The following is a 115,343-nucleotide window of genomic DNA, read 5'->3' as shown; positions in this document are numbered from 1 at the left end:
TCTGGATGCTTCCGGTTCACAGGATAGCAAATTGAAATTTACTTTAGTTGCAGACCAAAGTATCAATCCATCTGCAAGGGATAAAGTCAAACTTAATGGCAATCGATTAAGGGTGGAGAATGCCCACCGTGACGATTTTAATGATTGGAAAGAAAAATATGACCGACAGACTATGATGGTCAAAAACTTCATGAGTGCAATTTATCTCAAAAGAAATATTGATCAAAATCCAATCGATGACCCAAATAAAATTGTTGATGACATTAAGAGATGGGTGATTAAAAAGATATTGAATGAGAGCAGTTCCAATATTAATCCTTACAAATTTTTGGAATATTACGATGTGCATGACGCGTACAATTTTTTTGGTAGAAAAAGCCAAATTGAAAGCCTAAGTCAAAAGCTACTTGATTTATTTAAAACAAATGGGGAACCAAATGTAATTCGCCTTACTGGTAGCAGCGGTTCTGGGAAATCTTCTTTTCTTCGCGCTGGGCTATTAGCTCATTTTGATAAACCTAATTTTAGACAAGAATTTCGTACTGTTGTTTTTCGCCCAACTGACTTCCCTAGTTCTCCAGGTAGCTCAATTCCGAAAAATCTCCACCAACAAATTCTTCTTTTTATAGAAAAACAATCTAAAATCCAGTTGTCCAATAGTGAAATAAATGATATATGTGCCATCACTGGCCCATCTTGGGTAAAAAGAGCAATCGAGGTTATTGAAAAAGCACTTCTCAAAGAACAAGGCCAAACCAACCTTAAGCTCATTTTTGGAATAGACCAATTTGAGGAGGTTATTGATTTTCTTTCCAATGAAAATTATGCTGAATATTGGTTGCCTTTAATTGATTTCATAGATGCGGCAAGTCAAAGGGATTCTTTTGCCTTTATTTATACTTTAGAAGATTCGCGAAAAGAAATGTTAAGCCAACTTGTAGCAAAAGAGCTTTTATCTTCCAATTTCGAAAGGCATTTTAACAGAGAGATTGAAGGGTACACCGAAGAATTTTTAGCTGAAATTATTGAGCAACCATTTTCCAGAGCCGGCTATTTCTTAAGTAATGAAGTGATAAATGGCATTAAGGAAAATGTAAAAGAATTAGTTATAAATGAAAGTCGAACTACAGCACAATCCATTTTACCCTTAATTGCTTTAATGTTGTCCAAATTATTTGATCACATTAAGGAGAATTACCAACCCAAAGAGGTGTCAACTACTGAGACTAAAGAAATTCCTTTTAGTTTTAGTTCAGGAACAAATTCCTTCCCAGGAAATGACAAAATCCCGCTGGATAATACCATTAAAGATTTGATTAAATTAGATAAAATCATTGAAACAGAAGCAAAAAAAGCCTGGTCTGAAGTTAAAAAAACGATTGAAGCTGAGTTCAGTGACTTAGATTATTTTCTTCAACCATTGATCGGGCTAAGTGGTATTGATCTTGATCAAATTCAGCTCCATACCTACTCTGATAGGCCTTATATTGCTGAACAGCAGTTAAGCACCAGTTTCGAAAAACATCGCCTTTTAGTTCCTTCTGGTAAAGGATTTAGACTGGTACATGAAGCGGTTATCCGCTTTTGGCCAGAAGCTTTAGGTTGGTTTGAAAAAAGAAAAGGCTATCTTCAAGAAGAACAGCTATTTCGAAAAGAAGCTAGAGAATGGAACCGTCTGGGCAGGCCAACTGAGATTGATACAACAGACCAAATTGATTTTGCAACGGAAGTGCTGAATGCCTATTTTAGAGATTGGCCGGCCTCTAATAAATTATCTCCGGATGATGAGGTATTAAAAGCTTATTGTATGCTGGTTTTTAGCAAAAGTAAAACGCCACTTAAACCCACCTTACATTCAGGCGAACCTAGGGCGCCCCATGTTTGTCTTGCGGCTGCCTACGGAATGGATGAGTTGCTCCAAAAATTTGAGGAGATTGATCCTGCCTCCTTAAATGCAAAAAGTGAAAAAGGAAAAACTCCATTGTTGCAAGCATCCTGGTTTCATGCAAAAACCATTAAATTTTTACTAGACAGAGGAGTGCCTGCCGATCAGTTACCTGATGGGTGGCCCGTAATCGTCACCCCCATTCAAACAGGAAACAAAGAAATTTTTGATCTATTATTGCCATTCACTCCCGATGAAGCCCTAACCGGAAAAAATGGTTATAGTATGCTCCATTATTGCGCTTCGAAAAATCGAATTGAGATGGCTAAGGATCTAATATACGGTAGAAAACTAAACCCAAACAAATCTGATAAGTATGGAATGATACCGATTCATTATGCTGCAATGTATGGAAGTTACGAAATTTTTCAATTCCTTAGGAAAATATCAGATTTCAAAAATAAGGATAATCAAGAATCTACAATCCTTCATTTGGCTGCGGAGAATGGGCACGTCTTCTTGGTTAAAGAAATCATCGGTTATCCTTCCTTTAAGAGTTTGATTAATGCAGTCAATAAAAAGGGTAAAACAGCCCTTCATTTAGCCGCAGAAAATCTACATGCCGATGTAATTCAGGTGCTTGTAAATGAATGTGAATTAAATCAAACGACCCTAAGTGATGATGGTAAAACGCCCCTTCATCTCTTATTGGATCGTGCAATCGATAGCAATGCAGAAAATTGGGATCTGCTTAATAAAACCTTGGATTTCATTCTTTCCAATAAAGACCTTGATCCAAATATTCGTGATTCTTCAAATTATACCCCGCTTGGTTTAGCCGTTAAAAGTGGAAACCTAAGTGTTCAAAGAAAATTATTGCACTGTAAAAACCTGGATGCTTCTTTGCCGATTAAAAGCAAAGGAGAAACTGCAATTTTTGTGAGTTTCAATATCGAAGATTGGGAATCTTTTCGATCTTTTGACCAAAAAGCAAGCCTTTTTGAAGATTCAGCTAAAGATGAAAAAGGCAATAATGTATTTCATTTAACTGCAATCAAAAAAATTCCAAACGATATCATAGATTGGATTCTTTCAGAAGACGAAGGAGATATTAATTTAGAGAATAATGATGGAAAAACCCCTTTAATGATAGCCATTGAAAATAAGAAATGGGACATCGGTAAACAGTTATTGGAAAAAGGAGCTGATCCCATGAAACATGGGAAAAACCGGAAGCCACCTATTTTCCTGGCTTTGGAATTTGACGCTGAAGAAGCATTCCTTACTGAACTAATTAAGGCGAATCCTTCCCAATTTACTTGTACTGATTATTTTGGCTGGACGCTGTTGCATCGTGCGGTAGTTTTTCAAGAAACAGGGTGGATAAGCTGGCTTAAATCTAACCATGTTCTTGAACAGCTATCAACGATGGAAGATAAATTAGGCTGGTTAGCCTTTGATTTAGCCTCTCCGTCCTTTATTGAAGAAATGAAAATGGAGCAAGGAAATCAAGCGGTACAAGAAGTAGTTTCTTGGGACAGTAAACTGAAATGGGTAAATATCAATGTGAGAGAACGGAAAAAATTGATTGAAAAAATTGACCCAATTGATAGTCATTTGAAAATCGATGAAAATACTGAATTTCAAAAGTCTTATTTGCACTTTTATGACCCTAAAGAGATTGAAATAATTCGAATAAAATCAGAAACCTGGACTAAAAAAGGACTCATAATCTATTATCTTTCCAATAAAAAAAATATTTATCGCCTCAAAGGGGATTCACCACCTATTCATGAAGTAAATGCAAAGTTTAATATCAATATACATTCCGGGAATGCATTGGACTATTTGCGTTTTTTTTGCTTCTTTGTGAGAACAGGGGAAGGCCCGTTTTTCATTGCTGAAGGGCCTGATCTTGACGAGATTCCAAAATCGCTAACAATGGAAGAAAAAGAAAATCTAAAAAAACATTTAAGGCCAGCCGTATTAACTGGCCTTAATGAAGCAAATGGTTATTTATACGCTATGGCATCTGTATTTTATTCGAACGCAGTGTTTTATGCGGATTTTAAAATCCACAAATCGGGTTGGATCGAAATGATTGACGATAATCCAATCATCATTGATTTGAGCTCTTCTATTTATGAACCCATTTCTTTGTAATTCCCGGTTAGTTTTTTGAGTTTTTTCAAGTCTTAGAGGTGTGGAGCATGTTCATTACTATTGTGTAAAAATGTTGCGGGAGAAAATGTTTAATCCTCCAAACTCTCCAAAATCACCCCACAAGCCCACTTAATCTCCTCCTCAGAAATAATCAACGGCGGTGCAATCCGGACCGATTCGGTATTGAACAAAAACCAGTCGCTGATCAGTCCATGCTCAATGCAATGGCGAATGGTATGCATCACCGCATCAAAGGAACCTAAATCTACCGCCATCAGCAGTCCAGCGCTGCGTACTTCAAGGATTTTGGGGTGCTGTAGCAATTCGTGAAAGAGGGCTTCCTTGGCTTTTACTTCCGCTATATAAGGTGTATCCAATAATGTCTGCAAATTTGCCAGTGCTGCCGCACAACACACCGGGTGTCCCCCAAAGGTGGTGATGTGACCCAAAATTGGATCATGCGACAAAACCTGCATCAGTTCCCGAGAAGCCACAAAAGCCCCAATCGGCATCCCGCCACCCATACCTTTGGCAAGCAAAAGAATGTCCGGCACAATGCCGTATTGTTCAAAAGCAAAAAGGCTGCCCGTACGGCCAAAACCCACCTGTATTTCATCCAAAATCAACAAGGCTCCAACTTCCGTGCACCGAGCCCGGAGCTTTTGCAGATAGTTGCGGGTCGGCTTGCGCACCCCCCATTCGGCCTGCACCGTTTCAACGATTACTGCGGCAGTTTTTTCCGTGATTTTTTCCAAACAACGCTCACAGCTGAATTCAATGTGGCGAATGCCGGGCAGCAGTGGGTGGTAAGCCTGGGTAAAATCTTTGGGCCACATCAAACTGGCAGCCCCTTGGGTGCTGCCGTGGTAAGCGCGTTTGCAGGCCACAATCTCGGCACGACCCGTGTAGCGTTTGGCCAGTTTCATCGCGCCCTCGGTGGCTTCGGTGCCGGAGTTGACAAAATAGACCGATTCAAGGGGGTAGGGGAGTTGATCGGCCAGGAGTTTGGCGAGTTGCACTTGTGGGTCGAGCACGTATTCCCCGTACACCAGCGTATGCAGGTAGCGATCCAGTTGTTGCTGAATGGCCGCAATTACCCGGGGGTGGCGGTGCCCCAGGTTGCTGACGCTGATGCCAGCAATCAAGTCAAGATAAGCTTTGCCCTGAGGGTCGTAGAGATACATGCCTTCGGCGCGGTCAATCTCCAGCATGAGCGGGCTCGGGCTGGTGGGGGCAAGGTGTTGGAGGAAAAGTTGTCTGGTGTGCATGATGACGTTGGTTGGGGGTTAAGTCTTGAACATGACAAAATTGGTAAAAAACTTACTTGGCGCAATCCCTACTAGCAATTATTTTGTCGAAGCAAAAAAACAGGATTTGGAAGGAATTTTAATCGAAAAAATCCGGTTCTGAGTTTTCTGCATTTGTTACCAAAAAATTAAAGCTCGAAAATGCTTTGCGAAAACAAATTTTTTTTAGTATCATTGAACGCGAACTCAAAAAGGAAAGATTTGTGTATGCGTTTGATAAGATGTTAGTCCCATGAAACAGTTGTTAATGCTAATCAGCATTCTAATCTCAACCGCTCTTTTCTATTTTAACGGACCCGCCTCTTGGTCCGACGAATATGCCGTTCGGGGCATTGACGTATCTCATTACCAGGAAAACATAGATTGGAATAAGGTAGCAAAACAACAAGTGGATTTTGTTTTTGTCAAAGCAACTGAAGGCAACACCCTCAACGATAAATTATTTTGTGACAATTGGGAAGCCATCAAGGCCGAAGGCATGCACCGTGGCGCTTACCATTTTTACCGCGCCAACGTTTCGCCTGAGCAGCAAGCCCTTAATTTCATCCGCAACGTCAAAATGGAAGCAGGCGACTTACCTCCCGTATTGGATGTAGAAACGCTGGATGGTTCTGGAAAAATCCAATTGTTGGCGGGTGTGATCACCTGGTTGTACATGGTGGAGATTGCATACGGAGTAAAACCAGTCATTTATACCAATCAAAAATTCTACAATACTTATCTGGCTGGGCAATTTGACGATTACCCACTCTGGATAGCCCGTTACAACGGAATCCGACAACCAAGCCTTGCGGATGGCCGCAAATGGGAATTCTGGCAACGTCGCGATACTGGCAAGTTGGACGGCATCGCAGGAGCAGTGGACATGAACGTGTTTCAAGGCAGCAAAAAAGACCTTGAAGCGCTGTGTATGCCGGAGATTTCCAGCAGACCTTAATCAATCATCTCATTCCAGTTCTAAATCCTCCAATTCGCCAATTTCTTGCAGATAAGAAAAGGTTCGTTTGGCTTCTTCTTCATCCACCACACTGATGGCTACGCCAACGTGAACCAATACGTAGTCCCCCATTTTTGCATGAGGCGTCATGGACAAATCCACATCTTTAGAAATGCCTCCAAAAGAGACCTTGGCCTGTCGGACGTTTTTATCCAACACGGAAGGCGTAATGGCAGTGATTTTTCCGGGAATTGCTAAGCACATTGTAACAGCATTTTAATGAACAAGTGAATAAGTCCCAACTTGGGTAGGGTTTAGTTTTACTCTGGGCCGAGCCAACAACCATTGATACCAGGACTGCATCCCAGTTCCCGCCGTTGCCGATACCTCGATAAATTCCAAATGGGGGTTGACACGCCGGGCGAAATCCTTTGCGCGTTCCAGGTCAAATTTTACATAGGGCAATAAATCAATCTTGTTGATGAGGCAAAGTTGGGCGGAGTGGAACATATCCGGGTACTTGATTGGTTTGTCATCGCCTTCGGTTACACTGATGATCACAACTCGTGCGGTTTCGCCCAGATCGAACATCGCCGGGCAAACCAGATTTCCTACATTTTCAATCATCACCACGGCATCTTCAGCGGGGCGCAACTCGTGCAAAGCCCGATACACCATGTCGGCATCCAGGTGACAGCCTTGTCCGGTGTTGATTTGTACCACCGGTGCACCCGTGGCTGCGATGCGATCGGCATCCTGAGTCGTTTGTTGGTCGCCTTCAATGACCGCAAAATTCATTTTCTCCCGCAGGTCGTGTAGGGTACGCTCCAACAAAGCCGTTTTTCCCGAACCAGGCGAACTGACGAGGTTGAGTGCCAGGATGTTTTTGGCTTCAAAGTACCCCCGGTTGCGTTGAGCCGATTGGTTGTTCTTGGCCAAAATATCCTGCTCCAAATGAATGGTCTTCTTTTCTCCGGTGCTCACTGCGGCGGTGGCAGGAACACTATGTTGATGTGGGCCATACCATAAAAAATGCCAAAAATGTCCCCAGCTACTCAATTGTTGGTGCTGGTGTTCGGCCCCTATCCGGGTGATACTAACCCCATCTTCGTGTGAACTACAACCACAGGTGGTACACATAATTTTAGGTATCTAAGAAGCTGTTTGAATGTATATCGCGAGTTATACATTCAAACAGCTTCCAAAGTGATGGATTTTATTTTTAACTCCCGCCCCTGCGTCACTTGTACAAAGTAACTGTTGCAAATGGGGCAAGGATCATACAAGGTCGTTACCGGAAAACTCAGTCCACAATCACTGCATTCCGCTTTGCCCGGAATGAGGGTGAATTTTTTTTCCGCCTGGGCCAAAATCGAGCGTTTGATGCCTTCACTCCAGGCAAATTCCAGGGCATCCAATTCAACCCCCGACAAAGCGCCGATTTCCAACTCAATGGCATCGATGCGTTCGGCCTGGTTTTCTTGCGCAACTTGCGCGGCCGCATCCACTACACTCAGGACGATGGATAACTCGTGCACAGCTTTGTAAATCTGGTTTTTATAAAAGATTTTACAATGAGCAATATTAGCTGTGCACCGAAAAAAGCAGGATGACAAAAATCATTGACGGCAATGATCTGTATCAATCGAATCTCCGCTTCCTTTTACAAATCTTGTCGCATCCCATAAAGTATATTACTTCTCTCTCTTTCTCCCTAAAGCCTACCCGGCCACCATAATTTTCTAAAGCATCCTTTCTGCCGAGGTTCGTTCAGAGCCAACGGAAGATCGCAAAAACGCAAGAAAAATGGCCGTACAAACCGACCAAAAGCGCCCTACCTACTTCGAAGAAGTGATGCGCAAGGGCTATGAGCGCAGGGATTTTTTAAAATTCTGTGCCACGATGGCTGCCTACATGGGCCTGGAAACCTCGGGCCTAGCCCAGATCACCGACGCTTTGATGAACAAACCTCGCCTCCCGGTGATTTGGTTGCACTTCCAGGAATGTACCTGTTGTAGTGAGTCTTTCATACGCTCCTCCCACCCGATGGTGGCCGACATCTTATTGGATCAAATTTCACTGGATTATACCGAAACGCTAATGGCTGCCTCCGGCTTCCAGGCTGAAGCTGCAATGCAGGACACCATGAAGAAATACAAGGGTGAATACATCCTTTGTGTGGAAGGTTCCATTCCTACGGCGGCAGATGGTGTCTATTGCTGCATTGGAGGCAAATCAGCCTTACAGATTCTGGAAGAAACAGCCGCCAACGCCAAGGCCATCATTGCCTGGGGTAGTTGCGCTACTCACGGCTGTGTGCAGGCTGCCAAACCCAATCCCACCAAGGCTACACCAGTGCGCAAGCTCATTAGCGGAAAACCAATCATCAATGTACCCGGTTGCCCACCCATTGGGGAAGTTATGGCTGGGGTAATTGTACACGTGGTCACCTTTGGCACCATCCCTGAATTGGACAATTTGGGTCGGCCCAAAGCCTTCTACTCCAAACGGGTACACGATTCCTGCCAACGCCGTCCATACTACGATGCCGGGATGTTTGTGGAAACCTTTGATGATGAAGCAGCCAAAAAAGGCTATTGTTTGTACAAAGTGGGTTGTAAAGGACCTTCTACCTACAATGCCTGCGGGGTCATGAAATGGAACAACGGGGTCAGCAACCCGATCATTTCCGGCCATGGTTGTATCGGCTGTAGTGAAGAAAATTACTGGGACAATGGCCGCTTGTACGAACGGGCTTCGGTTTTCCCCGGTTTTGGCATCGAAAGCAATGCCGATACAGTCGGAAAAGTTGCACTTGGCGTTACCGCAGCCGGTATCGCAGCACACGCCATCATGACCAATGTGCGCAAGAAGGAACTCATTTCTGACTTGATTGGTGAAGGAAAGGAAACGGAGAAGGGAATAGAATAAAAAAAAAGGTATGAGCCAAAGAATCGTCATAGATCCAATTACCCGTATTGAGGGCCACCTGCGTATTGAAGCAGACATCCAAAACGGGAAAGTATCCGATGTATACAGCGCGGGCACCATGGTCCGCTTGCTGGAAGAAATATTGCGGGGTCGCGATCCACGCGACGCCTGGGCCTACGTTGGTCGGGTATGTGGGGTATGTACCTCAACGCACTCACTGGCTTCGGTACGTACGGTTGAAGACGCACTGGGCATAGTTGTCCCCCCTAATGCCGAGATCGTGCGCAACCTGATGTTTGCCACCCTGTACATGCACGACCACGTAGTCCATTTTTACCACTTACACGCCCTGGATTGGGTGGATGTGGTCAATGCGCTCAAAGCAGACCCTAAAAAGACTTCCGAACTGGCCCAGAGCATTTCCAATTGGCCCAAAAGTTCGGTAGGTTATTTTTCGGACCTGCAAAAACGCATTGGCAAGTTTGTAGAAAGTGGCCAATTGGGCATTTTTACCAATGGTTACTGGGGGCATTCTGCGTACAAATTGCCGCCTGAAGTCAACCTGATTGGCCTGGCGCATTACCTGGAAGCATTGGAATGGCAAAAAGAGATTGTCAAAATCCAAACCATCTTTGGTGGCAAAAACCCACACCCCAACTACCTCGTAGGCGGGATGGCCTGCGCCATTGGCCTGGATGATGTGAGTGCCATCAATGCCGAACGCCTGGCGTACATCAAACAGTTGCTGGACGATGGCAAACGCTTCATTGAGCAGGTATATATTCCTGACCTGCTTGCGGTAGCTTCTTTCTATAAGGATTGGGGCGCAATTGGTGGCGGCCTGGGCAACTACCTGGTATATGGTGATTTGCCTACCAATGGTTTCCGCGATCCCAGTTCCTTCAAGTTTCCGGCGGGCGCTATTTTGAACAAAGATTTGTCCAAAGTACACGAAGTGAACATGCGGGAAGACAGTGAAATTCAGGAATTTATCAACAAATCCTGGTACTCGTATGAAGGTGGGGACAATGTAGGTTTGCACCCCTGGAAAGGTGAAACCAAGCTCAACTACACTGGCCCAAAACCACCGTACGAAAACCTGAATACCGAAGAAAAATACAGCTTCCTCAAAACCCCACGCTGGAAAGGGCACGCCATGGAAGTAGGCCCATTGGCCCGGGTACTGGTGGGTTATGCCAAGGGTATTCCCGAATTCAAAGAAGTAGTCGATTCAGCACTTAAGTACCTGGATGTGCCTGCAACCGCCCTCTTTTCCACCTTGGGCCGTACCGCGGCGCGGGGCCTGGAAGCACAACTGGTGGCCAATTGGGCACAGGAGTTTTATGACCAATTGATCCAAAACATCAAATTGGGCGATACCCGCATGGCAAATACCGAAAAGTTTCAACCCGAAACCTGGCCGGCCCAGGCGAAGGGTGTTGGTCACGCCGAAGCGCCACGGGGAGCCTTAGGGCACTGGATTGTGATTGAAGATCAAAAAATTGCGAACTATCAACTCGTGGTTCCGACCACCTGGAATGCTTCGCCCCGAGATCCCCAAGGGCAAATGTCGGCTTACGAAGCAGCCTTGATGGATACGCCGATCGCCGATCCGGAAAGACCAGTGGAAATTCTGCGCACGGTACACTCCTTCGACCCCTGTATGGCCTGTGCGGTCCACTTGTATGATGAAGAAGGTAAGCACCTCAGTCGGGTGAAAGTTCTTTAGGGGCGATAAAAAAATAAATTGTTCATTTTGCCAAAGGATTAGATAAGTAAACGTTTCATTTTAAGTGTCTTATATAATCCTTTGGCTCAGGAAAAATGAACATTTATTTTTGCCCCACTACTTAATACAAAAAGCTAAGGTTATGAGCAAGCAGCAGATTGTTCACCACAAACTCCTCCGGGTTTTTGTATGGGAATTGCCCGTCAGGGTTTACCATTGGCTGAACGCAGCCAGTATAACCGCTTTGGTGGTGACCGGTTTTTTCATTTCTAACCCTCCTGCCTTGCAGGTGAGCGACGAAGCGGTTTTCCGCTTCTGGTTTGGGAAAGTTCGCTTCATTCATTTTGTGGCAGCGTACCTATTTTTGTTCAACTTCATCATCCGGATCTATTGGGGCTTTGTGGGCAATAAATATGCTTCCTGGAAGAATTTTATCCCCACCAACCGACGCTTTTTCCGGGAGATGTGGCAGGTCATCAAAATGGATATCCTGCAATTAAAAGGTAAGGAACACATGGCCGTGGGGCACAATCAACTAGCCGGATTCATTTACTTCCTGACTTTTATTGCTTTTGTAGTGCAGGTGATTACGGGCTTTGGTTTGTACGCAGCCACCAGCAACTGGTGGTTCCCGCAATTGTTTGCCTGGGTTCCTGGCATGTTTGGAGGAGACGCACCCCTGCGCCATTTCCACCATGCGGCAATGTGGTTTTTTATCCTGTTTGCGGTTGTCCACGTCTACCTCGTTTTTTACCATGATTATGTAGAAGGCCGGGGCGAGATTTCTTCGATGGGTGGTGGTTGGAAATTCATTGAGGAAGAGGCCGTAGAGGAGTTGAAAACACACAAATAAACTAAGAGCTTGTTTAAGTTTTCGCTTCCGTCCCAAAAACTTAAACAAGCTCTAATTAACAGTAATACTCTCTTCATTGCATCATTGTCGACCGGGTGAGTGCGATTCGCCCGGTCGCTTTTAAATTATTGATCGAATGGCAGTTCTAATCATGGGCATTGGCAATTATTTGATGGGAGATGAAGGGGTAGGGGTACACGTAGCCCAGCGCCTCGCCAAAGAGACACTGCCTGAAGGTGTAGATGTACTGGATGGAGGTACGGGAGGCTTCTTCCTGATGGAGTATTTCGAAAACTATCCCGTGGTCATCCTCATCGATGCAACCCTCGATGATCGGCCTACGGGTACCATTCGGGTGATTGAACCACGTTTTGCAAGCGACTTCCCCCGGGCGATGAGTACACATGACATTGGCCTGCGCGATTTGGTAGAAGGTTTGGCCATTCTAGGCAAACTGCCGAAGATATACTTGTTTGCGGTGTCGATTGAAATGATCCAGTCGCAACAGATCGAATTGTCGCCAGAGCTGGAGCGGGTAATGCCAGGGCTGTTGGAACAGGTGAAAAATATGGCCCTGAAGCAACGCTTAGAGCTGGTTTAAAGTCCGGACCAGGGTTGCCCCAACCTATCTTAGCTGGTACAAGTCTCCAGACTTGTACCAACATTTTCGCGTCTCCAGACGCATGAGCAACGCGAAAATGCGGGAAAGCACACGTCAGAGACGTGTTGATATTGGTACAAGTCTGGAGACTTGTACCAGCGCCAGCGCCTAATGGGGTAACCGCGAGGGTTACTCCTACGTCTGTTATCAGCCACCACTGACAGGGGGAATGAGCACCACTTCGTCTTTTTCCGTTATGGTTTGATCCTCGCTGGCATACTCTGTATTCAGCGCGATTGCCAGGTTGTTTAGCTTTCGCAAAGCTGGATATTCGGCGTATAAGGCAGCCCGCAAATCGGCTACATTGGCTTCGGCTGGAATTTGCATTTCAACCGTACTGCCACCTAAAATATCCCTCGTAATCCCAAATGCCAAAATTTTTATCTTCATTACATTTATTTTAGTATACATATATTTCCTGCCAAAAGTGTTGTTATGAGCCGAAAAAACCTGTGGAAAACCCTAGGCTACGTCACGGAAAAGTCATAAAAACGTTAAATTTGTAAAAAAATATACCACTTTTCAGGTACGCTCGTTTGCTCGAATCCATTGCATTTATTTGGATTTTTGCAAAGAACGCCCCAAAATCACCCCCAAACTGGCAAAAATTACCAAATAATTTTCCAAAATAATTAATCGTTTACAAAGGGCATGCAAATCGTGATTGATTTACAATGCATTGTGTAAACCGATAAACGGGCTTAACTTTGCCTCAAGGCGGTAACGAAATGGAGTCTTCGACACACATCTAGTTGCTGGGGTATATTGCCCAACTGAACTGACTAGGTCAAACTAATGGAATTATTGAAAAAAAGTTAGTTCAGTATCACCAAATTTTGTTTTGATGAATTTCCCATGGACAGTTGCTACGGCACTGGTGATCGGCTTGACCGTTTCTCCGGGTGTCGCTGGCGCTAAAGCACACAAAACCGAGGTAAGTATTATTTCCAGCAAAACTACACTTACCGAAACACTCGTGAAGGAACGGCTTGCTAAATTAAGCCTGCCTATCGAAGTGAAAACCAATGAAGCAGTAATGACTCGGATTCGCCAGTACATGGGTACGGGCAAAAAAGAGACGGAACTGGTTATTGGTCGCTCCAATCTGTACTTTTCCGTATTTGAGCACTATCTCAATCAATACGGACTACCTGAAGAACTCAAGTATTTGTCGGTCATCGAATCGGGCTTGCAACCGCAAGTGCGTTCTGCTGTAGGTGCCTCGGGCATCTGGCAACTGATGCCTGTTGCTGCACGCCACTATGGCTTGCAAATGGGTGGCGGAGTCGACGAAAGACTTGACCTACACCGTTCAACCGAAGCAGCAGTACAAATGCTGAAATACCTGTACGATGAACTCGGCGATTGGACGCTGGTATTGGCCGCATACAATTCTGGTATTGGCACCATCAAATCGGCAGTACGCAAGGCTGGTACCAAAAAGTACAGCGTTGTTAGCAACTATTTGCCGCACGAAACACGCCGCTACGTTCCCGCTTATCTGGCTACCGCTTACGTGATGAGCTACTATCACAAACACGGACTACAGCCCGTTATTCCATTCTACTACTCTCCTGATGCTCGGGTAATCAGGGTTTATCGCAGTTTGTCTTTTGGCGAGATTGCCCGTATTTCTGGAGTGAAAACTTCAGTCATTGCGGCGTTAAACCCCAGTTTCACTGGCGGTATTATTCCGCGCAGCGCCAAAGGCCACCTGTTGATGTTGCCCAACAGCGAAAGTTCACTTTTGCTGCGCAGTTACCTGGATAGCAATTCGAAGTTGCCAGAAGGTACCATCAAAACGGCTTACGTGACCACTAAAGGTGATGATTTGAGCAGAATTGCAACTTTGTTTAGTACTACTGTGGACAATCTGGTGAAATGGAATGACATTCGTGAAGGTAAACTTGTCATCAATCAAGAACTTGTACTTTATCTTCCTAAAACGTTTTTCATCAAGAGAGCCTAGGTGCTCAATTGCTTGAAAAATGTAAAATGCCCCTTCGACTGGACAACAGAACCGAAGGGGCATTTTTTTTACTTACTACTACTTCTGCCTTTAAACAATCTCCATAAAATAATTCGGCTCCACCACAATCGATTCATCCAGGGATTTTCGGTATCCGATATGCACCCGGTCCACCCATACTCCCGTTTTCATGTAAATGCTTACCGCCTCCTTGTTGTGGGCTCTTACCGTGGTGAGGTAAATGTTCTCGTAACGTTTTTGGATGTAGTCGGAATTCATAAACTCTACGATAAAGGCAAAAATCCCTTTGGTTTTGTATGCGGGGTGTACTCCAAAACCAGTGCCCTTGGCTTGCCGGCGTCTGGATAGTTTGAGTTTGAGCAAAAACAGTGGGGCTTTCCACCAATTGAGTTTGCCCTTGGTAAACTTGAGGTAGGGATTGATGTCAGGAAAAAAAGCACAGAACCCAGCCGGTTTGTCTTCAAAATAAGCAATGCCCAAAAATTTGGGATCGATGATGTTTTTTACCTCCTTCATCAATTTTTTGAAGCCTTCGGGGTCGGCAGGCCGGAAATGTTCGTAGTGGCCAAAGGCCGCATTGTACACTTCGGTGAAATCATCGGCGTATTGTTCCAGCTTAGCCGGATTGTAGGTTTCTACGTGGATGTTGTTGTTGCCCGACCGAACCCGTTCAATGACCGCCCGCAAGCGCGACAGGTCAATGTCTTTGGGCCTGCCCTTCATGGTAAGGATTTGCTCCCAGGCGATGTAGCCATTGGCCACAAACATGTCCGTATAATAAGGTGGATTGTAGGTCTCTTGAAACAGGGGCGGATCAAAACCTTTTTCCAACAGGCCCCAGAATTTGTCCCGTCCACCAAAGTTGATGGGCCCATCAATGGCTTTCATGCCTTTTTCGCGTAGGTAATTTTCAGCCGTTTCAAATAATGCCTTGGCATAAGCCGGGTTCTCGATGCACTCAAAATAGCCGATGCCCCCTAGTGGGTAGGGTTGTAATTTATTGTTGCGGTGGTCGATAAAGGCTGCGATGCGCCCAGCAGCTTGGTTTTGTTCGTCCAGGAGTACAAAAACCTTGGCTTCTCCATGATCAAAAGCATGGTTTTTGCCTGGCGTGAAGGTGCCTTGCACATCGCCTTCCATGGGGGTGATCCAGTTCGGATCATTGGCATAGATGCGGTGGGGGAGCTGGTGGAAGAGTTTCCAGTGTTCTGGGCTTTGTACTTCGATGATGGTCATGGTAGTAGTGGTTGTGGGGGGCGAAGATAGGTAGCCTCTTTTTACTTTTTGCGGTTGCGCTTTAAATTACCACGTGGAAGCCTGCCTTTTTCTTGTTCAAAAGCATCCATATGTTCATCTTCAATTTCTTTGGCCTTTAGACGACCAAAGATGTTGGTTATAAGAATTCGGGCAATGTAACGCAACCAACCCACCGCAAGATTCATATCTCTTAGTTGTTCCCTAATCCTTTTAGAAAGCCCGTCTTCTTCAATTGGTTCTGACCTTATACCATATTTAAAAACCTCCTCCTCTTGATTGTCCCAAACTTCATACAAGTGGTGTGGGTCTTGATTCTGATTAGAGTTTCGATGCATAAACGGAGATTTAGGCCCAGCCTTCTTCGTTGCTGTAGGTTTCGTAATTGTATTTGGGACTATGGATAAACGGCTTTTGCGTTTTGGCTTCATATGCCTCTGAGGCCAGGAGCAAAAGTGCTTCAAAAACAATTTCACGAGGCATTTTTTCAGGATGCTGCAACACATCCGCGAAATATTGTTGCCCTTCGGCCACTACAGCACATCGCACATAAAGAAAATCGTCTACTGAAAGCCGACCTTTGGGATGTTCAGCAATAAATACTTGAGCATGGTGCTTTGTGTCAAGCAACCAGAGTTTTTCCGAAAGAATATCTTGAAACTGATGGATGTTGGCAATGGGCATTGCAGCCAGCTTATCAACAGCTGGTTTAAGGACAGCTTGATCATTATCGGGTTGAGACCAATCGAATGAATCAATAATTTCCCAAAAATTGGCCTCAGTTAGCCAATTTTCTGGCCTTTTGTGGATGTGAATTTCTAAATCAACTGAGCCAAACTGCTTTTTAAGATCGTCCAAAAAAGAGGAGTCCAAAGCATCGATATTGACGTTGAGTGTCGTATCAGTCGTGTCTATCATTCCCTTAAAGTATTAATTAGTCGTTTTGGAGCAAAAACTTGAAACGCAGGTGTTTTCTTTTTTTCAAATTTACACCAATTATTTGAAAATGTCAAAGGCCAAAAAGACATCACCGCTTCAATTTTTTTAGTTGCTCCATGAACCATTCCTTCATGTGCGAAGGCAAAATCCTGGAATTGGTGATTTGGTTGTTCAGAATTTCAATCTTCTTGCGGTCGTTGAACTGGATTTTGATCAAACGTTTGGAAGCACTGATCAATTCCTTAAACGACATCTTGTGGTAAGCCAGCATTTTTTTGCGGTTAATGTAGGCCCGCATGCTGTCCAGTAATGATTCCAGCGCCATAAATTCATCCTTTTCGTAGTACAAGCGGATCAGCATGGTTTTGGCGGTGAGGTTGATCAAAATATCGTCGATGTCAAACTGAATCAAAAGGTCCTGAGCCCGGTCGTAGTCGCCCTGTTCAAAGTAGAGGCGAGCCAGGGCAAATTTCACGAAATTTTCGCGGTACTCAGGGGCCAGGTAATTCTGGTACTCTTTGATAAAAGAGCTTACCCATTCAAACTCTTTAAGAGTCGTGCTAATCGCGACGATGTTTCTAAAGGCCAAATGATTCAGAACGTTATTCTCGATGAGGATCCTGCTTTCGATGGCTTTGCGATAGAATTCAAAGGCTTCCCTGGCAAAAGCCTTGTAACCGATATTCATCCGAGAAATGCAATAATTGATAATCATTAAATAAATGTCCTTGCGTTCCAAGGCGTCGAAAAACAACTCAGAAGTCGAAAATATCCGCTTGATTTCAAAAAAGTGAAATTCTTCGTCTGGAAACTTAAACAGATTATAAAGGTGATAATACAGTTTTATGGTCGGATTTTGAGTCAACTCAGGTTTATGCTGTAAAAAACCAAGCACATCTTCGAGGAGCCCAAAGTCGTAATTGGTTTTATAAATCTTTTGATGCGAAAGCATCGCACAGGTCAATTTCAGTTTTCGAGAAATGAAGGTTATCTCCATGCTGTCGGACATGGCTTGATAATTGGTTGAAACCGCCCTTGACCGCTCAATGAACATGGTCGATTTTTCTTTCTCAATCAAATAGGACTGTTCAAAAATTTCTTCATTGCGATAGGTGATTTTTTGAAAATCCTCTTCAATTTTTCGCATCGTTTTTTCGTGGAGCTTTAGTAATTTTTTCTCACGATAGACTTTGGCCAAATTAATGTGTTGCGTAAGACTATCTTCCTGATTCTTTGAAAAAATAAAATATTCCTCAATGGATTCCTGTAAAAAATGAATCACCTGCCGCATTTTGGCATCATCATACGCCTCTTTCGGGTACAATTTTCTGAAAATCCGCTCCTTTTCCAGGCTTTTGTCATCCTCAAGGCGGTTCCCACTCGTAAGATACTCATATAATTGTACCACGTCCGAGCGTTGATTATGGATGGGAGAGACCAGCCATTTGCGCAATTCCCGGCTTTCTTTTTTGGAAAGTGCAAATAAAATGTGGGTGAGTTGACTATTTTGCATGGGTTTAAAAAAATGTTTTTTCAACAGGATTTTCAACTTATGCAAAGTTATAAAACATTGTCAATCAAAAAATAAAAAAGTTATAAGACCATGATATCGCAAAGGAAAAAGGTGTTTTTTTTCAACAATTGCCGATTTTTGTCTTTGTTTTCAGCAAAAAGGCGCTGCATCTTTGTATTGCATTCAGCAGTAAAGCAATTAGAATTAGCACTCATGAAACTCCGACCTGCAAATAAAATGATCACATTGCACTCTTTTGTAGTTGCGATCATTTTATTAGTAACGACTGCAGGCGGATTGAAAGCACAGGGATGGCAGTTCAACTTTGGCGGTTCTAAAGAGGACGAAGGTTGGGCGGTTCTGCAAGCTGAAGACGAAGGATTCATCGTAGTTGGGTTTGGTGAATCCTTCGGCACAGACAATGACCAGAACATCTTCGTTGTACGTACTGATATTGACGGTACCGTTTTATGGACCAAGTATTACGACGAAGGTTTTCAGGAACAAGCCAGAGCAATCATCCCCACGGCTGATGGTAATTACCTCATCGTTGGCAACATTGTTGGCAAACCAGGCGAGAGGGAAAACATATACCTTTTAAAAATAGATCGCAAAGGCGGTCTACTGTGGAGTAAGCAATTTGGTGGAGCAGGCAGCGAGCGCGCAAGCGACGTTGTACTCAATTCAGACGGAGGATTCTCCGTGATTGGAACCAGCCAAGCAACCACAGACGCAGATGAGAACATCTTATTGGTTCGGTTTAACGCCGAAGGCACAGCAACCTGGTCAAAAAGCTATGGTACGCCGCGCAAAGATGAAGGCAAAAGCCTGAGTCGCATCGGAGATGGTTACGCACTTTTGGGCAATAGCCGCAGCGAAACCGGATTCGACAATAACATCGTTCTTTATCGAGTTGACAATACGGGTAACATCATCTGGGAACGCCGGATCGCCAATAGTTTCCGCGAAGAAGGCCGCGCCATCATCACTACACAGGATAATGGATTGGCGGTTGCAGGAGTAATCAACGACAATGCCGATGCCCTCATCGTAAAATACGATGCAAACGGCAATCAGCGTTGGATGCGCTCCATCGGAGACGATAAGGTAGAAGAAGAAGCCAACGCCATTACTGAATTAAAGGATGGCAGTTTGGTTATCACTGGCCTGAAATTGGTAAGTGCTGCAAACGTAGACCTTTTGGTCGCAAAAGTTGATGCCAAAGGCAACATACTATGGGAAAAAGCCATCGGCGATGCAGAATTTACTGAAGAAGGCCGCGATATTCAAGCCACTAAAGCAGGTGGATACATCATTACCGGTTACAACGGCCAACTACTAAATACCTTTAACGACCTCATTCTGGTCAAAACGGATGCCAAGGGCAATACAATTACCAACCGCCTCAATGGCCGGGTTTTTGTAGACCGCGACAACCAATGCGATTATGACAACGGAGAGGCCCCCCTCTCAGGTTGGATCATCAAAGCAACCAAAGGTATTGAAGTAGTATATGGTACCAGCGACGAAAAAGGCAACTACAGCATTCTGGTTGATACCGGAGTGTACAACTTAAAAGTACTGCCACCTAATCGCTACTGGTCGGCTTGTAATACAGAAGGAGTAAACGTACGCCTTCGTGAGTTCTACGATTCTTTGCGGGTTGATTTTGGTGCCAAGGCAGCAGTAGAATGCCCTTACATGGAAGTGGACATTACAACTCCATTCCTTGCTGAGTGCAGCGACGTAAATTATGTCGTCAATTACTGCAACACCGGAACGGCAAATGCCACGAACGCCTATGTTGATCTGGCTTTGGATAGTAAGCTGACTTTCAAGTCATCTACAATCTCGGCAGAACAACTCAGCAATGGTAAATTGCGCTTCCGCCTCGGTACAGTTCCAGTCAACGGCTGCGGTTCATTTTCGATCAGTACTACACTTGCTTGTAGTGGTATCGCAAACGGCCAAACTGGACTGGTTTCCGCCAGAGTTTTCCCAGATACTTTTTGCTTGGATTTAGATCCTCGTTGGGACCGTTCAAGCATCATAGTACGCGGCGCATGTAAAATCGACACGGTGATTTTTGAAATCCAGAATATCGGCAAAGGCGATATGAAGGAACGGAAAAAAGGAATCGTGGTTCAGGATGACGTGATCATGCGTAATGTTACCCCAAGCTATCAATTGCAAAGTGGACAAACCATTGAGGTCCGCATTCCTAATCCTGCGGGATCAACCTTACGCTTGTTCGCAGAACAATCGGAAGGTCACCCAGGGAGAAGCTTGCCAACAGTGGCAGTGGAAGGATGCGCCGAAACGGGGACACCAATAAAAACGGGACAAGTTACCCAGTTTCCTGAAGACGATCAGGATGCTTTTGTCTCGGTTGACGTACAAGAAATTTTAAGCGCTGTGCAGCCGGTGGCATTAAGAGGCCATCCCAAAGGCTATGGTAAACAAAGTACCATTGATGCAAAAACCGATTTGACTTTTACAGTATTCTTCCAAAACTCCGGCAGTGATACCGTTCAGCGTGTAGTAATCAGAGATACCCTGAGCCAGGCAATCGACCCCACCACAGTCATACCTGGTGCCAGTAGCCATCCTTACTTTTTAGAAGTATATGAAGGTGGTATCCTGAAGATTACATTCGACAGTATTAATCTGCTGCCCGCCAACGGCGGCACAACGCAAAAAACATACGGATACGTTGAATTCCGGGCATCCCAAAAACCGAACAACCCTAAGGGGACGGTGATCGACAATCGCGCTACAGTGTATTTCGATTACCGTCTACCCTCCGGAACCAACACCGTGCGCTGGATGGTCGACCACTTCCCTGATTTTGTGAGTATTCTGACTTCGAGTCAGGAAGTGTTCGTCCCTGGTGTAAAAGTAGACATCTATCCCAATCCTTTTAGTGAGATGGTGACTTTGGAAGTCAAAGGCCGTCAATATAATAGACTACAGCTGAGCGTCTATGATCTAAGTGGAAAATTGATTCAGCAAAAGTTCTTTAACAGCAATATTTGTCATGTTTATCGTGATCAACTAGCCGCCGGTATTTATTCGTATCGGTTAACATCTGAAGGGCAACTAATCAACACAGGCAAGTTGGTCGTGCGGTAATCATAGTCCCATAAACTTTAAAAGGTTCCTCGCAAAAAAACGCGGGGAACCTTCCATAATCAAGCTGTTAAAGGCAACAAAACTTGACATTAGTTCGTTCTAATAAAGATTTTTAGGTCGTCTTATTTTTTCATGAGATTATGATTTGTTATTAGCGTGAGGCCGTGCATCAGAGTACGGCTTTTTTTTTGCCCATAACTCAACGAAAAGCGTTGAATTGTCATAACAAAGTCATAATGGTACAAGTATAGGGACAATATTTCAAACTTGGTGAAAAATTATATGGATTTTTAAAAAATACTACAAATAGGGTATGTCAAAAGGTGACCTTTCGGCCACCCTTTCCAATTGCTCTTTTTTCTAAAATTCTGCATTTCCTGGCGTCCGAGGAAAAGGAATTACGTCCCGAATATTGGACATTCCGGTGATGAACTGCACCATCCGTTCAAATCCCAGGCCAAATCCTGCGTGTGGCGCACCACCAAATTGGCGCAATTGCAGGTACCACCACAATTCTTCTTCTGGAATACCTACCGCTTTCACCCGCTCAAGCAACAGATCGTGGCGATCTTCCCGTTGTGAACCACCAATCACCTCTCCGATACCTGGGAACAGAACGTCCATTGCGGCTACGGTTTTGTCATCGTCGTTCAAACGCATGTAAAAAGCCTTGATTTCTTTGGGGTAATTGCGTACAATGACCGGTTTTTTGAACTCTTTTTCAACGAGGTAGCGCTCATGCTCAGATTGCAAATCGATCCCCCATTCGACCGGGAATTCAAATTTTTTCTCTTTGTACGGTTTGGATTTCATCAAAATCTCAACCGCCTCGGTATAAGTAATACGTTCAAAAGCATTATCTACCACAAAACGCAATTGCTCAATCAAGCCCATCGCCCGGCGCTTATCCTTTGGTAGTGCATTCTGCTCTTCCGCCAAACGTTTATCCAGCAATTCCAGGTCAGCCAGGTGGTTTTCGAGGCAATAATTGATCAGGTACTTGGTGAATTCCTCCGCCAAATCCATGTTGTCGTAAATGTCATTAAAGGCAACTTCTGGTTCAATCATCCAAAATTCAGCCAGGTGTCGTGGCGTATTGGAGTTTTCAGCCCGGAAAGTAGGCCCGAAAGTGTAAATTTTTCCCAAAGCCAGAGCTGCAATTTCTCCCTGTAATTGGCCAGAAACGGTAAGGTTGGTCGCTTTTCCGAAAAAATCCTGGCCAAAATCAACAGCACCATCTTCGTTACGGGGAGGATTGTTGACATCCAGAGTGGTGACGTGGAACATCTCGCCAGCACCTTCTGCATCACTACCCGTAATGATGGGGGTGTGCATATAATAAAAACCACGGTCGTTGTAAAATTTGTGCACTGCAAAGGCTACGGCATGGCGCAAACGAAATACCGAACTGAAGGTATTGGTACGCATGCGGAAGTGTGCATTGGTACGCAAAAATTCCATGGTTTGAGCCTTAGGCTGCATCATGTAGCCATCTTCAGGGTTACATTCGCCCAATATCTCTACATTTTCTGCCAATACTTCTACCGCCTGGCCAGCTCCCTGGGAAGCGACCAATTGGCCAGTTATACTCAAACAGGCGTGGAATTTGATCTTTTTCAGGATGGATTCATCCATTTTTTCAGCATCCAACACAATTTGCAAAGTATGCGGGGTGCTGCCATCATTGAGGGCAATGAAGCGGTTGCCACGAAAAGCCCGCACCCAACCCATCACAGTAACTGATTCATTGAGTACAGGTTGAGCCAATACTTTAGCAATTTCGGTCCTTCTCATTTGTCTATTTTTAAACGGGGGCGAAAATAGGGAAAAAGTTGAAGAGTTTATGGTTGAATAATCGAAAATTGGCGCTTCGACTTCGCTCAGCGACCAATTTTCGATTATAAAAAGCGTTGCCGTAATTCCGGAGTTGGAATCATACAGCTTTCCCGTTGGCCAAACCAGCGGTAGCGGTTACGGGCTACCCAATTGTAAAGGCGGTTGCGCAAAAAACGTGGAACCAGTTTAAATACCAGGAATAAGCTCCAAACGCCGCCTAACTGTCGGCAGATTTCCAGTGGTACATCTGAGTGGGTGAAAATTTTCCCATTGTCGTAAAGAATCACCGTACTGATTTCATTGACAGGCAATTGAGCCTTGGTCATTACCTCTTGCCCAAACTCAGACTGCAGTGCAGCGAACTGAAATTTACCTGCTGGGTCAATCTTGATGAGGGTTTGTACAAACCCGTTGCAAAGATTACATACCCCGTCGAAGAGAACTACTGGTTTCATAAAAAGCTATTGATCATTCATAAACTAAACAAACAAAGCTTGATACAGTTCCTCGACCTTGCTGATTGGGCGCAATTTTATCCCAAAACGTTTTTGATCCAGGCCCTTCAAATTGTATTTGGAGAAATAAATTTCTTTAAAGCCCAATCGCTCCGCTTCTTGAATGCGTTGCTCGATGCGGTTGACGGCACGGATTTCTCCAGATAACCCAACTTCGGCGGCAAAACAGATGTTGCTGGGCACTGCCACATCCTCCAGTGAAGATATCAGCGCGCTTACAATGGCCAGGTCGATGGCTGGGTCATCTACCCGAATCCCACCGGCTATGTTGAGGAATACGTCATTCATCCCGAAGGGCATACCTCCTCTTTTTTCCAATACGGCCAGGAGCATACTCAAACGGCGCAAGTCAAAACCCGTAGCAGAACGTTGGGGCGTGCCATACACGGCTTTGCTGACAAGTGCCTGTGTTTCAATCAACATGGGGCGCATGCCTTCCATCGTTGCAGCGACTGCGCTACCACTTAGGTCTTCTTCCTTTTGGGAAAGCAGCAATTCCGAGGGGTTCGATACCTCACGCAGGCCATTGGCTTGCATTTCATAAATGCCCATCTCGTCGGTAGAACCAAAGCGGTTTTTGACGGTGCGCAAAATGCGGTAGGTGTAGTGCTGGTCGCCTTCAAATTGTAAGACTGCATCCACAATATGTTCCAGGAGTTTGGGCCCGGCAATGGATCCATCTTTGGTGATGTGGCCAATGATGAATACCGGGACATGGCTGGTTTTGGCAAAACGTTGCAAATCTCCGGCACATTCGCGCACCTGCGAAATGCTCCCTGGAGTAGATTCTATGTAGGGCGATTGTAAGGTTTGAATCGAATCGATGATGACCAAGTCGGGCTCCAATTCACTGGCAAAGGCAATAATTTTGCTCACATTTGTTTCAGTCAATATGTAGCAATGATCCTGTGAGTGAGGGAGTCGATCGGCCCGCATCTTAATTTGCTCTTCACTTTCCTCTCCGGAAACGTACAAAACCTTGTTTTTCAACTGCAAAGTTACTTGCAATAGGAGGGTAGATTTGCCAATGCCGGGTTGGCCACCGATCAGGATCAAAGAACCGGGTACAATTCCGCCACCCAAAACCCGGTTCAACTCATTGTCGGGCGTAACCAGGCGCATTACATTGCTGGCACTGATGTCGGGGAGGGCGATGGGTTTGGGGCCGTCCATTGGGCCAGTTTTTGGTTTCCAGGCGTTTTTTGCAGTTTCCTGCGGAGTTTCTTTAAAGATAATTTCTTCCTGGTAGGTATTCCATTCGCCACAAGCCGGACATTTTCCGACCCACTTAGGGGCTGTGGCCCCACATTCTGAACAGGCGAATATTTTTTTTACTTTAGCCACGTTGTTGGTTTGTGATCAAAGTTAAAACATAAAATTGAGAAAAGGGCTAAAAAAGTGACTCAAAAAAAAATGCTTCGGACTCCATATATTTTTCTTCAAGTTTTAACGTTTTTGTAAAACACAAGTAGTAAACATTTTTTACTAAATTTTTTTTAAGTTAAAGTGCTGTTAAAAGCTGAAAAATAAGCGAATAGCTGCGTTTTTTTGCAATATTGGGTTTCGATTTCAATTCTCTTGAAAAAGAGCATTCATATGTAGATTGTTTTCATTTGGTTTTTTGGGGTTATTCAGGGCGTCCATGAAGACGCCCTGCTTTATTTTTGCCCCATACTTAGTTCAAATCTTACGGACTGGAAATGAAAAAACGTCGACTTCTTTGGCTTTTGCTCCCAATGGGTTTATTGGTCGGACTCATTTATTATTCGGGATTGCCCAGCCAACAACCGCTATTGTACCAAAAATCAGTGCAGCTCTCCAGCTTGGATCAACAGATCAATCAAAGCTATCGGATTGAAACGATTACCCTCCCTGATGATTACGAAGGAAAGGTCCTTGCTACACTTTTGTCGAAACCCGCTTCGCATCCCAGCGATAGTGCAGTCATTTACCTCCATGGCTGGGCTGATTATTTTTTTCACGATCATGTAGCGAAATGGTTCAATGAACAGGGCTTTGACTTTTATGCCCTGGAGCTGCGCAAATACGGCCGCTCTTTGCTTCCTCATCAAAAGCCCAATTATTGCCGGGATTTGCAAGAATATTTCCCCGAATTGGACAGCGCTATTCAACGCATTACCCAACGGGATGGTCATCAGCATTTGCTCCTATTTGGGCATTCTACGGGCGGACTTACTGGCGCGTTGTACGCATCCCAGGGAAATCAGCGCAAAGCCATTGATCAAATCGTGCTGAACAGCCCTTTTTTAGGCTTCAAGGCCGATGCCTTGAGTATGAATCTGTTGCGTTTTTATGGCTTTCTGGGGCGTTTTAATTACAATGCCGTTTTACCCCGTGAAGGCAGTCCCTTGTATACCCAAACCATCCATAGCAGTGAAAAGGGCGAGTGGGATTTCAACTTTGCGTGGCGGCCACGTACCGGTTTCCCCTTTTATCAATCCTGGACCAACGCCATTATCAATGGCCACAGTAAAGTTGATCAAGGCTTGAATATCGAATGCCCTGTACTTATGCTTACTTCCGAACAAAGTTATTCGGGTGGCGAGCTTGGGCCCAAAGCGATGCGCTCGGATGTTGTACTTGATGCCCCCACTATCCGAACCAAGGCTACGAAATTGGGCAAAAACGTGAGCAGCAAAGCAATCCCAGGAGGGCTTCACGATATCTTTCTATCCCCTTTACCGGTTCGGGAAAAGGCTTTCTCGGCCATTGAGCAATGGATGAAAAAGCAAGAGGACTGACGAATTTTTCGGGTGACGAATGACTAAACTTCCAGGCAGCGCCCTTAAGTCGTCATTCGTCATTCGAAAAATTCGTCACGCTTATTTCTTGTCTTGCTTTGCAAATACCTTCTTCAACAGATCGCTGCTCCGGGAATCCACATTTTCCCGAATCTCCAATTCTTTTTTCGCTACCAATTGGAACATGCCCAGTAGTGCCTTTTCGGTGACGTATTTGTCCAATTCAGGATTCATTTTTTTCACCAATGGAATTTTGTTATAGGCGGTAACAGCACTTGCCCAATATTCCCGGGCTTTAAATTTATCTAGTGAAGTTTGGATCACTGGTAAAAAGGCCTCAGTGAGTGGGGTAGTGGTGGTGGTTTGCAGGTACTGGGTAGCTGCATTTTTTTCACCCATGAGGATGTTCATGGCATCCTTAAAGGTCATTTGTTTGATGGCGTTGACAAAGATAGGCTTGGCCTGAGTTGCCGCATCTTCTGCCGCCCGGTTCATTTTTTCCAATAAATCCTCCTCAAACTTGGCAAATCCAGGGATGACTTTCAATTTGGCGGCCATGGTTTTGGCTTCCTCGGGCATCAGGATTTTATAGGGGCTGGCATAATAACCATCTTTAGCAGAAAGGAAACTCACCGCCTGATCGATGCCCACATTTAAGGCTTCTTTAAGGCCGGATCCAGCCTCGTCAGCACTAAGGTCACCACCTTTGCCGAGTACGGCATTTTTGGCTTTGTTGACCAAACCGCCCAATTGGGCCTCCACTGAATTGTGCAAAATACCCCAGGTTAGGAGGGGCAACAGTACTAGGTAACGTCCGCGCATGGTAAATTTTTTTTGTTACAAGAACGCTATTTTGACGTAAGCGGTACACGAAAGTAGCAAGCTATAAAGGGGTTTAACGTTTCTTTAATCGCTGTTTTGTCGAAAACTTGTCCAAAAGCTCGCTTTTTTAACGATTGTTCAATAAATTGAGCCAGTAAATTCAACTCATGCCTACCATCAAAACCAGTAAGGAGGAAATACTGCAAAAATCATTGCTCCTGATTTGGGAGAAAGGCTACCACTATACCAGTATTGGAGACCTGGCAGCTACTTTGGGCATGGCCAAATCGCACTTTTATTACTATTTCAAAGACAAGGAGGACCTGATGAAGGAAATCCTGAGCTACATGCTGGAGCAATTCACCCAAATGCTTAAGCGGATTGTTGAAAACCCTGAACTGGATACGGCTGGTAAACTGCAAAAACTGGCCAGCAAAATGGCCCGCTTTTATGACTTTAATGGCTACACCAATGGATGCTTGATGGCCAACACTGCCCTGGAATCCGTAGGTAAAGATTATGCTTTTTTACCTATCGTGCGCAAATTCTTCAGCACTTTTATCGACTACCTGACCCAGATATATTGCGAAAAATATCCAGCCGATGAAGCTGCCAGAATGGCTGTGCAGGCCTTGCAAGAATTTGAAGGTGCCTTGCTACTTACCCGTTTATTTGCCGATGAAAACTATTTGAAGCAAGCTTTGGCGCGAATCGGCAGTCGCTAATTTTTTTTGCACAATAATTTTAACGAACGGTCAATAAAATAAAACATCCATAACCATGTCCGCAAACATCCCGACCCGAAGCCCTTTGGCCCAAACTGAAAAACTTAGCATTATCTGTCCCGATGGAGTTCCCCTTTCAGCCGTGCTTTGTGCACCCGCTCAAGTACAAGCAGCCATCATGCTCAGTGGAGGAACTGGATTCAAAAAAGAATTTTACTTGCCCCTGGCCAATTACCTGGCAGAGCAGGGCCTGGCCACCATCGTCTATGATTACCGGGGAACTGGCGAATCAAAACCAGCAGATATGCGGCAGTGCAGCTTTTCTTTTTTGGATTACGGGCAAAAAGACATGCCTGCTGTATTGGATTTTCTGGATGCCCGCTATCCAAATTTGCCCAAATTGATTTTGGGGCACAGTGCTGGAGGACAACAAGTGGGATTTATGCCCAATGTACACAAGGTAAAAGGTTTGGTGGCGGTAGCTACCTCGGTAGGCTATTTGCCCTACATGCCATTGGACTATCGGCTCAAGAGTTATTATTTCTTTTATTTGTTTACGCCCCTTAGTATTTTGTTGAAAGGTTATGTCGCAGCCAAGAGGTTTAAAATTATGGAGGATTTACCGCGTAAAGTGGTGACGCAGTGGCGGGCCTGGTGCAGTAAGCCTAACTATTTTTTTGACCCCCAATTTTATGGAAAAAGTGTCCCTATCGGCGCATTTGATCAAATGCCTTTTCCTATCCACGTTTTTTGGGCCACGGACGACCCCATCAGCAACGCGCGCTCGGTACCTGCTTTTTGGAGCCATGTCAAAAGTGTGGCTGGTTTGAGCTTTCAGGTATTGCGGCCCGAAGATTGGAATACCCGAAAAATTGACCACTACGGGGTGTTTCGGACTCAGTTTAAGGACTCCTTGTGGAAGGAAGTATTAGGTGCTTTGCAGCGGATGCTGTAGGTAAGATATGCTGAAAACCTGCCGTGAGTAGCAGGGTTTGTGGCTGGCGCATTCATTCGCGCCAGCCTTTTTTGTCTAAAATTTAGAGGTCTCTAAATTTTAATTTACTAATGTTTTTTCCTACCCGGATGCCCTGCAATAGCCCTTGTTCATTACCTGCGCGGTAATGAATCCCTCCGTACAAACGGCTTACTGCGGCCTCGTTGGCAAATTCAAAAAAAGTATTGAAACTGCGCGGGCTACCGTCGATGTCGGTGCGGTCTTTATGCGCTCGATCGGTAAAGGCATAGTTGTAACCGAATAAATCTGACAATATCTGTGCTGTTGCCCCCGACTGGGTGGAATGCCCCGAGGTGTACTCTGGGAAAGGAGGCGTGGTCAGATGTGCATTCCACGATGCATCAATTTGAGCTTTGACATAAGTGATTGGCCGCATCAAATTATAGGTGTACTTAGCATTCCAGCACGACACGAAAGCATCATGCACGCCCATACCTACGCGGGCAAAGGCTTCAGCGGCTATCGACAAACTAGCTTCTTCTTTGGCCAATACTTGCCGGGTAATGGCAATGGAATGCCCGGGAGGCGTAAAGGTTTTTCCGGGATCATCACTCCAGTATTCAGCAATGGTTTTTTGTTCCACCGTCAGATTTTTAACGGTCGTATACACTTCCAGGGCTTGCTGATAAAAGGGAGAAGTTTTGTCGGTGGAGTAAGTAGGTGGTGGAGGCACCATTGATACATCGGCATTGTTGGGGTAAAAAGTCCTCACTTTACCCCAAAAAGGTTGGAGTGGTATTTTTTGGAAAGCCGGAGCCGTAGGCACCCACAAGCTTACCCCGGTAGGTACGGTGTAACTAGCTGGAAAGTTGGTTTGGTAACAAAATTGTTGCCCATCACTATTGGCATAATTGGCAATGGCATTGGCTACGGCTATGCCGTATTCAGTAGAACGTTTGACAATATCATCGTGGATTTTATTCCGGTAACGTTCATTGTACTTTTGTTCCAAACTGGCGATCAAAAACTTATTCTGCTCCGTGGCAGGGGCATAACAGGCCTTTACAATTTGAGCCAAAGCTGCATTGCCCACCAAAGGCCAGTGGTACTCCAGATTGGGATCAATTTGAGGTAAATTAGAAGCTTCCAAGCCCGAAACCTGCCCGGCCATACTCAATCCCTTCGGAATTCCAGGACGAACAGATTCAAATAGGGTCAAACCAACGTATCCAAACATTCGAGCGGCTACTGGTGGAGTATAGCCTGCAGTTTCTTTGGAGAGTTGCAGGGTAAGCCCCATCCAGTCCTGGACGAGCTCGGAATCGTACTCATCCGCAGTAGGAAGAAAGGTAACTTCTTTGTCGTCAGGGTCGCAGGCGGTGATTAAACCGATCATCAACAGCGCCATACCCATGCGTAATAGTTGCTTCATGGGAGTAAATACTTTAATAAATGAGGAAATGACAGATAAGAATGGTAGGTAGCGCGCTCTTAGAATGGCTCAATTGGAAAATTATGACAAATGTATTAAAATCATTCTAATTACAGTGTAAAAAAAGATAGTAATACTCTTAAAAATAAAAAACGCCCATTGTAAAAAGTTGTTCACGAAATTTTTGAGCATTTATGTAAGATATATCTGATTTAAAGGAGCTTAAGGGCAAAAATTTGATTAGGCATAAAACGAAAAAAAAACAGCTTCCGTCAAGGAGTCGGGCTTTTTCGTTTTATGCCTAGTTGAAAAATCAACGTTTTTGCTCCCACTCCCAAGCCGTACGCATAATGTCGCTAATGTTGCGTTTAGCCTGCCAGCCGAGGCGTTCGGTAGCCCGGTTGTTATTGGCATAAATCGCCACCACATCACCTGCGCGACGAGGGCCGATGATGTAATTGAGTTTTTGGCCAGCAACCTCCTCAAAGGCTTTGATGGCCTCCAGTACCGTTACACCTTCACCAATGCCCAGGTTAAAGGTTTCGCAGTTGCGCTCCTGCCGATTGGCCAGGAGGTATTGAATGGCTTTGGTGTGGGCATTGGCCAGGTCCATCACGTGGATGTAGTCGCGTACACAACTGCCATCGCGGGTAGGGTAGTCTGCTCCAAATACAGTCATGCTAGCGCGTTTGCCCGCCGCGGTTTCGGTGATTACCGGAACCAGGTTGGTAGCCGCTGTAGCCGCTTCTCCAATCAAGGTGCTTTCGTGGGCACCTGCCGGGTTGAAGTAGCGCAGGATGACGGCGTTGGTATTTTTTTCCTGAAAACAGAAGTCTTGCAAGATGTGCTCGCCCATTTGTTTGGTGCGGGCGTAGGGTGATTCGGCGTTTTGGAAGGGCGTGCTTTCGGTTACGGGCAGTTCAGTGGCATTGCCATAAACGGAACAGGAGGAAGAAAAAATGATGTTTTTTACCCCAAATTCCAACATGCACTCCAGGATATTGAGCAAACTATCGAGGTTGTTGCGGAAATAGCGCAGCGGTTGTTCCACACTTTCGCCAACATATTTAAGGGCGGCGAAGTGAATGATACCTGCAATGTCGGTATGGGCCTGAAATACAGCTTTGGTTGCCGCTTTGTCACAGAGGTCAACGGGGTAATTTTGCACCGTTTTTCCGGTAATCGCCTTCACTCCTTCGAGGATACTCTCCGATGCATTGATCAGGTTATCAATAGAAATGACCTCAAAACCATTGTCGATTAAATCAACCAGGGTATGACTGCCGATGTAGCCGCAGCCACCTGTAACGAGAATCTTGCTCATTTGTATTAGTTTTGCGGCTCGAAAATACCCATTCAATGCTGAACAAACAACTCATTGCTGAAATAACCCAAATTGCCCGTCGTGCCGGGGCCGCTATTCTGGACATTTACGCCAATGAAGCCGACTTTCAGGTCGAACATAAAGCCGACACTTCTCCCCTGACCATTGCCGACCGCACCGCCAATGCCATCATCTGTAGTGCCCTGGAAGCGCTACCGGTACAATACCCGATCATTTCGGAAGAAAATAAATTGCAGCCCTATACCGAGCGCCAACATTTCACGAAAGCCTGGTTGGTTGATCCTCTGGATGGCACCAAGGAGTTTGTCAAACGCAATGGAGACTTTACCGTCAACATCGCCTTGATCAACAAGGGCGTCATAGAATTGGGCGTAGTGTACGTTCCGGTTTATGATGAAATGTACTACGCAGTGAAAGGCGAAGGTGCGTTTTTTGAAAAAGATGGCCAAGTCGAACAATTGCAGGCATTGTCTTTTGGCCTAAAAGATGCGGGCTTAAAAGTAGTTTGTTCGCGTTCACACATGAACCCGGAGACCGAAGCATTCATCAATGCATTGGATCAGCCAGAGTTGGTTTCACGAGGCAGTTCGCTCAAGTTTTTGATGATTGCCCAAGGGCAGGCGCACGTTTACCCACGCATGGGGCCAACCATGGAATGGGATACAGGTGCAGCACAAATCGTTCTGGAAGAGGCAGGGGGAATGGTCATTGATCAGAGTACCGATGCACCTTTAAAGTACAACAAAGAAGATTTACGCAATCCGTTTTTTGTAGCTTATGGCCATTTCGCGGGATGACAATTGACTATCTTTGATTAAAGTAAGTTGTTATGGAGAACCTGGCGATTTTTTCTGCTTATTTAAAACAAGTCCCATTTCTAACTGAGGCGGATTGTCAATTTTTCACCCGCTCTTTGGACGAACAGGCTTACCAGAAAGCAAAGTTGTTTTTAGAGCCCGGTAGAATCTGCCATCACATTGGTTTCGTTTGCAAAGGTGTATTCAGGGTTTATTACCTGGCGGACGGCAAAGAAGTCAATACTCGTTTCATCTTGGAAAACGATTTTGTGGTAGACTATGATAGTTTTTCCAATCAAAAACCCAGCAAGTATTACATTGAAGCATTGGAGCCCGCGGAGCTCATTGTGTTTACATTGCCTACCTTGATAAGTGCCTATGACCATTCCCACAACTGGGAAAGATTTGGCAGGTTGATTGCGGAAAGAGCTTACCGAGAGACGATTACCCGGGTTGAATCTTTTTTATTCATGGAGGCAGAAGAACGGTATTTACAGCTGATCACCGAATACCCCAGCTATTTGGAAAGAATCCCACTCTATCATTTGGCTTCCTATTTGGGCATTGAGCGGGAAAGTTTGAGCCGCATTCGAAAAAAAATCGCTCACTCTGAACGATTGTAACATAGGTCAATTGGATTGTTTTTGCCAGGGCTGAAATTTGTGCTATTCATTCATCAACACAATCCAAACAATGAAAAAGCTTAAATTTCACCTGGCTGTTGTTTCTTTAGTCTTTTTTTGCGCTTGTTCAAGCCCAGAAAAGGCCATTGTTCCCCTCAGCACTGATCCACAGTTTGAAGACACCTACACCATCATTTGGAATGGCATCAGCAATGCTTATCGCTATACCGATGGCAACTGGAAACGTGACGAGACGTATGATTATGTTTTTAACGTCACGCAAAAGCGCTACCAGCAACAGTGGAAATCCATCAAAAGTTTGCATCGGCTACACCCTGAGTATGACGGCAAAGCTGGAGCGCGTTCCCAAACGATGTATTTTGAAATCAACTATGCACTTGCGGGATCAAAACTAGCGGTCAATCTTTTTTCATCCTTGGGAAAAGGTAAAGGATTTAGTGATCGAGAGTTTAGAAAACAGACCCTGGATTTTGAAGTGGAGGGGATGAGTTCATTCGCGCCCTATGATCACATCAGGATTGATCAAACCTACAAATACGAGGAAGGTTTGCTGGAGGAAACGGTGTTTTTGTACAAGCTAAAAGACGGGAAGGAAATACCTTTTATGAAAAACGAAGAGAAGGCATATTTCTACGTTAAGGGCAAATTGGAACATGCACCCACCATTCTTTAACCAATAATCTAATTCACTTGCATCCGTCTCCCTTGGAGCTTGGTGCAGGTGAATTAGATGGTTTTGAGCAATTGTAATGCTTCATCCTCCTTCTGGGTCATTTTTGCTTTATCCGAAGGATCTTTATCGCCATACCCACAAAGGTGCAGCACCCCATGGATGATCACCCGGTGCAGTTCCTGTTCAAAGGTGACCCCAAATTGATGGGCATTTTCGTGAATGCGATCGATGCTGATGAACACGTCCCCCTCAATAACGGGTGGATCGTGGTACGGAAAAGTAATGATATCGGTGAGGGTATCATGCTGAAGGTACTCCTGGTTGAGCTTCAGCAGATAAGTATCATCGCAAAAGATGTAATTAACAAAATTGAGCTCGGCCTTTTCCTGCGTTATAACCTTTTCAATCCATCGGCGCAACAAAGCGGGATTGGCAGGTTCGAAATCAATTTCTTCAGCAAAAAAAGAAATTGGATCACTTGGGCCATCTTCTTCTAAATCATCGTAGAGCTCAAAATCATCCATAAAAATTTGGTGAAAAATTAGCGATTGTTGCCACAATTGAGGCGAAACTGCATTTCTACAGTGCGGCCATTGTCGCAATAACGGATACCATCCGAAAATTGCTGCATCATAAATACTCCACGGCCACCACATTTACAGCGGTTTTCCGGTTGAGTAGGATCGGGTAAACTACGGTAATCAAAACCGCGACCTTCGTCTGATACCCTTACTGCAATACAATCTGCCGACTTGTGCATTTGGATTTGCACATGTTTGGAGGCATCTTGCTTGTTACCGTGAATAATGGCGTTATTCACCGCTTCGGTAAGGCTGATCAGAATGTTTCCGTAAAGGTCTGGGTTGATTTTGTACTTGTTTACCATCTTGTCCAGGAAGGACTCAATTTTAGCGACGCTGCGCGGATCGGAAGGTAATTTCAGCATAACTTTGATTAAGGTTAGTGTTTTGAAAAAGTACCCTCGGGGGATAAACTAATTTGAAACACATTCCTGAGTGATCAAAAAGCGAACGAAAATTAGGGGAATATTTCGTAAGATGCAACTGACTTTTACTAGGGCAAAAACGTAAAATACTCATTGACAAGGAATAAAACTTTTTGTGTATTCCCTTTTACTCGAAACCACTTGCAATCAGCTCTTTATACGCATGGATTTGTTAAAAGTCACACAGCTGACAATTAAAAAACAAAAAAATAATTGTCCAAAACACAAATTTTTTTTCTAAAGCTTTGGAGGTACTGAAAAAAATATCAGGTTTGCTTACATACTTTCGAAACCCCGCTCCAGGTCTTTGATCAAATAATCAGCATCTTCCAGGCCAACGTATAAACGTAAAACCCGATGTGCGGGGTTGTCGGGGTTGAATTCCTCATCCAACAAACTGGCACAACCCGGCAGGATCAAACTTTCGTGTCCGCCCCAACTGACCGCCATCATGATGTGGTGTAAACCTTCGCAAAACCGCACAATCTCCTGCCGTGTATCGGCATAGAGGTAAAAACTCAAAAGGCCACAGGCGCCACTCATTTGTTCCCTTGCCAATTCGTATTGCGGGAAGGTCACATCAAAGGGGAACAACACTTTTTCAACTTGGGGATGGTGCTTAAGGAAATCTACAATTTTAGGCGTAGTAGCCGAAACCCGCTCCAGCCGGGCCGAAAGTGTCCGCAAACCCCGAATCAGCAACCAGGCATTAAAAGGCTGGATGCCGCTCCCAATGTTGAGGTATTCACTGTCGAAGATTTTTTTGATCATGGCGCTGCTTCCGCTGAGTACACCAGCTACGGTGTCGCTATGCCCGCCGATGTACTTGGTTGCACTTTGCAGCGCCAGATCAATGCCCATTTCGATCGGTCGCTGGTACAAGGGCGTACAGTAGCTGTTGTCACAAATGGTGATGATGCCATGATCGCGGGCCAACTCGGCTACAGCCCGCAAATCTTGCAGTGCATAACTCCAGCTGTTGGGGCTTTCCAGGTAAATGATCCGCGTATTGGGGCGGATGGCTTCAGCAAAGTTTTCCAAAAGGGTACCATCGACATAAGTAGTGTCGACATTGAAACGGGGCAAAATATTGTCAAACATGCGCTGCGCCCAGGTGTAGGGCTTATTGACACTCACGATGTGCTCATCAGCCTGAATATTGGCCAACACTGCGGCAAAAATGGCCGCTGCGCCGCTGTTGAATACCAGTGCATCTTCGGCCCGGTCCAGCGCTGCCAGTTTTTCCCGCAAAATATCCACCGTGGGGTTGATGCCCCGACTGTACAAATAACCACTCGATTCGTCGGCAAACAAATCGCGCAATTCATCCACCTTCCGCACCTGAAAATTACTGGTTTGGATGATGGGCGGCGCAATGGCATTGAAGTAGTCTGCGCGGTTTTCGCCTAGTTCGTTGAGTATAAATGAAAGTTCCATGAGAATGGGTGTGGGTGTTGGGGCAATCCCTTGCGGTTGCCCACTTCACCTATATTTTAATGATGCATTTGATAAAAACTTCGCCAACCCACGGATTTATCCGTGGGAGGCCACCAAGAATGGGTGTGAGTGTGATCGTGTGAGTGTGGGTGTGTTGGCCTTCCATTCCTCCAAGCACTCCGCCAACCCACGGATTTATCCGTGGGAGGCCACCCCAAAAACAAGCCCATGACTTTAGTCGTGGGGCTTTAAACGTGGGTACGCCTCCGCAACACCCCAAAATACAAAACCCCCAGCCCAACCAACAGCCCCATTCCGATCCCCGCCGCTCCCGGCTTCTGGATTACCACCGCCACGGCCACCATCGCGTAACTCAGCACAAAAAACGCCGCCAGATAAGGCGTGTATTTTGCCAAAGCCCCAGTCACTCGCCCATCACCTTCGCCCCGCCGCCGCAAAATAAACAAAGTCGCAGCAGAAGTACACATGCCGATGCTATCCAAAAACATGGTAAAGCTCAATATTTGGTCGATTTGTTTGCCAATAAGGGTAATGATGATGGTCAGGATGGCGTAAGCTGTAAGCCCAGGCACCAATGCGCCCGTACGAGGATGCCTGCGAGAGAAAATTTTGGGCAAGACCCCATCCTCACTCATGGCGCACATCACTCGGGGATTGCTCATCAGGATGATGTTGACATAAGTAAGCACGGAAAGGAACATGGCCAGGTCAAACACTTTGCCGCCAACTTTGCCAAACCAGGCCTCAAACAACAAGGAACCGATCGCAGTAGCGTTCTTCATTTTTTCAAAACCAATCACTTGTACGTAAGCGTAATTTATGGCCAGGTAGAGGAAAATGGCAAGTAAGGTGCCTGCAATGATGCCCTTGTGCAACGCTGGGCCGGGTTTCGCTTCTGCCCCAAAGTTCAGGGTTTGTTGGTAGCCTCCATAAGTAAAGGATACTGCGATGAGGCTCAAGAGTAGAAGCAGTACCGTATTATTACCCGTAAAAGTCTGCACGGGTTGGTTTTCATAACCGTGTGGTTCGACAACTACTCCAGCGAACAGGGTTGAAATCAGAATGAGGATCAAACCAATTTTCAACACGGTCATAAAATTCTGGGTTTGGGCGCTGGTTTTTAAGCCCAACAAATTCACGCCATAAAACAGTCCCACGGCAATGGTTGCCATCGCCGTATTGAACAACACGCCTGAGGGGTGTCCAAATACCAGATCGCTCAAATAATCCGCGCCGATCAGGGCCACGACGCCCAGATTGGCCGCATTCACAATCAAGACCAGGATGTTGACGGTAAAGCCTACCACGGGGTGATAGCCATAGTTGAAAATCTGATAAAATCCACCCATGACCGGGTACCTCGCCCCAATTTCGGCGTAGGTCAAAGCCCCACAAAGGGCAGTGATGCCTCCGATGATCCAGGCGGCAAAAAAGATGGTTTGGGTACCCGCATTGGCAGCAATGATGGCGGGCGTTTTAAAGATTCCCAGCCCTATGATGAGGCTAACGGTGATGAGGGTAATGGTGGAAAAGCCCAGTTGGTGGCTTTTGGCGGCGTGGTTTTCAGACATACGGCGATTTTGCGCCCTAGACTACGAATTTTCTGGTAATATTTGATGCTTTTTACGGATAAATCTAATTGGGTTGAGAAGTTGAGGGGTTGAGAAGTTGAGGCTGCCGCAGCGACTTGAGCAGGATTGCGTCTAAGTCACTGCGGCAGCCTCAACTTCTCAACCCCTCAACTTCTCAACCTTTTATCGGTAGCTCCACCCGTTCCTTCTTCAACAAATGCAAATTGTCCTCCAAATCCAGACGGTTTTTTTCATTGTCAAACTCATCACTAAAGGCTTCCTTGAGTCGCTTGCGTTTGATGGATTCCAGGCAGCGACGGATGTCTTCGTCGTTTTCCAAAGCCAAGGGTGGCACCATACACAGCTTTCCTTCAACATCTTTGGCCACCATGGTGAAATACGAAGTATTGGTGTGCTTTTTTTCACCCGTGATCACATTCTCCGATTCCACCCGAATGCCTACCACCAGAGAAGTGCGCCCTACATAGTTGACCGAGGCGTGTAGTGACACCAGTTCCCCAACCGAAACGGGCTCCCGGAAATTCACCCCATCCACGGATACCGTGACGACGTAAGCGCCAGCGTGTTTGGCCGCGCAGGCGTAAGCTACCTTGTCCATAAGGGAAAGCAGAATGCCGCCGTGGATTTTGCCGCCGAAATTGGCGTAAGCGGGAATCATCAGTTCGGTGATGGTGGTGCGGGAGAGGGAAACGGGTTTGGCCTGCATAGGTGGTAATTTATGCCCTAAAGGTAAGTGCTTTTGTCGCTGATTGGTAACATATGATTAATCTACTCTTTTTGAAAGCCCCAAACCTTTATCTATCTTCGCCCCCGAAATCCAAGCAAGCATGTACAAAGGCAAAAAAGTCATCGTCGTTCTGCCGGCTTACAACGCCGCCCGCACCCTGCAAAAAACCTATCAGGAAATCCCATTTGACCTGGTAGACGAGGTCATTCTTTGCGACGATGCCAGTAAAGACAATACCGCCGACCTGGCCCGCAGCATTGGCATCCATCACGTGATCAAACACGAAAAAAACAAGGGTTACGGAGGCAATCAAAAAAGCCTGTACAACAAGGCCCTGGAATTGGGTGGCGATATTGTGATCATGCTGCACCCGGATTATCAATACACGCCCCTGTTGATCCCTTCGATGGTCAACATCATTGGAGAAGAGTTGTACCCGGTGGTGTTGGGCTCACGCATCCTGGGCATGGGCGCCCTCAAGGGGGGGATGCCGATGTACAAATACATTGCCAACCGCTTTTTGACTTTTTTCCAAAACCTGCTCATCAACTACAAACTCTCCGAATACCACACGGGTTATCGCGCCTTCAGTCGCCAGGTTCTGGAAGGCATTAATTTTAATCAAAACTCGGACGACTTCGTTTTTGACAATGAAATGCTTTCTCAAATTGTCTACGCAGGTTTTGACATTGCCGAAGTGACCTGCCCTACCAAGTACTTCGAAGAAGCGTCTTCGATCAATTTCCGACGGAGTATGAAGTACGGTTTAGGGGTGTTGCGGGTGTCGATTGGGCATTTTTTGAGCCGTGTGGGTATCCTTAAACTCAAGATGTACCGGAAATAATTCAGTGCTGGTATTTATTCCTTTTGTTTGCTTTCAGCGGAGCTGAAGTAAAAAATCATCGCTTTTCCAGCAAAAGCCCCAATTCCTTTGCTCGCAATCCAATATCTTTTATAATTTAGGGCTTGTTTAAAAGGAAAGCGACCATGAAATACGATCCGATCAACCCGGACTTTTTTGTCAACAACCGCAAGCGTTTCATGCGCAAAATGCAGCCTGAATCCTTGGCAATCTTTTATTCCAACGACTTGATGCCACGCAGCGGAGATACCTTTTTCCCCTTTCGACAGAATTCGGGCTTGTTTTACCTCAGTGGATTGGATCAGGAAGAAACCGTGGTGGTCTTGTTTCCGGATTGTATTAAGGAGGGGTTTCAGGAAGTGGCATTTGTGAAACGCACCAGCGATTACATTGCCATTTGGGAAGGTGAGAAATACAGCAAAGAAAAAGCCCGCGAAGTTTCCGGCATTCAAAAAGTGTATTGGTTGGATGAAATGGCCCCCATTTTGCACGAGTTGATCCTGCTATCCAAGCGCATTTACATCAACACCGAGGAGCACGACCGTTTTATCCCCGAATTGCCTACGCGCAACATGCGCATGGCCCGCGACGTCATGGAGCGTTACCCTGCGCACAAGTACCACCGTGCCCAGCCCATCCTCAAAAAATTGATGATGAACAAACAGGAGGCTGAGGTGGAATTGATTCAACAGGCCATCGGGATTACGGGTAAAGCTTTCAAACGGGTGCTTGAGTTTGTGCGGCCTGGGGTAATGGAATACGAAATCGAAGCCGAAATCACCCACGAGTTCATCCGCAATCGCGCATCCGGGCACGCCTATGATCCCATTATCGCTTCGGGAGCCAATAGTTGTGTGTTGCACTATACCCACAACAACCAGCAGTGTAAGGCTGGTGATGTCCTCCTGATGGATTTTGGAGCCGAATATGGGCATTACGCCTCCGACCTCACTCGGACCATCCCGGTGAGCGGCCAATTCAGCAAACGCCAGCGCAGTGTATACGATGCGGTATTGCAGATTATGCGGGAGGCACAGCAACTACTCGTGCCTGGCACTACTCTGGAGGAATACAGCAAGGAGGTGGTCAAAATGATGGAAAGCGCCCTAATCGATCTCAAATTATTGAGTCGCAAAGAAATTGACCAGCAGAACCCAGAGTTGCCACTGTACAAGCAGTTCTTTATGCATGGTACTTCTCACCACTTGGGGATGGATGTGCACGATCTGGCCGACCGTTATGTGCCGATTCAGGAAGGAATGGTCTTCACCTGTGAGCCGGGCATTTACATCCGCGATGAAAAATTGGGAGTTCGGATTGAAAATGATATTCTAGTTACGGAGAATGGGCCGTTGGATTTGATGGCCGGTATTCCGGTGGAGGCAGAGGAGATTGAGGAGTTGATGTCGGTGATGATCTCGGAGTAATTCTTAGGATTCTTAAGTGCCTTCGGTTTCTTAGGTGGTGGAAAGAAAAAACCCTGCGGAGCAGGATATATTTTCACCACCTAAGAAACCGAAGGCACTTAAGGATTCACCTAAGTAGTAATACAAAGAAGAGGGATACAAAGCAAATTTGTATCCCTCTTCCCATTTTTATAAGGCTTCAAAAAGCCTATCCAAACTCAGCCTGGTGCTCAGCGATTTTGTCTCCAGTCAGGATGTAGTCATCCACGAGGATACGACCGCAGTGCTCACAAGCAATGATCTTTTTACGCATCGAAATCTCCAACTGGACTTGTGGTGGAATCTTGTTGAAGCAACCTCCACAAGAGTCACGCTGGATGGTAACCACAGCCAAACCGTTGCGATAAGATGTACGGATTTTATCATAAGCCTTGATCAAACGCTCCTCGATGTGCTCGCGAGCAGCATCCGATTCAGCGCGCAGGGCACGTTCTTCGTTCTCCGTTTTGGAAATGATTTCATTCAATTCTATCTGCTTGGCTTCCAGATCTTTTTTCTTTTTAGCCAAACGTTCTTCCGTATTGGCCTGGCTTTCTTCTTGCTTGGCCACATCTATTCTGGCCTGCTTGATGCGCTTTTCAGCCAATTGGATATCGAGGTCCTGCATTTCCAATTCCTTGGTCAATGCTTCGTATTCGCGGTTGTTCTTAACGTTGTCGAGTTGCGTTTTGTATTTGACCTTCAAGGCTTCTGCCTCTTTGATGTTGGTCGCGAAGCGAGCTACAATGGCTTGTAATTCCTTGACGCTGCTTACCGTTTTTTCCAGACGGGTCTCCAAACCGACAATATCATCCTCCAGGTCACTAACTTCCATGGGCAATTCGCCCTTCAATACCTCAATTTCACCAATTTGAGCATCGATGAGTTGGAGCTGATACAGCGTTTTGAGCTTTTCCGCTACAGTAATTTCGTTAGCCATGTTTGGTTGTTGTTAATAATAATGAACGGGATTGGTCTTCACGCTCGTGCAATAGCGCGCAAAGTTACTATATTTTTTTGAAATAATCTCGTGTAATAATTCGATGGTAAATTGCTCACTTTCATAGTGTCCGATATCGGCAATGACAATTTGGCCATCGGCGTCAAAAAACTCGTGGTATTTGTAATCGGCGGTCACAAAAACGTCGGCACCAGCGGCAACGGCTTTGGGCAACAGAAAGCCTCCTGAACCGCCACAAACGGCTATGGTACGTACCTCGCGGTTGCGCAAGGGGGTGTATTTGATGCAACCGACCTGCATGCTGCTTTTGAGGTGCTGCAGAAAATCGATTTCACTCATGCTTTGGGGTAAAGTACCAATCATGCCCGAGCCCACTTCGGGGTCCGGAGCAGGTAAGCCATTCTTCAGCAAAGGTTTTGCGGACAGGATGCGGGTGTTTTGCAAGCCCAGTTTTTCGGCAATTTTACCATTCACCCCATTGCGGTATACGTTGTCGAGGTTGGTGTGGATGGCGTACAGGGCTACACCTTCACGGATGGCTTTGATCACTACACGTTCCACGTAATTGCGACCAGTCAGGCGTTTCAGGCCCCGAAAAATAATCGGGTGGTGGGCCACCAGTAGGTTACAGCCCTTGGCCACGGCTTCATCGATTACGGCTTCGGTAGCGTCCAGGGCGATCATTACCCCGCTGATTTCTGCATTGGGGTCACCCACGAGAAGGCCAGAATTGTCGTAGTCTTCCTGGTAGTGGGAAGGTGCGATGCTTTCGAGGTAGGTGGTAAGTTCGGAAATGGTTGTGGGCATATCTTAAAAACTAGCATTTAGAAGTTTCAACCGCTATTCTACAACAACGGTTGAAACTCCCCATTGGTTTCAAATCTCCATCACCAGATCAAAATTCACCAATTCCACAAAACGTTGAACCCGTTCGTTGATTTTGGCGGAGTCCAGGGATTTGAGGGCGTCTACGCTGAATTGCTCCACGCAGAAGGAAGCCATGGCGGAACCATAAATGATCGCCCGCTTCATGTTTTCGAAGGAAGTATCCTCGGTTTTGGCAATGTAGCCCATGAATCCACCGGCAAAAGTATCTCCGGCACCCGTTGGGTCGGTCACTTCCTGAAGTGGCAAAGCGGGAGCAAAGAAGAGTTTATCTCCTTCAAACAAGAGTGCACCATGCTCTCCTTTTTTGATCACCAGGAAGCGTGGCCCCAGAGCATGAATTTTGTGGGCAGCCTTCACCAATGAATGTTCGCCCGACAATTGGCGGGCTTCTTCATCGTTGATGATCAGCATATCAATTTTACCCAGCACTTCCATCAGGCTGTCCCAGGCGATATCCATCCAAAAATTCATGGTATCTAAGGCGATCAGCTTGGGGCGTTTGTTCATTTGTTCAATGACGCGCAGCTGAACCGCGGGGGTCAGGTTACCGAGCATCAGGTACTCCGTATCTTTGTAGGCATCGGGCAAGACGGGGTCAAAATCGGCCAGTACATTCAACTGGGTATCCAGCGTATCGCGGGAATTCATGTTGTTGTGGTAGCGGCCAGCCCAAAAGAAGGACTTTTCACCAGCCTTTACCTGCAAACCTTCGAGGTCAATTCCTCTTTGGCGCATAAAATTCAACATGTCTTGCGGGAAATCGTCCCCAATGACCGACACCAGGCGTAGGTCATTCAAAAAATGAGAAGCAGCCAGCGTAATGTAGGTTGCAGCCCCGCCAATGGCCATTTCTGCACGGCCCATGGGGGTCTCAATGTCGTCGAAAGCAACGGTTCCAACCGCAAGTAAACTCATGATGAAAAGTTTTTTGAAAAAATTACGCCACAAATATTGCACATTATTTTGAGTTGGCATACATTTGCACACGCAATTCGATAATTGCACCGGCAAGTGCCTCAGTAGCTCAGCCGGTTAGAGCGGCGGACTGTTAATCCGTAGGTCGTAGGTTCGAGCCCTACCTGAGGCGCAAAAAGATAAAGGCTTCTTGATCAATTGATTGAGGAGCCTTTTTTCGTTTGGGTTCTAAGCGCTTGTCTAAATCTTGTTTTATCTCAACGGTGCTTTTTTCCTAATTGAAATATCCTTGTAGGATGCCAATGCTTTTCCCCCACCGTGTATTTGCAAACCAATTACGCCCTGCTGAACTATCGCTGGGTCAGCTTCCGTGTAATCAACGGTTTGTTTTCCATTCAAATAGATCTGAATCCTTTTACCTTTTGCCCGTATCTTATAGTCATTCCAATCTTTCAATTTTACAATCTGGCTGGTTGCGACAGAATCAAGGCCCTGTAGGACAATATTCCTCCTTGATTCATCATATAGCACACCATAGTAATTGTTTCCCAGGTCCGCCTGATAGCCAATCATTTCATAAGCGGGATTCGACAAGCGCTTACTTCTAAATTGAACGCCTGCGTTGATAAACCCCTCACTACCTTCAAGTTTGAATTTCAATTTGAGGACGAAATTTTCATAAGTGTTGGTTGTGCATAGAAAGTCATTGTGTGGAACAATTTCAGAAAGAGAGCCTCCCCTTATTTCACCCTGAATAATATTCCATGTTTTTATCGTATCTCCCTCCCAGCCCTTAAAAGTCTCCCCATCAAATAATGGGTTGAAGGTTAGTTTGCAGGAGAGCGTGCAAAAACAACAGAGCGCAATGAGGATGGATGATACTTTGTAAGACTGAAAATTCATGGTACGTGGTTTGATGTGTTAAAATCAGTGAGATAGCGAGGCCTTTTTGGGTAAAAGGTTTTCGGAACTATAAAATAAGTTTTTTTTGAAATTTTGACGACCACAATTTTTGGGAGAGATACAGACGTTGTTTTGTAAAAAAACTCAACTCAATATGACTACTCCATTGGCTAAACTCGGGTTAGTATTCTCTTTGTTCCTGCAAAGTCTTTTAGTTTTCGCCCAACACGACTCCATCCTGGGTCGTTGGCATCACTCCGCAGCACCCGAATTTTTTATTCAGGTCGACTCACTCGGATATTTTACGTTTAATCCTGAGATGGAATGGTTTGCTGGAAAGACCTATAAGTATACCATTTTCAAAGACGGGGGCTATTATGATGGCATTGAAGTAGACAGCCTTTTTCGCGGAAGGATTCAGCTTGAACGCAATTTTATGGTGTATTTCAGCTTTCAGGATAGGGAAGGAATGGAGGATCGTATCGATGAAGTCAATTTGTTTTACAAAGTCGGAGCAAAGCCTGAAGACCTAGATTTTTCCAAAGAGCCCAAAACGATCATTACCCTTCCCGCAGGATTCAGGGGTAAGTTTTGCATCGCGTACAATCAGCCAGACGGAAAGCCTTTCGAAATAGACGCCCAGGGAAATACTCATTTGCAGCTGGATGAAAGTGGCTATTTGGGCACAACATTACCCGTAGATCCCTTCCGCATGGCCAAAGGAAATGAAGTGTTACGGTATCAAAATACCACGCAAAATTTATTGCCTTTGGATAGTGGCTATGCGGAGAAAGTAGATTTGTCCATTCCGCCCCAAACCATTTGTGTGTATGTACAAGGGTTTAACAAACAAGGCCGACAAATGCTGAATCGTAAAATAGGCAAAACCATTGAAGGGAATATGGTCTATTATGTGGTGGATACGTATGAAAATTTGTTGAAGCAGTGAGGTAGCTGTATATTTCCAAGCGATAGGATTTTCATCCCTCATCCACATAAAACCAGTACATGCGCTTTTTAATCATCGCACTTCTGATCTGTTCCACTATGGCTTCTGCACAAAAAAATACGCCCATCCCGCTGGAAGAAGGGGTTAGTTGGGAATTGGCGCAATGGCGAGCCCAAAACCTAAGTGCCATTGCTTATGACTTGAATCTACAAATCCCACTAGCCAAAACCGATCCCATCACCGGGATGGTCAACATCAGTTTTGAACTCAAAAACAAAGCCCAAGACCTTCTCCTCGATTTTAAACCCGGCAAAACCTGGCAAGGCCAATGCAGCATCAATGGGAAAAAGATCAAGGGCCAACACAATCAAGGGCATTTTATTCTTTCTGCCAAAAAGCTAAAAATTGGTGTGAACCAGGTACAAATCAGTTTTGAAGCCAATAACCAATCCCTCAACCGCAGCGCAGATTATTTGTACACCCTGGTGGTACCCGATCGTGCCTCTACGGTATTTCCCTGTTTTGACCAACCCAATCTGAAAGCTCGGTATACCCTACATCTAGATATACCTGGTGACTGGGAGGCTATGGGCAATGGACCTCTGGACAAGAGCAATGAAAATGGAGAGCGCAAACAACTGCATTTCAAAACCACCGAAGCCTTCAGCACCTATGTGTTTGCCTTTTGTGCGGGCAAATTCCAAAAAGCAACCGAGACCCGCAATGGCCGCAGCATGACCATGCTCTACCGCGAAACCGACCAGGCCAAGGTACAGCGCAACCTCGCCAGCATTTTTGACTTGCACATCCACGCCATTGAGTGGATGGAGAACTATACCGGAATCAAACTGCCTTTTGCCAAACTCGATTTTGCCCTCATGCCCGGCTTTCAATATGGTGGCATGGAGCACATCGGTGCGATTTTTTACCGTGAAGCCAGTTTGATGTTGGATGAAAACGCGACGGAGAACCAAAAACTGGGCCGCGCCAGCCTGATCGCCCATGAAACTGCCCATATGTGGTTTGGCGATCTGGTGACCATGAACTGGTTCAACGATGTATGGCTCAAAGAAGTATTTGCCAATTTTATGGCCGCCAAAATTGTCAACCCCTTTTTTCCAAAGATCAATCACGAGCTGCGCTTTTTGCTGGGGCATCAGCCAACCGCTTATTCGGAAGATCGCTCGGAGGGTAGTCACCCCATTCAGCAGGAGCTCGAAAACCTCAAAAACGCTGGCAGCTTATACGGGGGGATCATTTACCAAAAAGCCCCCGTGGTCATGCGCCAACTGGAAGCCATGATGGGCGAGGAGCAAATGCGCAAAGGGCTGCAGGAATACTTGCGAACCTATGGTTACGGCAATGCCACCTGGGATCAGTTGGTTGGAATTTTGGATCAGCACTGCCCCAAAGATCTGGCCACCTGGAGCCAGGTATGGGTGAAAGAAGCAGGCATGCCTCACTTCGTACTGGAACAAGTGGGCAATGGCCAGGGCCTGGATAAACTGTTAGTGCGACAGCTTAAAACTTCGGCTTCTGGAAAATATTGGCCGGAACAAACCCAGCTGGCTCTGTTTTATCCCGACAGTGTAGCTTCTTTTCCGGTCGAAATTGTGGGCGAAAAAACCGAAATCAATGGTGTCAAGGGCTATCCTTTGCCTCAAGCCAGCCTTTTATTGGCTTCCCCAATGAGTTATGGGTTTTGCCGCCTGGATATGCGTTCCACGACTTATTTTTTGCAGCAAACGCCCAAAATCAAAGACCCCTTGCTGCGTGGTGCAGCGCGGATGGCCCTTTGGGAAGAGTTTTTGCACGAAGCAATGCCCCCTGCCACCTTGCTCGAAAGCCTCATGGCGGCAATCCCCGAAGAACAAGAACCCCTGAACCGCCAGCAATTGCTCGATCAGTTGCAAACCCTGTATTGGCGCTTTGCTGATCCTGAATTGCAGTTGAGCAGTAAAGCAGGAATAGAGGAAATGCTCTGGGGTTTGTTGCAACAAGCCAAAGACCCCTCAGCGCGCCTGGCCTATTTTGGCGCTTATCAATCGCTGGTTGAAACCTGGCCGGGAGTGCAAAAATTGTATCGCATTTGGAAAAAAGACCTCGCCATTCCCGGCCTGACGCTCTCGGAAAGTCAACGCATTGATTTGGCTTGTGCCATTGCGCTGCGCTGGCCTCATCAGGCTCAGACCATTTTGGAGCAACAACTGGCCGAAACGAGCAACCCAGATCGCAAACAACGCCTCCAGTTTCTCCGCCCGGTTTTTGCTGCCGAGCAAGCGCAACGAGATGTTTTTTTTGAAAGCCTCAAAAAAGACGAAAACCGCGACTACGAACCTTGGGTGGAAGATGCCCTGGGTTATTTGAACCATCCTCGCCGCCCGGCCAGTGCCAAGCTGCATTACGTTCGCCCGGCATTGGAACTTCTGGAAGAAATTCAGCGCACAGGCGACATCTTTTTTCCGCGCCGTTGGATCAGTGCGGTTTTGGGCGGGCACAATTCGGCGGAAGCAGCATCAACGGTGCGGCAGTTTTTGGCCCAAAACCCCAATTTCTCCTATCGTTTGCGGAATAAGGTCTTGATGTCGGCTGATCTACTGTTTCGGGCAGCCAAAATGCGGCGAGAGCCGAGCAATAAAGGTGGAGCACCGCAAAATCTCGCTGCTTTGAATCAGGCCATCAAAGCAGAGCTGGCGCGCTGCCCTGAAGCTACTTTCCACATCGCCTTTCGCGATCTGAAAAATCCAAACAACGCTGTTTTTATCAATGAAAAAATCAGCCTTCACCCAGCCAGTACCATGAAAACTCCGGTACTGGTGGAACTGTACAAGCAGGCGAATCAAGGCAAATTTAAACTGAGTGATTCTTTGGTGTTAAAAAATGAATTCAAAAGTATTGTGGATGGCAGCCCTTATTCCTTGAGCGAAAGTGACGATTCGGATTCGATTTGGTACCGGCGTTTAGGGCAAAAAGTGAGCATTGTGGACCTCGCACGGGCGATGATTGTGCGCAGCTCCAATTTGGCTACCAATATCCTGATTGAGCTGGTTGGAGCGGAAAAAACCACCCAGAGCATGCGCGAATTAGGGCTAGCCGACATCATGGTGCGCCGGGGAGTGGAAGACAGCAAAGCCTACGCAGCTGGCTTAAACAACAGCACCACTGCCTACGACCTAATGCTGCTGATGGAACGCATTGGCAGGGGAGAGGCGGGACGCCCAGAGGATTGTAAAGCTATGCTCGATATTCTTTCCGATCAGGAGTTCAACAATGTCATTCCCACCCGACTGCCTGCTGATGTGCGGGTTGCACACAAAACGGGTTGGATTACGGCTCACCATCACGATTCGGCATTATTAATTTCGCCAACGGGGCGTTACTTTTCTTTTACCATCCTGTCTAAAGGCTGGACAAATGAAAAGCTGGCCAACGAAGTGATGGGAAAAGTGGTGGAGATGGCTTATTCGTTTTTTGAGCAGCATCCTTGAAGGGAAGTATTGGTAATTTAAACCTCGGATGTTTGCTCAAGTCGCGAATTTTTCTAACATTTGTCAAACTCGCTTCTATTCTCATTTTAACAACCTTAATAAAAACCAATTGAAATGTCACTGAAAGACAAGTACCAATCCGCCCTTGATTTTGCCAAAGAAGTTGGCGCTGAAATGGAAAATTTCCACGAAGAAGATGGTCACATCGTTTTCAACGGAACAGTTGCTACACCATACCTGCGCAACGCCATTTGGGACAAGTTGAAAACCATCAACGGTTTGAAGAAGGACGATGCTGCTCCAGCAGAAGTAAAAGCCAACATCAAAGTCAGTGACGACAGCGTTTACCACAAACACACCGTGGTTGCAGGTGAAACCCTGGGCAAAATTGCCAAGCACTACTTCGATGATGCCAGCAAGTATGTGGCGATATTTGAAGCCAACAAGGATATTCTGAAAAACCCAGACTTGATTGTTGTTGGTCAGGTATTGAGCATTCCGAATCCATAATTGGTGCGGATTACGCGATAAAAGAAGCCCCAATTGCTCTGACTGGCAATTGGGGCTTTTCTTTTGAACAAACTGTAATCGCGCTTACTTCATCTTAAAAGCATATTCCGCCATGGGTTTTGGTCCATTGCGCATCCAGAAGGCAGCGTGCATGAGTTTGACCAGCAGGTTATCCGGTTCGGCTTTTTGTAAGTCGCGGTAAACCTGCGCCGCATCCCCAAACCAATCTCCTTGCTCCAGGGCAACGGCTCGCATCAAGCCTTGGATGGTAGTGTTGTTTTTAGCGTATGATTCGGCTGTTTCAGCTTTTTGTACCGTGTTGCTGAAGGATTGGCTGGTTCCAATTTCCAAAGCTAGGAGATTGGATTTGAGCTCACCCGAACTAACTTGCCAGACGTACTGTTGGCCTTCCTTGAATAAAGTGGGATCGAGATTGGCCGTCAAAAAAGTATCCTGAGTAGTTGTTTTCAAGATCACTTCCCCTTTGCTGTTTTTGATTTCCAATTGGTAGTTTTGAGCACCTTCGGGTTTTGACCATTGGAACAGTTTAGCACCTGGGCGGATTTTGCCAAAAGGTGCAATGCCATTGATGCGTTTACCTTTTCCACCCCAGCCGTCGCCAGTTCCCTTTTTACCCACAATGGTGCCCCAACCGTCACCTGTTCCTTTTTTACCTACAATTGTACCCCAACCGTCACCTGTTCCTTTCTTGCCAACGATGGTCCCCCAACCATCACCAGTACCCTTTTTGCCAACGATGGTGCCCCAGGCATCTTTAGGATTTTCCGGGTTTGCGGCCAGGTCCATTGCTCCAATTAAATAATCCCCAAAACCCCGTTCAAAATTAATTTTAACCCCAGACTGGTCAGCAAAAACATCTTTTAGTGCAGCCGTTTTGGGGCCTTGAATAGTCTGAAACTGCCCACTGGCAAACAAGGTAATGCTGCTGCTGGCTTTTAGCTTCAAGGTTCCGGTACTGTTAAATAAGGCGGCCGCACTTATTTTTTTGCTGGAATAACCGGGGGCTTGGTAACTTATTTTACCCTGAGCCGCCATCACTACGATGGGGCTTTCATTTTGTGCGTGGCCCGATATCATCCAGCCAAGCATCCATAGAGTGAAGATGATTGATTTAGGCATAAAGACTAGTTTTGGTTATTGGACTAGATCCATATTTTATTTGTAATTGGCCCAACGTTCCAGTTTACCCTCTTTTCCAAGGATAAAAAGGATGTTTTTGTATACCATTATTTGTCCAAGTGGGGTTTCCAGGCTTCGGTTAGGCTCTCCGTAAGCAGTTACGATGTTGGCACGAGTGTCCCCAATACCAATTTTTCTGGCAGTTTTGCCCGTATAGGTAGCCGTTGCCAGGTGGAAAATTGTTTTTTCGTCATTCCGAATCAGGCTTACAAATGCTTTAGAGCCACTACCCAGGTTGGGTGTTTGTAAAAACTCCAATTGGCTTTTGATACTTACGGTCTTTTTTGGGTCGATACGTAAGTTATTGGACAGCTCTTCCAGGCTGAGGTTTTCGATTTTTTCGGTTTCAGGCCAAAGTGTACCTGCAGGGATTTCTTTCAAGGGGGGCTGTTTGAGCAGAACCCTTAGGTTGATTTTACCCAGGGCATTGCCCGCTTTGTCGGCTTTGGTGAACAAAGCTTGAGCCCCTTTTACATTGTTGCTACGCGCTTCGATGATGCCCATGAGAACATCAATATCCTGGTCCACCTTGGGGTAATTCCCGGTTTTACTGGCTTGTCGTGCTTCTATGTTGGCGTAAAAGCGGGCTCGGGTCAAGTCTCCTAATAAAGCGAAGGCATTGGCTTTATTCAAAAAAGCCGGGGCATAATTGGGATCCAGACTAATGGCCGCATCAAAATGCAGAATCGCCTGCCGCAACAATTTCTCCCGTATGTTCAAGGTCGGATCTCCTTTAGCCGCTGAGCTTTCCAGGTCAAGTTCAATGGGGTAACGGTATTTCAATTCTGTTTCTTTAAAGTACTTCAGTGCTTCCAGTACAGCTGTAACCCCCAGGTTGTTGTAGATTTCGCGGCTTTGATAGGTCAACAAAAGGTAGCGGTAGTACTCGTAGGCTTCGGTGTATTTCCCAGTAGCTACCAGTAAATTGGCCATGTCATAGACATCCACCAGGGAGGCCATTTTTTCAGCCGTACGCCGACTTAGTGCCTGGCGATCACTCAGGCTAGGGTAGCCAGAGATGTCATTTTTGAGGCCATAGGCTTTGTACAAACTTTGAATGATTTCTGAGCCTTTTTGAAACAAACCAAAACCAGCCGAATAGGCCAAAAAACCACCCAAGTAGTCTGCTTCGGTTTCATTGGCGGCGGCATCGGTTACTTTGTCAAGGTCAAGCCCAATTTTCAGGTCTTTGTTGTCTTCGGCAAAACTTCGGCGCCAGGCATGTTTTTCGTAATAATGGGTTAGTTCGTGTGCCAGGAGGAATGCAATCGCGGCTTCGGATTCTGCACCAAAGGTATTACAAACGCCCAGCGCTTTTTCCTCCAGTACAATGTTCAACTGATCATAATCAATACCTGCTACCCTCCGCTCTTCACTAATCAGGTTAAAACTAGGCACTGGAAAACGAAAATCGCCCCTGGCCTGCACCAGTCTATTGTAAATGTTCAAGACTTTGCGGTACTGTACACTGTCTATTTTTTGGGAGGCAAGGTTGGCTACAATTCCCGGTTTGGTGATCATTGGAAGTGTGCCGAAGCTGCGTTCCTGGGCTTGTATTTGATGGCCAAATAGGTAACAACACGTGATGATAATAGCGATCCGCATATTGGTTTATTTCAGTTTAAGCAAGGCATCTCTTACTTTGACGAGCAATTGCTCAACCAAAGCTTTAATATTGGTATTTGGGCCTTCTACGGCAAAAGTTTCCAGTTCATTGTCTTGATCACTTTTGTACAAATAGGCTGTGAGCTTCACCGTAGTGCCAACGACCTCGTATTCTCCATTGATGAAATAGTGGACACCTGCTGCTTTGTCGCTGGGATAATAGGCAAAGGGCAGCTCCGGATTGGCCAGCATGGCCTCCAGTTGTGTATTGACTTCAACTTTTAGCTTTAGTGGATCGAGGCGTTTTTTGTTGGAAAAATCTGAACGAATGATAATTTTTTTAGCGGTTGGTAATTTAACAGGTGTACCTGCTTTGAGAATACCAATGCTAAAATCCTCCATGCCAATGAGTTTGGGTTCCTGGGTTTTACTCAAGGCAGAGGCCAATTTGGGTACATCCTCCCGCACCTCCTGAAACAGTTTGCCTACATCAATGAAGCTGTTTTTGTCCTGTGCAGCCACTTTGGGCATGTTGTTCAAAAGGCTGTAGGTCAGCAAACCATGACCAAAACGAGGGTCTTCATAACTCAATTTATCTGCTGAGCTACTAGCCAGTACAAACAGCCCAGCCCGGTCTTTCATGCGCTCCAATGCTCGACGCTGATCAGTGCTCAGGGTGCTTCCTTTGCCGCCTTCATCCAGTTGTTTGACCACTTCGCCGGAGTTGCAGGCATCGAGAATGAGGATGCGCTTGCGGGCTTTTACGCCCCGAATCCAGGCCTGGATGGAATCCTGAGCGATGGCAAATTGACGATTGCTTGCATTGCTCAAATCAAAACTTTCATTGTCGGTACTGAGGTAATAAAACTGGCTCGTCGGACTGTTTTCAGGCCAGGTGGTGCCATGCCCGGAGAAGTAAACGAGTAGCACATCCTTGGGTTCGGCTTTGGTGGCAAATTCCAACAAGGCTGCCCGAATCGCTGTTTTGGTAGGTCGGACACCTCCTTTTGCTGTGGTCAATAATTTGATCTGCATCCGCGTCCCGAAGAGGTCTTTTCCCGCCAATTGCAACATATCGCGGTAAGCGGTCGCATCCTTATCCGGGAATTTCAAGTCCAACGTAGTCCCTTTGTAGTCAGATGTACCAACTACCAAGGCATATAAGGTATTGACCAAAGCCTGATCGGTTTGGTCGTTTAAAGCCGTTGTGGCAACAGGTTTGTCTTTGCCCTTGCCACCTGGTACGTAAGCAATGGGATATTCAGGGCTGGACAACCATCCTTCGGCATTGTAGCAAACCAAGGAGAGAGGATTGGATTCGCCATTGACAAAATAGTCGGCAAAATTGCTGAGTTTAATGGTGAAACTACTTTGGCGGCCTGGATTGACATCGGGGGCGATTTCCATGTTTTCCAGGCGCAAACTGACCCGACCAATGCCGCCGCTGCGTTTGCTGAGTTTAACCGTGATGACATCGTCCAATAACTTGGCTTCGACTTCAGGGTATAAGGCCAAATCCTGGGTATTCAAATCAATTACCTTACGCAGTGGCCCTTCCTCAAAACCCAATACTTTTGCCAATAAACCAGGCTCGTAATACCGCTCTTTCAATTGATCCATTGCGACAATTTCCAGCCCGACCACGAAGTAGAGACTGTCCATGGCGCCAGGGGAGGCGTCAAAAAGACCATCAGGTGTGGCGACCATCCAGTCTTCGGTGCCAATGGCCATCAAGGTCGCCAGTTCTGCCCCGGTTTGGGTGTTCCAGATTTTTGCCGAATTGTCGCTACTGCCAGAAAGCAGAAATTTTCCATTGGGCGAAATTGCAAGGGTACGTATGGTGCTCCGGTGGCCCTTGTATTCCCGAAGTAGTTGGCCAATCAGGTTGAATTCTTGGATGACATTGGAAGAATACCCCACAAACAAGCGCTGACTATTGCTAGAAAAAGCCAAACAAGTCACCAAAGGAAAAATGTCATCGCCAGATTTCGGCATCAATAAGACCTGTCTACCTGTTTTGGCATCATAAATGGCAAATGAATAAGCTTCATTGGTCGCTACATATTTGCCATCGGGAGAAAATACGGCCTGGTCAGCGCTGCTGCCGAATTTGCGGACGAGTTGAAAATCCTCTACACGACGCAACTCTGCTGGAAAGCCTTTTCCACTTTTCGGCTGTTTGCGTTCTTCAGCAACACCCTTATTGCGGTGAGGAACCCAGTCGCGATCAGTAGCAAGCAAAAAATGTTGGCCATCAGGTGAAAAATTCAAGCTCGTTACACTATTGGAGTCCAATTGATTTTCCCAGAGTATGTTCCAATTCGGCTCCTCTTCTGCCCATAGCTGAATTCCTCCAGTGCAATTGCTGAGTAAAAAATGATCACCATCAGGATTATAAGCCAGAGCGGAGTGGCCGATGTATTTGCTCTTGTCCACCATGGTGTATTCATCGGCATACAGGTTGTATTGATAAAGGGAGTCTCCAGTTTTAGCAATCAAAAGGCTGGGATATTGGGGATTAAAAACCGCTGGAGTACTAAAATCATTTTGATTTTCCAAAGCCCGTGCTTCGCCATTTACGGCATTCCAAAGGCGGATGTGGGCGCCTTCTCCTCCTGTCAAAATGAACAAAGAATCGGGCGAAAATGGGGAAAATCCAACACTGGTGACTGAGGAAGCATCGTTGGTATAACTGCGTACTATTTCCCCCTGGAGATCATACAAAAGGGCCGCTTTATCTCGAGGAGCTACCAACAATCCCTCACTATCTGGCGTAAACACCAATTCGTTGATGCCATCAGTTTGGAATTTTTTTATGCTTTTGCCCTGATTGTCCCAGAGGTAAACATAGCCCTCGTCGGGGCCAGCACTGGCCAGGTATTTCCCATCCGGCGAGAAGGCTACGCTACGCACCTGGCTTTGCTGCGGGCCTAATTTTTTAAGGATTTTTTCATTTTGCCAATCCCAAAGTAGCACCATTTTGTCATGTGCCCCTGAAAGGAGTTGCTGACCATTGGGTGAAAAAGCCAGGCCTTCGATACTTTGTTGTTGATGCCCATCCAGGGTTTTTAGCAATTTTCCAGCTTTATCAAAAACCCGAATAATCCCCGCTTCATCACTACTTGCTATGTATTCTTCGGAACAAACTACCTGATTAATGCTTTGGTCACCTACTTCAATTGACTTATGGTAAGTGCCACTCAAGTCATGGATGCGGATTTCACCACTTGAGGTCCCAGCATATATGAACTGATTGTCTGCGGAAAAGCAGGCGTCAGTAATGCCAAAGCCTTCGATTTTTTTTAGTTCCCTCCCTTGATTGTCCCAAAGGTGTAGCGTCCAGCTTCCTGTTTCGAGGGTTAACATGTGTTTGCCATCACCGGATATCTCGGCGTCAAAGAGGTCATTTTCATGGCCTTCGAGTATTTTTAACAATTTGCCGGAGGCCGACCATAAAAGAACGGTATTGTCGAGATACCCAGCTGCACTAAGTACATAAGCCCCATCAGGAGAAACTGCGATTGCCCGCACATAAGTTGCATGGCTCATCGGGGGCATTAGTTGGGGCTTTTGAGCTTCCAGCAACAAGGTTGATGCAAAAAAGAGCGATAAAAACAGCCATTTTCTCATACGAATCACTAAGTCTTAGGTGAGTATTAAAAACAAGTGTATTGGGAAAAGGAGCTTTTCGTTCCTTAATTTAAAGCATTTATGTCAGTAGTAGTAATTTTTTTGTCTACAAAAAAAAAGCAATGAGCCTACGACCTACTTTTCCTTCATTGTTTCCACACCAATCCAATCCTCAGCAACCCCATTGCTGGCAAAATCCCTGGCTTTTGTCAAAAACAACTTTGACTGGGTATCGAAGGGGTTTAGGGCTACAATTGCTTCAAAGGACTTGATGGCCTCCTCAAATGATTTTTGGAAATAATGGTTCATCCCTTGTTCAAAGCTCAACAAGTTTTCTTTTTTTGACAAAAACAAGGTTGGTTCGTCGGCATCAAAGCACTCAAATATACCGATTGAAGCTTGTTTGCCTTTAACTTGTACCCGCCCCAGGTGTCGTACATTGAATTCCTCTGGCTGCCGGATTAAATTCAGGCAGGCCTCACTCAGCAAGATACGGCTGCCATAAAATTTGGTCAAGCCTTCCATCCGGGAAGCTGTATTTACAGTATCTGAAACCGTGGCCGCATCCATCCGTTTTTGATCGCCAATGATACCCATGATCAGCGACCCAGTATGCAAACCAATGCCAACCTCAATTGCTTTGCGGCCCTTGGCCTGGCGTTGCACATTGTATTGGCTCATTTCGCGCTGTAAATCGATGGAAGCACGCAAGGCATTTTCAGGTTTTCCCGGAAAAATAGCCATGATGCCGTCACCCAGGTATTGATTGATAAAGCCCTGGTGTTTTTGAATGATTGGCCCAATCCGTTGGTTGTAGCCAGAAACAAATTTGAAATTTTCCTCTGGGGTCATAGTCTCAGCCAGGCCAGTGTAATCACGGATATCGGCAAACAATACAGTCACCACTTGCTCCACGTGGTCCCCCAACCGTACATTCATGATGCTTTCATGCCCCAGCGCACGGATGAACTCATTGGGAACAAAACGATTGGTAGCTGCATTGATGCGGTGTAGGTTGAGGTGGGTATTGAGTCGGGCGAGGAATTCGTCTTTGGAAAAGGGTTTGGCGATGTAGTCGTTGGCACCGGTATTCAAGCCCAGAATCAGGTCATGCACCTGGTTTTTGGCGGTAATCATGATCACTGGTAATTCGTTGGGCAGGTATTTTTCCCGAATTTTTTGACATACCTCATAGCCTGACATTCGTGGCATCATCACATCAAGCAACACCAGATCCGGGATGTCATCCAGCTCCAAAAAGGACAAGGCTTCTTCCCCACTCATTACCTGAGTCAGGCGGTAAACGTCCTTGTTTAAATAATTTTTCAGCACCTGTTGATTGACCGCTTCATCATCCACCACCAGGATGTGTACTTTTTCTAAATCCTCCCTGTTGAGACCATTAGATGACTCAGTAGTTAAAACTGTCTGTGAGCTCCAACTCAATTGGGCCAGGGTACGCAATTTTTGATCAGCTGTGTATTGGATGTTTTTAGATGCATGCTCGGTGGTAAGTGGCAATGAAAAAAAGAAGTTTGAACCTTGCCCAACTTCAGATTCCAACCACATTTGCCCTCCATGGAGCTCAACCAGTTTTTTTGAAACAGAAAGGCCAAGTCCCGTTCCGGCGAAACTGCGTACCATGGAGCCATCCCCCTGCTCAAAAGCTTGAAAAATGGCATCTTGTTTATCAGGAGGAACGCCAATCCCTGTATCTTCTACGGAGATGGTTAATTCATCTGGTTTGTTAGGGGGGACTTTTGCAAAAATTTTGATGTGGCCTTTTTCGGTAAATTTAATGGCATTGCCTACCAGGTTGTACAAGATTTGTTGTACCCGATTTTCGTCCGCCAGAGCAGCAGGTAAATCTTTGGGGATGGCGTTAATCAGTTGCAGGTTTTTACCTTGTACCAATGGTGCGAGGGTACGCAAGACTACGTCGGTCAAGGCGTATAAATTGAGGGGTATGGGCGCCAGTTCAATTTCCTGGTTTTTTATCTTGGAAAAATCAAGAATGTCGTTGACCAGGCTATTGAGGCGTCGACTGGAAGAAATGACCATATTCAGGTCTTCTTTCTGGTCTTCATCTTTCACTCTTTCCAGCAAGGATTCCGAAAGCCCAATGATGCCCTGCAAAGGAGTACGCAATTCGTGGGAGGTATTGGCTAAAAACTGATCTTTTAGCACATCCACCCGCCTCAATTGCTCGTTGATTTTTTGTTCCTGCTCGGTTTTTTGCCGTTCCAGTTGCAATTGCTGTAGCTGTCGTAGTTTTTCCTGGCGACGGAACCACCACAAAATGCCTAAAACAAGCAGAGCATAAAAAGTATACATCCAACTGGTCCGCCACCAGGGTGGACGAATGACAAAGGGATAGGCCAGTTCATCGCTCCAGAGGCCCATACTGTTCATCGCTCTGGCGCGCAAAGTGTAAGTTCCAGGGGCGAGATTGGCATAAGAAACTTCATTTTTGGTGCTTAAACTCGTCCAGGTTGTTTCCATCCCTTCCAGCTTGTACTGGTATTTTACTTTGTCGGGTTGTTGTAGCGTGCTGGCGACCAAGCGGAAGTTTAAGTTGTTGTTGGAGTAACTTAAGCTGAGGTCTTGAGGCACCAGGTTCCAGGCGCTAAGCCCATTGAAGCGAAAATCCTTCACCTTGACTCCATTGCCAAGGTAAAAAGTGCTATCCTGGTGTTCCTCCAAAGCAGCCCAGGGAATGCGTTCATTGTAGATGGAAATGTCCAGCAGGCTGAGTTGGATTTTGATGGGATTTTCTTTCTCTCCACCAGGGTGATAAACGGTTAGACGGTCGTTGGCTCCGATGTAAATGTCACCGTTGTGGGCTTCGAAAAGACTATTGCGCCAGCAGCCAATGCCCAAAAATCCGTCCTCGTAGCTGTAGTTTTTAAATAAAGTACCTGATGAAGGAAGTGTGTTTGGGGCCGTTTGGTTTAAGGCATTCAGCGACTTGTGGTTCATTTTGGAAAGACCAAAACGAGTGCCTACCCACAAATTACCTTTGCGGTCTTGTAACAATGCCAATACTGCATTGTTACTCAAGCCTTCTGTTTCAGTAAAATGGGTAAAATATTGGCCGTCGAAGCGATTAAGGCCGCCTCCTAAGGTGCCAAACCATAACTTGCCTTTTTTGTCCCGCAAGATCGAGGTAACATCATTATGACTCAGACCATTTTCAGTACGATAATGGAAAAAATTGCGGCCATCAAATTTGGACACCCCAGCGCCAAGAGTACCAAACCAAATATTGCCTTGTGGATCTTCCAACATCGAAAAAACGGTATTGCTGCCGAGCCCTTGGGCTTCCTGGTATTGAACCAATGATTGCCCATCAAACTTGCAGACACCTCCATCACGGGTACCAAACCAAATATTGCCTTTTTTATCTTCCAAAATGCTCAAAACAATATTGCTTGAAAGTCCATACTTGTCGTCTATCCTAATAAATGACTGCCCATCAAATTTGATCACCCCTTGGCCATTGGTGCCAAACCACAGGTTTCCTTTGCGGTCTTCCAGAATCGCATAAACAAAATCAGGGTTCAACTCACTGGGTTCGGTATATTGATAAAATTGATTCCCTGAAAACCTGACCAAACCACCCCCTGAAGCCCCAAACCACATTTGACCTTTTCGGTCTTCAATGGTACTAAAGATTTCATTGTTGCTCAAACCCTCCTCGGCAGTTAAGTGTGAAAAGACGTTGCCTTGTGATTTGCTCAAGCCGCCTCCATCCGTCCCAAACCAAAGATTGCTGCTGGAATCTTCAAAAATGCACCGAACCCGGTTGTTATTTAAACCTTCTGAAATGGTATAGAATTGAAAAGAAGCTCCATTGTATTTGATAGCACCGTTCCTCAGTGTTCCGAACCAAACGTTGCCATTGGTTTCGATGATAATGTCTTCAATTGGTACATTGGCGCTGTTGGAAAAATCTAAAAAAACACCATCCTCGTACCTCAAGGCACCAGACTGCGTTCCAACCCAGATATGACCATTTTTATCCTCAGCAAGGGCAGTGATATCAGCGTAACTTAGTCCTGCTTGTTTGTTGAAACGAATGAACTGCCCCTGACTAAATACTGAAATGCCTGCATCCAACAAGCCGAACCAGATTTGACCTTTATGGTCTACTATCATAGATAACACCTCGTCAGAGCCCAAGCCTTGTTTAACTCCGTAATGAGTGAATCTTTTACCATCGAATTGGTACACCCCGTTTGTAGTTGTAGCAATCCAAAGTTTATCTTGATTATCCAGCTTAATATCTGAAATATAGTTTCCGTCAAAACCTTCCTCCTGATCGTATTGTATAAAAGTATGGCCATCAAATTTGATAATCCCTGCACCATCTGTCCCCAACCAGATATTCCTTTTTTTATCCTCCAAAATGCAAGTGATGCTATTGCTACTTAGCCCTTCGTTCTCGGTATAATGGGTGAAGTATTTGCCATCATACCTGCAAAGTCCGCCGCCCATGCTACCGAACCACAAATTCTCTTTGGAGTCCTGGATGATACAGCTAATTACATTGTGTTTTAGGCCCTGAAGTTTACCAAATGCACTGAAACTAAAAGGATTTTGGTCCTTATTAGAAGGGTCTTTGGCTTGAACAACTTCGGGAATACCTACAGTTGTGTGCTGTGCCAGGGCAGGGCTATGGTCTGGTTTGGAAAAAACCCCTTTACCTGGTTCATTTTTGACTAAAGCAGCCGTATTAATTGCTATACGCTTTGGATTTTGAGCGGTAAGTACATTAAACTTGCTGAGAACGCTGCGAGGAATTGCTACTTTTCCCTTGGGAATTGATTGAACCTTTATTTGAATGCGGGTAGGTGGAAGAACCGAATCGGCAGGAACCCGATATGCTTGAGCTCTTACCCTTGTTAAACGTGGCTCTGAGGCGACTTCCGAACTGCTTTCCATAGTGCAGCCCCAGATCCCCCAAAGGATGATCATACTGCTAAAAAGTGGAAGGAAGTTAGGATTAAAACGCATACAATAATGGAGTAGATTCCTCATTGATTGAAGCAAATCTACTCAATATTATTTGATTTTTTACGCTTGAATGGACAGGTATCGAATCCTTTGAATTTTGTCCGATTCCGGCCTCAAGTGCTCGTTATTGGACAATTGTTGGAGGAGTGGCTTTGTGTAAAATATTGCAAATCAAATGTTTGTTTGTTTTGGCATAAGGTTTGTTTTGGAAATAAAACACCTTCAAGTCTCGCAAATGTTGTACAATTACCTGAAAATCGCCCTGCGCAACCTCCTGCGCAACAAATTATCAACGACACTGAATCTAACGGGCCTTACCTTTGGCCTTGCCTGCTTTTTTATCTTGGGCCTTTATGTACTTGACGAGCTCACTTTTGATCGGCATCATCCCCGTGCAGAACAGATCTATCGGGTCATCAAACATCGGAAAACTGCTACCGAGTCTTTGAACATCGCCGGAGCAAGCTACAAACTGGCTGAAGAGTCGAAAAAAAGCATCGGGGAAGTTGAAAACACCGCCCGGATTGTCCAAGGAGGTCGGGACAACTTGGAAAACCTCGCCAATCAAAAGAAGATCAACGAAGAGATCACCGTAGCCAACAACGGCTTGATGGAGATTTTTGCGTTTGAAGCCCTGGATGGCAACCCTAAAACAGCCCTGACTGAGCCTTATTCCATCGTTATTGTGGAAGATTTGGCCCTGCAACTTTTTGGCAGTACGCAGGTGGCCGGGAAAACGCTGAAATGGCATCAAGTGGATCAGCCTTTTAAAATCACGGCTGTCCTCAAAAATCATCCCCGCAATTCAAGTTTCAGTTTTAGCTCCGTTTATTCGGAAAGTACTTATTTATCTGATGCAGAATATGTAGCGGAACTGAACGAAGATTGGGGCTCCAGTGAGTTTTTGGTGTATGCCCTTTTAAAAGAAAACGCAGACCCTAAAACCGTTGCGGGCAAAATGAAAGACTTGGTGTACGCCAATTATAAACCTGAGCCCGGACTATCCCTGAGTTACGACTTGCAAGCCTTGCGGGACGTACACCTCTATTCCAACAACATTCTTGAAACGACCAGTATCGCCAATCCTCCAGCGCAAGGCAGCAGCGCATTGTTGTACCTTAAAGTATTTGCACTGGTTGCACTTTTTATTCTGCTGATCGCTTGTATCAACTACATGAATCTCAGCACGGCCAGGGCTGCTACGCGTTGTAAAGAAATAGGTGTCAAAAAAGCAGTAGGTGCATTTCGTGGCCAGTTGATTGCCCAATTGTTGGTGGAATCCAGTGTACTCAGCTCCATTTCCTTCGTTTTGGCAGTTTTACTCGTCAATTTGATCCTCCCATTTTTTAATACATTTACCAATAAAGAACTTGCATTGGGATGGTCGACCGATTACCACATTTGGCTCTCTGCGTTTGGGGTACTGGTATTAACGGGTTTAATGGCGGGCTCTTACCCTGCTTTGATGCTTTCCCGGTTCAGCCCCAGCCTCTTGCTGAAAAGCCTGAAAGCCCAAAAAAGTTCTGATTTTTCCTTGCGCAAGGGTTTGGTCGTGTTTCAGTTCGCGGTCTCAGTGTTCATGATAGTTGCCACCATTGTAGTGTTTTTGCAAGTCCGGTATGTGCAGAACAAAGACCTGGGCTTTAACCAGGAACTTTTGGTTGTTATGGACATCAATAGCGGTGCCATCAGAAGAGCTGCACCAACCATTGTGTCAGAAATTGGGAATTTGCCCAGAGTGAAAAACGTAGCAACTACCTCGCGGGTACCTGGAGAATGGAAAAACCTTCCTTCGGTTAAAATCCGGCAAAATGGAGAGCCCGATGCGCAAAAAGAAGCTTTCTTTCTTGGGGTAGATGAGCATTTTGCCAAAACTTTTGAGGTGGAACTTTTGCAGGGCAAGAACTTCAGCGGTACTGGCGACTCGACATCGGTAATCCTGAACGAAACCGCCGCAAAAATGCTGAACATCCAGGAGGCTTCAGATCAATTGATCGAAATTCCTGCAGCATCCTATGGCATTAGTTTTAATCCGCTGCGCAATGACCAGGTGTTTAAGGCGCGGGTGATCGGGATTGTCAAAGACTTTCATTTTCAGACCTTAAGGGAAAAGATCGCTCCTTTGGTAATGGCCTATCAACAAAACCCCATTCACAACATCGATTATTTTACTGCGAGAATTGAAGCCGGTGATGCCAACCAAACCATTAAAGCAATGGAAAGCATTTTGGCCAAAATTGATCCTGCCGAATTGTTTGAATACCATTTTCTCGATCAGCAACTGGCCCTTTTTTATGCTGAAGATGCCCGCCGTGAAACCATGCTGATTTGGCTGGCTCTGGCTACGGTTTTGATTGCTTGTTTGGGCCTTTTTGGGCTGGTCACTTATGCCGCAGAGCAAAGAATCCGGGAGATTGGGGTGCGCAAAGTTTTGGGTGCAAGTGTACTTAGCCTGAGCAAACTGCTTTCTATCGACTTTTTGAAATTGGTCGCCATTGCCATTGCCATCGCTTTCCCCATTGCCTACTGGGCCATGAACAAATGGCTACTGGAATTTGCCTACCACATTGAGATCAAATGGTGGGTATATCTTTTGGCTGGCCTGATTGCCATTACGATTGCACTATTGACGGTGAGCTACCAGGCAATAAAGGCTGCTTTGATGAACCCGATCAAGAGTTTGAAGACGGAGTAGAGACGTGGCATGCAGCGTCTCTACTCCACGCAACCTGCCTATTTCTTAAAAATAAAACGGGTCATAAAAATCCCCTGTGAATTGTTGTCGCCAAAGTTACCTGGCACAACTTCTACCAATTCGTAACCTTCGGCGCTGTTTTTGGCTAAAAGATCAGTAACGCTGCGGTTGTTGGTTTGCAAATTGGCAAAGTTGATGCCCGTCAAGCTGAAGATGTTTTGGATTTCGGTTTCGGAGCTTGCCCCATTGCTATCCATGGTCAACACTTTGGAACGCCCTAATTTGCCGGGCACTACGGATTCTACTACAGTTACTACGCGCCATTCAGTAGCGGCGGGTTTTTCAGCCTTGGGGCTCAGCGCCATGAACATTGGGATTGCTACGATCAATGCAAAGCCAAGAATCAATGATGTTTTTTTCATAGTAGTGTGTTTTTAAGTGAAACAGTAGAGACGTTGCATGCAACGTCTTCATATTTTATACCCAGACGTTGCATGCAACGTCTCTACGTCAAGATGATGGCTCCGGGGGGCACATGGCCAGTCCGGCCCATGCCGAGGAGAAAGCCGCCGCCGCCTGCTCCGCACAATTTCAAGGCAAAATGCCCACTTTTGAGCCCTTCGGCCCACAAAGCCTGGAAGGATTCCGGGATCATAGGCGCAAAATGGACTTGTTGCAGCGCGCTGATATTTGCCCATCCTTCAAACAAAGTAGTCCAATCACCAGCACAGAATGCGGCAATGGCCTGTGCCGTTAGTGGGATCATTTCCTGCTGGATGTTCTGGAGGTAAACTGCTTCATTACAGCGCTCTAAAAACAGATTTACCCATGGCGCGGTGCTGCGTTGAATGCCTGTATCCAGTAAAAAAAACTGGAAGCCAGAGGTTTCATTTGGCCAGTCGGGTACTTCAAGGGTTTGGATGCTGCCATCGGCCTGCAGCAAGACAGGTTGGTTCAAATAAACGATCAATGGATCGGTACCTGAACTGGAACCATGGAAAAAACTCTCCATTTGGCCCAAAACTCGTTTGAGCTCGGGGTAGCGGGCTGCATCCTTATGCTCAATTGGGTGGAGGGCGTAGCGTGCATACAGGGCCGCACACAAGGCCCCTGAACTACCTGCTCCGTAACCATTGGGAATGTTGCTGTCAAAATACAAGCTTGCTTCCAAGTCCTCCCTGAAACGCGCCAGATCCAGTTCCGTTTCCAGCGCCCCTTTGGACTGCTGCTCGGCCAAGTATTGACACCAATCGGCTAGGTTGCGTTGCAAAGCTGGGGCATTTTCTGGGGTGGTGTAGGCCCATTTGCCACTGAAAAGGGGTAAGGGAAGCGCTAGGGCTGCTGAGCCGCGCAGGATGGTGTGTTCGCCGAAGAGGAGGAGTTTGCTGGAGAAGGTCATGGAAAATGAAGTTGAGAAGTTGAGGAGATTGAGGAGATTGAGGCTACTGCAGCGGATTTGACGCAGACGATCCCCGAACTCCATTAAATTTCTCAACTATCCAAAAATAGTACTTGACTTAAATATTTGCCAGAAATTAACCTTTTGAAAACAAAAAAGCCCCACCGTGGATCACCACGATGAGGCCTTTTTTTATCTCCATCAGGATTTTATTCCTGATCTTCTTTAGTAGTCTGTTGGTTCTGCTGTTCGAATTGCTCCTTCAGTGCAGCCAATCCTTCCAGATCGCCAAGAGTAGTACGTTCGATGCTGTCCTGCTGCTTTTTAACGGCAGTGCGGGTTACTTTGCGTTCGTCATCCTTCACTTTTTTCACTTGCTCATCAGCCTCACGACGGATGTCTTCGAGGTAACGCAGGTGAGATACGAGGATGCGCTTGTCATCGCGGTTGAATTCAATCACCTTCACAGTCAGTACTTCGTCTACTTCAGCGAGGTTGTTGTCTTCTTTGCGGATGTGCTTGATCGGTGCAAAAGCTTCCAGACCATAAGGCAACTGAACGATGGCACCGCGGTCGTCACGACGCAACACGGTAGCTTCGTGGTAAGAACCTACAGGGAATACATTTTCGAAAGTATCCCATGGGTTTTCTTCCAGTTGTTTGTGGCCCAGTGACAGTTTGCGGTTGTCCTTGTCGATATCGAGGATTGCAACGTCAATTTTTTCACCAACCTTCGTAAACTCGGATGGGTGACCATAACGTTTGGTCCAGCTCAAGTCGGAGATGTGTACCATACCGCCGATTCCTTCTTGCAGCTCGATGAATACGCCATAAGGAGTGAGGTTTTTCACCTCGCCAGTGTGGCGGCTGTTGAGTGGGAATTGGTTTTCGATTTCGCTCCAAGGGTCGGTCGCCATCTGCTTGAGAGAGAGTGACATCTTGCGCTCATCGCGGTCAACGGTAACCACTTTTGCGGAGTATTCCTGACCCAACTTGAAGAATTCGCGTGCGTTGATCGGTTGATTGCTCCAGCTTACTTCTGAAACGTGGATCAAACCTTCTACACCCGGTTGGATTTCGAGGAATGCACCGTAATCTTCGATGTTGACAATCTTACCTTTAACGATAGAGTTCTCGGAGATGGTGTTGTCGAGTACTTCCCATGGGTGTGGTTGCAATTGCTTCAAGCCCAAAGAAATACGCTTCTTGTTCTCGTCGAAGTCCAGTACAACTACGCTGATCTTTTGGTTCAGGCTGAGTACTTCGCTTGGGTGGCTGATGCGACCCCAAGAGATATCGGTGATGTAGAGCAGACCGTCTACGCCGCCCAAGTCGAGGAACGCACCGAAGTCGGTGATGTTCTTGACGATACCTTCCAATACCTGACCTTTTTCGAGGCTGGCAATGATGGCTTCGCGTTGCTCGGCGAGGTCGCTTTCGATGAGTGCCTTGTGAGATACCACGGCGTTTTTGATGGTTTCGTTGATCTTAACCACCTTGAACTCCATGTTTTTGCCAACGTATGAATCGTAATCGATGATTGGCTTGATGTCGATTTGTGAACCAGGCAAGAAGGTCTCCAAACCGCTGCAGTCTACAATCAGACCACCTTTGGTTTTGCTGATGACCGTACCTTTGATCACGGTACCATTTTCGTAAGAATCAACGATGCTTTCCCAGGCGCGCAGCAGTTTTGCTTTGCGGCGAGAAAGAACCAGCTGGCCGCGCAAGTCTTCCTGTTGTTCTACGTATACTTCAACGAAATCTCCAATTTTGAGATCCTGAGTATCGCGGAATTCAGAAAGTGGCACCAAACCATCTGACTTGTAGTTGATGTCCAGTACTACGTCACCACCATTCATGGAGGTAACTCGTCCTTTTACAATTTCACTTTCTACCACTGCGTTCATGGTAGACTCGTACTGGGTCAAGTATTCTTTGGTTGTTTCCGCAGAATAAACGGCGCCACCTTTGTTGGTGATGCTCCAGTCAAACTCATCGTGTGCAGAGTTGGGATCGTAACCAGTTGCGAAGAGCAATTCTTCGTCCAGTTCATCTTCATCCTCTTCTTCGCCAGTAGTGGCTTCTGGCTCATCTTTGATACTCTTGATGATGACCACTGGTTCAGGAGTAGGTTCAATAGCTACTTCTTCCACTGTTTCTTCAGCTGCTGCTTCAATCTCTTCAGCTACAGTTTCTTCAACCACGGCCTCAGCTACCTCAGCAGTTTCTTCAACTACTTCTTCAGCTACGGCAGCTACTTCTTCCACTTGATCTACGATTTCGGGCGTGCTTTCTACAGCAGTTTCCTCCACCTGATCTTGAGCACCCAGCTCTTCTTGCTCGATGCCGTCTTTTTCGTCAATCATAAAATGCATTTCTTCCCACGAAAGGTGGGATTTGGTGATGAATTAAATTTTGAGCCGCAAAGGTAGGACTTTGAATTGATAATCAAAAGGATTTGCTCAAATTATTCACCTGGATTTCTTTACATACTATCAAAGCATTGCAACTAAATGATGGCTTATTTCACCTCATTCTTTTATTTTGAATACCAACTGTTCTTGCTGTTTTTCGATCACTAAATCAATGAAACTTTTGAGGGTTTGGTATTCTGCTGCAGAATAGCGCAATTGGTTGATTTGCAATTGAGTGGTTACTAAAATCCGTTTGTCGAATAATTGGACCTGGTAGGAAAAACGCCCACCATTGTTAGGCAAACTTAAATTGACTGTTTTGGGTAATTCCTCTAGTTTGAATTTTTCCGGGAGCGTGAGATTGAGGATTTGCCTTTGGGACAAAGGATAAGGGATATCAACAGGGTAAGCCCGATTGGTCACTTTGAAGGGGTTTTCCGCAAAGAAAGGGACCAATATTGGGCTGAAATAAGCCAGCTCCCCATTGATTGTCAGTGCTTCAGGGAGTTTGATGCGGGCAGTGGTGATTAAGGTTTTGCTGAACTCATCAAGGTCGCGCACTTGAATGGAATCGTATTGTGCAATTTCAGCAAGGGGGAGCGTGGCCTTTTTATCCTTGGTATTTTGGGCTTTTTCGGCTTTCAATTTTTCACGGCTTTTGGCCGCTTCATAGCCATCTTGAGCACGCGACATTTTGCCATCCAGTTGACCAGTTTCATCCAATTGTAAGTTGAAAGAGTAGGTCGAACTGGATTTACCCGGAAGGATATCGCTCCAATGAGGGTTTTTAGGATCAACTACCCATCCCGAACCATTTAAAACTTCTTCGCGAACCCAGCCAGGCGCCAGATAAGGATGGGTTGCATCCAATAGTACAGTCTTTTCGCCTATTTGGGCTTGAACGATTACAGAATTAAATTGATCAATGAGGGGATAATCCTGGAATACCTGACCATGCTCACGGGTGCTCAACAGCATGGGATGAGCAGTGATGTTGTAGGCATTCAGCAAGCCGCACAACAAGAGGTTTAACTCAGCTGAACTCCCTAGCTTGCGCACAAAAACCTTATCAAGAGGCTCTTCAGCCAAAAAACGATGGTAACCATTCCAAGCCATATGATAAGTGACAAACTGATGAATTTTTTGGAGCTGTTCTTCGGGTTTCGCAATACCCAAAAGTTGCGGCGAAAGCTCGGTAAGGGCTTCGTCGAAACTGGCTTTGCGCAGGTATTTTTTTCCAAAAAACTCGTGATTTATCAATTCTTTGGCAGTTTTTTCCCAGGAAGAGAAGATTTCTTCACGATAACCATTAAGTCTAGAGGCTTGTAATTGGAAGCGAATGCGGGAATAATAATCCGCCATGGTGGTGATGTAACCATCTGGACGCAGTGCAGGCATGTTTTTTTGGTAATAAGATACCGTGGAAACTGTTGCATAGGGGATATTGAGGACTTGCTCTTGTACCGAGGTTGGAGCTCGTTCCTGTGGAGGCGTCCCATTGATTAGGGTAATGTATTCCAACAAACTGGGAATGGTTACACTCAACTCACTCCACAGTACGGGAATCTCCTGTTGAAAGTACCATTCAGGAAGTTCAAAAAAGTTTTTTTTGCTGATCAAATACCGATATTCGATAACACTCCCAACCTGCACTTCGGGGAACGCAAATTTGAGCTGCATTACTTGCCCGCTGGATTTTTCCAAAAAAGCATCTTTTTTCTCGATCGTTCGGGCGAGACCGGTGGAATTGTAAATGTGCGCTTCGAATTCCATCAAAGTTTCTGCATCATCTTCGACATAGATTGGAATGGCTACATCAGCATATTGAAAACCAGCAGGTTTTAAAATTTTAATGCGCTTTTTACGCTCAAACAAACACTCACTTTTGCTGGAGCGAATACTGACCGAAATTCGTCCGATATCGGCTAACACGAGTGCGGCCGCATTGGTGTCGGCAGGGTAATTTTTCATTTTTATACCCGCTACCGGAATTTTTTCCCAGGTGTAGGTGTCTTGAGCCTTGATTGATAGGGCTATACATAAAAGAAGAGCTGTAATAATTATGTTATAACTCATAGTAGCCGTACTTTATACAACTCCTAACGATTTTAACGGATAAACATTACATTGATTCGTGCCTATAATTTGCATTTTTTACCCATCTTTGCAGGCGCAAGTTTTCATTCACTCAAAACTGCCTAAACAATGTCTGAAATAGAAAACGTTGGACGAAAGGGATACTGTGTGATGTATTTCTTTATCTTTTTTGTTCTTTTTATTGCGTTGTTGGTGTATTTGTACAACCGCAACTTCGCTTTGCTGCCACCACAGTAAAGCGAAAAGTGAAAAGTGAAAAGCGAAGAGTTAAATCGTGGTTGATTCAATCACTTTCACTTTTCACTTTTCACTACTCACTACTCTGCGTAAATGTCTTCAATCTCCGTTTTGTACTTCTCTAAAATTACCCTGCGCTTGAGCTTCATTGTTGGCGTCAATTCGGCCTCGGTGCCGTCGGACTTGACGGGTTCCCATACTTTGTCCAGCAGGCGGAATTTTTTGATTTGATCGATGTGGCTGAAGCTTGGATTGATCTCATCCACAATGCTTTGGAATTTAGCGAGCACTTTAGGGTGGTGCAGCATTTCCGGAAAAGTTGTCCATTCCACCTGATTGCCATCACACCAATCTTTCAAAGCAGGTTCGGCAGGTACGATGAGCGCGGAAACGAACTTGCGCTGTTCCCCAATGACCATCATTTGTTCGATGAGGAAGTTTTCGCGGAATTTGCTCTCAATAGGGGTGGGGGCTACGTATTTTCCACCCGAAGTTTTGAGCAATTCTTTTTTGCGGTCCGTGATTTGCAAATACTTTCGCCCACCTGGCCCATCTACCATTTTTCCTACATCACCGGTACAAAACCAGGTTTTGCCATTGATGGTTTTCATCACAGCTGCGGTGGCCTCGGGTTTGTTGTAATAACCCATCATGACGTTGGGGCCGTAAGCCAGAATTTCACCTTCGCCCGGGCGAAAAATGCCATCCGATTCGTCGATGAACACTTCGACACGGTCAATCACCGGCCCAACAGAACCCAATAAGGCGCCACCAGGCTCGAACAGGTTGAGGGTGATTACCGGGGAAGTTTCGGTCAAGCCATAACCCTCCCGGATGGGAATCCCGGCAGCAGAAAACACCTGGGCTATCCGCCGTGGGCAAGCGGCTGCACCGGTAGTGATGCCCTTGAGGTTGCCACCCAAAGCGGCCCGCCATTTGCTAAAGATGAGCTTATCCGCTATTTTCCATTGAATCGCCTTCCAGCCTTTGGGCTTGAACTCGTAATGGTAGTCTTCCGTTAATTTGAGCGCCCAGAAGAACAATTTTTTCTTCAAGCCAGTCAAATCTAACCCCTTGTTGTAGATGCGTTCGTAGACTTTTTCCAAAAGACGAGGTACGGTGGTGAAAAAATGGGGTTTTACCGCCATGAGGTCGCCCTGTTCTCCCCCCAAATTGTCGGTACCAGTAAAGGCAACCGAAACGCCAAAAAGGGTATAGAGGTAAATAACCACCCTTTCGTAGATGTGGCAAATGGGTAAAAAACTCAAAACCGTATCCCCGGCTACAAAAGGAAAGGCGCCTTTCCCGGCCATGATGTTGCTAATGATGTTGTCGTGCGAAAGCATCACTCCTTTGGGGACACCCGTAGTGCCGGAAGTGTAAATGATGGTTGCCAGCTCTTCGGGTTTAATTTGTGCCCGTAGTGCTTCTACTTCGGCCTGCCCTTCTTCGGCAAAGATGGTTTCCCAAAAAGGTTGTCCCTCCTTTTTGTCGAAGGAATAGATTTCTTTTAAAGAGGGAACCTGAGCTTGTGCGGCTTTGACTTTTTCGTACAAGTCACCGCCGCCAACAAAACAGTATTTGGCTTCAGAATCGTTAAAAATATAGGTGTAATCCTCGGTAGTAATGGTGGCATAAACCGGGACGTTAATGGCGCCAATTTGTTGGATCCCCACGTCGAGAATGGTCCATTCCGGGCGATTTTGGGTAACCGCTACCCCAATGCGATCCCCTTTTTTTATCCCTAATTTGAGTAGTCCCCGGCTAACTTTGTTGCCTAAATCAATGACTTCACGTGTACTGTAATATTTCCATTCCCCATTGAAACGATGCCCAAAAGCACGCTCCAATGGAAAATTAGCCGCCTGATAGTGAATCAAGTCGCACAACCTTGTTGGTTCCATAAAAAGTTGGTTTATCTGGATGTTTGGCAGAATTATCCTTTATCTAAATTCCAAAAATAAAAGATTGTTTGGAAAAACTGGATTTTTTCTGCTTTTACAAGACCAACGTAAATTTATAGACCTGGATTTAAGGATTTATGATTCGATTGAATTGGCGCTCGTCTTCAATTTCCTTATAAAAAGCAGTGATGTATTGGAGCGCATCCTCCCGGTTGAACTTATCCAGGAGTTCGAATTTTTTGATAAAGTCCAATACCACTGTTTTGCTTTGTAAAAATTGTTTACGCAACATTGCTCCTTCTGGCGCATTAACCGCTCCACCCTTAAAATACCGTTCCCGCACATCCTTGATGGGCAAAGACTCGTGAGGAACTGCGTAGGGAGCATTTACCAAGCCGGAATAGTCAAAGTCATAAGGAACAGGGATGACTTTTTTGGTGGTAGTATGTTCAAAAAAACGGGTGTTGTGGCTGTTGCCAAATGCCCAATCTGTATTGCCAATCATGTATTCATAAAAGACAAAATTCAGGAAATGTTGCCGGGCAAATTGACGGGTATCTTTGGGGCGCTCTTCCATTAGTGTACAAGCCATACGCTCGGCTACCTGTTCTTCATCTTCCACAATAAAGCCAATTTTTTCAGTTGGTTTTCCAGGGTTGTTGGTGTCAATCAAATTGATTTTAACCAATTTTGCCCGGAAGCTGGACGGAGTGATCAGGTTGTACAAGCGATAAGCCAGGTATTCTTTGTAAATGAACTGCTCAAAAGCACCGGAGGGTTTGCACTCCCAAACAATTTTCATTTCGTTGTGGGGCAAATAACCTTCGCCGGTCAGGACTGATTTTTTGATTTTTAGCTTAATTGGCGGGTGCAAGCAAATGTCTTTGCGGGTTTTTCCACGTGGTCGGATTTCCGCGGTATACATTTTATCTTCACCAGCTGAGTTTTTGTATTTCAGCACAGCGGGCTGGTACTTTTCATCGGCTTTTCCCTTCATCAGTACCTTCAAATCCGTTTCCAGCGTGATTTCCAAGGCACCAACGCTGTCTTCTTTTAATAATTGGTCAAACCAACTGATGCCTTTGCTGGCAACAGCAGAGGAGGAGCCCTCCTGGGAATGGCCGCTTATAGATCCAAGTAGCAGGGTGAGTAAAAACAATGATCGGGTTAAAAGATGTAGATTTCTCATGATGTTAACTATATAGTTCATTAATGTTTTTAGCGTGTGTGGCCAGAATTTTTTTGCGGCGAAGTTTGAGGGTGGCCGTCATTTCTCCACTTTGTTCTGTCCAGGCTTCGTGCAGCAATAAAAATTGTTGCACCTGTTGGTAAGGGGGCAAACCCTGATTCAGGCGTTCAAGTTCCTGCTTAAAAAAACGCTGCACTTTGGGATTCAGCACCATAAACTGGGGAGCGGTCCAATGAACTTTTTGCGTTCTACACCATTCTTCCAGTTTGTCAAAATGAGGTACAATCAGGGCAAAAGGCCCCGGTTTACTGGCGCCAGCCACCAGGCATTGCTGAATGTATTCGGATTGATACAAGTGTTTTTCCACTGCTTCGGGAGCGATGAATTTCCCCGCACCAGTCTTAAACATATCGTCTTGTCGGCCCTTGATTTTTAAAAAACGTTTGTGCACCCACTGCCCCAAATCTCCAGTACGTAACCAACCGTCTTCAGTCATTACTGCCTGGGTTGACTCGGGTTGTTGATAATAACCCAGCATAACGTTGAGCCCTTTAACTTGCACCTCGCCGACCCCCTCTTCATCGGGGTTCACAATGCGCAGATCAACTCCTGGAATCGGTATTCCTACTGTACCAAAACGAGAACCTCCGGGTTCAAAGCGGTTAAAAGCAATGACCGGAGAAGTTTCCGTAAGTCCGTAGCCTTCCCGTACTTTTAACCCTGCTGCCGAAAACAAACGCCCCAGTTCTGGATTTAAAGCAGCAGCGCCGACGCCAATCCCTTCGATACGGCCGCCAAACATTTTGCGCCACCGGTTGAAAACCAGGATCCGGGCTAAAGTTAGACGCAACCAGTAAGCCAGGGGTTGCCGCTTCCCATCATAATAGTTTTTGCCCAACTGCATGGCCCATTTCAGGATTTTTCTGCGCCACAAGGGCCCTTTGCGGGCATGCGCCATAATTTGTTCCACCAAACGCTCCATGATCAGAGGCACGGCTGTGATAAAATGGGGTCGTACCTCGCGCAGGTTGTTCAGCAATTGTTCTTGCCCTTCCGCATAGGTCACACTAGCACCTACGGCGATGTAAATGTAGACAACCATACGTTCAAAAATATGGCTGAGCGGCAAAAAGCTCAAAGTTTGATGCTCACAATTGACCGGAAGGAGCGCGATTGTAGATTTAATGTTACTAATGATGTTTTGATGGGAAAGCATTACTCCTTTGGGTTTGCCCGTAGTGCCCGAGGTGTAAATGATGGTAGCCAAGGCAGTCTCGGCAATGCTTTCTCGCAGGGCAGCAATTGTAGCCAGTTCTTCAGCACTGGGCTCTGCCAATAATTCCAGCACCGATGGATTCACCTCTGGCAGCGGATAAAAAGGAATGACCCACTCCAGCGCAGTATCGGGTTGGAGGGAACGAATGCTGCTGTATAAGTCTTCAGTATCGGTAAAACACACTCGAACCAGCGCATCTTGTAAAATGAACCGCAATTCCTCGGGCCCTGAAGTGGCGTGCAACGGTACCACAATTACCCCGATCTGTTGCATGCCCAGGTCTAAAAAATTCCAAAATGGACTGCCGTGGCGAGCGATAATTGCTGCCCGATCCCCTGGTTTCAATCCCAGACGCAGTAAAAATGCGCTGACTTGGTTTATCTTGTGCAGGCAATCAGCAGTGGAAAAACTGTTTCTTTGCCCGTGCCGTTTATAGGCTAAAGCTGCCTCGTTGGGAAAACGAGCTTCCTGATAGCTAAACAGATCAAAAAGGCGATGGTAATCCATGTTGCACAAGTAGTGGGGCAATAACCACTGACAAAGTAAGGATAATTTTATGGATTATTTCAAGTTGGCTTAAAAATGAAGCAATCGGAAGAATTGCAAACATTATTGCTCCTGGGGACTGACCAAACGCCACTAGGAGAGGACCTGTTACAGTACCTTCAAGATGCGGGTGCAGGCTTGGCTGATAGCCCTGAAAAATCAGCAGGTATCGCTATGGTTTATTTTAGACAATGGCGGAGAGCAGGATTTTCATTGGAGCAATGGAAAGGGGAATTGCCGGAAATGAGAACTACTACAAAGGCGGAGCCAGAGTGTAGTGTGGCTTCAGCTCGTTGTTTGCAGGAAATTTTGGAAGGCAAATACACTGACGCATTGGGGGAGTGGGTACACCTATTGTTGAAGGTAGAACAGGTACTGCCCCGGGAAGCGCTGCCTTCCCTCTTTCAACGAAGTTTAGGTGATCCTGAACTCTGGGAAACGATTCGAACAGCTGTTGGTAGTCGGGGAGAGTGGCTGCTGCTACAAAACCCATTTTGGCAACCTTTGTGTGAAGTTCCAGCGCAAACGGATTGGGGCACCAGTACCGGCCCGGTCCGCCTGGCGCTTTTGCGAAGCATACGCAAACGGGATGCTGCTTTGGGATTAAATCAATTACAAAGCAGCTGGGAAACTGAGGACCCGGCTCAAAAGGCAGCTTTATTGGCTGAACTCAGCCATGGATTGAGTGTTCAAGATGAAACATTTTTAGAGAACTGCCTGCAAGATCGCCGCAAAGAAACCCGGCAGATGGCGGCTGAACTCCTGGCTAGTATTCCCCATTCAGCCTTAACCCAACGTTATCTAGGCTATTTGCAAGATTGTATCGAATTGAAAGACAACCAAATTGTCCTGAATTTACCAACAGAAGTACCCGAGACCTGGCGTAAGGATGGGATAGAAATAAGTGGTAAAGCACCATACTCCTTCACTCAACGCAGCGCCTGGCTGTTTCAGTTGCTGCGGCGTTTACCGCCAAAATACTGGCAAAAAGCATGGGGATTGGAACCCCTGCAAGCCATCAACCTTTTTGCCCAACAGGATCGGGAAGAAAGTTGGGTACAGGCGCTTACCGACGCCAGTTTGTTGCACCATGATCTGGTATGGCAGGAGGCGCTGGCCGAGTGGTGGCTGAATCAGCCAGGAGCGAGCAGTTGGCAAACTTCTACAGGTCGGCATCTCTTGCAGGTGCTTCCCGCAGCATCTTTGCATAAATTGTTACCTCCTTTTTTACAAAAACAAACCTATTTGCTTGAAGAAGACCACGTAGCCACCTATATATTGTGCGCCAATCCGCAGCCCTGGACGGAAGAATTGAGTTTGGCTTTGATCCAGCCATTTAAGCGTTATTTGGCCGGTGCAGACAACCCTTTTTGGAACATCTGGCACTACGCCCGCCTACTCAAAGCACTTGCATATCATTGTCCTCCAGGACTTTTTGCAGCGCTGAACGGCGGCTGGAATGTAGATTCGCCGCTTTGGCAACGTTGGCAGGCAGAGGTGGAACGTATGTTGGCCGTGCTGCAATTTCGGGTAAAAATGTATAAATCCTTCAGTCTCGCTGAATAAAGCGTGATGGTTAATTCTACGTTAAAGTAAAGCGCCTCCGTTACAAATACATTAATTTTGCCAGAGGTTCATTTTAACTTTTGTTGTGAACCTAGGGCAAAACATTGAACAGTGCTGCCTATCTTGTAGTTTTAACGTCAACAAGCTTCATTGCTTGTTATCTATAATATGCTGGAACAGGATGAATAAAAAGGCAATTTGGATAATAATTGGTTTGATGAGCGCCGCGGTGCTGGGGGTCATTTTGGTGCAAATCGATTTGATAAGAACCTCCATGTCGGTGAATGAGGAACGATTTGACAAAAACGTGCAAGAGGCATTGGTAAAAGTGAGCGATCGGCTTGAGGCCTATGAGCGAGAAGAGTACTTCAACTCCATGAATGGTTTCGCAATGGCCTATCAAGAGCGACAGTCTGCCAAAAGTAACGATGATTTCAATCGGATTAATGTACCGAATGATGAGCCATTCCCTAGCACATTGGAGCAAGTTTATGCTCAAATAATGGTTGAATATCCTGGGATCAAAGTTTTATTTGATCAAAATAAAACCATGCGCTCCTTGGAAGAGCGCATCAAAGCATCCAATCTTGATCTGGCCATTCATCAGGAATTTGAAAAAAGAGGGATCAATCCAAAAAACAGCAAATTTACTTTTCACTACGGCATTTGGTCCAATGAAAAAAATGGCATGATCATCGAAGATGGCCACTACGTTTATGATGATTTTGGGAGCAAAGGCCCGGCTCCGACTTACAATGCTGCCAGCCTTTATAATCCAGATTATTCCGTGGCGGTTTTTCAACATGCAAAAATTCCACCAGGGGAGCTTAGAGTGTATTTCCCGAATCGAACCAATATCATTTTGAGCTCATTGTGGAAAAATGCAGCAGGGACGGCGTTGTTTGCCATGATCATTTTGTCTTGTTTCGCTTATACGCTGATGGTCATTTTCCAGCAAAAAAAGCTGTCGGAAATGAAAACCGATTTCATCAACAACATGACCCACGAGTTCAAGACACCCATTGCAACCATCTCTCTAGCCTCCGACTCAATCGTTTCCCCTATGATTTTGGGTAATCCTGATAAAGTACAACGCTTTGCCAACATAATAAAACAGGAAAATAAGCGTATGAATAGTCAGGTGGAGAAAGTCCTGCAAATGGCCTTGATCGACAAGCGCGATTTTTCCTTAAAACTGACCGAAGTCAACCTGCATGAGGTGATTCAGGCGGCAATGGAAAACATTTTGCTACGGGTCGAAAAACGAGACGGTGTGGTTAAACCATCCCTACTCGCCACGAAACCGATTATTGAAGGAGACCTTACGCACGTTGCCAATGTGATCAATAACCTCTTGGACAATGCTGAAAAATATTCTCCCGATAAACCTGAAATCAGCATCAGCACCCGCGATGTATCCAATGGGGTAGAGGTAACGGTGCAAGACAATGGCATTGGTATCAGTAAAGAAGCGCGCAAACAAATTTTCGATAAATTTTACCGCGTGCCTACTGGTAACTTGCACGATGTGAAGGGATTTGGCTTGGGACTAAGTTACGTCAAAGCCATGATGACCGCGCACAAAGGTTCAGTGGAGGTAAAAAGTGAACCGGGGAAGGGGAGCAGTTTTATCCTGACTTTTCCCTATCAAGTAGAAGCATAAAATGGTTCTTCGCGAAGCAAAGCCGCAGCGAAGAACGCCCAAAAATATACGCTTATGGCAAACAATAGAATTTTACTTGTTGAAGACGATCAGAACTTTGGAGACGTATTGCGCTCCTATCTGGAAATGCATGATTACGATGTAACTCTGGCCAAAGATGGGGTAGAAGGATTGGAAAGTTACAAAAAAGGCCATTTTGATTTGTGTATCTTCGATGTGATGATGCCCAAAAAAGATGGGTTTACGCTAGCCAGGGAAATCCGGGAAAAAGACCGCGAAATGCCGATTGTATTTCTGACTGCCAAAACGATGAAAGACGATGTTTTGGAAGGATTTCGAATCGGAGCGGACGATTATATCTCTAAACCATTCAATTCTGAAGAGCTGCTTTTTCGCATCCACGCCATCCTGAAACGAAGCCAGCAAGGCAAGGCAGATGCGAAAGATGAGGTGAAAGAATTTTCAATTGGTAAATATCACTTTAATTTTCCATTAAGAATTCTTACATTTGCGGAAAGTGGTGAAGAAGAGAAACATAAGCTTTCCCCAAAGGAAGCTTCTCTCCTCAAGATGTTTGCTTTAAATGTGAATGATATTCTTCCAAGATCGGAGGCGCTATCTGAAATTTGGGGCGAAGACAACTATTTCACTGCCCGCTCGATGGATGTATTTGTGACTAAGTTGCGCAAATACCTGCGGAGAGATGACAACATCGAAATCGTTAACATTCACGGCAATGGATTTCAATTGCTCGTGAAGACGGATCAAGAAGCATAAAATAGTTTTTGGGATTATGATTACGGCTGGGAAGTCACTTTGGCTTACCCAGCTTTTTTATTTTAGCACTTCGGCAAGTACCGCATTCATTTCTCCCCAGGCTATTTCTACATCCGTTTCTGTCGTTTGCCAATTGACCAGAGCAGCCCGAATCGCTGCTTGCCCGAGGTAAACGGTTGGAGTCATGTATACCACTCCTCGCTCTATTAACTTGCTCAAAAACGCACCGATCTTTTCCTGAGGCTGATTTTTTAGGGTGAAGCAAACACAATTGAGGCGAACTGGTGCGAGCAATTGGAAATATTCCGAATCCGCAATCAAACTCCCCAACCACTGTGCACAGGCTATATTGCGCTCCACTATATTTTGGTAACCCTCCTTGCCATAAGCCATCAAACTCATCCAGGCCGGCAATGCGCGCATGCGGCGGGAATTTTCAGGCAGAAAATTGAGGTAATTAAAATTGGCCTTTGGGTCGCCGAGGTAAGCTGCATTGGCATTTTGAAAGGTGTTGAGCTGGAGATTCAAGTGTTTTTCCTGAATCAACACAACCGCACTATCATAGGGTACATTGAGCCATTTGTGGAGGTCAATGGCGATACTATCAGCTTGTTCCCACCCTTTTAACAAATGAGCATATCGTGGTGAACAGGCCGCAAAGCCACCAAATGCGGCATCGATGTGCCACCAAAAATTGTACTTGGCTTTTAAAGTAGCAATGGCCTGCATATCATCAAAATCTACAGTATTGACAGTTCCTCCGCTGGCGCAGACAATGCAGGGTTCACCATTCAGAGCAATCAACTGAGCTTCGAGGTCGGCTACATCCATGGCTTCCCGATTGTCGGGCAAAAGTTTTACTTTATGGAGGCTGCTGCGGCCCAAACCAAGCATAGCCAGGTCTTTGTACACACAAGAGTGGGGTTGTGCCGCCAGAATTTTTAAATCCTTGAGTGCAAAAACCCCCGCCTCCGCAATATCGACACCCAACTTCTGGCCATACCACTGCCGGGCCACTGCCAAACAAGTGAAGTTGCTCATAGTAGCCCCAGTAACAAAGCCGCCAAAAAAATGCGCAGGTAAGTTCAAAAGCTGGCGAAGCAATTGAATGGCTTCAAATTCTATGCTGGCTGAAACATCCCCCGTCTGACTGGCACTTTGGGTATTTTGATCGTAAAGGCTGGTCAGCCAATCACCAGCTAGTGCGGCTGGAGTGGTCCCTCCGGTCACAAAACCCCAGTAACGTGGGCCAGTTGAAGCAACCATACTAGAGCCAAAACGTTGTTGAAATTCGCCCAAAGCAGCCAATGCTCCTGTGGACGTGTTTGGTAAATCAGCCGGAGGTAATTGAGGTGGAGTTGAAGCCGTGGGCCATTCTTCCAGGTTTTGCAGAAACGTTTCGGCATTTTGTTTGACGGCCTCCAGAATTTGTGGATAGGAATATAAATCCTGTTTGAGTTGTTGATTCATAAGGTTGTATAAAAAAACGGAAATGAAGTAATGGGATAAGGGGCGAAAAAAAAATAAGTGATTCATTTTGTCAAAGGATTAGATAAGTAAACAGTTCATTTTAAGTGTCTTATCTGATCCTTTGACTCGGAAAAAATGAATACTTATTTTTGCCCCACTATTAAGGTTACTTTTTTACCAACACCATGGCGTCGAAGCCCTTATTTTTTAAGGTCTTGGCTAAGGCATTGGCATCACCAGCCTTTTCAAATCGCTCCACCAAGATGGATGCGTAAGCTCCGCGATTGAATTTTTCAACCCTGGCATTGGGATATCCCGCTTTTTGAATTTTGCGAAGTTCTTTTTGAGCGTGATCCACCTGTTCGAAAGAACCTCCGATGACCATGTAACGACCAGCAGATAAGCTTGCTGTTTCACTGGCGGTGTTATCCGTTGCTGGTGCAATGGGTTTGGGATCTGGGACGGCAGGTTTTTCAGTTTTGGGTTGAACGGGTGTTTTTTCTTCAGGAACTACTTCTGGTTCAACTACTGCGCCAGGGCCTGGTTTGTTGTTTTCGGAAGTATTTTCGGCAGGAAAACCAGTTGTATCGTCTTTTTGAAGTTGAGTATTGTCTGTTTCTACCATTTCGGTAGTTGTAGTGTTTGCAGCAGAGTGGGGGAGGTTCACGTAGCGGTAAACCAGGTAGATCAAGGCCGCAATACATAGGGCCACAATTCCGATGGTTAAGTAATCAAGTCTGGACATGGAGGTGTTTGTTTTTTGGTTTTCAGAAGAAATATAAGGGTAAAAATCGGTTATGGGTTCCATCCAAAAGTTCAAGCTAAGGCATTGGTACGCTAAACTGTAGCCCGTCGTACCCCAATTCAACGCCAAAAGGTAATGTTTTATTGATTGTTGCGTGTTTGCCCATACGGTGGCTCATGTGGGTTAGGAAGCTTCGTTGAGGTTTTATGGTTTGGATCAGATCCAGTGCACCCTCTAAATTGAGGTGTGAATAGTGCTCGGTATGGTGCAGGGCATTCACCACCAGCGTATGCAGGTTTTGTAGTTTATGTATTTCGGGTTCTTCAACCTGCAACACGTCCGTGAGATAGGCAAAATCACCTATCCGAAAACCCAGAATGGGCAATTTGCCATGCAGTACTTCAATGGGGGTAAATGAAATTTCTTTGATGGTAAACACCGTTTTTTTGTCAATCTGAATCAAACTCACCATCGGGGCACCGGGGTAACGCTTGTCACCCTCGGCAAATACATAGGCAAAGCGGGTACGCAACTCCTTTTGAACTTTTTCAGTGGCAAAAACAGGCATATCGCCCCCTTGTTTGAAATTATAGGGGCGTACATCGTCCAGGCCAACAATATGGTCATTGTGCTCGTGGGTCATCACAATGGCGTCGAGGTGCTGGACACCTGTAGCCAGCATTTGTTGCCGGAAATCGGGGCCGCAATCAATAGCTACAGAGGTGCTGCCCAGGCTCAGGTGAGCAGCAGTACGCAGCCTTTTATCGCGAGGATCCGTAGATTGGCATACTTCACAATCACAGCCTAAAACGGGGACCCCCTGTGAAGTGCCCGTACCAGTAAGGGTTACAATCAGTTCGATGGTTCGTCTTCGTTTTCTTCGATGATAGAATTATTGCGAATGGCTTTAAGCAATTTGCTCGACTTTTCGCTTAGTTTATCCTCTGTATATTCAATAACGCCAAGTACCTCCAATAACACGTTGATGCGTGATTCGGTGTCGAAAAATTTGTTCACTACAGCAACTTTTCGATTTTCGACAATACAATATCCCGATTGGAAAGACCCTTTTTCATAACGTACGGTATAATCCAGCTCGCTGAAGAGGGTCTCGAGTTTTTTAAGAAAATGCGTCGTGTATTTGACCATGCTGTGCAAAAAATGGTTTATTGTGAGGCGAATTTAGGCAGGAGTAGGAAATTAGTCCGTCATTTGATTGGCTTATTTTGGATAAAATCACGATTACTAGTTCAATTGATCCATAATGAAGGTAAAATTCTTTTGTTTGTTGTGTTTTCTTATGCTGGGCACTACGTTGAAACTGGAGGCTCAAAATCGATTCAAAGCCAGTGGCATTGCAGGCTTTAATTTGTCTCAAATTGATGGCGACTTATTGACTGGTTTTGATTTGCCGGGCTTACACGCAGGCATGCACGTGAGCGCGATCCTGAGCGAACGATGGGAACTAGGGGTTGAGCTTTTGTACAACCAACAAGGCAGCCAACGCAATTTATACTCCAATTCTCAATCCATTTACGACAAAATTCGGCTCAATATGGTGGAAGCACCCGTGCAAATTTTATTCAACGAATGGAAATTTCAACTCGGTGCCGGACTTTCATATGCCCGTATCATCAACGCCGAAGTGATTGATGTAAGTGGCGCCATCATCACCGAGCAGGAAAATTTCCGTAACGATTTGATCAATGTGGTGCTGGGTGGAACCTTTAATTTCAGCGAACGTTGGGGACTCAATGTGCGCTGGTCGCGGTCGCTCAACAATTTGCGACAGAACAAATCCGACGGTTTGTTTGTGACGCGCAACCTGAGTATCCGAGCCCTGTATTATTTTTAGGAACCAGTAAACTTTAAAGCATGACCCTTGCCATCATCGATCTGGGCACCAACATTTTTCACTTGCGCATTGTACGTGTGTTACCTGACGCTTCCTTTGAGGCTATTTTTCGCCAAAGCCGCTTTATCAAATTGGCATCAGAAGGCATTGATACCATTGGTGCTGAACCTTTCCAAAGGGGCATCGATTGTTTGACAGATTATGCCCAAATTCTGTCTCAGCATCCGGTAGACAAAATCAAAGCCATTGGCACCGCCGCCTTGCGCACCGCCAGTAATGGTGCGTTTTTTATTCAAACAGTTAAAGAAAAAACTGGCCTGGAGATTACCTTGATCGATGGCGATCAAGAGGCCCATTACATTCACAAGGGAGTGGAACAAGCGGTTCAATTTGGTGCGGACAAAAAACTCATCATGGACATTGGTGGGGGCAGTGTGGAGTTCATCATTGCAGATTTGGATACAGTGTATTGGGCGCAAAGTTTTCCCGTAGGTATGGCTATTTTATATGGTCAGTTTCACCTTAGCGACCCGATTGGTGCACTTGAAATTGATGCCCTGCACAGTTTCCTGGAACAAGAATTGTCGCCACTCAGTCAAGCCTTGACCCAGCATACCATTAGCGATTTGGTGGGCACTAAAGGCACTTTTGATGTTTTGCAGGCTCAATTCAGCAAAGAAAAATTGGGGCCACATTGCGGGGTATTGCCCGTAGCCGAGCTGAATGAGCTGCCTGCATTTTTTGAGCGGGTCATTCAGGCTACCAAAGCTGAGCGCCTGGCTATGCCTGAAATTCCCGATGATCGGATTGACATGATTGTGGTCGGAATGCTGCTGATTCGTTTTGTCCTTAAAATGACCGGAGTGCCTCGACTCCTGGTCTCTGATTACGATGTCAAGGAAGGGGTGTTGGCCGAAATGGTTAATGCATAAATGAGTGGTAAAAAAGTAGCGCCGGCCAAATTTGACCGGCGCTGCACAAATAACCATTAAAACAGATGATAAAAAATTCAGGATGATAGGTGATAAAAAATAAGTGTTCATTTTGCCAAAGAATCAGATAAGTAAACGCTTTATTTAAAGTGTCTCATCTGGTTCTTTGGCTCAGGAAAAATGAACACTTATTTTCGCCCCACTGCTAAGGCAAAGATCGATCATCTGATCAACTTTGACAATACCTTTGAAACGGGAAAAAATACTCCCCGAAAACTGGGATATAATTGGGCAGGGCAACCGCAAGGGTTGCCCCTACATGGAATGTTCTTTTAATTTCCCACCAAAAGTCGCTTTTGAAGTGCCATATCTTCTTTTTTTACAAAAGTAATCGGTACAAATTCATCAGTAGGAGAGCCAATGTAGTACAAGGTCCAGTCTTTGTCATATTTGGAAAGCATGTACCGGATGCATTCGGCTCGGTCGACTACTGGGATATTACAATCTTCCCAATAAAACAACTCAACCCGGTAATGGATGGCTTGTTTTTGACCGTTAATGGTCACCTCGATCTCGATGTCTTGTTTACCACGGCCGCCTGGAATGGGTATAGCGATAAATGCCATAGTGTACTATTTTCAGGTGAAGAAATATGGATGTTTTTTTGCGCTTGATTCCACGTTCTTTATATCCGATCAAACGGCATACCAATTTTTTAAATCATTGATTTTAAAACTATTCGAAGTGTATTTTTAATTTAGGTGTCCAAATGTGGACAATTTCTGTGCGAAGATGAACAATGTGAGCCAGGTACATTAGCGAAAATTTGCTAAAAATTTCAGCACCATTAGCGTAAATTCGCTAATCCGTTTTCGCGCACAAAACAAAAATATGCCAGCATTGCCCTACCCACATTTGTTGCAGCCCCTTGATTTAGGTTTTACTACGCTGAAAAACCGTGTCCTGATGGGCTCCATGCACACCGGGCTTGAGGAAGAAAAAAACGGCTACCAGCGTATGGCAGCCTATTATGCCGAACGAGCCAAGGGGCAGGTGGGGCTGATTGTGACGGGAGGGATTGCGCCCAATCGCGCGGGCTGGGTGGCACCCTTTGCTGCCAAGTTATCGACTCACACGGAAGCCCGTCAGCACAAAATCATTACGGAGGCGGTACACAGTGAAGGTGGTAAAATTGCGATGCAAATTCTCCACTCCGGGCGTTATGGCTATCATCCCCTGGCGGTGGCACCTTCGGCCATTAAATCACCCATTTCTCCTTTCAAACCCTGGGCTTTAACTTCCATCGGCGTTAAACGTAGCATCAGTGCTTACGTGCGTTGTGCTACGCTTGCTCGCGAGGCTGGTTACGATGGGGTAGAAATAATGGGATCGGAGGGGTATTTGATCAATCAATTCATTGTAAGCAAAACCAATCGCCGGACCGATGAATGGGGTGGAGATTACCAAAACCGCATTCGTTTCCCCATTGAGATCGTGCGCCGGGTGCGGGAAGCAGTTGGGCCCGACTTTATCATCATTTACCGATTGTCCATGTTGGACCTCGTCCCAGATGGCAGCACCTGGGACGAGGTAGAACTGCTGGCGCATGAAATTGAAAAAGCCGGGGCTACCATTATTAATACAGGCATCGGTTGGCATGAGGCCAGAGTACCTACTATTGCAACAATGGTGCCACGCGCGGGTTTTTCCTGGGTTACCCAGCGCCTAATGGGCAAAGTGGGTATTCCACTGATTACTACCAACCGCATCAATAGCCCTGAGGTAGCCGAAAGTGTTTTGGCGGCCGGGCATGCGGATATGGTATCCATGGCGCGGCCTTTTTTGGCGGATCCTGAATTTGTGCTCAAGGCCATCGAGAACCGTTCTCAGGAAATCAACACTTGCATCGCCTGCAATCAGGCTTGCCTCGACCATACCTTTAAACGTAAGGTGGCCAGTTGTTTGGTCAATCCCCGGGCTTGCCACGAAACTGAATTGAATTATCTACCATGCAGCCAAAAGAAAAAAATAGCCGTAGTTGGCGCAGGGCCAGCCGGACTGGCTTTTTCAAGTGTTGCTGCCCAACGTGGACACGAAGTCCATCTTTTTGATGCAGAAAATGAGATCGGTGGCCAATTCAACATGGCCAAACGTATCCCAGGCAAAGAGGAATTTCACGAAACTTTACGGTATTTTGCAGGACAGGTATTTAAATACGGCGTACAACTACATCTTGGGCAACGCGTAAGCTCAGCTGATTTGTTGGCGGGTGCCTTCGACGAAGTGATTTTAGCAACAGGGGTTTCACCGCGGGTTTTAGATTTGCCAGGCATTGATCACCCTAAAGTGCTGAGTTACATTGATGTGTTGAAGTACCAGCAAAAAATCGGGCAAAAAGTTGCCATCATTGGTGCAGGTGGCATAGGTTTTGATGTAGCAGAGTATCTTTCGCAGGAAACTGCGTCTACAAGCTTAAATGTTGAAGCCTTTATGGATGAATGGGGCGTGGATATGGCCTATCAGGCCAAAGGTGGATTAAAACACGCCCAACCTGAAAAACCAGAGCGTACCATTTATCTCTTGCAGCGCAGCAAAGGTAAGCTGGGCGAACGTTTGGGTAAAACAACTGGCTGGATTCACCGGAGCAGTTTAAAAAATCGTCGGGTACAAATGATTGGTGCAGTGGAATACCTGCGGGTGGACGATTATGGCTTGCACATTAGCATTGACGAAGTTCCGCAGGTTTTGGAAGTGGATCAGGTGATTGTTTGTGCTGGTCAGGAACCATTGCGGGAGTTGTATGAACCCTTGTTCAACCAGGGCGTATCGGTACATTTGGTGGGTGGGGCAGACGAAGCCCGGGAGTTGGATGCCAAACGTGCAATTGATCAAGCCTCTCGACTAGCCGCGCGGATATAAGTTAAGGATTTGCAAAACTCGTTTTGATTCCCTACTTTTACCGCAGTTTTATTTTTTGTTGTTGTTGATTTTCCCCCTTCATGATATTAAAACTGATTTTGCCCTAAAGTTTTTGCATAAGTTATTTGGATTAGGCTACGGCCTTTTGTTTTAATTATAATTCCCATGAAAGTAAAAACCATTATTTCCGACAATCAACCAGTGTTGATTGAAGGACTAAAGCAAGTACTATGTTCGGACGAAAGATTCGAATTTCACGTGAGTGCTTGCAACCTTGACGTCAATTGGTCCGATGCCATTCATCATTACCAACCTGACTTGATCATTATGGAGCTCAAAACTCCTGATGCTGACAGCTTCCAAGTCATTCGCCATCTCCGCAAATTGAATCCAGGTGCACGTATTTGTATCTTTACTCGATTCGAGCAAAGTTCACTCGCTCCGCAAGTAAGTAAGGCTGGCGCACATGGACTTCTGCTGAAAACAGCAACAATCGAAGAGCTGAAAGAAGGGATTTCGCAAATCTTGACGGACAAAGTCTATTTTCCATTTGCTTTTGAAAAAGCACGGGCACATTCAGATGAGACTTCCAATACCGGAGAGCCATTGCTCACCAAGAGGGAAGTTCAAATTCTGCAATTGATCTCTAAAGCCATGAGTAACAAGCAAATTGCTAGCCAACTATTCATCAGTTATCAAACGGTCAGTGTACACCGAAAAAACATCATGCGCAAGCTTGGAGTGAGCAATACAGCAGGCTTGGTACGTGCTGCTTACGATCATTGTTTGGTGTAGTGAGTGTATTTTGTTGGTTTTCAATGAAATGTGTTTTGGATTTGCAGCTTGATGAAATTACCTGTTTTGGGGTATTTGTAGAAAAAGGATAGAGCTGTAATTTTGCAATGTTTAAAAGCTAATGCTATAAAGCTTAGCACAAAATTGGTCCCATGAACAAAAAATGTACTAAAAGCTATTGTTGTATGGCTTCAAAAGCCGTTTATTTCCAATCTACTCCACAAGTTTTTGCATTTCACCACATACTATCGAATATTTGCTACCGATCTCATAGCTGAGGTTCGGTTTTTCTATATTCTGCCTTTTCGTAATATCAAACTCTTTTAAGAAATATTTTATTAATTTAGTTTTGATATTTGGATCGGCTGCTTAATTTCGCATGAAATTGTGTGCTCACGACGACCGAGGATTTGAACAATTTTGTGCTTACGACCTAAGGCTAATTCTAATTCACATTATTTTTTAACCCAACATTGTTTCTCAAATTGTAATCTTATGGGAAAAATGACCTTTACTAGCTGGATGACCAAAACTGCAAGCGCATGCTTGATGGTTTTGGCTACACTGGTTTTTGGTTCCAACCTGACTGCACAGTCAACCAATTGCGGTTGTTACAATGTGACAGTTACTTTGGATGCCAATTGCCAATTCACTCTTACCCGTAACTTGGTATCCGACGGTTCTTGCACCGGCGCTGTGGTACGTGTTATGGACAACAACCAAAGCAACGGTGCAGTTATCGACTGTGCTGGTGTTTGGACTTACGGCTTGTTCTCAAGCTCCTCTCCAGATGCAACTGTTATCTGCTGGGGTAAAGTAACTGCAGAAGACAAGACTGCACCAGCTCTGGTGTGTGCTCCTGCTGATTTCACTTTGGATTGCTACGATGTAAACTACGTGTTGAACAATCGTTTGACGATTGGTAACGTAGGTTCAACCAGCTCTCCACGTCCTGCTGCAACGGGTAGCCAAACCATCAACAACGCTGAAGGTGTTGCTGGAACTGGTGACAACTGCCAATTGGGCTTGATTCCTCCAGGCCTGGTTTCTGACAACATCAAAAACCTGGGTTATGCTTACTTCAAAGACAACTGCTACAACTGTGGTTGCCGGGTAACCCTGAAGTGGAGCGACAAAGTGGTTTTCTACAACTGTGATGACATGAAGGTTAATGGCGGCATCTATGCTACGATCTCTCGCGAGTGGGTAGCTACTGATTGCAACGGCATGCGTTCTGACTACACACAGAAAATCCACTTCACTCGTCCAGACCTGAGCGATTTTGTGTTCAAGGATGAGAATCCAGAAGGTAAGTACGATCATGTTGTTGAGTACAACTCTTGTACTCCAGACAAGAGCCTGATCAAGAAGGAAGATGTAACTCCATATGTATGCAGCTACTTCAACAATCCTCCTTCTAACCCACGTTGTTTGTTCATCGATCAGGTTGAGTGCAACTATTCTGTATCGATCAAAGACACTGAGTTCCCAATCTGTGGCGGCAAAGGTGTTAAAATCGATCGTGAACTGTATGTATTTGACTGGTGTGCAGGTGGTATCGTAGATACTTTCCACATCCTGATCAAAATCGGTGATTTCACTGCTCCAACTTGTGAGTATGCACATGGTGCTCCTTACGACATTTCTACTGGCCCAATGGATTGCACTGCAGCCATTCCAGTAACTGTTGCTGGCATCAAAACTGCCTTTGGTGTAACCATCAAAGACAACTGTGCACTGGGTAATGTAAGTGTAAGTGTTTACACCAAAGATCGTTATGTAAAAGGTATTTTGGTTTACGAAGGACCAGAAGATCCGCTCTGTAATGATGTTGCTCGCAAAGGCGAACTGCGTGGTGACCACGATGCTTACCAATTGGGCGCTTGCGACAAAGAAGACATCTGCTGGGACAAAGTTGAATATGCTGTAATGAACGGCATGATGATCGGCCTTCCAGTGGGCAAGCACCTGATGGTGATTGACGCATTCGATGGTTGCTACAATGCTTCTACCTGCTGCTTCATTTTCGAAGTTAAGGACAAGATTGCACCTGTAATGAAGTGTGACGATGACCTGCACATCACTTTGAGCAACGCCAATGGTTACACCAACGGTTATGCACAAGTTAGCGCTGACGACATCGACGAAGGTTCTTGGGACAACTGCAAACTGGCTTGGATTGCAGTACGTCGCAACGTGCCAACTGCTTGTGCAGCTAGCTTCATTGCTAAAGGATACGACACCAACAACAACGGCAAATTGGACCCTCTGCCAGCTGATGGCGACTGGACCAAAGCGGACGGTTTTGACAGCAACGGCGACGGCGATTTGGCTGACTTCGGCGAAACTTTCATCCTGAAGGGTGGCAAGTTGATGACTCCACTACAAGACATCGTTGAGTTCTTCTGCTGCGATTTGGCAGAGCGCGTAACGATCGAATTGTGGGGTGCTGACATATATGGCAACACCAACTACTGCTGGGATGACGTGTTGATCGAAGACAAAGTGGCTCCAACTTGTTTGGCTCCATGGGATGTTACCGTTTATTGCGATGACAAAAACCTGGCTTTGATCGATGATATCAAAACATCTGCTGCTGCATTCGGTGATGTAATCATTCCTTCTGGCAACGATTGTGCTGCTCTGGATACTGTTTACACTACTGAGAAGAAATTGAAGTGTGGCTATGGCTGGATCGACCGGATCTGGACTTTGACCAAAGAAACGGTTAAAGGCCCAATCAGCGTAACTTGCAAGCAGCGTGTCAACATTCTGCCAGTACACGAATACAACATCTGCTTCCCTAAAGACGTATCTACCGATTGCAAGACTCCAATCATTGATACCGTTATCACCGACGAATTGGCTTGTGACATCTTGGCTGTAAACGTAAGCGACAAGCGTTACGATGCATCTGACGATGAGTGCTACAAGTTGTTCCGTACTTACTCTGTAATCAACTGGTGTACTTACGACGACCGTTGTGGTGACCCACTGCTGCAAACCAACATCTCGATCATTCCTCGTGACGTGTTTGGCAACTATGGCAAAGACCCAATCTATGTATTGGTTCGTGACCGCGAAGACAACCGTCGTGATGGTGTAGAAGAGTTCTACATTTCTAAGGACTTGACCGTAAGTCCTTCTACTGACATCCGCTTCACTCCACCATATTGCGGTGTAGCTGGTGAGTTCTACCACAGCTTCATCTATACTCAGATCATCAAGGTATACGATGACACTCGTCCAGTTGTAACTGGTGACCCAGGCAAATTCTGCATCCGTGAGGGTGGCGATTGTTTGGCCAACCTGAAAATGGTGATCACTGGTAAGGACAACTGTTCTGACAAAGTGACCCTGGAAACTCAGTACCTGATGATTGCTCCTGGTCAGACTTTGGATGCCAGCAAAATGATCCTGTACTCTACTCCACGCTGGAGCACCAAAGATTTGGGCAACGGCCAGTTCGAGATCAACGTTGCTAACTTGCCACAAGGCAAGCACGACCTGATCGTAGTTGTACGTGACGAGTGTGGTAATCTGAGTGTTGCAACTCGCATTCCATTCACAGTTGAAGACTGCAAAGGTCCAGCACCAATCTGTATCAACGGCTTGAGCACTGAACTGATGTCTGACGGCAACGGTGGTGGTATGATGGCAGTATGGGCATCTGACTTCGTTGCTTCTAAGATTTACGATTGCAACGGCCAAGGCCCAGAAACCAAAGATGGTTTGAAACTGGTTACCAAGTACTCGCTGAACCGCGTAGGTAGCCCAGTAGTTTCTACTCAAACTGGTTTGAACCTGACTTGTGCTGACAAAGGCAAAGTAATTCTGGTTGAATTGCACGCATGGGATGAAGCCGGCAAGGATGACTTCTGCGTAACTTATGTTGAAGTTCAGGACAACCGTGGCGTTTGCCCAACAGTTGGTTCTGCTGCTGCAATCGCAGGTACTATCGCAACTGAAGGCAATGCTAACCTGCAAGGTGCAACCATCACTTTGAGTGGTGCTGCTTCTCAGGCTGCTACTTCTACGGCTAACGGTGGTTACTCTTTCGTTAACCTGAGCAAAGGAGCTGACTTCACGGTTACTCCACAATTGGACAAAAACCACCTGAATGGTGTATCTACTTTTGACCTGGTATTGATCCAAAAGCACATCTTGAATGTACAGGCTTTGAACAGCCCATACAAAATGATTGCTGCTGACGTGAACAACTCTAAGTCAATCACTACTCTGGACTTGATTGCCCTGCGTAAGTTGATCCTGAACATCGATCAAACTTTCCAGAACAACACTTCCTGGAGATTCGTAGATGCTGCTTACAGCTTCCCAACGCCAAGCAACCCATGGGCTGCTGCGTTCCCAGAAGTTGTGAACATCAACGACATCGCTGCTAACGTAACTGCAAACTTCGTAGCTGTTAAAGTGGGTGACGTTAACGCCAGTGCAACGGTAAGTGCTGCTGCTGCTGCAGAAGCTCGTACTGCTGGAACATTGGACATCAATGCTGCTGATGCTGCCCTGAAGGCTGGTCAGGAATACAGTGTTGAATTCAATGCTGCTGAGTTGAAAGACATCCAAGGCTACCAGTTCTCATTGAACCTGGACAAGAGCAAAGTTGAGCTGGTTGACATCGTTTACGGTGTTGCAAAAGCAGAAAACTTTGGTGTATTCACCAACGAAGGTGTAATCACTACTTCCTGGAACGGTGAAGCTAAGCAAGGTGCACTGTTCACTTTGGTGTTGCGTGCAAAAGCTGATGCTCAATTGAGCAACGCTTTGAGTCTGAACCGCGTAGTTTCTGCTGAAGCTTACAACCAGAACAACGAGCAACTGAATGTTGCCCTGAAGTTCAAAGGTGCTGATGTAGCTGCTCAAGGTTTCGAACTGAAGCAAAACACGCCAAACCCATTCAATGCAGAAACAGTGATCAGCTTCAACCTGCCAAAGGCTGCTGCTGCTACCCTGACTGTTAGCGATGTGACTGGCCGTGTGTTGAAGACCGTTCGTGCTGATTATGCTAAAGGTTTCAACCAAATCACTTTGAAAGCTGCTGATTTGAACGCTACTGGTGTGTTGTACTACACCCTGGAAGCTGACGACTTCACTGCTACCAAGAAGATGATTATTGTTGAATAATCTATGATTCCCACGAATTTATTCGCGGGAGGATGAGGTAGAGACGCGATTAATCGCGTCTCTACCGATCAAACGGAGAGGGCAGTGCATTTGCACTGCCCTTTTCTGTTATAATTCTTTTAATTTCTCTTTTTTTTTCAAATTTTCATTACCTTCGCATTGGTTTAAAGTTTCTCGTTTAGGAACTTATATAATCCCATGATATGAAACAAACTATTAAAGTACTCCTATGCTGGGCGGTGACATTCCTATGCTTAGCCCAGGGTAATGCACAAACGCTTACCCGTATTTCTGCTAACAAAGATACTCTTCCAAGTAGCGCCAAAACCTATGTCGCTAACGTCAAAGTAGCAGGCTTCAAAAAAATCATCGGGGCATCCTTTGCAGTTGCCTGGGACTCGGCTGTGATAAGCTTTGACTCTATCGGTAACTTTGGGATTCCCTTAAGCAAAAACGATCATTTTGGGTACCTTAATACCAAGAATGGCTTGCTTCGATTTTTGTGGCAGGAAGGAATTTCTGGTGTAACCTTAAAAGACAACACTACTCTCTTTTCTATTTATTTTAAAGTTATTGGAAAACCTGGCTCCAAAAGCCCAATTTCATTTGTGGGAATTGCTGAATCTCCTACCTTGGAGAAAGAAATCATCGATACTACTTTTTCTACGATAAATGCAGAATACATTAATGGCGTTGTGGTTATCAAATCCCAAACCAGCGCAACCGTTTTTGCTAGTGACCCTAATAAACTTCGCGTCAACAGGGCTTATCCCAATCCATTCAATGCTAACCTTACGCTGGAATTTACCTTGCAAGAAGCAGGTAAATTGGACATTGAGGTAGTAGACGTTCTGGGTAAGGTAGTCCATACCGAAAAACGCTCTTATTTAGCCGGTAAGCAAGAGTTATTATTGCCAAAATCAGTCTTTCCATCCCCGGGCAATTATTTTGTCCGCATGTACCAGGGAACGTCATTTACTTTGCAACCAGTGATTTTTATGCAGTAATCATTAACTCACTTTATCCCAAATTCCGACAAAGATGAAACCGATTATTACACACCTGCTCCGTGGGGTGAAGATAGGGTCAATAGCTTTTATATTACTGGCCATATTCACTCCATTCCAAGCATTTTCCAACAATTCGTCAACTACAATTGGCGATAAAGATTTACCCATAGAAATCGTCCCAGCTGACGAGTCACTCATGGGCTTCTCCTTTTCCATTGCCAACGCAACGGTTCAAAAAGGAGGCGAGATTTGCGCACAAGTTAAAGTGGCGGGATTCGTAGACATTGTTGTATTGCAATTCTTGATTAAATTCGACTCTACCCGCCTCACTTTTAAAGAAGCTAAAAATTTTAACCTTGCAGGCTTAAGCGCCGGGGGGACAAACAACAGCCCGAGCGGAACCTTGAGGGTATCCTGGATTGACAACCAGGCCACAGGGGTGACCCTCGCCGATGGGACTGCTATATTTGACATTTGCTTCACCGCAGCAAATTTGGATGCTTCAACCAACATCCGCTTTGTGTATCAAGAAGTAGCAGATAAAAACCTTCAAAACGTTGCAGTAGACAACACGGTGCAACCCGCTGTTATCACTATCGGTGCAGGCGGTGGTGGCGGTGGCGGATCTGGCGGAATTTTAGCTTTGGACATTTCGGATGCGACCGCCCCTGCTGTCAATCAGGAAGTGTGTTTGAAAGTCAATTCCGTTTCTGGGTTCACCAATCTTAAGAGCACTCAACTATCTATCAATTACAATACGACTCAGCTCAGTTTTGCTTCAGTCAAAAACTTTAATTTGGCCGGGCTGACGGCGGCATCCTTTAACTCTTCCACTCCTGGCACAATAGCCATGAACTGGACTAGTACAACCCCGACCACCGGTAACACTTTGACTAATGGTACCTCGGTTTTTGATGTTTGTTTCACCACAAAACTGGCGGGTATAACTTCAACTGTTTCTTTCGCTTCGGGAGCACAGGTGCAAAACAAGGACAATCAAACCGTAGCCTTAAACGGGACCTCTGGTATCATCACCGTTTCGGGTGGAACTGGTACTACTGGCCCTGCTACCTTTGATATAACCGATGCTACAGGCACCGTAGGTCAGCAGGTATGCCAAAAGGTAAATGTTACCAATTTTACCAACCTGTTGAGTGTAGAATATACGATTACTTACAATTCTACTCAACTGGATTTTGCATCTGTAAAAAATCTAAACTTGGCTGGCTTGACGGATGCAAACTTCAGCAAACCTGGAGTTGGCGGAACTCCGCTGGGCTCAATCAAATTGTCCTGGAATGACCCAAATGTGAGTACTGGGGTGACTGTGCCCAATGGCACAGCCATTTTTGAGGTATGTTTTACCCCCAAAGTGAACAACATTACTTCAACGGTTACTTTCGGTGGTACCTCCGAAATCATTAACAAAGATAGCCAACCGGTTACCTTCAGTGGCCAGTCTGGGACGATTACAGTTGGCACTGGTGGCGGGGGAACAACAGGATTAACACTTGATCTCACCGACGCCACTGTTCCTGCAACCAACCAGGAAACCTGTATCAAAGTGAATGTAGCAGGTGGCTTTACCAACTTGATTGGTTTGGAGTTCACCATCAATTACAATACTACTCAGTTGGAGTATTCCGCAGTTAAAAACTTCAACCTCAACGGCCTCACCGAAGCTTCCTTCGGTTTGCCAGGGGTGGGCACGAACCCTGCGGGTAGCATTAAATTATCCTGGAATGATCCGAATGTAACTGGCATCACCCTGGCAACTGGAGTTACGCTCTTTGAGGTTTGTTTCAAAGGAAAGGTTACAAATGTAGCCTCTAACGTTACTTTCGCTACAAGTCCTGCTCCTGAAGTCACGGACAAGGATAACAATCAATTACCATTTACAGGACAGCCAGGCACCATTACCATTGGCAGTGTTTCTAATCTACCCGATGTTAAACTCAATGTGAGTAGCCAATCGGGAGTAGTGGGACAGGACGTTTGTGTCAAAGTAAGTGTAGTAGACTTCACCAATATTTCAGCACTTGCAGGCACCCTGACTTATGATGCTACTGCACTACAATTCAAAAGTGTAACCAATCTCAGTTTGTCAGGTCTTACTCAGGCTTCATTTACACCTCCTGGAACAGGCGGAGTAACTGCTGGATCGTTGAAGGTCAATTGGAGCACTGCAACTGCCGGTGGAGTAACCCTGGCTAGTACCTCTAATATTTTTGACGTATGCTTTACTTCACTAAAAGCGGGTACTTCACAAGTTAATTTCAGTACTACTGGTTTGACCGTTACTCGTTCAAATAACTTGCCAGCAGGTGTACAAACTGGTGCGGGAACAGTGACAATAACTACAACTGCGACCACCGAACTTACTTTTAAAGTGAGCAGTGCAAGTGGTGCAACCAATACGGATGTATGCCTAGATTTGACAACCACTAATTTTAAGGCCCTCATTGGGATGCAGTTTGCGATCAAATTTGATCCAGCTTTTCTTACGCATAAATCCAATGACAACTTTAATGCTACTTTACGGAATTTTTCCGCAGCGAACGTCAATGTAAACAATACCACTGGGTTCATTTCATTTTCTTGGGATGATAATCAGCTCACCGGAATTACTTTACCAGACAATGCCGTGATTCTACGGATGTGCTTTACCATCAAAGGTACTGCCGGATCATCGACTGTTGGCATTGATAAAACTAAAACTCGGGAAGCGTACGATCTTGCTGAAAAGACCATTATTCCTGCAACGGTTGATGGTACGGTTTCTATCGGCAATCCAAATGCACCGACGATCGTTTCTCCGGCAGTAATCACCAATGTTCCTTGCTTTGGAGAAAGTAAAGGCGCCATCAACATAGAAGTGCGCAATGGAACTGCTCCATATACTTACAAATGGAGCAATAACGCGACAACCCAGGATTTGAGTAACCTTGCCGCAGGTTCTTACAGCGTGACCGTAACCGATGCTGCTAATGCTACTGCTGTTGGCACGTTTAATGTTACCCAGCCTGCTGCTGCATTGGCAATTACAGGTATCACCAAGACCGATGCCAACTGCTTTGGACAGGCTACCGGTTCTCTAACTGCAGCAGTTACAGGGGGCACTACCCCTCTGACCTATGCGTGGAGCGGAAGCCTCGCGGCAGTTGCAAATCCGACAAATGTAGCAGCTGGTAATTATACACTCACCGTAACCGACGCCAATGGCTGTCGGGCTGTATCCAATCCAACGGCGGTGGCTCAACCTGCTGCTGCACTCAATGCCAGTGCTGCCACTCAGCCTGCCAAGTGTGATGGAACACCTACCGGTTCAGCTACAATTACCGCTACTGGTGGCACAGCGCCATATACTTACAAATGGGCAAACAATGCCACTACCATTCAATTGAGCAACGTAGCGGCAGGTAACTATGCCTATACCGTTACGGATTCGAAGGGTTGTACATTTACTGCTTCGGCGACTATTCCTACCGAGCAAAGTGTACGCATTACTTCTATTGACCCAGTTAATTTTGACCAAAATGCAACCAATGGCGCAGTAAACATTGCCATTTCCGGAGGGATAGCTCCTTATAAGTTCAGTTGGACTGGCCCTAATAATTTTACGGCTACAACGGAAGACATCAGCAATTTGGGGACTGCTGGTCAATATTGTGTGAGCGTAACTGACAATACCAATTGTTTAACTACAATGTGTGCCTCAATTGTACAACGCTTGAAAGTAAACCTGACGGTTACCGAAGCTTGTTTTGGCCAAACCAATGGTGGTGTAAGCCTGCAAGCAACAGGAGGTGTCGGGCCTTATACTTACAAGTGGAGTGCCAATAATTTGACTACCCAGAGCCTGAGTAATGTAGCAGCGGGTAATTACACTGTAACAGTAACCGATAGCCAAAACAATACGGTCACCGGTAGTGCACTGGTTCCTGTGCTGGCCGAAATCAAAATTGCCCGTACTGTCACAGACGTTAATGTGCCCGGAGGTACAAATGGTGCAATTTCTCTCACTGTAACAGGTGGAAAACCAGGTTACACCTACAAATGGAGCAACAATAGCACTACCAGTAATTTGAGTGGACTAGTTGTAGGAGAGTATTGTGTTACAGTAACCGATTTGGTAGGTTGTACCTCGACTGGCTGTTTTAAGGTAGAATTGGTTACAATTCCTCTTTCGGTTACGAGCGATATCACCAGCAACAAATGTAATGGTGAAGCAAGTGGCGCAGTTCGTTTGCAAGTTTTGGGTGGGGTTGGTCCTTATGCCTTGGCATTTAACAATGGTCAACCAGAAAACCTCACGCTGGGTGCTTTTGAACGCAAAAACCTCGCTGCGGGGACCTATACTTATAAAGTCACTGATTCAAGAAACACTGTATTCGATGGCTCTGTGGTTGTAAAGCAACCCGATCCATTGGCCATTTCTTCTTTTGCAGTTCGTCACGATTCAGAAGATCCAGGCTGTACCGGAAGTATTGCCTTGTCTATAACTGGTGGTACTCCTGGCTACCAGGTTTCCTGGAATTCCCCAAATGTAGGCTTCCAGATCATCAATTTGTGTGAAGGCAACTTTGTTCCTTCTGTGATTGATGCCAACGGTTGCCGCAAATCTTTTGAGCCCATTGCTTTGACAACCTTCACTGTAAGTGCAGCGATTGTCAATACCAGCTGCCCTGATGATGACAATGGTGGTGTGAACATCACTGTTTTAGGCGGTGCTGCGCCTTATCGTTATGCCTGGTTGAGTGCCAGAGGGGATACCATTTCGAAAACGGAAGATTTGGGTGATGTTGCTGCTGGGGTATACCGCTTGGTGATCAGAGAGAACTCTGGCTTGCGCCTGGAAAAACAATACACCGTTACAACTGCTTCAAAGTTGACGGCCAACATTCAAATCCTGTCAAGCTTTAACGGCTTTGCAGTGAGCTGCGCCAATGCCAAAGATGGTTCGGCTCGCGCAACGGGCGCCAATGGTGGCGGTGCACCAACTTATGTGTACGAGTGGTCGTTGAATGGGAACTTGGTTGCTTCTAATTCAGTACTCAACAATGCTGGAGTAGGCAATTATATCGTACGCATTACCGATGGCTTGGGCTGTAGCGTTGAGGAAGAGGTGGAGTTTAAAGCTCCGGAAGCTTTGAATGTTAGTGCTTTTATTACCGACGTTTCTTGTATTGGTAGTCGGGACGGAGAACTTGCAGCAGAGGTGGAAGGTGGTCTGGCCGGAGGCAAGTTTACCTATGCCTGGAGCAACGGACGCAGTACTCCCCGGATTACGGGTCTGTCCAAAGGCGCTTATGCCATTACCATTACCGACAAGAACAATTGTACTGTGACCAAATCCTTTGAAATAAAGGAACCAAGCGCAATTACCGTACAAATCCAGAGCATCAATGCAACAGAAGGCTGTAATGGCCAGGTGTTGGCTTTGGCAAAGGGAGGAGTTAAACCCTATACTTACCGTTGGAATGCACCAGTAACCAGTGGGGACTCGATTGTAAAGAGCCTTTGCCCAGGTGAGTACTTTGTACAGGTGACCGACTCAAGAGGTTGTAAGTCAACTCCTGATGTAAGTGCAATCGAAGTGAAAGACCGCCGTTTGCCCTGTATGGATATCCGCTCGGTAATCTCTCCAGATGGAGATGGTTCGAACGAGACTTTCCTGATCAACTGTATTCAAGAATTCCCTGGCAACAAGATTTTTATCTACAACCGTTGGGGACAACTGGTGTACCAAGCAGAAAATTACAACAATGACTGGGATGGCACCACCCAAAGTGGTGAGAAACTTCCAGAAGGTGCCTATTACTATATCCTGGACTACAAGAACGCCGATGGCAAAGAAATACAGGCAAGAGGATCAATTACGCTGCTGAGAGAAGAATAAGCAAGCCTTTTGTGTCGGGGCAGCATCCCAATGTTTGCCCCGGCATCTTAACAATATTCCATGAACCATCAACCGATTTTGACCATGAAAAAATTGTTACACCTTATATTGTTGCTGTTGCCAACAGCTTTACTTTGGGCTCAAGATGAAGCCATTTTTACCCACTACAACTTGGCTCCAATTCTCATCAACCCAGCTGCTGCTGGTTTTGAAGAGACACACCAAATTCAGTTCAACGCACGTGGCCAATGGATTGGCTTCCCCGATGCGCCAAAAAACGTAGGGGTACAGTACCACGGCCCAATGGGCAATACTTTTGGTTTTGGACTTGCAGTAATGGGTGAAAGTGCTGCGCGCCTTTCCCGGGTACGGGCCCGCCTGAATTCAGGTTTCCGCTTTAAAGTCAATGAAAATGTCAAACTGGCCATCGGTTTTTCAACCGAATTCAGCCAGGTATCAGTGGGCAATAATGTATTGGGTGAACCAGAACCCATTTACCAGGCCGGAGATGACATCATCGAAGCAGCCGTGAATGGCCGTCAACAATTTGATGCCTCTTTGGGTTTGTTTGCCCGCTTTTATGAAAATACTTATGCCAGCTTGAGCTTTACCAACTTGATTGCAGAGCGACTGAACAACATTGGCACAAATGAGGGGTCAGGCAGCTTGTTTCAGCACTATGTATTCCTGGTCGGGCATAAGTTTGAGTTGTCAAATAATCAACTGAGTCTGGAGCCTTCGATCATGGTGCGCCAGATCAAAGATACTCCGTTCAACGTCGATATCAACCTCAAAGCGGGTATCCTCGACAACAAATTGATCGCGGGCTTGTCCTATCGCTCACTCAAAACCATCGGTGCGTTGATTGGCTCAGAAATATCGGAGAGCTTCCGCTTTTTCTACACCTTTGATTTATCGATGCAAGATTTGCAACAATACTCTACAGGCTCTCATGAAGTAACTTTGGCCTTTGGGTTCAAAGGACCTCAAAACAAGCCTGGAAGCCGTTACGGCAGAAGATAAAATAAAATATTCCCGGATGAAACTCCTTAATAATCAAGGTTTAATTCATCCGGGAATCATTTTTTTTCCAAAATACCAACAATTGGGTATTGAGTTTATTTAATAAAATTTTGATATTTGTTGCTCGTTAATATCTATTCAGCAGTTCGTTCCCTCCTCTAACTGTTTGAGTAACCTTAAAAGGCTATATTCCGTTCCCACATACCTGTTTCTTGCTTTTCCTATTGAATCACATTGCTTGTAGTGTGCCCAGTGTGGCGCCCTGAAAATGCATCAAGAATATACTTAAATCGGTTTTTGGGATGGCCTCCTTCGGTTGTGAAGGGGGCTTTTTTTTTGTAAAAAAAAATAAAAAAATACTTAGTAGTGGGGCAAAAATAAGTGTTCATTTTTTCTGAGCCAAAGGATTAGATAAGAAACTTAAAATGAACCGTTTACTCATCTAATCCTTTGGAAAAATGAAATACTTATCTTTTTATTGCCCCTAAAAAGGCACTTTGGCACGGTATTGGAATTGAATATTAAAAATTCTTAATTCGAAACCGTCAAAAACATAGTGCCATGAATGAGAGAACACCGTACATTCCATTTTTAGGAGGATGGACGCGATGGATTCCGATCTTGATTCCGGTCCTGATGTTCTGGAGCCAAACGGTATCAGCCCAGTGCCAATTGGTGTGTAAAAGTATTTCTCCTAACGCCCCCGTTCGCATTAGTGTTGGGGCCACTGGTGAGGTAAACATCGGAAGTGAGCTGATCGTTGATGCAAGCTCTACCTGTTCAGGAGCGAAAACAATTACCGTTGTAGATGAAAATGGAGAATTTATTGCCAATGGTGCCGACCCATTGACAATAAGTGTACGTGGAAGAATCGGGAAAGTTTTAACTGTCCTGGTAAGAGATAATGCTACTAGTTTCAACTGCTCAGGATACATTCAGGTTTTTGATACTCAGGCACCGGAGATCTTTTGCCGGGATACAACCTTATTCTGTGCCGCAGATACCAGTGCAAATGTACTGGGCCGCCCTAGAGTAATTGACAACATCAACCGTACTGTGCGCCTGCGTTACGAAGACTTATTTCTACGAGGCCGCTGTGGCAGTGATACCGCCGTCTACATCCGTCGGAGTTGGATTGCTCGTGATTCCTCGGGCAACGCTGATACTTGTCTGCAAAAGATAGTGTTGAAAAAAATTGGCGTAACAGATGTGACGATTCCAGGTTTGGTGAATTTACCTTGTGACCGACCCAGCGCGGATACTTCCATTACAGGTGTTCCAACATTTCAAGGTCGTAAACTCAGGAGTAACGGTTTCTGCGATTTTGTGATTACCTTCCGTGACGATACGACTAAAATTTGCGAAGGACTGGGACGATTAATTTCACGTAAGTGGACGATACTAGATCGTTGTACGGGAGCTGTGCGGGAAGCCACTCAGGTCATTCAGGTAAGAGACGAGGTGGCTCCAACCCTGACTTGTCCGGCTCCTATCCGCAAGGGCACCGATCCGGGTCAATGTACCGCTGTAGTGCAGTTGCCTAAACTTACTGCAAGTGATAACTGCGACCCAAATCCAGCCGTTTCAGTGCGGGCTTCTTACGGAAGCTCTGGCTTTAACCCTCACTTCAATGTGCCTCTGGGTACACATACCCTCACTTATACTGCAATTGATTTGTGTGGAAACTCTTCCGTTTGTACCACCACACTTACCATCGTAGATGAAGAAGTGCCTACCGTAGTGTGCCGCAAAAACAACATCATCTCTTTACCCGAAGGTGGAGTCGCTTTCATTCAAGCGAAAAGTTTTGATGAAGGCAGCAAAGACAACTGCAAAACGCGCCTGTACTACAAAGCCCGCCGTTGGGTAGCAGGTTCTTGCAACAAAATCAATGGTGACGATAGTCCTTCTACTCCCGATTACCAGGAGTACTTTGATGACTACGCGGTATTCTGTTGCAATGATGTAGACAGCCAAAATGTAAAAGTTACACTGCGGGTGTATGAAGTTGACCCTGGAAACGGCCCGGTTGATCCAGCTCGTGAACGCCAGGGCGGGGACCTCTATGGCAAATACAACGATTGTGATTTTACCGTAACCATCCGCGATGAGTTGGGGCCGCGCATTACGTGCCCTGCTAACAAAGTGGTTGAATGTACCACGGATATTACCCAATTACATGTATTTGGAAGCCCGATTGTACTCGAAAACTGCTCCTTTACCCTGGACTCTACCAGCAACTACGAACGTGCCGAATGCAATCGGGGTAAAATCACCCGTAGCTTTACCGCCAAGGACTGGAAAGGGCGTACAGCTACTTGTAGTCAAACCATCACCATTGTCAACAACAACAAGTTGACCGCTGAAATGATCAAATGGCCGAAAGACTTTACAATTGTTGGGTGTGGAGGAAAAACTGACCCTAAAGACCTACCACTTGAAAACCGGGAGCCAGTAGTAACTCATCCAATTTGCGGAACCGTGGGTATTAGCCATGAAGACAAACGTTTTGAGTCCCAAAATGAAACCTGTTTTAAAATTTTCCGCAAATGGTCGGTCATTGACTGGTGCAACCACAATCCTGCCGAACCAGAAAAAACGACCTTTTCCTTTACCCAGGTGATCAAAGTGGAGGACCGTACGCCCCCAACCCTGGTGGTACCCAAAGACACCACTTTCTTTTTGACCGAACAGTGCAAAACCATCAAGGTGACTACACTGGCAGCTACAGGTACTGATTGTGGTGGCAACGTAACGATTACCAATGACGGCAAATACGCCGACCTCAAAGGTGCACTGGCATCTGGTACGTATCCTGTAGGTAAGCACAAGATCAATTTCCGGGCCGTGGATCAGTGTGGAAATGCTACCCTAGGTTCGATGACCATTACGGTGATCGATAAAAAGCCACCAGTAGCACAATGTCTCAATGGTTTATCTACTACGCTGGACAGCAAAGATGGCCAAACTGCGGCAATTATCGATGCCAAGTTGTTTGATGCAGGAAGTTATGATGATTGTGGTGGTAAACCAACCCGCATTGCCATCCGCCGGGGTTCCGGGAGCTTGCTCACCAATCCTGTTGAACAAATCACCTTTACTTGCGCCGATATTGGTCGGCAAGCCATCCAACTTTGGGTCTATGATACGCTCAACAACGGAGCTTTTTGTACTACTTTCATCGATATACAGGACAATGGAAAGTTATGTCCTCCAGTAGGTGAAACCGTAGGCCGAATCGCAGGAAACATACGAACAGAAACAGGAGTCCAAATTGAATCTGTCGCGATTTCGGGCAGTAAGCAATTGGGCAAAACAGCTACCGGGGTGGATGGAAATTACACCTTGCCCGAAGTGCCTCTGGGCGGTGACTATACCATTGTACCACAAAAAACCGAAGACCCCATCAATGGGGTGACAACGATAGATTTGGTGATCATCCAAAAACATATTCTGGGTTTGAGCTTGCTCAAAACGCCATATCAGCATATTGCTGCGGATGTTGATAAGTCAGGCAATATTTCTACAGTAGATTTGATTCGCCTACGTAAGTTGATTCTGAACATGGAAACCAGTTTCCCCAACGGGAATACTTCCTGGCGCTTTATTGATGCCAATTTCAAATTTCCTCAAGGTCAGGATCCACTGAAAGCAACCTTCCCGGAAGCCAAAAGCCTTAATAATTTCTTGTCCAAAGAAGGTCGTGCTGACTTTGTAGGCATCAAGGTGGGCGACGTGAACATGAGCGCCAAACCCAATAGCCTCGCGAATACCGATGGCCGAACCACCAATGGGGAACTCATCGTGGAAACCAGCAATCAAACTTTTGAACCTGGTGAAGAAATTACCGTAGACTTCAGTGCCGAGGATGTATCAAAGGTGCAAGGGTTCCAGTTCACACTGGATTTTGACCACCACCTGCTGCAATTGCTAGATACCGAAAAGGGCGAACTGCCCCAGTGGAATGAAGGCAACCTGGGTACTGCTGACCTAAAAGCCGGTTTGCTCAATACCAGTTGGGACAATAAAGGAGATGAGGTGCCCGATGGTCGACGTCAACTGTTTTCTGTACGCTTCAAAGCCTTGCGGGCAGCTGATTTGGCCACTGCACTGTCCCTCAAAGAAGCCCCAACTCCATCAGAGGCCTACAACCAGGCGGGCGAACTGATGCAAGTGCTACTTAAGGTAAACGAATCTACAACGCAAAAAGGGGAGGGGATTCATTTGTACCAAAACTACCCGAATCCATTTACTGGAGAAACGAACATTGCTTTTTCCTTGCCAAAAACGCAGGATGCGCACATCCGCATTTTTGATGCAGCGGGCCGTTTGGTATTCAAACACTCCGCGAAGTTTGAAAGGGGGTACAACGAACTGAAAGTACCGAAGCAAACACTGCCCGGACTGGGTGTGTACTACTACCAGCTTTCAAGCGATTCCTTTACGGCGAGCAAACGAATGATCTATACGGCTTATTAATAGTCCCAAAATCTATGTTTTTGAACGGTATTCTGAGGCAGACTTTCAAAAGTCTGCCTCTTTTGTTTTTTTAATAGAAAAAGTTTTTATTTTTGAAAAAAATAAACGAATAAATTATTTTAAATAAGGCGCAATGACAGACAATATCATTCTGGGCCAAAAAGGCGAGACCCTTGCCCAACAACACCTCGAAGCCCAAGGCTTGACCATCCGGTCCAAAAACTGGCGCACGGGGCGCGCCGAAGTAGACATGATTGCCCAGGAAGGCAACACCATCGTTTTTGTAGAGGTCAAAACCCGCAGCTCTGATCGCTTCGGACCGCCGGAGTTTTTTATTACCCCACAGCAGCAACGAATGTTGGCAGGTGCTGCTTCGGTTTATTGCGAAAAAATAGAACACCCAGGCGAAATCCGCTTCGACGTCATCAGTATCATCCTGCGCGATGACGGGAAAACCAAATTGGAGTATTTGAAAGATGCGTTTTGGCCAGGATTGTAGTAGCTTAGTTAAACAACCACTCTTCCCAGCGTTTGTACATTACATTTTCTTTTTGTTGGGGCAATAAAGGCGCCAACTGACCCATATACAAATTTCGCTTTTGGGTAAAACGATCATTCTCCTGATCAAACCAACGCTTCAAATCATTGTTGTTGCCGCTGAGATTAAAAGTTTTGAGCAAGCTATAAATCTGGTCCAGTTCATCCAGCCAGGTTTTAAGTGCTGCCAATTGCGACATAATGAAATAGGTCTGAATGTCGGCCCGGCCTGGAACTTCCAGTTTGGCCTTGTCCAAAATGCTCAGGGCTTTATCAATTTTTCCACTTCCATTGCTGTTGACGATGTCTGCCTCGTATTGTTTGCGGATGTTCGCCATGGTGTTGAGCCCATCTGAAACATTTGGCTTTTGATGGTCCAGTTTCAACTTTTGCACAGCCAGAAATGCCTGATCCGCCTGGATGAGTCCTTCGAGGGCGGTCATCATTGCGGCTTCACGGGGTAGAGGCACCTCAGAATCTTGCAGGGCGATTTTGGCAGCCAGGGCGCTCTCCGTAGCCTGGGCATACAGCCCCAATTTCCAGGCACTCAGCGCCCGCAGGGAATGGGCATTGACCAACACGCCATCGGCTTTGAGTTTACTGTCTTTGAGTAGAGCTTTATTGACTTGTGCGTAAGCCAGGCGATAACACAAATCGGGTGTTGCCAAACTCATGGCCTGACTACCCGCCGCTGAGGGTTGCCCCAACAAAGCGGGTTCGCCAAAACTGAGGTTGGTTTCCAAACTGGCCCCTTGGTTAAAGGCATTTTGCGCTTGATCCAGGTAATTGAGCTGGGCACAGCTGGAGCACAGCCAGAGAAGAAGGAGGAGATTCAAATGGGTTTTCATGGTTTTAGGTTTTTTTGCTATCAGCAATGAGCAATCAGCTGTCAGCACTATTTAATTCTTTTCACCGTTTCCACCGTAGCTGCAATGGTACCTAACGGCAAGGCCACCAAAAAGCCAACCACTGAAAGCAACAACAACAAATATACACTTCCATTCCCAATCGCCAGCCCTCGATTTTGGCGCACAAAACGAATGCTATCCCGCACCCGATAATGGCGCTCCAGCGCAAAATCAATGTTTCCAGCTCCGGCGTAATAAGCCTGTACGATAAAAATCAGTGGAGTAGTGATGACGGCCAAACCAGGGATTAAACCGAGCAGAAACAAGACTATTGTAAAAAACAACTCCCGTACAATCAAACGAATGGCAATGCGGATACCCCGCGCCATATCGCTCAAAAAAGCATTCATCTTAAATGCAGCAGATGCCTGTCCACGGAGCCGATTTTCCACCCGCTCCGAAAGCAAACTCATGAACGGCCCCGCAATGGCTAGCACCAGATTGCGGAAAATGATGAAACCGAAAGCCCCTACGGCCAGCCCTCCGAACACTTGTCCCACATTGTCGACCCAACTTTTTCCCCAATTAAAGGGCCAAAAACCGGCCATCCAATTGCCCAGGTCATCCGAAACGTTCCAGACGCCGTAGATCATACCCCCTCCCAGAAGGATACACAGCAAGGCGGGCACGAAAAAGTAAATCCACAAATTGTACTTGAAACACAATTGAAGCGCACGTCCATAAGCGCTAACCCCAGCTATGAAGGATACAAACATGGTTTTTTGTGATTAAAGATACAGTAGATCAACTGAACACGCCACTATTCCTCTACCTATGCAGAAGATTTAACGGAGTAAAGTGATAAATCCTCGATATTCGATCAATTGAGTGAATGCTCTTGCTGCGAGTGAAAAAAAATTTGATACAAAAAGACCAAAAGAGTATCCATTTTAATTGTTAAAATTTGGATACTCATTTTTTTTTGCATTTATTAGCGTGCTATAACAACATCAAAACGACAAAACGGATTATCATCAACTATTTTTAAGTATACTCTGCGGTGAGAACTTATTGACCTTATAATGGATTAGTATTGGATCATTTTTGAGATTTTTAACCTATCCCAAGTACACTATGAAACTATCTGAACAGTTACAACTGCTAGACCGTCTAAATGGCCTCATTTTGAGAAAGGGCACTGGAAATTACTTGTCATTGTCCTATCGTTTAGCCATTTCTCCGCGGCAGGTCTACTACTTATTGGATGCACTCAAGGATTTGGGTGCAGAGATCGCTTATTGCAAGGTTCAACAGAGCTACTATTACGTCAATGAACGAGGATTGGATTTTAGTGGATTGGTACTGTCGGGTAAAAACGGTAGTTGAATTTTTTTGAAGAAAATCTTGGACTTGCAAGATTTTTGCAAGTGCCCACCCTATTTTTGAAGCACCATTAATGGTTAGGATACCAAACCACGAGTAGGATCCGCCCGTGGTTTGGTACCTCCATATAGAATGATGGCCTGATTTTGTGGCAACTGAATTCGCCAGAGCGAAATATACATCAATCTTTCGTACAAAATTCAAATGCAATGAAAAAGGTCATCCCAACGACATGGCTTAAGGCCATTACTACCCTGTATTTTCTGATGATAATCATTTTCACTTCCAATGCTCAGCAAGGCAATTGGGAGATTGGGATTGGTTTGCGCCCACTGAACTTAAAGGACGAACCCTATACCCTTATGCTAAAGAAGCATATTTCACCGAGGGTGGGATTACGATTTGGATTGAGCGCAATGTACAATTCAAGTAGTGAACACTTTAGGTACATTCATCCCTATTATGATACGCTTTATTCATTTTTCATTAAGTATACATTGGTTGACACCAAACTGTATACGAGTACTTGGTTTGGGTTGCAGTACCAAATAGGGCGAAAAAATTCAAATTCAAGGTTTTTTTGGTACGGAGCAAGTGATGCATTTATAAAATACCGCTGGGAATATCCACATCTCCAAAAGGGAGTGGACTATATAAATTCCACGTTACGTCCAGGGGATTATATTGTTGCAACTACATATGATCAACGTAAAACGCTTGCGGTGGGATTTAGACAAAGTTTTGGAGTGCAGTATTTTTTGAATAGCTCATTTTCAGTAGCTACAGAAGCTGGCTTCTATTATGAAACTTCGTTCACAAAAACAACGAATTTTTTATTTGGAGCGCTTAATAGTCCAAGCATTGGAGGACTAGGATTTATAGTAGGGCCCAGCTCTCCAAGAAATGACGAAGACTTTCAGTTAGGGTTCAGTCCAGTGATGCAGTTTTCTTTTAATTATCATTTTTAAAGTTTAAAACTCTATATCAGGAGCAGGCTCAGTGAATGCTAATATTTTCGCGTGGAGTACCACTGGCGGTACCTCTATCACTGGTGCGAGCAATCAATCTACGGTAACCGTTAGCGGAACATCCAACGGAACACTTAAACTCATTGCTTCCAACGCCTGCGGAATATCCAAAGACCGCACCTGGAACATCTACGCCAATGTACCTCAAATAGCCAGTTCTGAAGTTTTGATGTAGCAAGTGCAAAAAGTTCTAATTATTTCAAGACCAACAATGTTGTTTCTTTTGATGTAAGCAATTTAGACCGTGGTCTGTATTATGTAGTGTTGAATTTTGGAGAGAACAATCAAAGTTTTAGTGAGTTGGTCATGCTGCACTGATTGATGATGTAGCTTAACCCCCAAACGCCCAGACAGGTCAATTGAGTGTAAAACTTGATTGACCTGTTTTTTATTTTATATTTTATTTTGCTACCCACGCAGCAGAATCACCGCAATAAAGTAACAAATCCTCGATATTCGATCATTTGGTCTTTGGGATCCAGGTAGCTGGCCAAAACGGTGTACACACCAACCGGAAGTTCGCTCCCCTGATTAAATTTCAAGCCATTCCAGGTATCCTGCGGGTTGCTGGATTGGAACACCATTTCCCCCCATCGATTCCACACATTGATGCGGAAATTGCGCATGCCCTCAAAAATTCCAACTGCTCGTAATTCATCATTAACAGAATCGCCATTGGGCGTAAAGGCATTGGGTAAAAAATAGCGCACCTCTGGTAAAATGCGCAACACGTGAGAGGTACTATCCTGGCAGCCAAAGTTATTGTAAGCAAATTGGGTGATGCGCAAGGTGCCCAGCTCGCGGGCAGCCGCGCTCGGGTTGTGATCCGTGTACTGGCGGCCATCATCAAACTGCCACAACCAGCGCAGGGCGTCGGTTGACTGATCCTTTAGCTGAAAATCGGGAAAGACATTGGTGACTTCCGGTGGCTCAATGGCAAAGGCGGCCTGAGGGCTGGGTTTGATGAGGATTAAATCGGGATAAATCGTGTCGGTCTCACACCCAATTGGTGAAACCACCTTGAGCGCCACCGAATAAAGCCCGTCGTGCGGATAGGTGTAACTGGGGCTATGCTTGCGGGAAACGCCTCCGTCGCCAAATTTCCATTCAATCCGATAAGTGGTATCTACGGGAGTGGAGAGATTTTGGAAATAAACCTGCCCCGGCTCACACAATTCTGCCGAACTAGGGGTGGTCAACAACAATTTAGGCACGGGAAAATAACGCACATCTTTTTGAATCGTAGAAACACAACTATTGGCATCACGGACGGTCAAACGTGCCCTTTTTATCCCCGGATATTCATATTGGAAACTTGGATTGGCGAGGGTACTTGTACCTCTTTCCCCCGAGAACCAGTTCCACTCCCGGATGGATTTGGCATGGGCAATGGAACGATCCCGGAACTGCACTTCCCCCGCTTTGCAGGTATCGTAGTCAAAACTAAAATCAGCTTGTAACAATGGTAAAACGTGGACTATGACCTTCGCTGAATCGGCACATTCAAAGCCGGGGTTGAGCAGCAGTTTGCCTTGATAACGCCCCGTATCGGGAAACTGAATCTGAGGATTCCATTGGTTGCTTTGGGCCGCCGGGCCTTTTTTGAGGTCAAAACTCCAGTTGATCAACTTGATGGATTCGCGCGGCGTACTTTCATTGGTAATGTCTACCAGGGTTTTGCCACAGGAGCGGATTAAAAATTCCTTTTCAGCCAGTTTTGCATCTTCTTTGACATCAGGCTGGAGTTTGGGATTACAGCCATCGGTGACATTGAACTGGAAGTCGCGGGTCACTCGACTCAGTAGTACGCCCTTGCGGTATTCACGCACACAAACACCCACGGCAAAACGCCCTTGAGCACTAGGCCTCAAAGTGATAAGGCCAGTGCGGGGATCAATTTTTAATACTGGATTGCCGAGTATTGGTTCGGCAGCCGAATAGGGATTGCGGTAGAACAATTCGGTATAGGGTGGTGGGCAAGCCGGCCGGGGCGTGGAACCCGAACAAGTGAAAGTGAGTAGTTGCCCATTGGCATTGCCCGCGCCAGCCAGGGGGGCACACAATTCATACACGAGGCTGTCTCCATCCATTTCTTCGGCGGAATGGTCGTACTCCAACAGCGCATTTGCACAAATTACCGTGGGTGGAACGATGGAAAACTGCGGGCTGTTGTTGCACACTTGTTGGGCCTCGGGCGTAATTTCTACGGTGTATGTAGCACCCGTCGAACCAGGTAAAGCAATGTTGCTCATGGTTTCATCCCGGCAGCAGCGCTGAAAAGACACGTGGTAACTCATGGTTGACTGTGGCAGTAAATAACGAAAGATATACACGCCTTCTTCCACACACACATCGGGAGGAACCAAACAGGGGTACTCCGTAGGAGGGATGTTGCGCAGGCTCTGCCGGGGCACATTCACACTGCCATAAACATTGGACTGATTGCCACACTGCCCTGGACTACAGCGATAAATGCCAATGTAAGCCTCCGCATCAATGGGCGGACAACCTAGGCAATAACAATCCCGGTACAAGCGCAGGGTAAACTCGTATTCACCGCCTCCCAGGCAGCGATAACTCATGGCCCCACCGATGAGGTGGCGGGCGTGGAGATGGGTCAATCCCAAACAGAACAAGGCGATAAAAAGGAGTTTTTGGGCCATAAACTGCTGAATTGGTGACTGTAGGAGAGGGTAATTTACGGAATTTTGGGGAAAGAGTAATTGCAAAGCATTCACCAGTGTTTCTGATAATTTGAATTAATCGCCTTATTCAAGAAGGTCTTCAGTATAATTTTATCTTAAGTTCTTTCATTTGCCCATCTAATTTAAAAGAGGCATTTTCGAACTTTAACCTTCCTGATTTTCTATTGCAGGAAGTACCGATTGGTTCCTTTGGTGATCCAAAAAAATTTCTATCGAGTTTGTTATTGCTATTTTTATCATAGTAAGCGACAACCGCATATTCTCCAAATGATAGTTTTCCAAATGTACTAACCCATTTTCCTATATCATCACCTCTTGATTTTACAGATCTAACAGCTTTACCTAGATTGGAAGGAAAACCTTCTTCAGATTCAAATATCATGGTAATTAATTGGCCTTTTCTTGAAAATTCGAAATCAGATATAGTTACTGTTATGTCGCCGCTATTTTGACAATTTGAATGGGTAGCAAAAAGGACAAAGAATAAAAAAGTGGTGGTTAGATATTTTAAGTTTATCATTTTTGGGTTTTCTTGATTCCATGAGATAACTAAAAAACTGGCACAAATATTTTTATCCTAATTCCTTGCTTACGGTATTCACTATTTTCGAAAGCTAGTTTATGGCTGCAAGAAAGGCCTCAAAAAAAGTCCTTTTTTAGAAAAAAATTGCCCTTCCACTCAAATCCCAAAAACACCCCAATATCCATACTCCATCCACGCCAACCATAATTTTCCGCAAAACCGCCCCCTCATTTTGCCAAGTGGGCGGAAACCAACCTGGAAACACACTTTCCGCTCAAAAGAAAAATACAAGTGAGCAGAATCGATTGTTTTTGGATAGTTACCGCTCACTTGCGCTGTTTTTTGTCGATTTCCGCCACTCCATCGCCAAAAACACCCCCAAAACCCCATACTCAACCCCAATCAACCAATAATTTTCCGCAAAACCGCCCCCATCATAATGGCTATACGACAATACCACCAACCCCGACCACAACACCGGAAAACGCAGCGGCGTGAGCACGCACAGTACAATCGGCACCGCCAGGTACCAGGGATGAATGATGGTCGCCGAAAACAAATACAAGCTAAAAGCCAGTACCATCAACAGCGGCAGTTTTCCCCAACGCAAATCCTGCTCCCGCTGCGCCATTTTGACGATGCTGTACACTACGAATAAACCTAAAAGAGGCCCCAGAACAAGGATCAAATTGTAACCCGTCAGCACATAAAACACCCAACGCAGTAGGTAATACACTCCGGCATTGAACTCAAACTTTTGGAAGTACAAGTCCAAACTGGAGGCAAAACCCTGGATGAATTCCCAACTGAGCATCGGCACAAACAGCAACAACAACACCCCGCCCAGCAACGCAAAATACCCCATACTCCGCTGTGGCCAACCCCAACGCCGGATCAAAAAAGGCAAAAACATCAGGGGCAACAACTTGCTGGCAATGGAGCCCGCCAGCGCCACGCTCGCCCAACCATGTAGCTGTTTTTGCAGCAGAAATAAGGCCAGCAGCAGGAAAAAAATCATTAAGGCTTCCAGGTGGACATTGCCTACCAATTCCAAAATGATTAAGGGATTGAGGGCGTAAATCAGGATGTGCTGTGGCGCGATTTGAAAGCGTTGCAACAAAACCCTCAGGAGCCATAAACTGCCCAATTCCGCCAACAAAATCCCCAACTTCATCGCTACAATACTCGCATAAAGGTCTTCAGGAAACAAGGCACAACTCAGCGTAAACAAGCCTTGGGCGATGGGTGGGTAAATGGTGTGGTAATCCGGTGAATTGAGCTCTGCGTAAAGCTCCATGCTGAGCCCGTTGGGTAGCGCGCCTTGCTGCACATAGTAGGAGGGGGGATGTACAAAAGGGTTGATGCCGTTGAGCCACAGCTTGCCATCCCAGAGGTAACGGTACACATCATCCGACAAGTTGGGCATGGAAAACAGCAGCAGCAGCCGCAGGCCAATCCCCAAAAGCAGGTACCATTGAATGCTTCCCTTTTCCATCGCCAGCTTGAGCACCAGGGCGTATGCACCAAAAAATGTGGCATAAGTCCCCAGCAACGGCCAAAAATCAGTTTGCTGACAATGATAGCCCAATTGGTACATCGTGGCGACCATGATGCCGGACAAAAATAGATGCAAAAGGGTCTTAACTATTTTAGACATAATTTGCAGACACATATGAGCAGCATCCCGAATCTTCAAATTAGCATCACAAACAAAAGGATGAGCACAAAGGACGCAAAGGAAAGCACAAAGGTCACAAAGATTATGACGTTGACGGGGCGTTTTGCCCACAATGAGGGTTGACGGAAAAAGCTCAGATGCATGGCTTTGTCAACGTCTCGCCTTGGTGTCCTTTGTGCTTTCCTTTGCGTCCTTTGTGCTTAAAAATTGTGCCGCTTTGTGTTTTTCTGAAAATTTGGGATAACGAACTGTTTACATTTGGTGACAAGAAAACGCAGCAAGGCCCAAAATAAGCAAGGGGTTTTATATCTTCGTCAGATAAGTTATAAAACCAAATTCATGAAGTTCACTCAGCTCGCAATTTTGGCCTTTTTGTGCGCCGCCTGCACGAATACCCGCCCCTCCGATCCAGGAGACGTCGACACCGCACTCTACAACGACCTGCAAACCCAATTGATCAACGCCAAACCCGGCGATGTGATCAAGATCCCGGAGGGAATTCACCATTTTGACCGCCCACTGTTGTTGGATGGCGTAAAGGGCGTGACCATCCAGGGTGCGGGCAAAGAAAAAACCATTCTTTCTTTTTTGGGCCAAAAGGCTGGTGCCGAAGGCCTCAAAATTACTGCTGATTCGGTGACCATCCAGGACCTCACCGTTACCGACACCAAAGGTGATGCCATTCGGGTGCAAGACGCCAACCACGTCACCATGCGCAACGTAAAAGCCACCTGGAGCGGGGGTGCCAATGCCACCAATGGTGGGTATGGCCTTTATCCAGTAGGCTGCGACGGCGTATTGATCGACCAATGTGAAGCTGCCTTTGCCTCTGATGCGGGCATCTACGTAGGGCAATCCAAAAATGTGGTGGTCAAAAATTCCTACGCCCACGAAAACGTAGCGGGCATCGAGATTGAAAACTGCACGAACGCCGAGGTGAAATACTGCCGTTCGGAAAAAAATACGGGCGGGATTCTCGTCTTTGACCTACCCGGTTTACCGGCGGGCAATGGCAAAAGCTGCAAAATCCACCACAACAAAATCATCAGCAACAACCACCGCAACTTTGCCCCCGAAGGGAACATCGTCGCCACCGTTGCCCCCGGCACTGGCCTGATTTTTCTGGCTGCCAAAGACGTGGAAGCGCACCACAATGAAATCATCGGCCACAAAACCATGGGTGCCGCCATTGCCAGTTACCACATCGTGCAACTGAAATGGGACGACAAAAACTACGACCCCTACACCTACGACATCAAGCTGCACAACAACCGTTTTGAGCGCAAAAAGGCCCTGCCCGATCTGAGCAAGGACTTTGGCAAAATGGTCAACGTGTACTTCGGCGGCAAACCCCAGGACATCCTCTACGATGGCATTCTGGACGACAAACGCCCCAGCAGCAGCAACCCGATGAACATCTGCATCGACCAGCCTCAGGCTGGCCTGCGTTTTGCCAACATCGACGCCGCCAACGATTTTAAAAACATCAACCCTGACCTAAAACCTTACCAGTGCAAATGAAAAATGAGTTTTTGAAAGGCCGGATTTTAGTCCTTGGATTTTTCCTGGCACTAGGTTTTTGTTTCACTTGTCAAGGTCCTGCTGCGCAAAAAAAAGGCATGGAAGTCAGTGGCCCGGTGCGTTTTGA

Annotated in this window: 84 protein-coding genes and 1 tRNA gene (2 of these 85 only partly in view); 40 read left to right on the top strand and 45 right to left on the bottom strand. The window is 45.8% G+C overall.

Annotated elements, in window-relative coordinates:
• A protein-coding gene (locus ACO08K_RS10935) for an ankyrin repeat domain-containing protein (protein WP_421796431.1) crosses the window boundary here: on the top strand, positions 1-4,048 show its 3' portion. It extends 464 nt beyond the left edge of the window; the window shows 4,048 of its 4,512 coding nt (coding positions 465-4,512); its start codon lies beyond the left edge, outside the window; the stop codon is at positions 4,046-4,048.
• 89 nt (positions 4,049-4,137) lie between these two features.
• On the opposite strand, the gene ACO08K_RS10930 is transcribed toward ACO08K_RS10935, so the two are convergent.
• The gene (locus tag ACO08K_RS10930) at positions 4,138-5,316 is read right to left on the bottom strand and encodes an aspartate aminotransferase family protein (protein WP_421796430.1); all 1,179 of its coding nucleotides are present in this window, start codon (positions 5,314-5,316) and stop codon (positions 4,138-4,140) included.
• 271 nt (positions 5,317-5,587) lie between these two features.
• On the opposite strand from ACO08K_RS10930, the gene ACO08K_RS10925 reads away from it, so the two are divergent.
• On the top strand, positions 5,588-6,292 hold the full coding sequence (locus ACO08K_RS10925) for a glycoside hydrolase family 25 protein (RefSeq protein WP_421796429.1): 705 nt from the start codon (positions 5,588-5,590) through the stop codon (positions 6,290-6,292).
• Between the two features lie 9 nt (positions 6,293-6,301).
• Here ACO08K_RS10925 and ACO08K_RS10920 read toward each other — a convergent pair whose 3' ends face one another.
• Genes ACO08K_RS10920 through ACO08K_RS10910 form a run of 3 tightly spaced genes read right to left on the bottom strand, consistent with a single transcriptional unit; the run spans position 6,302 to position 7,830 of the window.
• On the bottom strand, positions 6,302-6,556 hold the full coding sequence (locus ACO08K_RS10920) for a HypC/HybG/HupF family hydrogenase formation chaperone (protein ID WP_421796428.1): 255 nt from the start codon (positions 6,554-6,556) through the stop codon (positions 6,302-6,304).
• A gap of 12 nt (positions 6,557-6,568) precedes the next feature.
• Positions 6,569-7,432, bottom strand: coding sequence for a hydrogenase nickel incorporation protein HypB (gene hypB, locus ACO08K_RS10915; RefSeq protein WP_421796427.1), 864 nt, complete (start codon positions 7,430-7,432; stop codon positions 6,569-6,571).
• A 50-nt stretch (positions 7,433-7,482) separates the two neighbouring features.
• Complete coding sequence (locus tag ACO08K_RS10910; protein WP_421796426.1) at positions 7,483-7,830, bottom strand: hydrogenase maturation nickel metallochaperone HypA; 348 nt, start codon at positions 7,828-7,830, stop codon at positions 7,483-7,485.
• 268 nt (positions 7,831-8,098) lie between these two features.
• Between ACO08K_RS10910 and ACO08K_RS10905 the strand changes: the two genes are divergently transcribed.
• The 4 genes from ACO08K_RS10905 to ACO08K_RS10890 all read left to right on the top strand — a co-directional run bounded on the left by ACO08K_RS10905 (position 8,099) and on the right by ACO08K_RS10890 (position 12,406).
• A complete protein-coding gene (locus ACO08K_RS10905; RefSeq protein ID WP_421796425.1) occupies positions 8,099-9,223 on the top strand; it encodes a hydrogenase small subunit in 1,125 nt (374 codons plus the stop codon).
• Positions 9,224-9,233: 10 nt separating this feature from the next.
• Complete coding sequence (locus ACO08K_RS10900; protein ID WP_421796424.1) at positions 9,234-10,952, top strand: nickel-dependent hydrogenase large subunit; 1,719 nt, start codon at positions 9,234-9,236, stop codon at positions 10,950-10,952.
• A 142-nt stretch (positions 10,953-11,094) separates the two neighbouring features.
• On the top strand, positions 11,095-11,805 hold the full coding sequence (cybH, locus tag ACO08K_RS10895; RefSeq protein WP_421796423.1) for a Ni/Fe-hydrogenase, b-type cytochrome subunit: 711 nt from the start codon (positions 11,095-11,097) through the stop codon (positions 11,803-11,805).
• A gap of 136 nt (positions 11,806-11,941) precedes the next feature.
• Positions 11,942-12,406, top strand: a complete 465-nt coding sequence (locus tag ACO08K_RS10890) for a hydrogenase maturation protease (protein WP_421796422.1) — start codon at positions 11,942-11,944, stop codon at positions 12,404-12,406.
• A gap of 207 nt (positions 12,407-12,613) precedes the next feature.
• Here the strand turns inward: ACO08K_RS10890 and ACO08K_RS10885 are convergent, their stop codons facing one another.
• On the bottom strand, positions 12,614-12,856 hold the full coding sequence (locus ACO08K_RS10885; RefSeq protein WP_421796421.1) for a MoaD/ThiS family protein: 243 nt from the start codon (positions 12,854-12,856) through the stop codon (positions 12,614-12,616).
• A 454-nt stretch (positions 12,857-13,310) separates the two neighbouring features.
• On the opposite strand from ACO08K_RS10885, the gene ACO08K_RS10880 reads away from it, so the two are divergent.
• Positions 13,311-14,435 (top strand): transglycosylase SLT domain-containing protein, encoded by a 1,125-nt coding sequence (locus ACO08K_RS10880; RefSeq protein WP_421796420.1) that lies wholly within the window; start codon positions 13,311-13,313, stop codon positions 14,433-14,435.
• 90 nt (positions 14,436-14,525) lie between these two features.
• Here ACO08K_RS10880 and ACO08K_RS10875 read toward each other — a convergent pair whose 3' ends face one another.
• The 4 genes from ACO08K_RS10875 to ACO08K_RS10860 form a co-directional block, all read right to left on the bottom strand.
• Entirely contained in the window at positions 14,526-15,692 is a 1,167-nt protein-coding gene (locus ACO08K_RS10875) for a GNAT family N-acetyltransferase (RefSeq protein WP_421796419.1), read from the bottom strand.
• Between the two features lie 41 nt (positions 15,693-15,733).
• A complete protein-coding gene (locus tag ACO08K_RS10870) occupies positions 15,734-16,048 on the bottom strand; it encodes a hypothetical protein (protein ID WP_421796418.1) in 315 nt (104 codons plus the stop codon).
• 10 nt (positions 16,049-16,058) lie between these two features.
• Complete coding sequence (locus tag ACO08K_RS10865; RefSeq protein WP_421796417.1) at positions 16,059-16,628, bottom strand: DUF4240 domain-containing protein; 570 nt, start codon at positions 16,626-16,628, stop codon at positions 16,059-16,061.
• Between the two features lie 109 nt (positions 16,629-16,737).
• Positions 16,738-18,162 carry a tetratricopeptide repeat protein gene (locus ACO08K_RS10860; RefSeq protein ID WP_421796416.1) on the bottom strand — a complete coding sequence of 475 codons (1,425 nt, stop codon included), beginning with the start codon at positions 18,160-18,162 and terminating at the stop codon, positions 16,738-16,740.
• 237 nt (positions 18,163-18,399) lie between these two features.
• Between ACO08K_RS10860 and ACO08K_RS10855 the strand changes: the two genes are divergently transcribed.
• Positions 18,400-21,294 carry a T9SS type A sorting domain-containing protein gene (locus ACO08K_RS10855; protein WP_421796415.1) on the top strand — a complete coding sequence of 965 codons (2,895 nt, stop codon included), beginning with the start codon at positions 18,400-18,402 and terminating at the stop codon, positions 21,292-21,294.
• 360 nt (positions 21,295-21,654) lie between these two features.
• On the opposite strand, the gene asnS is transcribed toward ACO08K_RS10855, so the two are convergent.
• The 3 genes from asnS to radA form a co-directional block, all read right to left on the bottom strand.
• A complete protein-coding gene (gene asnS, locus ACO08K_RS10850; protein WP_421796414.1) occupies positions 21,655-23,088 on the bottom strand; it encodes an asparagine--tRNA ligase in 1,434 nt (477 codons plus the stop codon).
• Positions 23,089-23,192: 104 nt separating this feature from the next.
• Positions 23,193-23,585 carry a thiol-disulfide oxidoreductase DCC family protein gene (locus tag ACO08K_RS10845; RefSeq protein ID WP_421796413.1) on the bottom strand — a complete coding sequence of 131 codons (393 nt, stop codon included), beginning with the start codon at positions 23,583-23,585 and terminating at the stop codon, positions 23,193-23,195.
• 24 nt (positions 23,586-23,609) lie between these two features.
• A complete protein-coding gene (gene radA / locus ACO08K_RS10840; RefSeq protein WP_421796412.1) occupies positions 23,610-24,989 on the bottom strand; it encodes a DNA repair protein RadA in 1,380 nt (459 codons plus the stop codon).
• Positions 24,990-25,345: 356 nt separating this feature from the next.
• Between radA and ACO08K_RS10835 the strand changes: the two genes are divergently transcribed.
• On the top strand, positions 25,346-26,407 hold the full coding sequence (locus ACO08K_RS10835) for an alpha/beta hydrolase (RefSeq protein ID WP_421796411.1): 1,062 nt from the start codon (positions 25,346-25,348) through the stop codon (positions 26,405-26,407).
• An 81-nt stretch (positions 26,408-26,488) separates the two neighbouring features.
• On the opposite strand, the gene ACO08K_RS10830 is transcribed toward ACO08K_RS10835, so the two are convergent.
• The gene (locus ACO08K_RS10830) at positions 26,489-27,229 is read right to left on the bottom strand and encodes a DUF4197 domain-containing protein (protein ID WP_421796410.1); all 741 of its coding nucleotides are present in this window, start codon (positions 27,227-27,229) and stop codon (positions 26,489-26,491) included.
• 167 nt (positions 27,230-27,396) lie between these two features.
• Here ACO08K_RS10830 and ACO08K_RS10825 point away from each other — a divergent pair, with 167 nt between their 5' ends.
• Complete coding sequence (locus ACO08K_RS10825; RefSeq protein ID WP_421796409.1) at positions 27,397-27,954, top strand: TetR/AcrR family transcriptional regulator; 558 nt, start codon at positions 27,397-27,399, stop codon at positions 27,952-27,954.
• A gap of 55 nt (positions 27,955-28,009) precedes the next feature.
• Complete coding sequence (locus ACO08K_RS10820; protein WP_421796408.1) at positions 28,010-28,909, top strand: alpha/beta fold hydrolase; 900 nt, start codon at positions 28,010-28,012, stop codon at positions 28,907-28,909.
• Between the two features lie 82 nt (positions 28,910-28,991).
• Here ACO08K_RS10820 and ACO08K_RS10815 read toward each other — a convergent pair whose 3' ends face one another.
• Entirely contained in the window at positions 28,992-30,341 is a 1,350-nt protein-coding gene (locus ACO08K_RS10815; RefSeq protein WP_421796407.1) for a vanadium-dependent haloperoxidase, read from the bottom strand.
• A 313-nt stretch (positions 30,342-30,654) separates the two neighbouring features.
• Positions 30,655-31,665 carry a UDP-glucose 4-epimerase GalE gene (gene galE / locus ACO08K_RS10810; protein WP_421796406.1) on the bottom strand — a complete coding sequence of 337 codons (1,011 nt, stop codon included), beginning with the start codon at positions 31,663-31,665 and terminating at the stop codon, positions 30,655-30,657.
• 35 nt (positions 31,666-31,700) lie between these two features.
• Between galE and cysQ the strand changes: the two genes are divergently transcribed.
• The 3 genes from cysQ to ACO08K_RS10795 all read left to right on the top strand — a co-directional run bounded on the left by cysQ (position 31,701) and on the right by ACO08K_RS10795 (position 33,800).
• A complete protein-coding gene (cysQ, locus tag ACO08K_RS10805) occupies positions 31,701-32,483 on the top strand; it encodes a 3'(2'),5'-bisphosphate nucleotidase CysQ (protein ID WP_421796405.1) in 783 nt (260 codons plus the stop codon).
• 32 nt (positions 32,484-32,515) lie between these two features.
• A complete protein-coding gene (locus ACO08K_RS10800; RefSeq protein ID WP_421796404.1) occupies positions 32,516-33,106 on the top strand; it encodes a Crp/Fnr family transcriptional regulator in 591 nt (196 codons plus the stop codon).
• Between the two features lie 70 nt (positions 33,107-33,176).
• A complete protein-coding gene (locus ACO08K_RS10795) occupies positions 33,177-33,800 on the top strand; it encodes a hypothetical protein (RefSeq protein WP_421796403.1) in 624 nt (207 codons plus the stop codon).
• Positions 33,801-33,853: 53 nt separating this feature from the next.
• Here the strand turns inward: ACO08K_RS10795 and ybeY are convergent, their stop codons facing one another.
• The 5 genes from ybeY to ACO08K_RS10770 all read right to left on the bottom strand — a co-directional run bounded on the left by ybeY (position 33,854) and on the right by ACO08K_RS10770 (position 38,562).
• Positions 33,854-34,324: an rRNA maturation RNase YbeY gene (gene ybeY, locus ACO08K_RS10790; protein ID WP_421796402.1), complete on the bottom strand. Its 471-nt coding sequence runs from the start codon at positions 34,322-34,324 to the stop codon at positions 33,854-33,856.
• Between the two features lie 17 nt (positions 34,325-34,341).
• A complete protein-coding gene (locus ACO08K_RS10785) occupies positions 34,342-34,746 on the bottom strand; it encodes an ATP-binding protein (protein ID WP_421796401.1) in 405 nt (134 codons plus the stop codon).
• Positions 34,747-35,082: 336 nt separating this feature from the next.
• On the bottom strand, positions 35,083-36,243 hold the full coding sequence (locus tag ACO08K_RS10780; protein ID WP_421796400.1) for a trans-sulfuration enzyme family protein: 1,161 nt from the start codon (positions 36,241-36,243) through the stop codon (positions 35,083-35,085).
• Between the two features lie 248 nt (positions 36,244-36,491).
• Entirely contained in the window at positions 36,492-37,835 is a 1,344-nt protein-coding gene (locus ACO08K_RS10775; protein ID WP_421796399.1) for an APC family permease, read from the bottom strand.
• Positions 37,836-38,010: 175 nt separating this feature from the next.
• Positions 38,011-38,562, bottom strand: a complete 552-nt coding sequence (locus ACO08K_RS10770; protein ID WP_421796398.1) for an acyl-CoA thioesterase — start codon at positions 38,560-38,562, stop codon at positions 38,011-38,013.
• 121 nt (positions 38,563-38,683) lie between these two features.
• On the opposite strand from ACO08K_RS10770, the gene ACO08K_RS10765 reads away from it, so the two are divergent.
• Together ACO08K_RS10765 and ACO08K_RS10760 are read left to right on the top strand one after the other, a co-directional pair.
• Positions 38,684-39,427 (top strand): glycosyltransferase family 2 protein, encoded by a 744-nt coding sequence (locus ACO08K_RS10765; RefSeq protein WP_421796397.1) that lies wholly within the window; start codon positions 38,684-38,686, stop codon positions 39,425-39,427.
• A gap of 143 nt (positions 39,428-39,570) precedes the next feature.
• Positions 39,571-40,872 carry an aminopeptidase P N-terminal domain-containing protein gene (locus tag ACO08K_RS10760; RefSeq protein ID WP_421796396.1) on the top strand — a complete coding sequence of 434 codons (1,302 nt, stop codon included), beginning with the start codon at positions 39,571-39,573 and terminating at the stop codon, positions 40,870-40,872.
• A 187-nt stretch (positions 40,873-41,059) separates the two neighbouring features.
• On the opposite strand, the gene ACO08K_RS10755 is transcribed toward ACO08K_RS10760, so the two are convergent.
• From ACO08K_RS10755 to ACO08K_RS10745, 3 genes are all read right to left on the bottom strand, one after another.
• Positions 41,060-41,830 (bottom strand): zinc ribbon domain-containing protein, encoded by a 771-nt coding sequence (locus tag ACO08K_RS10755; protein WP_421796395.1) that lies wholly within the window; start codon positions 41,828-41,830, stop codon positions 41,060-41,062.
• A 12-nt stretch (positions 41,831-41,842) separates the two neighbouring features.
• A complete protein-coding gene (locus tag ACO08K_RS10750; RefSeq protein WP_421796394.1) occupies positions 41,843-42,658 on the bottom strand; it encodes a Nif3-like dinuclear metal center hexameric protein in 816 nt (271 codons plus the stop codon).
• 69 nt (positions 42,659-42,727) lie between these two features.
• Positions 42,728-43,654, bottom strand: a complete 927-nt coding sequence (locus tag ACO08K_RS10745; protein ID WP_421796393.1) for a PfkB family carbohydrate kinase — start codon at positions 43,652-43,654, stop codon at positions 42,728-42,730.
• Positions 43,655-43,752: 98 nt separating this feature from the next.
• On the opposite strand from ACO08K_RS10745, the gene ACO08K_RS10740 reads away from it, so the two are divergent.
• Positions 43,753-43,826, top strand: a tRNA-Asn gene (locus ACO08K_RS10740).
• Between the two features lie 80 nt (positions 43,827-43,906).
• On the opposite strand, the gene ACO08K_RS10735 is transcribed toward ACO08K_RS10740, so the two are convergent.
• The gene (locus ACO08K_RS10735; protein ID WP_421796392.1) at positions 43,907-44,557 is read right to left on the bottom strand and encodes a 3-keto-disaccharide hydrolase; all 651 of its coding nucleotides are present in this window, start codon (positions 44,555-44,557) and stop codon (positions 43,907-43,909) included.
• A 154-nt stretch (positions 44,558-44,711) separates the two neighbouring features.
• On the opposite strand from ACO08K_RS10735, the gene ACO08K_RS10730 reads away from it, so the two are divergent.
• The 3 genes from ACO08K_RS10730 (at position 44,712) to ACO08K_RS10720 (ending at position 49,504) form a co-directional block, all read left to right on the top strand.
• Positions 44,712-45,506 (top strand): hypothetical protein, encoded by a 795-nt coding sequence (locus tag ACO08K_RS10730; protein WP_421796391.1) that lies wholly within the window; start codon positions 44,712-44,714, stop codon positions 45,504-45,506.
• Between the two features lie 59 nt (positions 45,507-45,565).
• The gene (locus ACO08K_RS10725) at positions 45,566-48,994 is read left to right on the top strand and encodes a M1 family aminopeptidase (protein WP_421796390.1); all 3,429 of its coding nucleotides are present in this window, start codon (positions 45,566-45,568) and stop codon (positions 48,992-48,994) included.
• 114 nt (positions 48,995-49,108) lie between these two features.
• Positions 49,109-49,504, top strand: coding sequence for a LysM peptidoglycan-binding domain-containing protein (locus ACO08K_RS10720; protein ID WP_421796389.1), 396 nt, complete (start codon positions 49,109-49,111; stop codon positions 49,502-49,504).
• 84 nt (positions 49,505-49,588) lie between these two features.
• Here the strand turns inward: ACO08K_RS10720 and ACO08K_RS10715 are convergent, their stop codons facing one another.
• The 4 genes from ACO08K_RS10715 to ACO08K_RS10700 all read right to left on the bottom strand — a co-directional run bounded on the left by ACO08K_RS10715 (position 49,589) and on the right by ACO08K_RS10700 (position 60,979).
• Positions 49,589-50,644, bottom strand: a complete 1,056-nt coding sequence (locus tag ACO08K_RS10715; RefSeq protein WP_421796388.1) for a hypothetical protein — start codon at positions 50,642-50,644, stop codon at positions 49,589-49,591.
• A gap of 36 nt (positions 50,645-50,680) precedes the next feature.
• The gene (locus ACO08K_RS10710; protein ID WP_421796387.1) at positions 50,681-52,309 is read right to left on the bottom strand and encodes a hypothetical protein; all 1,629 of its coding nucleotides are present in this window, start codon (positions 52,307-52,309) and stop codon (positions 50,681-50,683) included.
• Between the two features lie 6 nt (positions 52,310-52,315).
• Positions 52,316-55,939, bottom strand: a complete 3,624-nt coding sequence (locus tag ACO08K_RS10705) for a caspase family protein (protein ID WP_421796386.1) — start codon at positions 55,937-55,939, stop codon at positions 52,316-52,318.
• Positions 55,940-56,074: 135 nt separating this feature from the next.
• The gene (locus ACO08K_RS10700) at positions 56,075-60,979 is read right to left on the bottom strand and encodes a two-component regulator propeller domain-containing protein (RefSeq protein ID WP_421796385.1); all 4,905 of its coding nucleotides are present in this window, start codon (positions 60,977-60,979) and stop codon (positions 56,075-56,077) included.
• Between the two features lie 211 nt (positions 60,980-61,190).
• Here ACO08K_RS10700 and ACO08K_RS10695 point away from each other — a divergent pair, with 211 nt between their 5' ends.
• Entirely contained in the window at positions 61,191-63,650 is a 2,460-nt protein-coding gene (locus tag ACO08K_RS10695) for an ABC transporter permease (RefSeq protein WP_421796384.1), read from the top strand.
• Positions 63,651-63,688: 38 nt separating this feature from the next.
• On the opposite strand, the gene ACO08K_RS10690 is transcribed toward ACO08K_RS10695, so the two are convergent.
• From ACO08K_RS10690 to ACO08K_RS10675, 4 genes are all read right to left on the bottom strand, one after another.
• Positions 63,689-64,072 (bottom strand): hypothetical protein, encoded by a 384-nt coding sequence (locus tag ACO08K_RS10690; RefSeq protein WP_421796383.1) that lies wholly within the window; start codon positions 64,070-64,072, stop codon positions 63,689-63,691.
• 83 nt (positions 64,073-64,155) lie between these two features.
• Positions 64,156-65,049 (bottom strand): mevalonate kinase family protein, encoded by an 894-nt coding sequence (locus tag ACO08K_RS10685; RefSeq protein WP_421796382.1) that lies wholly within the window; start codon positions 65,047-65,049, stop codon positions 64,156-64,158.
• Between the two features lie 209 nt (positions 65,050-65,258).
• Positions 65,259-67,418, bottom strand: a complete 2,160-nt coding sequence (rpsA, locus tag ACO08K_RS10680; RefSeq protein ID WP_421796381.1) for a 30S ribosomal protein S1 — start codon at positions 67,416-67,418, stop codon at positions 65,259-65,261.
• A gap of 165 nt (positions 67,419-67,583) precedes the next feature.
• On the bottom strand, positions 67,584-69,542 hold the full coding sequence (locus tag ACO08K_RS10675) for a DUF3857 domain-containing protein (protein ID WP_421796380.1): 1,959 nt from the start codon (positions 69,540-69,542) through the stop codon (positions 67,584-67,586).
• A gap of 129 nt (positions 69,543-69,671) precedes the next feature.
• On the opposite strand from ACO08K_RS10675, the gene ACO08K_RS10670 reads away from it, so the two are divergent.
• Positions 69,672-69,800, top strand: a complete 129-nt coding sequence (locus tag ACO08K_RS10670; RefSeq protein WP_421796379.1) for a hypothetical protein — start codon at positions 69,672-69,674, stop codon at positions 69,798-69,800.
• A gap of 80 nt (positions 69,801-69,880) precedes the next feature.
• On the opposite strand, the gene ACO08K_RS10665 is transcribed toward ACO08K_RS10670, so the two are convergent.
• The 3 genes from ACO08K_RS10665 to ACO08K_RS10655 all read right to left on the bottom strand — a co-directional run bounded on the left by ACO08K_RS10665 (position 69,881) and on the right by ACO08K_RS10655 (position 74,676).
• Entirely contained in the window at positions 69,881-71,704 is a 1,824-nt protein-coding gene (locus ACO08K_RS10665) for an AMP-dependent synthetase/ligase (protein ID WP_421796378.1), read from the bottom strand.
• A 127-nt stretch (positions 71,705-71,831) separates the two neighbouring features.
• A complete protein-coding gene (locus ACO08K_RS10660; protein ID WP_421796377.1) occupies positions 71,832-72,893 on the bottom strand; it encodes a hypothetical protein in 1,062 nt (353 codons plus the stop codon).
• Between the two features lie 4 nt (positions 72,894-72,897).
• Entirely contained in the window at positions 72,898-74,676 is a 1,779-nt protein-coding gene (locus tag ACO08K_RS10655) for an AMP-dependent synthetase/ligase (RefSeq protein WP_421796376.1), read from the bottom strand.
• A 75-nt stretch (positions 74,677-74,751) separates the two neighbouring features.
• Between ACO08K_RS10655 and ACO08K_RS10650 the strand changes: the two genes are divergently transcribed.
• The 3 genes from ACO08K_RS10650 to ACO08K_RS10640 all read left to right on the top strand — a co-directional run bounded on the left by ACO08K_RS10650 (position 74,752) and on the right by ACO08K_RS10640 (position 78,721).
• Positions 74,752-76,281, top strand: coding sequence for a DUF5691 domain-containing protein (locus tag ACO08K_RS10650; protein WP_421796375.1), 1,530 nt, complete (start codon positions 74,752-74,754; stop codon positions 76,279-76,281).
• A gap of 181 nt (positions 76,282-76,462) precedes the next feature.
• Complete coding sequence (locus ACO08K_RS10645) at positions 76,463-77,944, top strand: sensor histidine kinase (protein ID WP_421796374.1); 1,482 nt, start codon at positions 76,463-76,465, stop codon at positions 77,942-77,944.
• A 54-nt stretch (positions 77,945-77,998) separates the two neighbouring features.
• Complete coding sequence (locus ACO08K_RS10640) at positions 77,999-78,721, top strand: response regulator transcription factor (protein WP_421796373.1); 723 nt, start codon at positions 77,999-78,001, stop codon at positions 78,719-78,721.
• Positions 78,722-78,778: 57 nt separating this feature from the next.
• Here ACO08K_RS10640 and ACO08K_RS10635 read toward each other — a convergent pair whose 3' ends face one another.
• From ACO08K_RS10635 to ACO08K_RS10620, 4 genes are all read right to left on the bottom strand, one after another.
• Complete coding sequence (locus ACO08K_RS10635; protein WP_421796372.1) at positions 78,779-80,191, bottom strand: pyridoxal phosphate-dependent decarboxylase family protein; 1,413 nt, start codon at positions 80,189-80,191, stop codon at positions 78,779-78,781.
• Positions 80,192-80,357: 166 nt separating this feature from the next.
• Complete coding sequence (locus tag ACO08K_RS10630) at positions 80,358-80,936, bottom strand: SPOR domain-containing protein (RefSeq protein ID WP_421796371.1); 579 nt, start codon at positions 80,934-80,936, stop codon at positions 80,358-80,360.
• A 76-nt stretch (positions 80,937-81,012) separates the two neighbouring features.
• Complete coding sequence (locus ACO08K_RS10625) at positions 81,013-81,648, bottom strand: MBL fold metallo-hydrolase (RefSeq protein WP_421798306.1); 636 nt, start codon at positions 81,646-81,648, stop codon at positions 81,013-81,015.
• Positions 81,649-81,788: 140 nt separating this feature from the next.
• Entirely contained in the window at positions 81,789-82,085 is a 297-nt protein-coding gene (locus ACO08K_RS10620) for a hypothetical protein (RefSeq protein ID WP_421796370.1), read from the bottom strand.
• Positions 82,086-82,221: 136 nt separating this feature from the next.
• On the opposite strand from ACO08K_RS10620, the gene ACO08K_RS10615 reads away from it, so the two are divergent.
• Positions 82,222-82,791: an outer membrane beta-barrel protein gene (locus ACO08K_RS10615; protein ID WP_421796369.1), complete on the top strand. Its 570-nt coding sequence runs from the start codon at positions 82,222-82,224 to the stop codon at positions 82,789-82,791.
• 20 nt (positions 82,792-82,811) lie between these two features.
• The gene (locus ACO08K_RS10610) at positions 82,812-83,723 is read left to right on the top strand and encodes a phosphatase (protein WP_421796368.1); all 912 of its coding nucleotides are present in this window, start codon (positions 82,812-82,814) and stop codon (positions 83,721-83,723) included.
• Positions 83,724-84,055: 332 nt separating this feature from the next.
• Here ACO08K_RS10610 and ACO08K_RS10605 read toward each other — a convergent pair whose 3' ends face one another.
• Positions 84,056-84,349 carry a hypothetical protein gene (locus ACO08K_RS10605; RefSeq protein ID WP_421796367.1) on the bottom strand — a complete coding sequence of 98 codons (294 nt, stop codon included), beginning with the start codon at positions 84,347-84,349 and terminating at the stop codon, positions 84,056-84,058.
• 265 nt (positions 84,350-84,614) lie between these two features.
• Between ACO08K_RS10605 and ACO08K_RS10600 the strand changes: the two genes are divergently transcribed.
• From ACO08K_RS10600 to ACO08K_RS10565, 8 genes are all read left to right on the top strand, one after another.
• Complete coding sequence (locus tag ACO08K_RS10600; protein WP_421796366.1) at positions 84,615-86,642, top strand: FAD-dependent oxidoreductase; 2,028 nt, start codon at positions 84,615-84,617, stop codon at positions 86,640-86,642.
• 165 nt (positions 86,643-86,807) lie between these two features.
• Positions 86,808-87,437 carry a LuxR C-terminal-related transcriptional regulator gene (locus ACO08K_RS10595; RefSeq protein ID WP_421796365.1) on the top strand — a complete coding sequence of 210 codons (630 nt, stop codon included), beginning with the start codon at positions 86,808-86,810 and terminating at the stop codon, positions 87,435-87,437.
• A 495-nt stretch (positions 87,438-87,932) separates the two neighbouring features.
• A complete protein-coding gene (locus tag ACO08K_RS10590; RefSeq protein ID WP_421796364.1) occupies positions 87,933-92,582 on the top strand; it encodes a T9SS type A sorting domain-containing protein in 4,650 nt (1,549 codons plus the stop codon).
• Positions 92,583-92,785: 203 nt separating this feature from the next.
• Positions 92,786-93,589, top strand: a complete 804-nt coding sequence (locus ACO08K_RS10585; RefSeq protein ID WP_421796363.1) for a T9SS type A sorting domain-containing protein — start codon at positions 92,786-92,788, stop codon at positions 93,587-93,589.
• 34 nt (positions 93,590-93,623) lie between these two features.
• On the top strand, positions 93,624-99,491 hold the full coding sequence (locus tag ACO08K_RS10580) for a cohesin domain-containing protein (RefSeq protein ID WP_421796362.1): 5,868 nt from the start codon (positions 93,624-93,626) through the stop codon (positions 99,489-99,491).
• 84 nt (positions 99,492-99,575) lie between these two features.
• Positions 99,576-100,514 carry a PorP/SprF family type IX secretion system membrane protein gene (locus ACO08K_RS10575; RefSeq protein ID WP_421796361.1) on the top strand — a complete coding sequence of 313 codons (939 nt, stop codon included), beginning with the start codon at positions 99,576-99,578 and terminating at the stop codon, positions 100,512-100,514.
• A 561-nt stretch (positions 100,515-101,075) separates the two neighbouring features.
• A complete protein-coding gene (locus ACO08K_RS10570; protein WP_421796360.1) occupies positions 101,076-104,993 on the top strand; it encodes an HYR domain-containing protein in 3,918 nt (1,305 codons plus the stop codon).
• Between the two features lie 133 nt (positions 104,994-105,126).
• Entirely contained in the window at positions 105,127-105,492 is a 366-nt protein-coding gene (locus tag ACO08K_RS10565; protein ID WP_421796359.1) for a YraN family protein, read from the top strand.
• A 4-nt stretch (positions 105,493-105,496) separates the two neighbouring features.
• Here the strand turns inward: ACO08K_RS10565 and ACO08K_RS10560 are convergent, their stop codons facing one another.
• Positions 105,497-106,378: a hypothetical protein gene (locus ACO08K_RS10560; RefSeq protein ID WP_421796358.1), complete on the bottom strand. Its 882-nt coding sequence runs from the start codon at positions 106,376-106,378 to the stop codon at positions 105,497-105,499.
• A 47-nt stretch (positions 106,379-106,425) separates the two neighbouring features.
• Complete coding sequence (locus tag ACO08K_RS10555; protein ID WP_421796357.1) at positions 106,426-107,154, bottom strand: EI24 domain-containing protein; 729 nt, start codon at positions 107,152-107,154, stop codon at positions 106,426-106,428.
• Positions 107,155-107,512: 358 nt separating this feature from the next.
• Here ACO08K_RS10555 and ACO08K_RS10550 point away from each other — a divergent pair, with 358 nt between their 5' ends.
• From ACO08K_RS10550 to ACO08K_RS10540, 3 genes are all read left to right on the top strand, one after another.
• Entirely contained in the window at positions 107,513-107,764 is a 252-nt protein-coding gene (locus ACO08K_RS10550; RefSeq protein WP_421796356.1) for a hypothetical protein, read from the top strand.
• A 206-nt stretch (positions 107,765-107,970) separates the two neighbouring features.
• Positions 107,971-108,729 carry a hypothetical protein gene (locus ACO08K_RS10545; protein WP_421796355.1) on the top strand — a complete coding sequence of 253 codons (759 nt, stop codon included), beginning with the start codon at positions 107,971-107,973 and terminating at the stop codon, positions 108,727-108,729.
• A gap of 31 nt (positions 108,730-108,760) precedes the next feature.
• On the top strand, positions 108,761-108,964 hold the full coding sequence (locus tag ACO08K_RS10540; RefSeq protein ID WP_421796354.1) for a hypothetical protein: 204 nt from the start codon (positions 108,761-108,763) through the stop codon (positions 108,962-108,964).
• Between the two features lie 250 nt (positions 108,965-109,214).
• Here ACO08K_RS10540 and ACO08K_RS10535 read toward each other — a convergent pair whose 3' ends face one another.
• The 3 genes from ACO08K_RS10535 to ACO08K_RS10525 all read right to left on the bottom strand — a co-directional run bounded on the left by ACO08K_RS10535 (position 109,215) and on the right by ACO08K_RS10525 (position 113,674).
• Complete coding sequence (locus ACO08K_RS10535) at positions 109,215-111,452, bottom strand: PKD domain-containing protein (RefSeq protein ID WP_421796353.1); 2,238 nt, start codon at positions 111,450-111,452, stop codon at positions 109,215-109,217.
• Between the two features lie 121 nt (positions 111,453-111,573).
• Positions 111,574-112,014 (bottom strand): DUF2141 domain-containing protein, encoded by a 441-nt coding sequence (locus tag ACO08K_RS10530; protein ID WP_421796352.1) that lies wholly within the window; start codon positions 112,012-112,014, stop codon positions 111,574-111,576.
• A 322-nt stretch (positions 112,015-112,336) separates the two neighbouring features.
• Positions 112,337-113,674: a hypothetical protein gene (locus ACO08K_RS10525; protein ID WP_421796351.1), complete on the bottom strand. Its 1,338-nt coding sequence runs from the start codon at positions 113,672-113,674 to the stop codon at positions 112,337-112,339.
• 360 nt (positions 113,675-114,034) lie between these two features.
• On the opposite strand from ACO08K_RS10525, the gene ACO08K_RS10520 reads away from it, so the two are divergent.
• Both ACO08K_RS10520 and ACO08K_RS10515 read left to right on the top strand, forming a co-directional pair.
• Complete coding sequence (locus ACO08K_RS10520) at positions 114,035-115,216, top strand: parallel beta-helix domain-containing protein (RefSeq protein WP_421796350.1); 1,182 nt, start codon at positions 114,035-114,037, stop codon at positions 115,214-115,216.
• A protein-coding gene (locus ACO08K_RS10515) for an SO2930 family diheme c-type cytochrome (RefSeq protein WP_421796349.1) crosses the window boundary here: on the top strand, positions 115,213-115,343 show its start. 988 nt of this gene lie beyond the right edge of the window; 131 of the gene's 1,119 nt are visible here — the first part of the coding sequence; the start codon lies at positions 115,213-115,215; the stop codon falls past the right edge of the window. Before ACO08K_RS10520 ends, ACO08K_RS10515 begins: the two co-directional genes overlap by 4 nt.

This window comes from Haliscomenobacter sp. (assembly GCF_965225875.1).
Classification (GTDB): Bacteria; Bacteroidota; Bacteroidia; order Chitinophagales; family Saprospiraceae; genus Haliscomenobacter.
Note: the sequence above shows the minus strand (reverse complement) of the source record. Positions and strands in the feature narration are given on the sequence as shown.

Excerpts from the sequence above, each read along its gene's own strand:
- ACO08K_RS10700 (WP_421796385.1), bottom strand. The coding sequence starts at position 60,979 with ATGAGGAATCTACTCCATTATTGTATGCGTTTTAATCCTAACTTCCTT.
- ACO08K_RS10660 (WP_421796377.1), bottom strand. The coding sequence starts at position 72,893 with ATGAGAAATCTACATCTTTTAACCCGATCATTGTTTTTACTCACCCTG.
- cysQ (WP_421796405.1), top strand. The coding sequence starts at position 31,701 with ATGCTGAACAAACAACTCATTGCTGAAATAACCCAAATTGCCCGTCGT.
- ACO08K_RS10710 (WP_421796387.1), bottom strand. The coding sequence starts at position 52,309 with ATGCGGATCGCTATTATCATCACGTGTTGTTACCTATTTGGCCATCAA.
- ACO08K_RS10585 (WP_421796363.1), top strand. The coding sequence starts at position 92,786 with ATGAAACAAACTATTAAAGTACTCCTATGCTGGGCGGTGACATTCCTA.
- ACO08K_RS10525 (WP_421796351.1), bottom strand. The coding sequence starts at position 113,674 with ATGTCTAAAATAGTTAAGACCCTTTTGCATCTATTTTTGTCCGGCATC.
- ACO08K_RS10905 (WP_421796425.1), top strand. The coding sequence starts at position 8,099 with ATGGCCGTACAAACCGACCAAAAGCGCCCTACCTACTTCGAAGAAGTG.
- ACO08K_RS10890 (WP_421796422.1), top strand. The coding sequence starts at position 11,942 with ATGGCAGTTCTAATCATGGGCATTGGCAATTATTTGATGGGAGATGAA.
- ACO08K_RS10550 (WP_421796356.1), top strand. The coding sequence starts at position 107,513 with ATGAAACTATCTGAACAGTTACAACTGCTAGACCGTCTAAATGGCCTC.
- ACO08K_RS10645 (WP_421796374.1), top strand. The coding sequence starts at position 76,463 with ATGAATAAAAAGGCAATTTGGATAATAATTGGTTTGATGAGCGCCGCG.
- ACO08K_RS10880 (WP_421796420.1), top strand. The coding sequence starts at position 13,311 with ATGAATTTCCCATGGACAGTTGCTACGGCACTGGTGATCGGCTTGACC.
- rpsA (WP_421796381.1), bottom strand. The coding sequence starts at position 67,418 with ATGATTGACGAAAAAGACGGCATCGAGCAAGAAGAGCTGGGTGCTCAA.
- ACO08K_RS10745 (WP_421796393.1), bottom strand. The coding sequence starts at position 43,654 with ATGAGTTTACTTGCGGTTGGAACCGTTGCTTTCGACGACATTGAGACC.
- ACO08K_RS10605 (WP_421796367.1), bottom strand. The coding sequence starts at position 84,349 with ATGGCATTTATCGCTATACCCATTCCAGGCGGCCGTGGTAAACAAGAC.
- ACO08K_RS10650 (WP_421796375.1), top strand. The coding sequence starts at position 74,752 with ATGAAGCAATCGGAAGAATTGCAAACATTATTGCTCCTGGGGACTGAC.
- ACO08K_RS10655 (WP_421796376.1), bottom strand. The coding sequence starts at position 74,676 with ATGGATTACCATCGCCTTTTTGATCTGTTTAGCTATCAGGAAGCTCGT.
- ACO08K_RS10565 (WP_421796359.1), top strand. The coding sequence starts at position 105,127 with ATGACAGACAATATCATTCTGGGCCAAAAAGGCGAGACCCTTGCCCAA.
- ACO08K_RS10865 (WP_421796417.1), bottom strand. The coding sequence starts at position 16,628 with ATGATAGACACGACTGATACGACACTCAACGTCAATATCGATGCTTTG.
- ACO08K_RS10530 (WP_421796352.1), bottom strand. The coding sequence starts at position 112,014 with ATGATAAACTTAAAATATCTAACCACCACTTTTTTATTCTTTGTCCTT.
- galE (WP_421796406.1), bottom strand. The coding sequence starts at position 31,665 with ATGAGCAAGATTCTCGTTACAGGTGGCTGCGGCTACATCGGCAGTCAT.
- ACO08K_RS10580 (WP_421796362.1), top strand. The coding sequence starts at position 93,624 with ATGAAACCGATTATTACACACCTGCTCCGTGGGGTGAAGATAGGGTCA.
- ACO08K_RS10750 (WP_421796394.1), bottom strand. The coding sequence starts at position 42,658 with ATGCCCACAACCATTTCCGAACTTACCACCTACCTCGAAAGCATCGCA.
- ACO08K_RS10665 (WP_421796378.1), bottom strand. The coding sequence starts at position 71,704 with ATGGAACCAACAAGGTTGTGCGACTTGATTCACTATCAGGCGGCTAAT.
- ACO08K_RS10620 (WP_421796370.1), bottom strand. The coding sequence starts at position 82,085 with ATGGTCAAATACACGACGCATTTTCTTAAAAAACTCGAGACCCTCTTC.
- ACO08K_RS10725 (WP_421796390.1), top strand. The coding sequence starts at position 45,566 with ATGCGCTTTTTAATCATCGCACTTCTGATCTGTTCCACTATGGCTTCT.
- ACO08K_RS10755 (WP_421796395.1), bottom strand. The coding sequence starts at position 41,830 with ATGGCTAACGAAATTACTGTAGCGGAAAAGCTCAAAACGCTGTATCAG.
- ACO08K_RS10870 (WP_421796418.1), bottom strand. The coding sequence starts at position 16,048 with ATGCATCGAAACTCTAATCAGAATCAAGACCCACACCACTTGTATGAA.
- ACO08K_RS10670 (WP_421796379.1), top strand. The coding sequence starts at position 69,672 with ATGTCTGAAATAGAAAACGTTGGACGAAAGGGATACTGTGTGATGTAT.
- ACO08K_RS10590 (WP_421796364.1), top strand. The coding sequence starts at position 87,933 with ATGGGAAAAATGACCTTTACTAGCTGGATGACCAAAACTGCAAGCGCA.
- ACO08K_RS10705 (WP_421796386.1), bottom strand. The coding sequence starts at position 55,939 with ATGAGAAAATGGCTGTTTTTATCGCTCTTTTTTGCATCAACCTTGTTG.
- ACO08K_RS10635 (WP_421796372.1), bottom strand. The coding sequence starts at position 80,191 with ATGAATCAACAACTCAAACAGGATTTATATTCCTATCCACAAATTCTG.
- ACO08K_RS10685 (WP_421796382.1), bottom strand. The coding sequence starts at position 65,049 with ATGACCTTCTCCAGCAAACTCCTCCTCTTCGGCGAACACACCATCCTG.
- ACO08K_RS10695 (WP_421796384.1), top strand. The coding sequence starts at position 61,191 with ATGTTGTACAATTACCTGAAAATCGCCCTGCGCAACCTCCTGCGCAAC.
- cybH (WP_421796423.1), top strand. The coding sequence starts at position 11,095 with ATGAGCAAGCAGCAGATTGTTCACCACAAACTCCTCCGGGTTTTTGTA.
- ybeY (WP_421796402.1), bottom strand. The coding sequence starts at position 34,324 with ATGGATGATTTTGAGCTCTACGATGATTTAGAAGAAGATGGCCCAAGT.
- asnS (WP_421796414.1), bottom strand. The coding sequence starts at position 23,088 with ATGAGAAGGACCGAAATTGCTAAAGTATTGGCTCAACCTGTACTCAAT.
- ACO08K_RS10825 (WP_421796409.1), top strand. The coding sequence starts at position 27,397 with ATGCCTACCATCAAAACCAGTAAGGAGGAAATACTGCAAAAATCATTG.
- ACO08K_RS10835 (WP_421796411.1), top strand. The coding sequence starts at position 25,346 with ATGAAAAAACGTCGACTTCTTTGGCTTTTGCTCCCAATGGGTTTATTG.
- ACO08K_RS10830 (WP_421796410.1), bottom strand. The coding sequence starts at position 27,229 with ATGCGCGGACGTTACCTAGTACTGTTGCCCCTCCTAACCTGGGGTATT.
- ACO08K_RS10775 (WP_421796399.1), bottom strand. The coding sequence starts at position 37,835 with ATGTCTGAAAACCACGCCGCCAAAAGCCACCAACTGGGCTTTTCCACC.
- ACO08K_RS10720 (WP_421796389.1), top strand. The coding sequence starts at position 49,109 with ATGTCACTGAAAGACAAGTACCAATCCGCCCTTGATTTTGCCAAAGAA.
- hypB (WP_421796427.1), bottom strand. The coding sequence starts at position 7,432 with ATGTGTACCACCTGTGGTTGTAGTTCACACGAAGATGGGGTTAGTATC.
- ACO08K_RS10855 (WP_421796415.1), top strand. The coding sequence starts at position 18,400 with ATGATCACATTGCACTCTTTTGTAGTTGCGATCATTTTATTAGTAACG.
- ACO08K_RS10640 (WP_421796373.1), top strand. The coding sequence starts at position 77,999 with ATGGCAAACAATAGAATTTTACTTGTTGAAGACGATCAGAACTTTGGA.
- ACO08K_RS10760 (WP_421796396.1), top strand. The coding sequence starts at position 39,571 with ATGAAATACGATCCGATCAACCCGGACTTTTTTGTCAACAACCGCAAG.
- ACO08K_RS10770 (WP_421796398.1), bottom strand. The coding sequence starts at position 38,562 with ATGCAGGCCAAACCCGTTTCCCTCTCCCGCACCACCATCACCGAACTG.
- ACO08K_RS10765 (WP_421796397.1), top strand. The coding sequence starts at position 38,684 with ATGTACAAAGGCAAAAAAGTCATCGTCGTTCTGCCGGCTTACAACGCC.
- ACO08K_RS10600 (WP_421796366.1), top strand. The coding sequence starts at position 84,615 with ATGCCAGCATTGCCCTACCCACATTTGTTGCAGCCCCTTGATTTAGGT.
- ACO08K_RS10885 (WP_421796421.1), bottom strand. The coding sequence starts at position 12,856 with ATGAAGATAAAAATTTTGGCATTTGGGATTACGAGGGATATTTTAGGT.
- ACO08K_RS10730 (WP_421796391.1), top strand. The coding sequence starts at position 44,712 with ATGACTACTCCATTGGCTAAACTCGGGTTAGTATTCTCTTTGTTCCTG.
- ACO08K_RS10555 (WP_421796357.1), bottom strand. The coding sequence starts at position 107,154 with ATGTTTGTATCCTTCATAGCTGGGGTTAGCGCTTATGGACGTGCGCTT.
- ACO08K_RS10900 (WP_421796424.1), top strand. The coding sequence starts at position 9,234 with ATGAGCCAAAGAATCGTCATAGATCCAATTACCCGTATTGAGGGCCAC.
- ACO08K_RS10675 (WP_421796380.1), bottom strand. The coding sequence starts at position 69,542 with ATGAGTTATAACATAATTATTACAGCTCTTCTTTTATGTATAGCCCTA.
- ACO08K_RS10930 (WP_421796430.1), bottom strand. The coding sequence starts at position 5,316 with ATGCACACCAGACAACTTTTCCTCCAACACCTTGCCCCCACCAGCCCG.
- ACO08K_RS10860 (WP_421796416.1), bottom strand. The coding sequence starts at position 18,162 with ATGCAAAATAGTCAACTCACCCACATTTTATTTGCACTTTCCAAAAAA.
- ACO08K_RS10735 (WP_421796392.1), bottom strand. The coding sequence starts at position 44,557 with ATGAATTTTCAGTCTTACAAAGTATCATCCATCCTCATTGCGCTCTGT.
- ACO08K_RS10630 (WP_421796371.1), bottom strand. The coding sequence starts at position 80,936 with ATGTCCAGACTTGATTACTTAACCATCGGAATTGTGGCCCTATGTATT.
- ACO08K_RS10875 (WP_421796419.1), bottom strand. The coding sequence starts at position 15,692 with ATGACCATCATCGAAGTACAAAGCCCAGAACACTGGAAACTCTTCCAC.
- ACO08K_RS10820 (WP_421796408.1), top strand. The coding sequence starts at position 28,010 with ATGTCCGCAAACATCCCGACCCGAAGCCCTTTGGCCCAAACTGAAAAA.
- ACO08K_RS10715 (WP_421796388.1), bottom strand. The coding sequence starts at position 50,644 with ATGCCTAAATCAATCATCTTCACTCTATGGATGCTTGGCTGGATGATA.
- ACO08K_RS10520 (WP_421796350.1), top strand. The coding sequence starts at position 114,035 with ATGAAGTTCACTCAGCTCGCAATTTTGGCCTTTTTGTGCGCCGCCTGC.
- ACO08K_RS10690 (WP_421796383.1), bottom strand. The coding sequence starts at position 64,072 with ATGAAAAAAACATCATTGATTCTTGGCTTTGCATTGATCGTAGCAATC.
- ACO08K_RS10815 (WP_421796407.1), bottom strand. The coding sequence starts at position 30,341 with ATGAAGCAACTATTACGCATGGGTATGGCGCTGTTGATGATCGGTTTA.
- ACO08K_RS10800 (WP_421796404.1), top strand. The coding sequence starts at position 32,516 with ATGGAGAACCTGGCGATTTTTTCTGCTTATTTAAAACAAGTCCCATTT.
- ACO08K_RS10610 (WP_421796368.1), top strand. The coding sequence starts at position 82,812 with ATGACCCTTGCCATCATCGATCTGGGCACCAACATTTTTCACTTGCGC.
- ACO08K_RS10535 (WP_421796353.1), bottom strand. The coding sequence starts at position 111,452 with ATGGCCCAAAAACTCCTTTTTATCGCCTTGTTCTGTTTGGGATTGACC.
- ACO08K_RS10595 (WP_421796365.1), top strand. The coding sequence starts at position 86,808 with ATGAAAGTAAAAACCATTATTTCCGACAATCAACCAGTGTTGATTGAA.
- ACO08K_RS10560 (WP_421796358.1), bottom strand. The coding sequence starts at position 106,378 with ATGAAAACCCATTTGAATCTCCTCCTTCTTCTCTGGCTGTGCTCCAGC.
- ACO08K_RS10570 (WP_421796360.1), top strand. The coding sequence starts at position 101,076 with ATGAATGAGAGAACACCGTACATTCCATTTTTAGGAGGATGGACGCGA.
- ACO08K_RS10925 (WP_421796429.1), top strand. The coding sequence starts at position 5,588 with ATGAAACAGTTGTTAATGCTAATCAGCATTCTAATCTCAACCGCTCTT.
- ACO08K_RS10845 (WP_421796413.1), bottom strand. The coding sequence starts at position 23,585 with ATGAAACCAGTAGTTCTCTTCGACGGGGTATGTAATCTTTGCAACGGG.
- ACO08K_RS10575 (WP_421796361.1), top strand. The coding sequence starts at position 99,576 with ATGAAAAAATTGTTACACCTTATATTGTTGCTGTTGCCAACAGCTTTA.
- ACO08K_RS10785 (WP_421796401.1), bottom strand. The coding sequence starts at position 34,746 with ATGCTGAAATTACCTTCCGATCCGCGCAGCGTCGCTAAAATTGAGTCC.
- ACO08K_RS10795 (WP_421796403.1), top strand. The coding sequence starts at position 33,177 with ATGAAAAAGCTTAAATTTCACCTGGCTGTTGTTTCTTTAGTCTTTTTT.
- ACO08K_RS10545 (WP_421796355.1), top strand. The coding sequence starts at position 107,971 with ATGAAAAAGGTCATCCCAACGACATGGCTTAAGGCCATTACTACCCTG.
- ACO08K_RS10780 (WP_421796400.1), bottom strand. The coding sequence starts at position 36,243 with ATGGAACTTTCATTTATACTCAACGAACTAGGCGAAAACCGCGCAGAC.
- ACO08K_RS10920 (WP_421796428.1), bottom strand. The coding sequence starts at position 6,556 with ATGTGCTTAGCAATTCCCGGAAAAATCACTGCCATTACGCCTTCCGTG.